This window comes from Pseudomonas sp. GW821-FHT11D10, assembly GCF_058808435.1.
Map to the genome: position 1 here is coordinate 138320 of NZ_JBXARR010000004.1, position 113596 is coordinate 251915.

At 60.7% G+C, this 113596-nt stretch carries 110 protein-coding genes, 1 tRNA gene and 4 pseudogenes (2 of these 115 cut by a window edge); 46 read left to right on the plus strand and 69 right to left on the minus strand.

What is annotated here, in order from left to right; translation table 11 throughout:
• Nucleotides 1-39, minus strand: partial view of a multidrug/biocide efflux PACE transporter gene (locus tag AC1RT4_RS14315; protein ID WP_011335569.1) — the 5' end (the start) only. It extends 399 nt beyond the left edge of the window; 39 of the gene's 438 nt are visible here — the first part of the coding sequence; the start codon lies at nt 37-39; its stop codon lies beyond the left edge, outside the window.
• Between the two features lie 88 nt (nt 40-127).
• On the opposite strand from AC1RT4_RS14315, the gene AC1RT4_RS14320 reads away from it, so the two are divergent.
• Nucleotides 128-982: a LysR family transcriptional regulator gene (locus AC1RT4_RS14320; protein WP_493085842.1), complete on the plus strand. Its 855-nt coding sequence runs from the start codon at nt 128-130 to the stop codon at nt 980-982.
• Nucleotide 983: 1 nt separating this feature from the next.
• Here AC1RT4_RS14320 and AC1RT4_RS14325 read toward each other — a convergent pair whose 3' ends face one another.
• Entirely contained in the window at nt 984-1820 is an 837-nt protein-coding gene (locus tag AC1RT4_RS14325) for a LysR family transcriptional regulator (RefSeq protein WP_493085844.1), read from the minus strand.
• A 111-nt stretch (nt 1821-1931) separates the two neighbouring features.
• Here AC1RT4_RS14325 and AC1RT4_RS14330 point away from each other — a divergent pair, with 111 nt between their 5' ends.
• A complete protein-coding gene (locus AC1RT4_RS14330) occupies nt 1932-2657 on the plus strand; it encodes an SDR family oxidoreductase (protein WP_011335572.1) in 726 nt (241 codons plus the stop codon).
• Nucleotides 2658-2920: 263 nt separating this feature from the next.
• Here the strand turns inward: AC1RT4_RS14330 and AC1RT4_RS14335 are convergent, their stop codons facing one another.
• From AC1RT4_RS14335 to AC1RT4_RS14345, 3 genes are read right to left on the minus strand one after another with little or no spacing between them, the layout of a single operon-like run.
• Nucleotides 2921-4165: an RNA polymerase sigma factor gene (locus AC1RT4_RS14335; RefSeq protein ID WP_493085846.1), complete on the minus strand. Its 1245-nt coding sequence runs from the start codon at nt 4163-4165 to the stop codon at nt 2921-2923.
• Nucleotides 4158-4502 carry a YciI family protein gene (locus AC1RT4_RS14340; RefSeq protein WP_493085848.1) on the minus strand — a complete coding sequence of 115 codons (345 nt, stop codon included), beginning with the start codon at nt 4500-4502 and terminating at the stop codon, nt 4158-4160. Before AC1RT4_RS14340 ends, AC1RT4_RS14335 begins: the two co-directional genes overlap by 8 nt.
• Nucleotides 4503-4542: 40 nt before the next feature.
• Nucleotides 4543-4968 carry a YybH family protein gene (locus AC1RT4_RS14345; RefSeq protein ID WP_085606525.1) on the minus strand — a complete coding sequence of 142 codons (426 nt, stop codon included), beginning with the start codon at nt 4966-4968 and terminating at the stop codon, nt 4543-4545.
• Between the two features lie 142 nt (nt 4969-5110).
• On the opposite strand from AC1RT4_RS14345, the gene AC1RT4_RS14350 reads away from it, so the two are divergent.
• Together AC1RT4_RS14350 and AC1RT4_RS14355 are read left to right on the plus strand one after the other, a co-directional pair.
• Complete coding sequence (locus AC1RT4_RS14350; protein ID WP_007951110.1) at nt 5111-5596, plus strand: GNAT family N-acetyltransferase; 486 nt, start codon at nt 5111-5113, stop codon at nt 5594-5596.
• 17 nt (nt 5597-5613) lie between these two features.
• Nucleotides 5614-5763 (plus strand): annotated as a pseudogene (locus tag AC1RT4_RS14355) (pyridoxamine 5'-phosphate oxidase family protein); the annotation flags it as partial.
• A gap of 281 nt (nt 5764-6044) precedes the next feature.
• On the opposite strand, the gene AC1RT4_RS14360 reads toward AC1RT4_RS14355, so the two are convergent.
• The 3 genes from AC1RT4_RS14360 to AC1RT4_RS14370 form a co-directional block, all read right to left on the minus strand.
• Nucleotides 6045-6533, minus strand: a complete 489-nt coding sequence (locus tag AC1RT4_RS14360; protein WP_085709682.1) for a GNAT family N-acetyltransferase — start codon at nt 6531-6533, stop codon at nt 6045-6047.
• Between the two features lie 317 nt (nt 6534-6850).
• Nucleotides 6851-7345, minus strand: coding sequence for a GyrI-like domain-containing protein (locus AC1RT4_RS14365; protein ID WP_493085851.1), 495 nt, complete (start codon nt 7343-7345; stop codon nt 6851-6853).
• Nucleotides 7346-7413: 68 nt separating this feature from the next.
• Nucleotides 7414-8076, minus strand: a complete 663-nt coding sequence (locus tag AC1RT4_RS14370; protein WP_493085853.1) for a LysE family translocator — start codon at nt 8074-8076, stop codon at nt 7414-7416.
• A 139-nt stretch (nt 8077-8215) separates the two neighbouring features.
• Here AC1RT4_RS14370 and alaC point away from each other — a divergent pair, with 139 nt between their 5' ends.
• On the plus strand, nt 8216-9427 hold the full coding sequence (gene alaC / locus AC1RT4_RS14375) for an alanine transaminase (RefSeq protein ID WP_085606535.1): 1212 nt from the start codon (nt 8216-8218) through the stop codon (nt 9425-9427).
• A 60-nt stretch (nt 9428-9487) separates the two neighbouring features.
• Here alaC and AC1RT4_RS14380 read toward each other — a convergent pair whose 3' ends face one another.
• Together AC1RT4_RS14380 and AC1RT4_RS14385 are read right to left on the minus strand one after the other, a co-directional pair.
• Nucleotides 9488-10840, minus strand: coding sequence for a GntP family permease (locus AC1RT4_RS14380; RefSeq protein WP_007951120.1), 1353 nt, complete (start codon nt 10838-10840; stop codon nt 9488-9490).
• An 82-nt stretch (nt 10841-10922) separates the two neighbouring features.
• Nucleotides 10923-11456 (minus strand): gluconokinase, encoded by a 534-nt coding sequence (locus tag AC1RT4_RS14385; protein WP_007951121.1) that lies wholly within the window; start codon nt 11454-11456, stop codon nt 10923-10925.
• Nucleotides 11457-11672: 216 nt separating this feature from the next.
• Between AC1RT4_RS14385 and gntR the strand changes: the two genes are divergently transcribed.
• The gene (gene gntR / locus AC1RT4_RS14390) at nt 11673-12704 is read left to right on the plus strand and encodes an HTH-type transcriptional regulator GntR (protein ID WP_007951123.1); all 1032 of its coding nucleotides are present in this window, start codon (nt 11673-11675) and stop codon (nt 12702-12704) included.
• A gap of 1 nt (nt 12705) precedes the next feature.
• Here the strand turns inward: gntR and AC1RT4_RS14395 are convergent, their stop codons facing one another.
• Nucleotides 12706-13578, minus strand: a complete 873-nt coding sequence (locus tag AC1RT4_RS14395) for a LysR family transcriptional regulator (protein ID WP_221397971.1) — start codon at nt 13576-13578, stop codon at nt 12706-12708.
• Between the two features lie 121 nt (nt 13579-13699).
• Between AC1RT4_RS14395 and AC1RT4_RS14400 the strand changes: the two genes are divergently transcribed.
• The 3 genes from AC1RT4_RS14400 (at nt 13700) to AC1RT4_RS14410 (ending at nt 16407) form a co-directional block, all read left to right on the plus strand.
• Entirely contained in the window at nt 13700-14140 is a 441-nt protein-coding gene (locus AC1RT4_RS14400; RefSeq protein ID WP_064598890.1) for a PACE efflux transporter, read from the plus strand.
• Between the two features lie 125 nt (nt 14141-14265).
• A complete protein-coding gene (locus tag AC1RT4_RS14405; RefSeq protein WP_493085857.1) occupies nt 14266-15687 on the plus strand; it encodes an MFS transporter in 1422 nt (473 codons plus the stop codon).
• 153 nt (nt 15688-15840) lie between these two features.
• Nucleotides 15841-16407: a hypothetical protein gene (locus AC1RT4_RS14410; RefSeq protein ID WP_493085859.1), complete on the plus strand. Its 567-nt coding sequence runs from the start codon at nt 15841-15843 to the stop codon at nt 16405-16407.
• Nucleotides 16408-16480: 73 nt separating this feature from the next.
• Here the strand turns inward: AC1RT4_RS14410 and AC1RT4_RS14415 are convergent, their stop codons facing one another.
• From AC1RT4_RS14415 to AC1RT4_RS14440, 6 genes and pseudogenes are all read right to left on the minus strand, one after another.
• On the minus strand, nt 16481-17020 hold the full coding sequence (locus AC1RT4_RS14415; protein ID WP_371320920.1) for a methyl-accepting chemotaxis protein: 540 nt from the start codon (nt 17018-17020) through the stop codon (nt 16481-16483).
• Nucleotides 17021-17029: 9 nt separating this feature from the next.
• Nucleotides 17030-17800: pseudogene (locus AC1RT4_RS14420) on the minus strand (PAS domain-containing protein); the annotation flags it as partial.
• A 514-nt stretch (nt 17801-18314) separates the two neighbouring features.
• Nucleotides 18315-19328: an ABC transporter substrate-binding protein gene (locus AC1RT4_RS14425; protein WP_493085861.1), complete on the minus strand. Its 1014-nt coding sequence runs from the start codon at nt 19326-19328 to the stop codon at nt 18315-18317.
• Entirely contained in the window at nt 19325-19870 is a 546-nt protein-coding gene (locus tag AC1RT4_RS14430) for a sigma-70 family RNA polymerase sigma factor (protein WP_493085863.1), read from the minus strand. The genes AC1RT4_RS14425 and AC1RT4_RS14430 overlap by 4 nt, the downstream gene beginning before the upstream one ends.
• 127 nt (nt 19871-19997) lie before the next feature.
• Nucleotides 19998-20789: a phosphate/phosphite/phosphonate ABC transporter substrate-binding protein gene (locus AC1RT4_RS14435; protein WP_493085865.1), complete on the minus strand. Its 792-nt coding sequence runs from the start codon at nt 20787-20789 to the stop codon at nt 19998-20000.
• A gap of 7 nt (nt 20790-20796) precedes the next feature.
• Nucleotides 20797-21738 (minus strand): fatty acid desaturase, encoded by a 942-nt coding sequence (locus AC1RT4_RS14440; RefSeq protein WP_493085867.1) that lies wholly within the window; start codon nt 21736-21738, stop codon nt 20797-20799.
• A gap of 324 nt (nt 21739-22062) precedes the next feature.
• Here AC1RT4_RS14440 and AC1RT4_RS14445 point away from each other — a divergent pair, with 324 nt between their 5' ends.
• A complete protein-coding gene (locus tag AC1RT4_RS14445) occupies nt 22063-22482 on the plus strand; it encodes a GNAT family N-acetyltransferase (protein ID WP_493085869.1) in 420 nt (139 codons plus the stop codon).
• Here the strand turns inward: AC1RT4_RS14445 and def are convergent, their stop codons facing one another.
• The 3 genes from def to AC1RT4_RS14460 form a co-directional block, all read right to left on the minus strand.
• Complete coding sequence (gene def / locus AC1RT4_RS14450) at nt 22483-23022, minus strand: peptide deformylase (RefSeq protein WP_007951144.1); 540 nt, start codon at nt 23020-23022, stop codon at nt 22483-22485. It lies immediately after the preceding gene.
• 2 nt (nt 23023-23024) lie between these two features.
• A complete protein-coding gene (locus AC1RT4_RS14455) occupies nt 23025-23975 on the minus strand; it encodes a YihY/virulence factor BrkB family protein (protein WP_493085871.1) in 951 nt (316 codons plus the stop codon).
• 177 nt (nt 23976-24152) lie between these two features.
• Nucleotides 24153-24344, minus strand: a complete 192-nt coding sequence (locus AC1RT4_RS14460; RefSeq protein ID WP_007951148.1) for a CsbD family protein — start codon at nt 24342-24344, stop codon at nt 24153-24155.
• 198 nt (nt 24345-24542) lie between these two features.
• On the opposite strand from AC1RT4_RS14460, the gene AC1RT4_RS14465 reads away from it, so the two are divergent.
• A complete protein-coding gene (locus AC1RT4_RS14465; RefSeq protein WP_007951149.1) occupies nt 24543-24920 on the plus strand; it encodes a hypothetical protein in 378 nt (125 codons plus the stop codon).
• 98 nt (nt 24921-25018) lie between these two features.
• Here AC1RT4_RS14465 and fadD1 read toward each other — a convergent pair whose 3' ends face one another.
• On the minus strand, nt 25019-26716 hold the full coding sequence (fadD1, locus tag AC1RT4_RS14470) for a long-chain-fatty-acid--CoA ligase FadD1 (protein ID WP_085606558.1): 1698 nt from the start codon (nt 26714-26716) through the stop codon (nt 25019-25021).
• Nucleotides 26717-27059: 343 nt separating this feature from the next.
• Nucleotides 27060-28748, minus strand: a complete 1689-nt coding sequence (fadD2, locus tag AC1RT4_RS14475) for a long-chain-fatty-acid--CoA ligase FadD2 (protein ID WP_007951151.1) — start codon at nt 28746-28748, stop codon at nt 27060-27062.
• 248 nt (nt 28749-28996) lie between these two features.
• On the opposite strand from fadD2, the gene AC1RT4_RS14480 reads away from it, so the two are divergent.
• A complete protein-coding gene (locus tag AC1RT4_RS14480) occupies nt 28997-29941 on the plus strand; it encodes an alpha/beta hydrolase (protein ID WP_493085874.1) in 945 nt (314 codons plus the stop codon).
• A 42-nt stretch (nt 29942-29983) separates the two neighbouring features.
• A complete protein-coding gene (locus AC1RT4_RS14485) occupies nt 29984-30454 on the plus strand; it encodes a MaoC family dehydratase (RefSeq protein ID WP_003227420.1) in 471 nt (156 codons plus the stop codon).
• A 69-nt stretch (nt 30455-30523) separates the two neighbouring features.
• Here AC1RT4_RS14485 and AC1RT4_RS14490 read toward each other — a convergent pair whose 3' ends face one another.
• On the minus strand, nt 30524-30991 hold the full coding sequence (locus AC1RT4_RS14490; RefSeq protein WP_273901685.1) for a ferritin-like domain-containing protein: 468 nt from the start codon (nt 30989-30991) through the stop codon (nt 30524-30526).
• A gap of 205 nt (nt 30992-31196) precedes the next feature.
• Between AC1RT4_RS14490 and AC1RT4_RS14495 the strand changes: the two genes are divergently transcribed.
• Together AC1RT4_RS14495 and AC1RT4_RS14500 are read left to right on the plus strand one after the other, a co-directional pair.
• On the plus strand, nt 31197-31433 hold the full coding sequence (locus AC1RT4_RS14495; RefSeq protein ID WP_003213031.1) for a DUF3820 family protein: 237 nt from the start codon (nt 31197-31199) through the stop codon (nt 31431-31433).
• A gap of 30 nt (nt 31434-31463) precedes the next feature.
• A complete protein-coding gene (locus AC1RT4_RS14500; protein WP_493085876.1) occupies nt 31464-32645 on the plus strand; it encodes an aminotransferase class V-fold PLP-dependent enzyme in 1182 nt (393 codons plus the stop codon).
• On the opposite strand, the gene AC1RT4_RS14505 is transcribed toward AC1RT4_RS14500, so the two are convergent.
• From AC1RT4_RS14505 to zwf, 4 genes are all read right to left on the minus strand, one after another.
• Nucleotides 32642-33358, minus strand: coding sequence for an intradiol ring-cleavage dioxygenase (locus tag AC1RT4_RS14505; RefSeq protein ID WP_493085878.1), 717 nt, complete (start codon nt 33356-33358; stop codon nt 32642-32644). The genes AC1RT4_RS14500 and AC1RT4_RS14505 overlap by 4 nt on opposite strands.
• Before the next feature lie 167 nt (nt 33359-33525).
• Nucleotides 33526-34191: a bifunctional 4-hydroxy-2-oxoglutarate aldolase/2-dehydro-3-deoxy-phosphogluconate aldolase gene (locus tag AC1RT4_RS14510; protein ID WP_011335602.1), complete on the minus strand. Its 666-nt coding sequence runs from the start codon at nt 34189-34191 to the stop codon at nt 33526-33528.
• Between the two features lie 17 nt (nt 34192-34208).
• Nucleotides 34209-34922: a 6-phosphogluconolactonase gene (gene pgl, locus AC1RT4_RS14515; RefSeq protein WP_493085880.1), complete on the minus strand. Its 714-nt coding sequence runs from the start codon at nt 34920-34922 to the stop codon at nt 34209-34211.
• On the minus strand, nt 34909-36375 hold the full coding sequence (gene zwf / locus AC1RT4_RS14520; RefSeq protein WP_007951158.1) for a glucose-6-phosphate dehydrogenase: 1467 nt from the start codon (nt 36373-36375) through the stop codon (nt 34909-34911). The genes pgl and zwf overlap by 14 nt, the downstream gene beginning before the upstream one ends.
• A 226-nt stretch (nt 36376-36601) precedes the next feature.
• Here zwf and AC1RT4_RS14525 point away from each other — a divergent pair, with 226 nt between their 5' ends.
• The gene (locus AC1RT4_RS14525; protein ID WP_169842436.1) at nt 36602-37462 is read left to right on the plus strand and encodes a MurR/RpiR family transcriptional regulator; all 861 of its coding nucleotides are present in this window, start codon (nt 36602-36604) and stop codon (nt 37460-37462) included.
• 43 nt (nt 37463-37505) lie between these two features.
• Here AC1RT4_RS14525 and AC1RT4_RS14530 read toward each other — a convergent pair whose 3' ends face one another.
• The 11 genes from AC1RT4_RS14530 to edd form a co-directional block, all read right to left on the minus strand.
• Nucleotides 37506-38360, minus strand: a complete 855-nt coding sequence (locus AC1RT4_RS14530; protein WP_493085883.1) for a D-hexose-6-phosphate mutarotase — start codon at nt 38358-38360, stop codon at nt 37506-37508.
• A 116-nt stretch (nt 38361-38476) separates the two neighbouring features.
• The gene (locus tag AC1RT4_RS14535; protein WP_493085885.1) at nt 38477-39823 is read right to left on the minus strand and encodes a carbohydrate porin; all 1347 of its coding nucleotides are present in this window, start codon (nt 39821-39823) and stop codon (nt 38477-38479) included.
• Nucleotides 39824-39955: 132 nt separating this feature from the next.
• Nucleotides 39956-41116 carry an ABC transporter ATP-binding protein gene (locus tag AC1RT4_RS14540; RefSeq protein WP_192562151.1) on the minus strand — a complete coding sequence of 387 codons (1161 nt, stop codon included), beginning with the start codon at nt 41114-41116 and terminating at the stop codon, nt 39956-39958.
• A 2-nt stretch (nt 41117-41118) separates the two neighbouring features.
• Nucleotides 41119-41964: a carbohydrate ABC transporter permease gene (locus AC1RT4_RS14545; RefSeq protein WP_007951164.1), complete on the minus strand. Its 846-nt coding sequence runs from the start codon at nt 41962-41964 to the stop codon at nt 41119-41121.
• Nucleotides 41957-42865 carry a carbohydrate ABC transporter permease gene (locus AC1RT4_RS14550; protein ID WP_007951166.1) on the minus strand — a complete coding sequence of 303 codons (909 nt, stop codon included), beginning with the start codon at nt 42863-42865 and terminating at the stop codon, nt 41957-41959. Before AC1RT4_RS14550 ends, AC1RT4_RS14545 begins: the two co-directional genes overlap by 8 nt.
• Nucleotides 42866-42958: 93 nt before the next feature.
• Nucleotides 42959-44260 carry an ABC transporter substrate-binding protein gene (locus tag AC1RT4_RS14555; protein WP_475274446.1) on the minus strand — a complete coding sequence of 434 codons (1302 nt, stop codon included), beginning with the start codon at nt 44258-44260 and terminating at the stop codon, nt 42959-42961.
• A gap of 118 nt (nt 44261-44378) precedes the next feature.
• Nucleotides 44379-45638, minus strand: coding sequence for a D-mannose isomerase (locus AC1RT4_RS14560; RefSeq protein ID WP_493085888.1), 1260 nt, complete (start codon nt 45636-45638; stop codon nt 44379-44381).
• A gap of 296 nt (nt 45639-45934) precedes the next feature.
• Complete coding sequence (locus AC1RT4_RS14565) at nt 45935-47362, minus strand: ATP-binding protein (protein ID WP_170929387.1); 1428 nt, start codon at nt 47360-47362, stop codon at nt 45935-45937.
• 31 nt (nt 47363-47393) lie between these two features.
• Nucleotides 47394-48125: a response regulator gene (locus AC1RT4_RS14570; protein WP_007951171.1), complete on the minus strand. Its 732-nt coding sequence runs from the start codon at nt 48123-48125 to the stop codon at nt 47394-47396.
• Between the two features lie 79 nt (nt 48126-48204).
• Entirely contained in the window at nt 48205-49161 is a 957-nt protein-coding gene (locus AC1RT4_RS14575; RefSeq protein ID WP_085606579.1) for a glucokinase, read from the minus strand.
• Entirely contained in the window at nt 49158-50984 is a 1827-nt protein-coding gene (gene edd / locus AC1RT4_RS14580; RefSeq protein ID WP_085606582.1) for a phosphogluconate dehydratase, read from the minus strand. The genes AC1RT4_RS14575 and edd overlap by 4 nt, the downstream gene beginning before the upstream one ends.
• Before the next feature lie 220 nt (nt 50985-51204).
• Here edd and gap point away from each other — a divergent pair, with 220 nt between their 5' ends.
• From gap to AC1RT4_RS14625, 9 genes and pseudogenes are all read left to right on the plus strand, one after another.
• A complete protein-coding gene (gene gap / locus AC1RT4_RS14585; protein WP_007951174.1) occupies nt 51205-52206 on the plus strand; it encodes a type I glyceraldehyde-3-phosphate dehydrogenase in 1002 nt (333 codons plus the stop codon).
• Nucleotides 52207-52325: 119 nt separating this feature from the next.
• Nucleotides 52326-52844, plus strand: coding sequence for an RNA polymerase sigma factor (locus AC1RT4_RS14590; RefSeq protein WP_007951175.1), 519 nt, complete (start codon nt 52326-52328; stop codon nt 52842-52844).
• 123 nt (nt 52845-52967) lie between these two features.
• Complete coding sequence (locus tag AC1RT4_RS14595) at nt 52968-53933, plus strand: FecR family protein (RefSeq protein WP_493085892.1); 966 nt, start codon at nt 52968-52970, stop codon at nt 53931-53933.
• Between the two features lie 122 nt (nt 53934-54055).
• Nucleotides 54056-56641 carry a TonB-dependent receptor gene (locus AC1RT4_RS14600; protein ID WP_493085894.1) on the plus strand — a complete coding sequence of 862 codons (2586 nt, stop codon included), beginning with the start codon at nt 54056-54058 and terminating at the stop codon, nt 56639-56641.
• 111 nt (nt 56642-56752) lie between these two features.
• Nucleotides 56753-57349: a biliverdin-producing heme oxygenase gene (locus tag AC1RT4_RS14605; protein WP_493085896.1), complete on the plus strand. Its 597-nt coding sequence runs from the start codon at nt 56753-56755 to the stop codon at nt 57347-57349.
• Nucleotides 57350-57440: 91 nt separating this feature from the next.
• A complete protein-coding gene (locus AC1RT4_RS14610) occupies nt 57441-57836 on the plus strand; it encodes a YbaN family protein (protein WP_085606588.1) in 396 nt (131 codons plus the stop codon).
• A 453-nt stretch (nt 57837-58289) separates the two neighbouring features.
• A pseudogene (locus AC1RT4_RS14615) lies at nt 58290-59297 on the plus strand (methyl-accepting chemotaxis protein); the annotation flags it as partial.
• A gap of 102 nt (nt 59298-59399) precedes the next feature.
• The gene (locus tag AC1RT4_RS14620; protein WP_371320921.1) at nt 59400-60155 is read left to right on the plus strand and encodes a methyl-accepting chemotaxis protein; all 756 of its coding nucleotides are present in this window, start codon (nt 59400-59402) and stop codon (nt 60153-60155) included.
• Nucleotides 60156-60193: 38 nt separating this feature from the next.
• On the plus strand, nt 60194-61543 hold the full coding sequence (locus AC1RT4_RS14625; protein WP_493085898.1) for a CoA transferase: 1350 nt from the start codon (nt 60194-60196) through the stop codon (nt 61541-61543).
• Between the two features lie 13 nt (nt 61544-61556).
• Here AC1RT4_RS14625 and AC1RT4_RS14630 read toward each other — a convergent pair whose 3' ends face one another.
• Nucleotides 61557-62408, minus strand: a complete 852-nt coding sequence (locus AC1RT4_RS14630; protein WP_493085900.1) for a DNA-3-methyladenine glycosylase family protein — start codon at nt 62406-62408, stop codon at nt 61557-61559.
• Nucleotides 62405-63832 (minus strand): arginine-ornithine antiporter, encoded by a 1428-nt coding sequence (gene arcD, locus AC1RT4_RS14635; RefSeq protein ID WP_493085902.1) that lies wholly within the window; start codon nt 63830-63832, stop codon nt 62405-62407. Before arcD (AC1RT4_RS14635) ends, AC1RT4_RS14630 begins: the two co-directional genes overlap by 4 nt.
• Before the next feature lie 450 nt (nt 63833-64282).
• Between arcD (AC1RT4_RS14635) and arcD (AC1RT4_RS14640) the strand changes: the two genes are divergently transcribed.
• The 12 genes from arcD (AC1RT4_RS14640) to AC1RT4_RS14695 all read left to right on the plus strand — a co-directional run bounded on the left by arcD (AC1RT4_RS14640) (nt 64283) and on the right by AC1RT4_RS14695 (nt 78730).
• Nucleotides 64283-65710 carry an arginine-ornithine antiporter gene (arcD, locus tag AC1RT4_RS14640; RefSeq protein WP_085606595.1) on the plus strand — a complete coding sequence of 476 codons (1428 nt, stop codon included), beginning with the start codon at nt 64283-64285 and terminating at the stop codon, nt 65708-65710.
• A 34-nt stretch (nt 65711-65744) separates the two neighbouring features.
• Nucleotides 65745-67001, plus strand: a complete 1257-nt coding sequence (gene arcA, locus AC1RT4_RS14645) for an arginine deiminase (protein ID WP_179693985.1) — start codon at nt 65745-65747, stop codon at nt 66999-67001.
• Between the two features lie 69 nt (nt 67002-67070).
• Nucleotides 67071-68081: an ornithine carbamoyltransferase gene (locus tag AC1RT4_RS14650; protein WP_011335626.1), complete on the plus strand. Its 1011-nt coding sequence runs from the start codon at nt 67071-67073 to the stop codon at nt 68079-68081.
• A 74-nt stretch (nt 68082-68155) separates the two neighbouring features.
• A complete protein-coding gene (arcC, locus tag AC1RT4_RS14655; RefSeq protein ID WP_007951187.1) occupies nt 68156-69085 on the plus strand; it encodes a carbamate kinase in 930 nt (309 codons plus the stop codon).
• A 62-nt stretch (nt 69086-69147) separates the two neighbouring features.
• Nucleotides 69148-69510: a DUF5064 family protein gene (locus AC1RT4_RS14660; protein ID WP_207983750.1), complete on the plus strand. Its 363-nt coding sequence runs from the start codon at nt 69148-69150 to the stop codon at nt 69508-69510.
• Nucleotides 69511-69796: 286 nt separating this feature from the next.
• Entirely contained in the window at nt 69797-71305 is a 1509-nt protein-coding gene (gene gcsR, locus AC1RT4_RS14665; RefSeq protein ID WP_007951189.1) for a transcriptional regulator GcsR, read from the plus strand.
• A gap of 306 nt (nt 71306-71611) precedes the next feature.
• Entirely contained in the window at nt 71612-71995 is a 384-nt protein-coding gene (gcvH, locus tag AC1RT4_RS14670) for a glycine cleavage system protein GcvH (RefSeq protein WP_007951190.1), read from the plus strand.
• Between the two features lie 10 nt (nt 71996-72005).
• Nucleotides 72006-74858, plus strand: coding sequence for an aminomethyl-transferring glycine dehydrogenase (gene gcvP, locus AC1RT4_RS14675; RefSeq protein ID WP_493085906.1), 2853 nt, complete (start codon nt 72006-72008; stop codon nt 74856-74858).
• A 75-nt stretch (nt 74859-74933) separates the two neighbouring features.
• Nucleotides 74934-76310: an L-serine ammonia-lyase gene (locus tag AC1RT4_RS14680; protein ID WP_493085908.1), complete on the plus strand. Its 1377-nt coding sequence runs from the start codon at nt 74934-74936 to the stop codon at nt 76308-76310.
• A gap of 93 nt (nt 76311-76403) precedes the next feature.
• On the plus strand, nt 76404-77528 hold the full coding sequence (gene gcvT / locus AC1RT4_RS14685; protein ID WP_085606610.1) for a glycine cleavage system aminomethyltransferase GcvT: 1125 nt from the start codon (nt 76404-76406) through the stop codon (nt 77526-77528).
• Nucleotides 77529-77932: 404 nt separating this feature from the next.
• Nucleotides 77933-78145: a cold-shock protein gene (locus AC1RT4_RS14690; RefSeq protein ID WP_007951194.1), complete on the plus strand. Its 213-nt coding sequence runs from the start codon at nt 77933-77935 to the stop codon at nt 78143-78145.
• Nucleotides 78146-78241: 96 nt separating this feature from the next.
• A complete protein-coding gene (locus AC1RT4_RS14695; protein WP_007951195.1) occupies nt 78242-78730 on the plus strand; it encodes an RDD family protein in 489 nt (162 codons plus the stop codon).
• Between the two features lie 57 nt (nt 78731-78787).
• Here the strand turns inward: AC1RT4_RS14695 and nadA are convergent, their stop codons facing one another.
• The 19 genes from nadA to AC1RT4_RS14790 all read right to left on the minus strand — a co-directional run bounded on the left by nadA (nt 78788) and on the right by AC1RT4_RS14790 (nt 93834).
• Complete coding sequence (gene nadA / locus AC1RT4_RS14700; RefSeq protein WP_085689392.1) at nt 78788-79846, minus strand: quinolinate synthase NadA; 1059 nt, start codon at nt 79844-79846, stop codon at nt 78788-78790.
• Nucleotides 79847-80117: 271 nt separating this feature from the next.
• Nucleotides 80118-80193 (minus strand) — tRNA-Lys (locus AC1RT4_RS14705).
• A gap of 63 nt (nt 80194-80256) precedes the next feature.
• A complete protein-coding gene (gene queC / locus AC1RT4_RS14710) occupies nt 80257-80949 on the minus strand; it encodes a 7-cyano-7-deazaguanine synthase QueC (RefSeq protein WP_007951197.1) in 693 nt (230 codons plus the stop codon).
• 1 nt (nt 80950) lies between these two features.
• Nucleotides 80951-81598, minus strand: coding sequence for a 7-carboxy-7-deazaguanine synthase QueE (gene queE / locus AC1RT4_RS14715; RefSeq protein ID WP_007951198.1), 648 nt, complete (start codon nt 81596-81598; stop codon nt 80951-80953).
• Between the two features lie 165 nt (nt 81599-81763).
• A complete protein-coding gene (gene ybgF, locus AC1RT4_RS14720) occupies nt 81764-82603 on the minus strand; it encodes a tol-pal system protein YbgF (protein WP_011335639.1) in 840 nt (279 codons plus the stop codon).
• Between the two features lie 6 nt (nt 82604-82609).
• A complete protein-coding gene (pal, locus tag AC1RT4_RS14725) occupies nt 82610-83107 on the minus strand; it encodes a peptidoglycan-associated lipoprotein Pal (RefSeq protein ID WP_003178634.1) in 498 nt (165 codons plus the stop codon).
• Nucleotides 83108-83159: 52 nt separating this feature from the next.
• A complete protein-coding gene (tolB, locus tag AC1RT4_RS14730; protein ID WP_166742344.1) occupies nt 83160-84440 on the minus strand; it encodes a Tol-Pal system beta propeller repeat protein TolB in 1281 nt (426 codons plus the stop codon).
• Nucleotides 84441-84457: 17 nt separating this feature from the next.
• On the minus strand, nt 84458-85513 hold the full coding sequence (tolA, locus tag AC1RT4_RS14735) for a cell envelope integrity protein TolA (protein WP_493085912.1): 1056 nt from the start codon (nt 85511-85513) through the stop codon (nt 84458-84460).
• Nucleotides 85513-85965 carry a protein TolR gene (gene tolR, locus AC1RT4_RS14740; RefSeq protein WP_162130475.1) on the minus strand — a complete coding sequence of 151 codons (453 nt, stop codon included), beginning with the start codon at nt 85963-85965 and terminating at the stop codon, nt 85513-85515. The genes tolA and tolR overlap by 1 nt, the downstream gene beginning before the upstream one ends.
• 23 nt (nt 85966-85988) lie before the next feature.
• Nucleotides 85989-86684 carry a protein TolQ gene (gene tolQ / locus AC1RT4_RS14745; protein WP_007912733.1) on the minus strand — a complete coding sequence of 232 codons (696 nt, stop codon included), beginning with the start codon at nt 86682-86684 and terminating at the stop codon, nt 85989-85991.
• On the minus strand, nt 86674-87141 hold the full coding sequence (gene ybgC / locus AC1RT4_RS14750; protein WP_007951203.1) for a tol-pal system-associated acyl-CoA thioesterase: 468 nt from the start codon (nt 87139-87141) through the stop codon (nt 86674-86676). Before ybgC ends, tolQ begins: the two co-directional genes overlap by 11 nt.
• Nucleotides 87142-87268: 127 nt before the next feature.
• Nucleotides 87269-88330, minus strand: coding sequence for a Holliday junction branch migration DNA helicase RuvB (gene ruvB / locus AC1RT4_RS14755; protein ID WP_493085915.1), 1062 nt, complete (start codon nt 88328-88330; stop codon nt 87269-87271).
• Complete coding sequence (gene ruvA, locus AC1RT4_RS14760; RefSeq protein WP_007951205.1) at nt 88331-88939, minus strand: Holliday junction branch migration protein RuvA; 609 nt, start codon at nt 88937-88939, stop codon at nt 88331-88333.
• Nucleotides 88940-89053: 114 nt separating this feature from the next.
• On the minus strand, nt 89054-89581 hold the full coding sequence (gene ruvC / locus AC1RT4_RS14765; RefSeq protein ID WP_007951206.1) for a crossover junction endodeoxyribonuclease RuvC: 528 nt from the start codon (nt 89579-89581) through the stop codon (nt 89054-89056).
• A 101-nt stretch (nt 89582-89682) separates the two neighbouring features.
• Complete coding sequence (locus AC1RT4_RS14770; protein WP_003227527.1) at nt 89683-90429, minus strand: YebC/PmpR family DNA-binding transcriptional regulator; 747 nt, start codon at nt 90427-90429, stop codon at nt 89683-89685.
• Between the two features lie 124 nt (nt 90430-90553).
• Nucleotides 90554-92329, minus strand: a complete 1776-nt coding sequence (gene aspS, locus AC1RT4_RS14775; protein ID WP_007951209.1) for an aspartate--tRNA ligase — start codon at nt 92327-92329, stop codon at nt 90554-90556.
• Between the two features lie 108 nt (nt 92330-92437).
• Nucleotides 92438-92659 (minus strand): FmdB family zinc ribbon protein, encoded by a 222-nt coding sequence (locus tag AC1RT4_RS14780; protein ID WP_007951210.1) that lies wholly within the window; start codon nt 92657-92659, stop codon nt 92438-92440.
• 113 nt (nt 92660-92772) lie between these two features.
• On the minus strand, nt 92773-93120 hold the full coding sequence (locus AC1RT4_RS14785) for a ribbon-helix-helix domain-containing protein (RefSeq protein ID WP_493085918.1): 348 nt from the start codon (nt 93118-93120) through the stop codon (nt 92773-92775).
• A 243-nt stretch (nt 93121-93363) separates the two neighbouring features.
• On the minus strand, nt 93364-93834 hold the full coding sequence (locus AC1RT4_RS14790) for a Dps family protein (RefSeq protein WP_007951212.1): 471 nt from the start codon (nt 93832-93834) through the stop codon (nt 93364-93366).
• 308 nt (nt 93835-94142) lie between these two features.
• On the opposite strand from AC1RT4_RS14790, the gene AC1RT4_RS14795 reads away from it, so the two are divergent.
• Nucleotides 94143-94745, plus strand: coding sequence for a cold-shock protein (locus tag AC1RT4_RS14795; protein ID WP_007951213.1), 603 nt, complete (start codon nt 94143-94145; stop codon nt 94743-94745).
• A 93-nt stretch (nt 94746-94838) separates the two neighbouring features.
• Here AC1RT4_RS14795 and AC1RT4_RS14800 read toward each other — a convergent pair whose 3' ends face one another.
• The 3 genes from AC1RT4_RS14800 to AC1RT4_RS14810 all read right to left on the minus strand — a co-directional run bounded on the left by AC1RT4_RS14800 (nt 94839) and on the right by AC1RT4_RS14810 (nt 96298).
• Nucleotides 94839-95045, minus strand: coding sequence for a SlyX family protein (locus AC1RT4_RS14800; RefSeq protein WP_493085921.1), 207 nt, complete (start codon nt 95043-95045; stop codon nt 94839-94841).
• Nucleotides 95046-95048: 3 nt separating this feature from the next.
• A complete protein-coding gene (locus AC1RT4_RS14805) occupies nt 95049-95474 on the minus strand; it encodes an HIT family protein (protein ID WP_493085923.1) in 426 nt (141 codons plus the stop codon).
• 470 nt (nt 95475-95944) lie between these two features.
• Nucleotides 95945-96298 (minus strand): hypothetical protein, encoded by a 354-nt coding sequence (locus tag AC1RT4_RS14810; RefSeq protein ID WP_493085925.1) that lies wholly within the window; start codon nt 96296-96298, stop codon nt 95945-95947.
• 75 nt (nt 96299-96373) lie between these two features.
• Between AC1RT4_RS14810 and AC1RT4_RS14815 the strand changes: the two genes are divergently transcribed.
• Complete coding sequence (locus tag AC1RT4_RS14815) at nt 96374-97720, plus strand: OprD family porin (protein ID WP_262194992.1); 1347 nt, start codon at nt 96374-96376, stop codon at nt 97718-97720.
• A 123-nt stretch (nt 97721-97843) separates the two neighbouring features.
• Here AC1RT4_RS14815 and AC1RT4_RS14820 read toward each other — a convergent pair whose 3' ends face one another.
• Complete coding sequence (locus tag AC1RT4_RS14820; protein WP_007951217.1) at nt 97844-98683, minus strand: mechanosensitive ion channel family protein; 840 nt, start codon at nt 98681-98683, stop codon at nt 97844-97846.
• A 138-nt stretch (nt 98684-98821) separates the two neighbouring features.
• Entirely contained in the window at nt 98822-99307 is a 486-nt protein-coding gene (locus tag AC1RT4_RS14825; RefSeq protein ID WP_007951218.1) for a YajQ family cyclic di-GMP-binding protein, read from the minus strand.
• Nucleotides 99308-99447: 140 nt separating this feature from the next.
• Here AC1RT4_RS14825 and AC1RT4_RS14830 point away from each other — a divergent pair, with 140 nt between their 5' ends.
• From AC1RT4_RS14830 to AC1RT4_RS14840, 3 genes are read left to right on the plus strand one after another with little or no spacing between them, the layout of a single operon-like run.
• Nucleotides 99448-100365 carry a putative 2-dehydropantoate 2-reductase gene (locus AC1RT4_RS14830; RefSeq protein WP_493085928.1) on the plus strand — a complete coding sequence of 306 codons (918 nt, stop codon included), beginning with the start codon at nt 99448-99450 and terminating at the stop codon, nt 100363-100365.
• Nucleotides 100366-100410: 45 nt separating this feature from the next.
• Complete coding sequence (locus tag AC1RT4_RS14835; protein ID WP_493085930.1) at nt 100411-102447, plus strand: sensor histidine kinase; 2037 nt, start codon at nt 100411-100413, stop codon at nt 102445-102447.
• 3 nt (nt 102448-102450) lie between these two features.
• The gene (locus tag AC1RT4_RS14840; RefSeq protein WP_273899280.1) at nt 102451-103032 is read left to right on the plus strand and encodes a cob(I)yrinic acid a,c-diamide adenosyltransferase; all 582 of its coding nucleotides are present in this window, start codon (nt 102451-102453) and stop codon (nt 103030-103032) included.
• 46 nt (nt 103033-103078) lie between these two features.
• On the opposite strand, the gene AC1RT4_RS14845 is transcribed toward AC1RT4_RS14840, so the two are convergent.
• The 4 genes from AC1RT4_RS14845 to secA all read right to left on the minus strand — a co-directional run bounded on the left by AC1RT4_RS14845 (nt 103079) and on the right by secA (nt 108793).
• A complete protein-coding gene (locus tag AC1RT4_RS14845; RefSeq protein WP_493085932.1) occupies nt 103079-104023 on the minus strand; it encodes a Nudix family hydrolase in 945 nt (314 codons plus the stop codon).
• Nucleotides 104020-104652, minus strand: a complete 633-nt coding sequence (locus AC1RT4_RS14850) for a glutathione S-transferase family protein (RefSeq protein ID WP_085745212.1) — start codon at nt 104650-104652, stop codon at nt 104020-104022. Before AC1RT4_RS14850 ends, AC1RT4_RS14845 begins: the two co-directional genes overlap by 4 nt.
• A 62-nt stretch (nt 104653-104714) precedes the next feature.
• On the minus strand, nt 104715-105932 hold the full coding sequence (gene argJ / locus AC1RT4_RS14855) for a bifunctional glutamate N-acetyltransferase/amino-acid acetyltransferase ArgJ (protein ID WP_262194997.1): 1218 nt from the start codon (nt 105930-105932) through the stop codon (nt 104715-104717).
• Nucleotides 105933-106054: 122 nt separating this feature from the next.
• Complete coding sequence (secA, locus tag AC1RT4_RS14860; RefSeq protein ID WP_493085935.1) at nt 106055-108793, minus strand: preprotein translocase subunit SecA; 2739 nt, start codon at nt 108791-108793, stop codon at nt 106055-106057.
• 307 nt (nt 108794-109100) lie between these two features.
• On the opposite strand from secA, the gene AC1RT4_RS14865 reads away from it, so the two are divergent.
• Nucleotides 109101-109556, plus strand: a complete 456-nt coding sequence (locus tag AC1RT4_RS14865) for a DUF721 domain-containing protein (RefSeq protein WP_007951226.1) — start codon at nt 109101-109103, stop codon at nt 109554-109556.
• Nucleotides 109557-109566: 10 nt separating this feature from the next.
• On the opposite strand, the gene AC1RT4_RS14870 is transcribed toward AC1RT4_RS14865, so the two are convergent.
• A complete protein-coding gene (locus tag AC1RT4_RS14870) occupies nt 109567-111054 on the minus strand; it encodes a helicase HerA-like domain-containing protein (protein WP_273901644.1) in 1488 nt (495 codons plus the stop codon).
• Between the two features lie 187 nt (nt 111055-111241).
• On the opposite strand from AC1RT4_RS14870, the pseudogene AC1RT4_RS14875 reads away from it, so the two are divergent.
• The 3 genes and pseudogenes from AC1RT4_RS14875 to gpgS all read left to right on the plus strand — a co-directional run.
• Nucleotides 111242-112273, plus strand: a pseudogene (locus tag AC1RT4_RS14875) (HAMP domain-containing protein); the annotation flags it as partial.
• A gap of 93 nt (nt 112274-112366) precedes the next feature.
• Entirely contained in the window at nt 112367-113131 is a 765-nt protein-coding gene (locus AC1RT4_RS14880) for a methyl-accepting chemotaxis protein (protein WP_371807424.1), read from the plus strand.
• 160 nt (nt 113132-113291) lie between these two features.
• Nucleotides 113292-113596, plus strand: partial view of an N-acetylglucosaminyl phosphatidylglycerol synthase gene (gene gpgS / locus AC1RT4_RS14885; RefSeq protein WP_493085938.1) — the 5' end (the start) only. The gene runs 808 nt beyond the window's last position; only the first 305 of its 1113 coding nucleotides appear in the window; the start codon lies at nt 113292-113294; the stop codon falls past the right edge of the window.

Genomic DNA, 113596 nt, shown 5'->3' on the forward strand with positions numbered 1-113596 from the left:
CTGGAAGATACGTTCAGTGATGGATTTGTTGGCAGTCATGGCCGAAGTCCTCTGTGAAGATGGTTGCCATGATCCAGTACCGCACCGATACTTCATAACCAATAACCATCGATCAAGGCGATAGTTCATGGCGTCTCAGGAAGTGTTGCTGGCGTTTGTCCAGGCGGCGACTCAAGGCTCGTTTTCAGCGGCAGCGCGCAAACTCGGGCGCAGTCAGTCGACGGTGAGTGCGGCGGTGGCCAGTCTTGAGATCGATCTGGATTTGATCCTGTTCGACCGCAGCAGCCGCAAGCCGACGCTGACCCCGGCCGGGCACGTGATGCTGCAACGGGCCGAGGCGATTCTGTCGGCCACCAGCCGACTGGAAATGACTGCCCGGCAATTGGCCCAGGGCGTCGAGCCGAAACTCACGGTGGCGATTTCCGACACTTATCAGTCCGACCGATTCGAGGCGGCACTGGTGGGGTTCGAGCAGCGCTATCCGGATCTGCAGCTGGAATGCCTGATCGCCGAATGCGACGACCTGATTGAACTGGTGCAGCGTGGTCGGGCGCATCTGGCATTCGCCGAAATGCAGGACAACTACCCGCCGGACCTGGCGACCGCTACCGTCGCCGAGCGCACTGAAATCGCCTTGTTTGTGGGTCGTGGGCATCCGCTGGCGACGCAGGATTCCATCGATCAAACAGTCCTTGAACAGCATCGCGAACTGCGCCTGGCCACCATCGTCAATCCCTATGACAGTCGCGGGAAAGGTCGGGTGTGGTCGGCACCGAGTTATCTGATGTTGCTGGAAATGGCCGAAAAAGGCTTCGGCTGGGCCCCGCTGCCACGCTGGCTGGTGGAGCGTTTCGGCAATGATTTGTTGGTGGAACTGAAGGTGCGCGGCTGGCCGAAACCGGTGTTCGTCGATGCGCTGTGGTCGCGGCTGTATCCGCCGGGGCCGGCGGGGAGCTGGTTGCTGAGCAAGATGCTGGAATAGCTCAGGCTGCCTCGATGGCTGCCGGGCGATTCACCTGGAAATATTCGTGCAACCCGCGCATCGCCGGCAACTCCAGCGCCTGCGCCGCATAGCACAATCCCACCCGCCGGGTCGGCGCCGGCAGATGCAGCGCGCGCACGACGATGCGCTCATGCCTGCTCACCAGCGACTGCGGCAACATCGCCACACCAACACCCGCCGCCACCATGTGCAACGCCTGTTGCAATGAACCGGCGTGCCCCGCCACCGCTTCCGGCGAGCGTCCGTACAGCGCCATCAACCGCTGATGCGAAGGATGTTGCGGGCAGGTGATCCAGTCCTCGATCGGTGCCCAGCCGGCTTGCGCGTTGGCCATCGGATGATCGAGAGGCAGCGCCATCACATAGGACTCTTCCCACAGCGGCAGGAACAGTTCGTCTTCGCAGCACATTTCCTCGACCGCCAATCGACCATCGCCATGGCAGCCCTCTTCCAGGGTCAGCAGCAGATTGGGCAACGCCTGATGGGCCATGCGCACAAAGGCTTCGATATGGCTGGCGGCGATGTCGCCCTCGATGCCGAGGGTCAGCGGCGCACGGTTTTCGCGACCGCGAAACATCCGGCTCAGCGCCTCGGATTCGGCCACCATCCGGCGCGCCTGCGGGTACAGAAGACGCGCTTCGTCGCTGACTTCCACACCACGGGGCTGACGCACGAACAACGTCGCGCCGAGTTCTTCTTCCAGCTGTTTGATGGTCACCGACAACGTGGGCTGACTGATGAACAGCCGTTGCGCGGCAGCGGTGATGTTGCGCTCTTCGAACACCGCGAGGAAGGCTTTGAGATGGCGGATATCCATAGGAGATTCCGATAGCAGACAGAGGAATAAGGCATTTTTCAGCCTCCAGCGGGCTAAATATACTGCGTCCAGAATCTGGTTATTTGTTTTTCTAATCTCAGGAGTTCAACCATGAGCAAGCCATTGATCATCATCACCGGCGCCAGCTCGGGCATCGGCGAAGCCACCGCCCGCCGCTTGAGCGCTGCCGGCCATCCGCTGCTGTTGCTGGCCCGGCGCATCGAACGCCTTGAAGCACTGGCCCTGCCGAACACCCTCAGCCGCCGCGTCGACATCACCGACCGCGCCGCCTTGCTGGCCGCCGTTGCCGAGGCGGAAGCGCAGTTCGGTCCGGCCGATGCGCTGATCAACAACGCCGGGGTGATGCTGCTGGGCGAGATGAGCAAACAGGATCCGGCGCAGTGGGACCAGATGCTCGACGTCAACGTGAAAGGCTTGCTCAACGGCGTGCACGCGGTGGTCGCCGGGATGATCGAGCGCAAGCACGGCACCATCATCAACGTCAGCTCGGTGGCCGGGCGCAAGACGTTCCCGAACCATGTTGCGTATGTCGGCACCAAGTTTGCGGTGCATGGGTTGTCGGAGAACCTGCGTGAAGAGTTGTCGCCGCATAACGTGCGGGTGACCACGATTGCGCCGGGTGCGGTGGAGACCGAGTTGCTGAGCCACACCACGGATGAGGCGATCAAGACCGGGTATCAGGCCTGGAAGCAGGACATGGGTGGGACGGTGCTGAGTGCCGAGGATGTGGCGACGGCGATTGCTTATGCGTATGGGCAGCCGCAGGGGGTTTGTATTCGCGAGATTGTGATGGCTGCTACGCGTCAGCAGGCCTGAAGGCGAAAGGCAAAATCAAAAGCGCCCTCACCCCAGCCCTCTCCCGGAGGGAGAGGGAGCCGACCGAGGTGTCTTGCGTCTTACATCAACCTGAAAAACCGAGTCGATTATGGATTCACAGCGAGTATTCACGTCGGCGCCAAGGTGTCTCACGAGATACGCCGACCTGAAAGATCTGGTCGATTATGGATTCACGGAGATCGTTCAGGTCGGCGTATCTCTCCAATATTCCCGGATCGGTCCCCTCTCCCTCTGGGAGAGGGCTAGGGTGAGGGCAAGCGATCTAAAGCCATAAGCCGCCCTTCAATAAACCGCCGCTCCGGCTCCTGCCGCGTCAACTCCAGCGCCCGCGAATAAGCCGCCCTAGCATCCTCCACCCGCCCCAACTGCCGACAAAACTCCGCCCGCGCCGAATGCGCCAGGTGGTAATCCTGCAAATCCCCACGGTCCAGAATCCCTTCAACCAGGGTCAACCCCGCCAGCGCCCCATCACGCTTGGCCACCGCCACCGCCCGGTTCAACTCGATCACCGGCGACGGCACCGCCCGCAACAAAACGTCATACAGCCCGACGATCTGCGCCCAGTCCGTCTCCCCCGCTGTCGGCGCTTCGGCGTGCACCGCCGCAATCGCCGCTTGCAGGCAGTACGGCCCGAAACGTCCCGTGGTCAGCGCTTTTTCCACCAGGTCGCAACCTTCGGCGATCAGCTCGGCATTCCACAATCCGCGATCCTGATCATCCAGCAGAATCAGCTCTCCATCAGCCGTGGACCGCGCCGACCGCCGCGACTCATGCAACAACATCAACGCCAGTAACCCCATGACCTCTGGATCCGGCAACAACTCCAGCAACAACCGCCCAAGGCGGATCGCCTCACGAGTCAGGTCTTCGCGGGTCACCTGGGCGCCGCCGGACGCCGAATAACCTTCGTTGAACACCAGATAAATCACCCGCAACACGCTATCGAGGCGTTCGGGCAATTCGCTCAGGCTCGGGACTTGATAAGGGATTTTCGCATCGCGGATCTTCGCCTTGGCGCGCACGATGCGTTGGGCAATCGCCGCCGGGGCCGACAGGAACGCCCGGGCGATTTCTTCGGTGGTGAGGTCGCAGACTTCGCGCAGGGTCAGCGGCACTTGCGCGTCCGCCGCCAGTGCCGGGTGGCAGCAGGTGAAGATCAGGCGCAGGCGATCGTCTTCCACGTCTTCGGCGTCCCATTCGGACTGTTCCAGTTCTTCCAGTTGCGCCAGCAATAACGGCTGCGAGGCCTTGAACCGCGCGCGGCGGCGCAACACGTCGATCGCCTTGAAGCGCCCGGTGGACACCAGCCAGGTTCGCGGATTGTCCGGTACGCCGTCGCGCTGCCAGCGCTCGACCGCGACGAAGAACGCCTCGTGCAAGGCTTCTTCGGCGAGGTCGAAATCGCCGAGCAGGCGGATCAGGGTCGCGAGGATCCGCCGCGAGTCTTCGCGATAGACCTGCTCGACCCGCGCCCGGACCTCAGACATTCAAATGGCGCACGGGACGCACTTCGACGCTGCCGACCCGGGCCGCGGGAATGTTGCCGGCGACCTGGATCGCTTCGTTGAGGTCCCGCGCGTCGATCAGGTAGAAACCGGCCAACTGCTCCTTGGTCTCGGCGAACGGGCCGTCGGTGATCGACAGCTTGCCGTTGCGCATGCGCACCGTGGTGGCGGTCTGCACCGACTCCAGCGCTTCGGCGGCGACCATCCGGCCGCTGCCCTGGATCGACTCGGCGTAGGCCCAGCACTCGGCATCTTCAGGGCTGTCGGGCGACGAATGCAGCAGGCGCTCATCGCTGTAGACCAGGCATAAATACTTCATGGCGTTCTCCTGAATCGGACGGATCAACTATGGCTGAAGATCAGGGTTTCACATCGAACAGGGTCGCGCCGCTCATCGGGTCGAACGGTGCCGACCAGTGTTCGTGGGCGATCTTCCACGCCCCGCCGACCTGCCGATAGCAGGCGGTGACGCGCATCCAGCAACTCTGGGTTTCGCCCTTTTCATTGGTCCCGCCGCAGTTGGCGACCCAGTGGGCGAAGGCGATGTTGTCGGCGGTCTCGATGGCGATTTCATGGAATTCGAAGATGTGCGGGCCGGGGCACATTTCCATGCAATCCACCCAGTGCGCGCGGTAGGCCGGTTTGCCCTTGAATTGCAGGGCCTTGATCGCATCGAAAGACACGATGTCGTCGGCGTACAGGGCCATGACTTTTTCCACGTCCTTGGTCATCACCGCCTCGCGGTAGGTGTCGATCAGGCTTTGAATCTGCGCTTGCGTACTCATGGGGTTTCTCCCTGGTTTTTGTTGTGAAGACACCCTTAGTCGTTCGGCGATTTGCCGGATCGACAACCGAAACAAAAAATTTCCGAAGAGGACAAAATCGCTAGAATCCGAGGCTCATCTTTGTAGGAAAAAGGAAATTCCCGTGTCAGCCCGACTCGTGCCTTACGAAAGCCTGAACGCCACCCAACGCCAACAGGTCGAGGCCATTGAAATCCACGCCGAGCAGATCAAGTTCTCCGGCGACATCCACGGCGCCCTGCATACGCTGCTGTCGAAACCCGGCCCCGGCGTGAAAGGTTTTGCGCTGCTGGCCGAAGACGTGCCGGTGGCCTTTCTGCTGCTTAAACGCCCGCCGGTGTTGCCGGAATGGGCCGATGAACACAGCGCCACCCTGCATGCGTTGCAAGTCGATCACCGCGCCCAGGGCAAGGGTTACGGCAGGGCCTGCCTGCTGGCGTTGCCGGAAGTTGCGCGCCAGGCCTGGCCGGAGATCAAAGGGCTGGAACTGTCGGTGGACGCCGACAACGACGCCGCGATTGCGCTGTACGCCAAGTACGGCTTCGTCGACAGCGGCGAAGCATATAAGGGCCGCATTGGTTACGAGCGGCGCATGGGGCTGTTCTTCTAATCGTCGAGGGAGCAACGATGATCGATTCAATCGAAGCGCTGGAAGCCATCTACGGTTTGCCCCACGAACGGGCGGTGCGCAAGCAGATCAATTTTCTCAACGAGGACTATCAGGCGATGGTCCGGGTTTCGCCGCTGGTGATTGTCAGCTCGGTCGGTGCCGATGGCGGGCGCGTTTCACAAGCGTATGAATGATGGGCAGTTCGATGCCGAGGCCTATGATCGCGAGGCCCCGGCCAGAGTACGTGACACCCTCTACTAACCCCGCCCACCGATCGTTCCCACGTCGAGGCGTCGAACCGTCTGCGTGGGAATGTAGACTTTGACGCTCTGCGTCATGACGGTGCCAGGCTTTGCATCAGTGGTGCGGCAGGAACGCGGAGCGTCCCGGGCTGCATTCCCACGCGGAGCGTGGGAACGATCAGGCCGATCAGGTCAGGGGTTCTTCTTCATAGGGTGAGGATCATCTCGTGCCACGCCATCCCGCCGTGGTCGGACTCGGACGGTTTGATGTAGGCAAAACCGAATCCGGCGTACAGCGGGATGTGCCGTTCCTTGCACATCAGGTGAATCGTCGCCTTGCCTTGGGCGCGCATGCGCTCGATGAATTCACCCAGCAGACGCTTGGCCAGGCCCAGGCCCTGATAGTCCGGATGCACCACCACCGACATGATCACCACGTTCGGCCCGGCCGGGTCATGGCCGATCAGTTCCTTGAACGCCTCGTCGGACATCTGCACATCAAACGCCGCACCGGAGTTGATGAACCCCGCCACCTGCCCGTCCACCTCGGCGACGATAAAACCGTCCGGCCAGGTGGCGATGCGCGTGGCGATCTTCTCGCGGGTCGCGGCTTCGTCACCCTCGTAGGCTAGGGTTTCGATGGCGTAGCAGCGGTCCAGGTCGGCGGCGGTGACGTGGCGGATGACGGTGTTCATGGCGGCTCGAAATCAGTGGAAACAAGGCCGCCAAGGATAAAGGAATAAGGTGTTCATATCGATCCGCGCAGGGGGCGTAAAGCCTGCGTATAAGCGCTTTTCTTCGGATTCGGGACGGTCTATTTCTGACGCCTGTCTCTGATCACCCGAGGGGGGAACCGTTTATGAGCAGCGTTGAGATAGGTTTGTTGATGGTATTGGGCATCAGCTTTTTCGGCTTCATCACTCTGGGCATCGACCTGTTGCGGGCACGACGGATCAAGGGCAAGTAAGGCTCGACCGGCAGCGCGAAGCGGGTTCGCGCTGCCGGTTGCCAATCAGGTTTTCTTTTCGACCGGGACGCAGATTTCCAGCTTGCCGGTATTGGTTTTCGGATTGAAATCCGCGCTGTAGCGTTCCAGCTCCGGGGCGTTGAGGCCCTTGTAGTCGGACGCCGGCAGCCAGGTGTTGTAGATGTAATCAATGGTCTGCGGCAGCTGATCCAGCGAACCCTTGTGTTCGAACACCGCGTACTGGCGCGGCAGGACTTCGATCCACGGATACTTTTCCTGCGGGAAGTCATCCAGCTTGCGGATTTCGACCCCGGCCATGTAATCGAAACCGCCGTTGCCGTCGAAATTGCTGCAAACGCCGTAGGTCACTTCGCCCTTCTGCCCCGGAATACTTCCGATATGCGGGATCAGTTTTTCCCACAGCGCAGGGATGTCCTGAACGGTCTCTTTGGTAAAGCGATCGCGAAAACCTGCAATCAGCAGGAAGTGTCCATGTTCGAAGCGAGGTTCAGCCACTTCGACGCGTTTTTGCTCATCCATGACTCGACTCCTTGAACGAAAAAAGTGGGTTCGGCTGGGAGTATAGAAGCCAAACCCGATTCGCACATTTACAGCGTATGCAGGGCCTCGGCGGCGCCCGAACCGACGAACTCGTTATAACCGGATACGATCACGTAGACCGCGAAATAGCAGAAGATCGCTGCAGATGCCATGTAGGAATAGCGCAGCAGTTTGTCGCCGAGCAATTTGCCGCCATGGCTCGCAGCGAAGCACAGCCCCGCCGACCACAACAGCCCGGCGCACAGGAAGCCGCCAAGGAATAGCGCCGAGCTCAAAGGACCGCCGCCACCGGAGCGGGCGATCAACGTGCCGCCCACTGCCGCGAACCAGAGAATGGCGCTCGGCGACGACATGGCGAGAAAAATCCCACGGAAGAATTCCTTGCGATGGGAGTTCTGGCCGACCTCGGCGGTCGCCGCCAGTTGCGCTTCGTGGTGGATCGCCGAAAAGATCATCTTCGCCGCGAAGTAGATCAATAGCGCCGAACCGCCGATCCACAGCACCCAGCGCACGGTTTCGTATTGCAACAGAACGGTCATTCCGGCCAGCGCCAGCACCGCGTAGATCAGGTCGCCTACGCAGGTGCCGAGCCCCAATGCGAAGCCCTGAAAATAGCCGCGCTGCATGGCCAGGGTGATCATCGCGATGTTGGCCACGCCGATATCCAGGCACAGCGAAAGGCTCAACAAAAAGCCGCTGGTGAATTCCATTAACCGTTTTCCTTGGGAAAAAATTGTTGTCGTGCACGCTGGACAGTCTGCCATCGCTGCCCTTATCTTCCGCCACAGGTCACCGCAGTGACCAGCGTCGCTCGGACGGTTCCGGGCGCTTACGTTATCCGAGGCAACAATGGCTGAACAAGGTTCGCCGCGCCGCTTTGCGCGCATAGATCGACTCCCCCCTTACGTTTTCAACATCACTGCCGAGCTGAAGATGGCCGCCCGACGTCGTGGCGAAGACATCATCGACTTGAGCATGGGCAACCCCGACGGCGCCACGCCGCCGCACATCGTTGAAAAACTGGTGCAGGTTGCACAACGCGAAGACACCCACGGTTACTCCACGTCCAAGGGCATTCCGCGCCTGCGCCGGGCGATTTCCAACTGGTACAAGGAACGCTACGAGGTCGAGATCGACCCGGAAAGCGAAGCCATCGTCACCATCGGTTCCAAGGAAGGCCTGGCGCACCTGATGCTGGCGACCCTGGACCAGGGCGACACCGTGCTGGTGCCGAACCCGAGCTACCCGATTCACATCTACGGTGCCGTGATTGCCGGCGCCCAGGTGCGGTCGGTGCCGCTGGTGCCGGGCGTGGACTTCTTCGCCGAGCTGGAACGGGCGATTCGCGGCTCGATCCCGAAACCGAAGATGATGATCCTCGGCTTCCCGTCGAACCCTACCGCGCAGTGCGTGGAGCTGGATTTCTTCGAGCGGGTGATCGCCCTCGCCAAACAGTACGACGTGCTGGTGGTGCACGACCTGGCTTACGCCGACATCGTCTACGACGGCTGGAAAGCCCCGTCGATCATGCAGGTGCCGGGCGCCAAGGACATCGCGGTGGAGTTTTTCACCCTGTCCAAGAGCTACAACATGGCGGGCTGGCGCATCGGTTTCATGGTCGGCAACCCGGAACTGGTCAGCGCGCTGGCGCGGATCAAGAGCTACCACGACTACGGCACGTTCACCCCGCTGCAGGTGGCCGCGATTGCTGCGCTGGAAGGTGATCAGCAGTGCGTGCGCGACATCGCCGAGCAATATCGCCAGCGCCGAAATGTGCTGGTCAAAGGCCTGCATGAGCTGGGCTGGATGGTCGAGAACCCGAAAGCTTCGATGTACGTCTGGGCGAAGATTCCCGAAGCCTACGCGCACCTCGGTTCTCTGGAGTTCGCCAAGAAACTGCTGGCCGAGGCCAAGGTCTGCGTCTCGCCGGGTGTCGGCTTTGGCGAGTACGGCGACGATCACGTGCGCTTCGCCCTGATCGAAAACCAGGACCGGATTCGCCAGGCAGTTCGCGGGATTCGCGGGATGTTCCGGGCGGATGGCCTGGTGACCAAATCCTGACGCCAATCCGGACACAAAAAAACCGCATCGCTGCGGTTTTTTTGTGTCTCGCGTTCGAGGTTAAACGAACAGCGACAACAACAGAATAAAGCCCAGACCAACCACCGACAGGATGGTTTCCATCGCCGTCCAGGTCTTGAAGGTTTCCGCTACGGTCATGTTGAAGTACTGCTTCACCAGCCAGAAACCGGCGTCGTTGACGTGGGACAGGATCAAGGAACCGGCACCGGTGGCCAGCACCAGCAGCTCACGGTTCACACCCGGGATCATCCCCACCACCGGCACCACAATGCCCGCGCCCGTGATGGTCGCCACGGTGGCCGAACCGGTCGCGATACGGATCACCGCCGCCACCAGCCACGCCAGCAGGATCGGCGAGATCTGCGCGCTGACCGCCATGTGGCCGATCACGTCGCCCACGCCGCTGGTCACCAGCATCTGCTTGAAGCCACCGCCGGCACCGATGATCAGGATGATTGCGGCAGTCGGCGCCAGGCTCGCGTCGAGCCATTTGAGCATCTGCTGAGAACCGATGCCCTGCTTGTAGCCGAAGGTGTACAGCGACAGCAGCAATGCCAACAGCAGTGCCGAGATCGGGTGACCGATCATGTCCATCCAGGTGCGGAAGAAATGACCGTCCGGCAGCGCCACGTCGGCGAAGGTTTTCAGCAGCATCAGGAACACCGGCAGCAGCACGGTGACCAGGGTGATGCCGAAGCTTGGCAGCTCCTGCGAGTCCGACTCACGGGCCAGTTGATCGACCAGTTCCTGATTTGGTGTACCGGGAATGTGCTTGGCGATGAACGTACCGAAGATCGGACCGGCAATGATGGCGGTCGGCAGCGCGACGATCAGACCGTAGAGAATGGTCTTGCCGATGTCGGCACCGAACACGCCGATGGCCAGCAGCGGGCCCGGGTGCGGCGGCACCAGACCGTGCACGGCGGACAGGCCGGCGAGCAGCGGGATACCGATCTTGATGATCGACACACCGGTGCGGCGAGCGACGATGAACACCAGCGGAATCAGCAGCACGAAGCCGATTTCGAAGAACAGCGGAATGCCCACCAGGAACGCGGCGAACATCATCGCCCACTGGACCTTGTCCTTGCCGAAGGCGCGGATCAGAGTCTGAGCGATCTGATCGGCACCGCCGGACTCGGCCATCATCTTGCCGAGCATCGTGCCCAGCGCAAGGATGATGCCGACGAAACCGAGCACGCCACCGAAGCCGTCCTGGAACGCCTTGATGATGGTGCCGATCGGCATGCCGGACGTCAGGCCGAGGAACGCGGCGGCGATGGTCAGGGCAATGAAGGGGTGAATCTTGAATTTGGTGATCAGGACGATGAGTCCGATCACCGTGACCACTGCATCGAGCAGCAGGTAGGCGTCATGGGACATGCCAAACATTGGGGGTGTCTCCTGGTTTGTTGTTGTTATTAAAGCGGGTTAATCAGAAGTCGAAAGGACAGCGCTGTCTTCGCAATCACACTCATACCGCCTGTTTCAGGCCATGGGCCTGCCACCAGACGTGGGCTTGCGACGCCAGTTCTTCAACGCTGTGGATCGAAGCATTCAGGGCCAGGGTCAACGGCTCGCCCTTGGGCGATTCGAGAGTGGCGAACTGGCTTTCGATCAGGGTGGCCGGCATGAAGTGGCCCGGACGGTGGGACACACGTTCGGCGGCCACTTCCGGCGTCAATTCGAGGAACACGAAGCCCAGGCCCGGCAAGGCGCTGCGCAGGCGTTCACGATAAATGTGTTTGAGGGCCGAGCAGGTCAGCACCGGGCGTTCGCCCAGGGCATCGACGCGACGCAGTTCGTCGCACAGGCTGTCGAGCCAGCCGGCACGGTCTTCGTCGTTCAGGGGGATCCCCGCGCTCATCTTTTCGATGTTCGCGGCCGGATGGAAAGTATCGCCTTCAATGGCAGTGGCGCCGCTCAATTGGCACAGGGCCTCGCTGACGCACGTCTTGCCGCAACCGGCAACGCCCATGATGACCAGGGCGGTGATGGGATGATTCATGTAACACCTCAGCGCGCAGACAGCGCTACCTTTGCTAGCTATGACTCTAGTGCACAGGCAGAAGTTGCCGACGCCTTCTTGTCGTTTTTTTGGGTTGCAGCAGGTTTGTTCCCGACGCCAAAAAGCGAGGATCAGGCAGGACCTCGCTTACGCATTTGCAGCTGCATAAGGACAGCGCTACCTTAGTGCCTTGATTTTTGTTTGGCAAGCCGCCCGATGACCACCCCTAAAAACGATAAAAACACCCGCACCACCGGCCGTCCCACCCTCAATGAAGTCGCCCGTCTGGCCGGCGTCAGCCCGATTACCGCCTCGCGCGCCCTGCGTGGGGTCAGCACGGTCGCCACCGAACTGGTGGAAAAAGTTCAGAAAGCCGCGCTGGAACTCAACTATGTGGTCAACCCCGCCGCCCGCGCCCTGGCCTCGGCCCAGAGCCATTCGGTGGTGGTTCTGGTGCCTTCGCTGTCCAACCTATTGTTCATCGACACCCTGGAAGCCATTCATCGGGTACTGACGCCCAAAGGCTTCGAAGTACTGATCGGCAACTTCCACTACTCCCGCGATGAAGAAGAAAACCTGCTGCGCAACTACATGGCCTATCAGCCACGCGGTTTGCTGCTGACCGGCTTCGACCGCACCGAAAGTTCGCGGCGGATGATCGAGGCCAGCAACATTCCCTGCGTCTACATGATGGAACTGGACAGCGCCGCCGGGGTGAACTGCGTCGGTTTCTCCCAGCTCAGCGCCGGCGAAACCGCTGCCGAACATTTGCTGTCCCGGGGTCGCAAGCGTCTGGCGTACATCGGCGCGCAGCTCGATCAACGCACGTTGCTGCGCGGTGAAGGCTTTCGCAAAGCGCTACAGAAGGCCGGCCGTTACGACCCGGATCTGGAAGTGCTGACCCCGCGTTCATCGTCCGTGGGCCTGGGTGGCGAGTTATTCCTGCAATTGCTGGCGGCGCATCCGGATGTCGATGCGATCTTCTTCGGCAACGACGACCTGGCTCAGGGCGCGTTGCTCGAAGCGCTGCGCAACGGGATCAAGATCCCCGAGCAAGTGGCGATACTAGGTTTCAACGACTTGCCGATGTCGGAGCACATGGTGCCGCGCCTGAGCAGCATCAACACGCCCCGCGAAGCGATCGGCAAGCGTGCGGCGGAGCAGATGCTGACCTTGATGGCTGGCAACAGCGTGGCGCGTCCGGTCGAGGACATGGGCTTCGAGCTGAAGATCCGCGAGAGCACCTGACTCAACCGCCCAGCAACTCCACGAGAGCCAGCGCGCCCTTCTGCAAAGGCTGGCTCTTGAGCCACACCGCGTGCACCGGCAGCACCAGACCGTTTTCGATGTTGCGGAAGTTCAGGCGTTTCAGCCGTCCGCTATCGAGCCACGGCTGCACCACCGACAGCGGAAAATTGCCCCAGCCCAACCCTGCCTCGACCATTTCCAGCGCCGTTTCCAGGTTATCGGTACGCCAGTGGGATTCGGCCACCAGCGGCCGGGTTTCGCTGATCGGCAAGTCGCGACTGCCGACCACGATCTGCCGGACATGCACCAGATCCTCGAGAAACAGATCCTGCCCCTGCAACAACGGGCTGTCCGCCGCCAGCGTGGCGATCATCCGTTCGCTGCCGACAAACTGAAAACGCTCCAGCACATTCACGCTCAACCCGGCGAACGCCAGACACACGCTCACCCGGCCGCTGTGGAGCATCGCCAGCACATCATCCTGCGGCGCAGTCAGCACTTCGATGTCGAGCAGCGGGTGGCGCTCGCTGAGGTCCTTGATCGCCGTCAGCAACCGTCGGCGATCGATATCCGCCGCCACGCCGATCGACAATTTGCTCTCCAGCCCCAGCGACAACTGCACCGCATGCACCTGCAATTGCTTGAGCTGATCGGCGATCAGCCGCGCATGGGGCACCAGCGACAGCGCCATTGCCGTGGGTTGCGGTTCGCGATGGCTGCGATCAAACAGCGAGTAACCGAGTTCGGCTTCGAGATTGCCGATGGCCATGCTCACCGCCGACGGGACTTTGCCCAATGCCCTGGCCGCGGCGGAGAACGAGCCGCGTTCGATCACGGCGAGAAACAGCTCGATGCTTTCACTGTTGAAATTCAAATCATCTACCTATCAATAAAACTGAAAGCTACTGACTTTTTCTGTCATCTCCATTGAAGCTATCTTTCGTCGCCTTCGCCAGCCCCACTGGCCACAAGTCGCAAGAAAGAGGCAATTCCCCATGCAAGGCGTCAAACGCAAACTGGTCTACGTGTCGCTCTATGAAGTGATCGGTATGACCTTCTCGGCCCTCGGCCTGGCCCTGTTGTCCGGCACGTCGCCCGGCAGCACCGGCCCGCTGGCGGTGATCATCACCACCATCGCCGTGACCTGGAATTTCATCTACACCTCGCTGTTCGAGCGCTGGGAAAGTCGTCAGGTGTCGCGCACCCGCACGGTAAAACGGCGCATCGCCCACGCCGTCGGCTTCCAGCTGACGCTGATCGTGTTCCTGATTCCGCTGATCGCGTGGTGGATGAACATCAGTCTGGTGCAGGCCTTTTTGCTGGATCTGGCGCTGATCGTGTTCATCCCTTGCTACACCTTCGCGTTCAACTGGCTGTTCGATAAGGTGTTCGGCCTTCCGGCCTCGGCATTGCCGGATCCGCAGCCCGCGACATAAATCGTTAATTGGTAAGCGGATATTGCAAGAAATCGGCGGTTTTCCCGTGCCAACCGCCGATATAAACAATCCTTGATTTCCGATAGCAGGCTAAGCTTTTCCATCAATAAAAAATGGATCAGCCCATGACTGCACACGCCCCCGCCGCGCAACGCGACGGCATCGACCCGATACGCGCCGCCGAGATTTCCGCCCGCATCGACCGCCTCCCGGCAGTCGCCACGATCTGGCGGCTGGTGGCGCTGCTATCGATCGGTGGTTTCTTCGAACTCTACGACCTGTTCCAGACCGCCTATATCAGCCCCGGGCTGATCCGCGACGGTATTTTCGCCACCGGCAATCAGGGCGTGTTCGGTTTCTCCGATCAGGCTGCGTTCGCCTCGGCGACGTTCCTCGGCCTGTTTCTCGGCGCCAGCCTGCTGAGCCCTTTGGCGGATCGGTTCGGGCGACGCGCGATCTTCACCTTCGCGCTGGTCTGGTACACCGTGGCCACGGTGCTGATGGGCGTGCAGAGTTCGGCGCTGGGGATCATCTGCATGCGTTTTCTGGTGGGCATCGGCCTCGGGATCGAGCTGGTAACCATCGACGCCTACCTCTCGGAACTGGTGCCCAAGCGCATGCGCAGTTCGGCGTTTGCCTTCGCGTTTTTCGTGCAGTTCCTGTCGGTGCCGGCGGTGGCGCTGATGTCCTGGTGGCTGGTGCCGCAGGCGCCGCTCGGGGTTTCCGGCTGGCGTTGGGTGGTGTTGGCCAGCGCGGTGTTTGCGCTGTTCATCTGGTGGCTGCGCAAACGTCTGCCGGAGTCGCCGCGCTGGTTGGCGCAGCACGGCCGTTTCGATGAGGCGAACCGGATTCTCGATGGCATCGAGGCGCGCTGCGAGAAGGATCACCGCCAGCCACTGGACGCGCCGGAAGCGGTAGCCGTCGATGTCGAAGGCAAGGGCCGTTTCGCCGATATCTGGCAGCCACCGTACCGGCGCCGCGCGTTGATGCTGATTGTCTTCCACATCTTCCAGGCGATCGGTTTCTTCGGCTTCGGCAACTGGCTGCCGGCGCTGCTTTCCGGTCAGGGCGTCAGCGTCACTCACAGCCTGATGTACGCGTTCATCATCACCCTCGCCTACCCGCTCGGGCCGCTGCTGTTCGTCAAATTCGCCAACCGCTTCGAGAACAAGTGGCAAATCGTCGGCTCGGCCCTCGGTGCCATGACCTTCGGCACCTTGTTCGCGTTGCAGACCAGCGCCTTCGGCCTGATCTTCTGCGGGGTGATGATCACCTTCTGCAACGCCTGGCTGAGCTTCAGTTATCACTCCTATCAGAGCGAACTGTTCCCCACCAACATCCGCGCCCGGGCGGTGGGCTTCTGCTATTCGTTCAGTCGCTTGTCGACGGTATTCAGCAGCCTGTTGATCGGTCTGTTCCTCGACCACTTCGGCACACCGGGCGTGTTGGCGTTCATCGTCGCCAGCATGCTGATCGTGATGCTGACCATCGGCTATTTCGGCCCCCGCACCCGTAACCTGGCGCTGGAAAACATTGCCCATCGCTGACGGACAACGGTCATCCTCTGCCGCCCATTGGCAAGGGATGACCGCTTTGCCCGTTCAAGAAGACTCCCAAGCCATTGAAATAAAAGGACTTATTCAACAGGCACGGTAATTGCTCTCTAGGGCTTACAGTCATTACCTACAGGTTCATTCATCATGTTGGTCAGTGCAAAACAACAGCAAATCATCCACCTGCCCAAGCAGCTGAATGACGATGCAACCGCCACCGCAGCGGCCGGTCTACAAGGCGGACTGCACGGCGCGATGCTGCAGACCCTGCAAAACCAGGCCCAGGCGCAAACCGCCGAAGCCACCGCCAAAGTGCAGGAATCGGCCACCCAACTCGCGACCCAGCAAGTCAGCGAAGCCACACGCATCAGCGACAACGTCGACGAAGCGTTCGCCAAGACCCGAGTCGCCCTGCAAACCTCTGATACTTCGTCGACCAAATCCACGGGCTCATCGGCCATGGACGAGTTCAAGGACTACATGAGCAAGTCGCCGGAACAGCGTCTGCGCGACAGTATCCTCAAGGAAATGGGCCTGACCGAAGACGACATTAAAGCCATGCCGCCGGCTCAGCAACTGGCCATCGGCAAAGAAATCGCCGAGCGCCTGCAGGACAAGATGAAGCTGGCCGAAGTCGAGAAGCAGAACAAGCAAGACGCCAACTCGGTGAAGATCAGCGACGAGTCGGCGGACAAGTTCCTCGCTTCGCTCTGATTCGCCTCGATCTGAAAAGCGGCGCAATAAAAAAGGATCCCCACAGGGATCCTTTTTTTCAGCCGTAAAACCGTCAGTTCAACTGCAACGTCTCGTTGAACTGGCTGATCGCATCCACCACATGCCGCGAGCCCTGCTGAATCTCCCGGATCGCGTCGCCCGCCTCATTCGCCAGTTCCACCCCGAGCCCGGTGCGGCTCAGGCTCGACTGCATGCTCGACACCGCGCTCAATGACAACTCATGGTTCTTGCGCACCACATCGACGATCTCCAGGGTCGCCTGACTGGTCCGCGCCGCGAGGCTGCGCACTTCGTCCGCCACCACCGCAAAACCGCGCCCGTGCTCACCCGCCCGCGCCGCTTCGATGGCCGCGTTGAGCGCCAGCAGGTTGGTCTGGTCGGCAATTCCGCGAATGGTCTGAACGATGGTGCCGATGATGTCCGACTGCTTGCTGACCGCATCGATGCTCAGCGCTGCTTCGTTGAGATCGCGGGAAATGTCCTGAATGATCTGCACCGTTTGCTGCACGACCTGTGAGCCTTTTTGCGCGCAGGCGTCGTTTTGTACCGAGGTGCTGTGGGCCGATTCCGCCGCGGTCTGCAAGGTGGTCATCTGATGGGTGATGTCGCTGGCGAACTTCACCACTTTGTACAACCGGCCCTTGGCGTCAAACAACGGGTTGTAAGAGGCTTCAAGGTAAACGGTCTGCCCGGACTTGTTCTTGCGCTCGAAGCGGTGCGAGTGATATTCGCCGCGATTGAGCGAAGCCCAGAACGCCTTGTACTGAGCGGACTCGGCTTCGACCCGGTGACAGAACAGGCTGTGGTGATGGCCGACGATTTCGTTGAGCGAGTACTGCATGGTCTTGAGGAAGTTGTCGTTGGCCGTGATCACATTGCCTTCCGGGGTGAACTCGATCACCGCCATCGAACGACCGATCGCCGCCAGCATGCTCTCTTCTTCCTTTTCCTTGTTCACTCGCGCGGTGATGTCTGCCGCCACTTTGATCACACTTCGGACCTGTTTGTCCGGGCCATATACCGGCATGTAACTGGCTTCGAGCCAAATCTCCCGACCGCTCTTGTTCAAGCGCAGGAAAGTACCGCTGATGGGTTCGCCGCGGGCCAGGTCCCGCCACAACTTGGCGTATTCCTCGCTGCGGTAAAACGCCTCTTCACAAAAGATCCGGTGATGTTTGCCGCGCACTTCATCGGCGCTGTAGCCCATGGTCTTGCAGAAGTTCTCATTGGCATCCAGAACGATGCCCTCGGGGGTGAATTCGATCATTGCCATCGAACGGTTGATCGCCTCCAACTTGGTGTTGGCTTCGGTCAGGGCACAACTGAAGCGTTCGATTTCCTGCAGGTCAGCCTTGTGATGTAGGTTGAACATGTCTCTATCACCTTCCGCGCGGTTCTTTGATTTGATGAAAGTTCAGGTCTTTCAGAATCCACCACTACGTTCCACAGAACAGGCACACGCATTCCTCCACGGGAGGAAGTTGTCAGGTGATAAACGATGATTAATCAAAGAGTCCATGCAGCGACGCTCTAATCAAGACATCCTTCTCTTGATAGCCCGCGGGCGGGCCATTCCTAACATGCAGAAGAACTTCCATTTAAAAACAGCTCCTTGTCGGTCAAGTGTCGGTGCCTTGAATTGCGCACTCTGGCAGCTTTGAGATCGTTAACCGCTAGCGGTCGGAGCCCATTGGATGGCGTTCGACATAGTTAGTTATGAATGAGCATAGACAGCGCAAAGCCTTGCGCAAGGCCACTAGTCGGCCAGTAATGAGGGAGTTCGGACAGGAAACGGACGAGAAACGGTTCAGCGGCGGGAGTGTTGGTTGCCATTGCGACCGACTCGCAATGGCAACTTTTGAAACGACACAAATATCAGAAAAGAACTACAGACTCCCGCTCACCTTGTTCGCCACTTCACCTGGTACCCAAGGCTTCCACACTTGCGGCTGGTCGCGCAGGAACGCTTCGGCGACCTGTCGTGGTTGCTGACGCTTCTCGCTCATCCCGGCCAGGGTCTGGTTCAGCAGATCGATCGGCAAATCGACTTTCTCAAAGAACGCCACCAGCTCCGGGTACTGCGCCTTGAACGGCGCCGACACGCCAATCGCCAGGCTCGCCGGCATCGAGCGGGTGCCTTTCGGGTTGGGGTTGTTGGCATCGGCCAGGGTTTTCCAGGCTTCGGCATCGAACGGCGGCTCTTCCAGCTTCACCAGTTTGAAGCGACCGAGCAGCGGCGTCGGCGACCAGTAGTAGAACAGCACCGGTTTGCCGCGCTTGATCGACGACGCCACCTCGGCATCCAGCGCCGCGCCGGAGCCGGTGCGGAAGTTGACGAAGCTGTCGTTCAGCGCATAGGCCTTGAGCTTCTGGCTGTTGACGATTTCCGAAGTCCAGCCGGTCGGGCTGTTGAGGAAACGCCCACGGCTCGGGTCTTCCGGGTCCTTGAACACATCCTTGTAGCGCGGCAGGTCGGCCACGGATTTCAGCTCCGGCGCCAGCGGTTTGATCCCGCGCTCCGGGTCGCCCTTGATCACGTATTCCGGCACCCACCAGCCTTCGGTGGCGCCCTTCACCGTGTCACCGAGGCCGAACACCTTGCCCTCGGCGGCAGCCTTGACCCACGCCGGACTGCGCCCGGCCCACTCTTCGCCGATCACTTGAATATCGTTTTTCGCCAGCGCCGCTTCCAGGCTGACGGTGCTGCCCGGCAGCGTATCGGTCGGGTAGCCGTAGCCCTTTTCGACAATCAGGCGCAGCACTTCGGTGATGAAGCTGCCGCTTTCCCAGGTGATGTCGCCGAAGTGAATCGGCGCTTTTGTTTCCGCGGCGACAACGTGCCCGGCAGTCAGGGTCAGGGCCAGCAGCGAACTGCCGAGCAGGGTTTTGATCGATCTCATGCGGACCTCTTGTTCTGGGAGGAAATCAGGGTTTGGTTGGCGCTGTGGCGGTTGCACAGAGCCTGGGAACGGGTCATGTACATGCTCACCGAACGCTGGGAGATGCCCAGTTCGGCGGCGATTTGCGGGTAGGTCAGGCCGTCGATGCGCGCCAGCAGAAAGGTCGAGCGCACCTTGCCCGGCAGGCGCTGGAGCGTCCGGTCCAGGTGCTTGAGGCTCTGCGACAGGTCGGCGAGTTGTTCGGGAGACGGCGCGTGATCGAGGTCACCTTGTTGCAGTTGATGCAGATGCCGACGCTCCAGATCGCCCCGCCGCCAGCGCTCGTACAGCAGGCGTTGAGCAATGGTGGTGAGCAACGCGCGGGGTTCGCGGATGGCGGTCAGGCCCGGGGCTTCGAGCAGTTGCGCGAAGGTTTCGGCGGCGATGTCTTCGGCCGTGGCCGCATCATTCGATTGCCGACGCAGACGTGTGCACAACCACTGGTAATGGTCGCGAAACAACGTGTTCACATGATTGCGATGGGATGAGTAGGCGCCGGACATGGGGGCTCCTTGGTAAAGGGTCGCTGAATGTCCGGTCGTCCGGTGGCGCGATCCTAGCAAGGTGCCTTATGCGTTAAAAATACTTAAAAAGAATTTTTATATTCCATTAGTGGATTACAAGAGACTGCTAGCGCAAGCGGCCATAACCCAGTTCTTCGGCCTCGCGCTGGTAATCCAGCAGGACGAGGTAATCGCTTTCGCTGGCGGGCAGCACTTCGGGCAAACCGAGGATGCGGGCCACATCGGGCAAGTCCTGAAGGCTGCGGTTCATGGCCCGACGCAGGTGTTCGATCTGCTTGTCAGTCGTGCTGGCGGCGGTGATAAAGGGCAAGGTCGGGCTGAACGCGCTGCGTGCCACCACCCGCAATCCGCTGACCTCTTCGGCGGCGTACTGCGCCAGATACGCAAAGGTCACGCTGTCGATGGCCGCCAGATCGGCGCGGTCTTCGCGTAACCAGCGCAGGCTCTCGCGGTGACCGCCACTGATGCCGACCGAAGCGAAAAACTGCCCGTCCCGGTGCAACGGCGCCAGACGCTGACGCAACAGGTTCATGCCGCTGTTGGAGTCTTCGCTGTTGATCACCCCGCGACTGTCGAAGAACTCCGCCAGATTGCGACGCGGATCATCGGCGCGGGCGAGGATCAGGCTGCAATGATTGCCGGCGCTGGCGTCCGGCAATTTGTAGCGCGGACGGCCGACAATCCTCACCTGCCCACGCAGCGCGGTCATCAGCGGATAGCCGCAGGTCTGGGTCAGCAGCAACTCAGGCGAGCGCCAGAGTTCAAGCAACGACAAGCCGTCGGCATCGAGTCGCGAACGGCCGAGGTGTTCGAGGATCCGCGCCAGCCACCGCTCGTTCGCCGCGCGAATCGGCTCGGGGGCGATGTACATCAACAGCTCTGCGTAACCTGACGTCATGGTCGCCTCAAATAAACGGATGCTGCGGGCTGTCGATCGGCTTGATGCCGTGCCGGCGCCACAGTTGCCCATAACCTTGCACCAGAAATCCGCCGCTGCGTGCCACCCATTGTTCCCGGCGCATGCGGTAGGCCTCGGGCAGGTCGTACCACGAAAGCTTCGGCAAGTCGTGGTGCACGAGGTGGAAATTCAGGTTCAGGAACAGCCAGCGCCACGGCCATCCGGCCTCGTTGAGCACCGTGCGCTGTTCCGGTTGCGTATGCGGCCGGTGTTCATAGTAGGAGCGAACCATCGCGATCGACAGCGCCGGCACGCTGATCAGAAACAGGTAATGCCACACCGGCAACACGCTGTAGCGGGCGATGAAAAACAGCATCAGAACGGTCAGGGCACCGTGGGTCAGCCACATCAGCCAGGCCTGGCGCTCGCGGTTTTTCAGGCGTTGCAGTTCTTCACCGGCCAGCGTCAGCAACGCCAGCGGCGCGCCAAGAATAAATCGGCCCAATACGGTTTTGTTCAGCCAGTGCAGGCTGCGTTCGAACAGCGAACTGCCCTGCCAGCGTTCGGCGCTCAGATAACGGCTTTCGGGATCGACGCCAGGGATCGTCAGGTCTTCGTCGCGATGGTGCTGCAAATGGCTGTCGCGATAGAGCGTGTACGGATACCACACCGCGAATGGCGCATAGCCGAGGACTTTGTTGACGAAGGTCCAGCGCGTGGGATGACCGTGGAGCAGTTCGTGCTGCACCGACAGCCACAGCACCAGCAACGGAATCAGCAGCAGCGTGCTCCACCAGACGCCGAGCCGTTCGCTGCCCAGCACAATCGCGAACCAGCCGCCGTACACGCCGATCAGCAGCAGCCACGTCGGCCACTCGGTGCGGGCGGTGAAGCGCTGGCGCAGGGTTTCGATTTGCTGACGATGCTGATCGTCAAAGTAATGGGCCATGGCGTTGCTCGGAAAAGGAGTCCATTCCTTCTGTGCAACGACAACGGAGATTCTTGCAGATTATTTTTCAAGAGGTAGCGGGAGCCCGGATCCGGGCTCCCGAACGGCGTGATCAATGGCCAAAGATGTCGACTTTTTTCGTCCTCTTCTCGTGGCGTTTCTCGATGGCTGTCTTGGCCGGTTTCTTCTTCGCGGCTTTCTTCGAATCCATACCTTTGGACATGATGCTTACTCCACTCAGAGGGGATGTGAGATCAGGTATACACCTATCCCGGCGAGCACGTTGTTTTATAATCCGCGGCTTTTGCACCGGCAGTCCGATTCATGACCGACATCCGTTTCAGCCAGCTCGACGACCTGTCCTGGCCCTTGATGAACAAGTTCTACCGCCAGCATCAATCGTCGATGAAAGCGGTGCGCGAGGCGCAATTGTGGGTGGCGCGGCGGGAAGAAATCGTGGCTGCGCTGTGCCTGCGACCGGTGTTCGGCGGGCATTGGCTGACCGGACTGTTTGTCGATCCGGCCTGTCGCGAACAGGGCATCGCCGCGCAGTTGATTGCCGAAGCGGTGAAGGGCATCGAGGCGCCGGTGTGGCTGTTCTGCCACCCGGACTTGCGCGGTTTCTACGAGCGGCGCGGCTTCACTTTCGACCCCGCCCTGCCCCAGGCCATGGCCGAGCGTTTGAGCCGTTATGCGCGGAGCAAGCCAATGATTGCGATGGAGCTGGCACCGCGCCTGGGCTAGTCAGTCGTCGGCGTTGGGATCGAGGTCCGGAAACATCACCTCGGTGAAACCGAACTTGCTGAAATCGGTAATGCGCGACGGGTACAGCCGCCCGATCAGGTGATCGCATTCATGCTGCACCACCCGCGCATGGAACCCCGAGGCCACACGCACAATCGGCTCCCCCTTGGGGTCGACGCCTTCGTACCGGATCTGCTGGTAACGATCCACCGCGCCCCGCAGGCCGGGCACCGACAGGCAGCCCTCAAAACCCTCTTCCATCAGCGGACTCAACGGCGTGATCAGCGGATTGATCAGGATCGTCTGCGGCACCGCTTCGGCGTCCGGGTAGCGTTCGCTGTGCTCGAAACCGAAGATCACCAATTGCAGGTCGACACCGATCTGCGGCGCGGCCAGGCCGACCCCGCCGACGCTTTCCATGGTCTGGAACATGTCGTCGATCAGTTGCCACAGTTCCGGGCTGTCGAGCATTTCAGCGGGCACTGGCGGGGCGATGCGCAGCAGGCGTTCGTCGCCCATCTTCAGAATTTCACGGATCATGATCAGGCTTCGTCAGTGTTCGGCTTGAGCGAGTGATCGCGCCCGAGGCCGGAAACGTGTTGTTTGGGATGTTCATCGAGTTCGCCGGGGACTTTCTCGCCCGGATCCTTGCCCTCGCTGGACATGTGTTCGATCACCGCATTCATCTCCGCACCGAGCAACAACACGGCGGCGGAAATGTAGAAATACAGCAACAGCACGATGATCGCACCGATGCTGCCATACATGGCGTTGTAGTTGGCGAATGTCTTGACGTAGAACGCGAAGCCCAGGGACGCGATGATCCACACCACCACCGCCAGCACCGAGCCTGGCGTGATGAAGCGGAATTCCTGTTTGACGTCGGGCATCACGTAGTAGATCAGCGCCACGGCCACCATCATCAGGATCACGATCACCGGCCAGCGGGCGATCGTCCACACCGTGACGATGACTTCTTCCAGCCCGACCTGCGCGGCGATCCAGCCCATCACCTGCGGCCCGAGCACCATCAGCGCGGCAGCGGCCAACAGCATGCCGGCAATGCCGACGGTGTAGATGATCGACAGCGGAAAACGCTTCCAGATCGGCCGGCCCTCGACCACGTCGTAGGCCGCATTCATCGCGCTCATCATCAGGCGCACACCGGCGGACGCGGTGTACAGGGCGATGACGATACCCACCGAAAGCAGGCCGCCCTTGGATTGCTGCAACTGATCGATCACCGGGTTGACCTGCTCCAGCGCCTGGGGCGGCAATACCAGCTCCGATTGCAGGCGCAGCCAGGAGAAGAAGTCCGGCAGGTGCAGGAAACCGATCAGGGCAATCAGGAACAGAATGAACGGGAACAGCGAAAACAGCATCTGGTAGGCCAGTGCCGAGGCATAGGTCGACATCTCGTCTTCCATGAACTCGGTGACGGTGCGCACGATGACCCGGTGCAGGGGCAGACCTTTCATGTCGGGGAAAATCATTCGCGTCTCCTTTCGCCGCAAAACAGGTTGAAGTCGTGGCGACTCAGGGGCCGTTTTTCTCTCATCAAAGTAGCTTACTTGGCGACTTTGAAACACTGTGAACCGTGACCATCTGTGAACGGGACACGAAAACGGCCATCCTTGGATGGCCGCTTCGTTGTTTCGTTCAAGGCTCGATCAAGCCTTGTCGACGCCTTTCTTGATCGCGTCCTTGGCTTTGCCCACCGCTTGCTGGGCCTCGCCTTTTTTCTCTTGCAGTTTGCCTTCGGCTTGCAGCTTCTGGTTGTCGGTGGCTTTGCCGACACCTTGCTTGACGTTGCCGACCGCTTCGTTGGCCATGCCTTTCACTTTATCGCCTGTGCTACTCATGGTGTTTCTCCTTGGTGCATTGAAGGGGAAAAGTCAGTACGTAACGATTGACTGGCCCGGTTTGCGCCAAGTTTCATTTATTTTCAGGGCTTCATTTCGTCGCGGCGTGCAGGTTGGGCTTTATGTTTGCGAGCGTACCCCCGAGAATGCCCACCATAAGGGCGCCACGCGCCACAGAACCGATCCCGCAGGAATGTTATGAAACTCGATAAAAAGCAGGCCATCGCCCGTCGCAACCAGGAACTGGGCGGTGCCGTGCTCGGCACCAACAACTGCCACTTCGCCGAACTGAACCGCAACCGCAATATCTGGTGGTTCGACTTGCCGGTGTCGCGACTGGCGATCGGTCAGTACGAGTGGATTCACCTGTTGATGCACACCCCGGCCACCGACGAACTGCTGCACCTGAAAGTGCCGACCGTGTTCCTGCGCGAAAAGCTCGAAGGCCTGGTGATCCGCAACGAAGGCAAGCGCAAGGCCGCCCTGAGCCTGGAACTGAGCGCCGACAAGGACTCGTACCTGCAGGACATGCGTCCGGCGGGGACCAATGTGAACTTCGCGCCGTTCCGCCAGTAAACCTTTTACGCTGACCGACGTGATCGTTCCCACGCTCTGCGTGGGAACGATCAAACAGTTAACCAACAAAAAGCCCCGCATCTGCGGGGCTTTTTGTTTTATGCGGCGCTCTTCGCCTTGATCTTCTTCAGCTCTTCGTCGCGCAGTTCGCGACGCAGGATCTTGCCGACGTTGGTGGTCGGCAGTGCATCGCGGAACTCCACCGAACGCGGCACCTTGTAGCCGGTGACGTTGGCGCGCATGTGCTCCATCACCTGTTCCTTGGTCAGCGTAACGCCCGGTTTGGCGACGATGAAGATCTTGATCGCCTCGCCGGATTTCTCGTCCGGAATACCGATGGCCGCGCACTGCAACACGCCCGGCAGGGCCGCCAGCACGTCTTCCAGCTCGTTCGGGTACACGTTGAAACCGGAGACCAGAATCATGTCTTTCTTGCGATCGACAATACGCATGTAGCCGTCCGGCTGGATCAGTGCGATGTCACCGGTCTTCAGCCAGCCTTCGCTGTCGAGCATCTCGTCGGTGGCTTCCTGACGCTGCCAGTAGCCCTTCATCACTTGCGGGCCCTTGACGCACAGTTCGCCGATTTCGCCCAGCGGCTGCTCGACACCGGCATCGTCGATGACTTTGCACAGGGTCGATGGCACCGGAATGCCAATGGTACCGATCTGGATGTTCTGAATCGGGTTGACCGTGGCCACCGGGCTGGTTTCGGTCATGCCGTAACCTTCGCAGATCGGGCAACCGGTGACCGCTTTCCAGCGCTCGGCCGCGGCCAGTTGCAGGGCCATGCCGCCGGACAGGGTGACTTTCAGCGCCGAGAAATCCAGCTTGCGGAAACCTTCGTTGTTGCACAGGGCCACGAACAGCGTGTTGAGGCCGACGAAACCGCTGAACTTCCACTTCGACAGTTCCTTGACCATCGCCGGCAGGTCGCGCGGGTTGCTGATCAGGATGTTGTGGTTGCCGATCAGCATCATCGCCATGCAATGAAAGGTGAACGCATAGATGTGGTACAGCGGCAGCGGCGTGATCAGGATCTCGCAACCTTCATTGAGGTTGGAGCCCATCAACGCCTTGCACTGCAGCATGTTGGCGACGAGGTTGCGATGGGTGAGCATCGCGCCCTTGGCCACGCCGGTGGTGCCGCCGGTGTATTGCAGCACCGCGACATCGCCGCTGTCCGGATTGGCTTCGGCGACCGGCTGGCCCTGGCCCTTGCTCAGCACGTCGTTGAACTTGACGGCTTTGGGCAGGTGATAGGCCGGGACCATTTTCTTAACGTACTTGATGACGCTGTTGATCAGCAGACGCTTGATCGGCGGCAGCAGGTCGGCGACTTCGGTGACGATGACGTGTTTGACGCCGGTTTTCGGCACCACGGCTTCGGCCAGGTGCGCCATGTTCGCCAGGCACACCAGCGCCTTGGCACCGGAGTCGTTGAATTGGTGTTCCATTTCCCGCGCGGTGTACAGCGGGTTGGTGTTGACCACGATCAGCCCGGCACGGATGGCACCGAAGACGGCGACCGGGTACTGCAACACGTTGGGCAGTTGCACGGCGATTCGATCACCGGGCTGCAAATCGGTATGCTGTTGCAGATAAGCGGCAAACGCACCGGACAATTCGTACAGTTCACCGTAGGTGATGGTCTTGCCCAGGTTGCTGAACGCCGGTTTGTCGGCGAAGCGTTGGCAGGATTGCTTCAACACTGCCTGAATATTCGGGTACTCGTCTGGATTGATGTCGGCAGCAATTCCAGCGGGGTACTTATCCTTCCAAAAGTCTTCGATCATGGAAGCCCACTCCTCAGCAACGCGAATTCAGCACCGCATTTGATGCGATTATTATTGGTGTTTGTTTATTGGTGAGTCTGGCTTTTTACAAGGCCGAGAAGTCACAAAGCGCGCCGAGAGTAGCAGCTTTGCCAAGGGTCGACTAGAGCCAAAAGCGGCCCCTACAGTCATTTTCATGACTCAAGAACTACTGGCAGTCATTTTAGAGCAAAAATCCTATAACACCTTGAAAGTCCCGGTTTTCGGGGCCTGAAACAAAAATCGCGAGCAGGCCCGCTCCCGCAGGCTCATCGATAACCCTGTGGGAGCGAGCTTGCTCGCGATTGCGCGAAGCGCAGTTCTTTTAAGCGATATCGCGTAACTCTCTGCGCAGAATTTTCCCGACAGGCGTCATCGGCAACGACTCACGCAGCACGATGTGTTTCGGCACCTTGTACGCCGTGAAATTCTCTTTGCAATAGGCCTTCAGCTCTTCCAGGCTCACGCCGGTCTCCCGCGCCACCACGAACAGCTTCACCGCCTCGCCGGAACGTTCGTCCGGCACGCCGATCACTGCGCAGTTGGCGACTTTCGGGTGAGCCATCACCACGTCTTCGATTTCGTTCGGGTACACGTTGAAACCGGAGACGATGATCATGTCTTTCTTGCGGTCGACGATACGCACAAACCCGTCCGGGTCGATCACCGCGATGTCGCCGGACTTGAACCAGCCCTCGGCATCCAGCACTTCGGCGGTGGCCTCGGGTTTCTGCCAGTAGCCTTTCATGATCTGCGGGCCCTTGATGCACAGCTCGCCGCGCTCGCCCAGAGGCTGCTCGACGCCGTCGTCATTGATGACTTTCAAGCGGGTGCCCGGCACCGGCAGGCCGACCGTGCCGATCCGCGACAGCTCGCCGTACGGGTTGGTGCAGGCCACCGGCGAGGTTTCGGTCAGGCCGTAACCTTCGGTGATGCGACAACCGGTGATCTGCTCCCAACGCTCGGCGGTGGCCTTGACCAGCGCGGTGCCGCCGGAGTTGGTGAGCTTGAGGGTGGAGAAGTCCAGGGTCTTGAAGTCCGGATGATCCATCAGCGCGACAAACAGCGTGTTGAGCCCCAGCAGCGCCGAAAACTTCCAGTTCTTCAGCTCCTTGATGAAGCCGCCGATGTCACGCGGGTTGGTGATCAGCACGTTGTGGTTGCCCGACACCATCATGCACATGCAATTCGCGGTGAACGCATAGATGTGGTACAGCGGCAGCGGCGCGATCATCACCTCCTGCCCTTCGCGCAACAGTGGCTGGCCGTCGCTGCCGAACTGGCCGAGACAGGCGCGCACCTGCTGCATGTTCGCCACCAGATTGCCGTGGGTCAGCATCGCGCCCTTGGCCAGGCCGGTGGTACCGCCGGTGTATTGCAGCACGGCAATGTCGTCCAGGCCGACCTTCAGCGGCTTGATGCCCAGGCCCCGGCCCATGCGCAGCGCGCTCTTGAAGGAAATCGCCTGGGGCAGCGAGTACGCCGGGACCATTTTCTTCACTTTGCTGACCACGGTGTTGACCAGCCAGCCCTTGGCGGTGGGCATCAGGTCGCCCATCTTCGCTTCGATCAGGTACTGGATGTCGGTGTCCGGCAGCACTTCCTGGACCTTCTGGCCGAACATGTTCAGGTACACCAGCGCCCGGGCGCCGGAGTCCTTGAACTGGTGACGCATCTCCCGCGCGGTGTACAGCGGGTTGGTGTTGACCACGATCAGCCCGGCACGCAAGGCGCCGAACACGGCAATCGGATAATGCAGGACGTTGGGCATCTGCACCGCAATGCGATCCCCCGGCACCAGGTCGGTGTGGGCTTGCAGATAACCGGCGAACGCGGCGCTCTGGCGCTCCAGCTCGGCGTAGGTCAGGGTCACGCCCATGTTGCTGAACGCCGGGCGATCAGCGAATTTCTTGCAGGAACGCTCGAACACCTCGATCACCGACTTGAATTCACCCGCGTCGATGTCCAGGGGTACGCCCGCCGGGCGTTTGTCATTCCAGAAATCAGGTTGCATTGTTCTTGTCCTCTTTACCTGAGCCGATCCGGGGCCGCTTCGCTGTCATTTCTTTCTGTCCCTGAAAAAGCCGAGAGCAAAAAGCGGGGCTTCACGGACACTAGCAGCTATGGTCAATCAGGCAAATATGGGCAAGGTCGTCATTGATCGTGTGAATCTTCCTGCCGTGGCGTGAGCTGATCGGACGCGCTATACAATGCAACCTCTGCAAGACGCATCAGCAAAAACAGGCCGCAAAAGGAATCGCCATGATCCACGACACCTTCTGGCTGGATGCGAGTGACCGCAGCCGCCTCTTCGTCAACCAGTGGTTGCCGTCTGCGCCCTTGAAAGCGGTGATTCTGCTGGCCCACGGCATGGCAGAACACAGCGCCCGATACGCACGGCTGGCAGAGACCTTTTGCGCCGAAGGCTACGGTGTGTACGCGCTCGATCAGCGCGGCCATGGCAAAACTGCCGAACATGGGACACTGGGGCATTTCGCCGACGACGATGGCTGGTGCAAGGTGGTCGGCGATCTGGCCAGCCTCAACCAGCGCATCGGCCAGCGTCACCCGAGGGTACCGATCGTGCTGCTTGGGCACAGCATGGGCAGCTACATTGCCCAGGCTTATTTACTGCACCACAGCGCCAGCCTGCATGGCGCGATTCTCAGCGGTTCGAATTTCCAGCCGGTTGCACTGTACCGAGCGGCCCGGCAGATCGCCCGATTCGAAAAACTGCGTCAGGGCGCCAAGGGCCGCAGCGCGCTGATCGAATGGCTGTCGTTCGGCTCGTTCAACAATAAATTCAAACCGGCACGCACCGCGTTTGACTGGCTGAGTCGCGACCCGGCCGAGGTCGACAAGTACGCCACCGACCCGCTGTGCGGCTTTCGCTGCACCAATCAACTGTGGATCGACCTGCTCGGCGGGTTGCAGCAAATCAGCAAAGCGTCCAATCTCGCCCAGATTGATCCGGGCCTGCCGCTGCTGGTGATCGGCGGCGAATGTGATCCGGTGAGCGAAGGCAAGCGTCTGACTGATCTGGCCAACGCCTTGCGTGCGGCCGGCAGCCAGAACCTGCAGCTCAAGATCTACCCGCAGGCGCGGCACGAATTGTTCAACGAGAGCAACCGCGACGAAGTGACCGCCGATGTGCTGGCCTGGATCGACCAGGCCCTGAGCCATCGCCGGCCGCACCGCAGCGAATAATTTTTTGTGGATTCATTTCATCCGTCACAGGAATTCAACCCCATGACCCAGGTTACCAACATCCCTTACGAAGCCCTCGAAGTGGGCCAGACCGCGAGCTACAGCAAGACTGTCGAGGAACGTGACATTCAGCTGTTCGCCGCGATGTCCGGTGACCACAACCCGGTGCACCTGGACGCCGAGTTCGCCGCCGCCAGCATGTTCAAGGAACGCATCGCCCACGGCATGTTCAGCGGCGCGCTGATCAGTGCGGCAGTAGCCTGCGAGCTGCCTGGGCCGGGCACCATTTATATCGGCCAGCAGATGAGCTTCCAGAAGCCGGTGAAGATCGGCGACACCCTGACCGTGCGCCTGGAAATCCTCGAAAAACTACCGAAATTCCGCGTGCGCATCGCCACTCGCGTATTCAACCAGCGCGATGAGCTGGTGGTGGACGGCGAGGCCGAGATCCTGGCGCCGCGCAAGCAACAGACCGTTACCCTGCCGACCTTGCCGGCCATCAGCATCGGCTGATCGTCCTCGGTTAAATCCGGACACAAAAAAACGCCAGACCAGCTGGCGTTTTTTGTTGGCCTCGAACGCTTACGAGCGTGCGCGAGCCTGGTTACGCAGCGCTTTCACCTGATCGTGATTGCGTTGCACACCGTGGTACTGGCGCTCGACCAGATCACGGATGCCGACCAGGTTGTGTTTGTTGATCTTCTCGATCGCTTCACGATAAGCCTTCAGGGCGTGGTCTTCACCGCGCTCGGCTTCATTGAGTACCGCTTCTTCGTCCTTGCCGGTGAACATCGCTTTGACGTCGACCCAGCGACGGTGCAGATCACCGCTGACACTGGTCGAGGTTTCCGGATCGCCACCCATCGAACGCACGGCGGATTGCAGCTCGGCGGCAGCCGTTGCGCAATCGGCGGAGCGTTTCACGAACAGGGTTTTCAGCTCTGGATGCTTGATGTCTTCAGCGCAGGTCTTGAACCCTTCCTGACCGTCCTTGCTGGTTTCGATCAGGTCGTTGAGGACGGAGATGGCTTCTTTATTCATGTCAGTCATTTTTCAATTCCTTGCGTGGGTGAAAGATGCAAGGAGTGTTGCAGTGGTCGTGCCAGTTTCCTGAAAAGAACTTAGTCCTTAATTTTCAACTACTTACAAACACAGCGAGAATCTGTATGCCTGTTATTTGCATGATCTGTCATTTGGCCTGCATGCAGAATGCCTGTATTTTCCGAAGTGTTTTCAAAGCCAGACGATTCCAACGATGAACCCTGAAAAGCTCGAACTGCTGATCACCCGCGAAATGCCCTTCGGCAAGTACAAGGGCCGAATCATTGCCGACCTGCCGGGCCCCTACCTGAACTGGTTTGCCCGGGAAGGATTTCCCCATGGCGAACTGGGCGGGCTGTTGGCGTTGATGCAGGAAATCGATCACAACGGTCTGTCGGAACTGCTCGAACCGCTGCGCGCCAAACACGGCAAACCTGCCCCGCGCCATTGAGGCGTCACCCTGATCCGAGTCGAGTCGACCATGCCCGATAACACCCGCCGCGCCCGAGACGAAGCTTTCTGGCAAACCTTCGCCGACCGTTACGACCGCCACCCCGGCCCCGTGAATCTGGAGAACGGTTACTTCGGGCGCATGTCGCGCACCGTGGTCGAGGAGTACCAGCGCAACATCGAACTGATCAACAACAGCAACTCGGTCTATGTGCGCCAGCGTTTCGAACAGCACGACAGCCTCGACATCCGCGCGCAACTGGCTGAACTGATCGGCGTGCGCGCGCAAAGCGTGGCCTTCACCCACAACGCCACTGCCGGCCTGCAATCGCTGATCCGCAACTACAACCGCCTGCAGCCTGGCGATCAGGTGCTGATCTGCGATCTGGAGTACGACACGGTCAAGGGCGCCATGCGCTGGCTGGCAAAGCATCGCGGCGTCGAGGTGATCGAGATCGAGCACGCCCACCCGGCCACCTTCGACAGCCTGCTGGCGACTTACCGCGAAGCTTTCATCCGCTATCCGAAGCTCAAGCTGATGGCCCTGACTCACGTCACCCACCGCACCGGGCTGGTGATGCCGGTGCAGGCGATTGCCGCGCTGGCCAAGGAACACGGCGTCGACATCATCCTTGATGGCGCCCATGCCCTTGGCCAGATCGAGTTCGATCTCGAAGCGCTGGGCATCGCCTTCGCCGGGTACAACCTGCACAAGTGGATCGGCTCGCCACTGACCCTCGGTTTTCTCTACATTGCTCCGCAGCGTCTGGGCGATATTGATCCGGACATGGGCGAGATGCATTTTTCGACTGGCGATATCCGCTCACGCACGCCCTACAGCACGCCGAACATTCCGGCACTGATGACCCTGCCGTTGGTGTTCGAGGAACACCGCTCACTGGGTGGCGCGGCCGCCAAAGGCGCGCGGGTGAATTACCTGCGCAACCTGTGGGTCAGCGCCGTCCGTAACCTGCCGGGCATCGAAGTCATGACCCCGGACGATCCGCGTCTGTATTGCGGCATCACCTCGATGCGTTTTACCCGCCATGCCGACCAGCAGGCGATGGTCGAACGCCTGCTCAACGACTACAACCTGTTCACTGTCGTGCGCAACGGCGCTGCCTGTGGGCCGTGCATCCGTGTCACGCCGTCGCTGACCACGACGGCGGCGGAGATTCAGTCGCTGATTCAGGCGCTGAACGAACTGCGTTAAACCGTGTACTTGTCGAAGTCCTCGGGTTTGATCTGCGACGACACCGCAAAGGTGTCGATGCCGATCGTGAGGTGACCGAAGTAACCGTCCTCGTGAGAGTCGCGGCCGATCGGCCACACCGTCAGGGTCGACTCTTCACCGCCCATGTTGGTGTAGTAGGCATCGTCGTTGTTGCACACCGGCAGCGAACTGCGCCCGCGATAGGCCTTGGCATTGAGCACGCCACGGGAAACCACTTCCGGAAAATACAGCTGCCCGACCCAGGCCACATTGCGCTCGTCCAGGTATTCGTTGCCGGCGACGATGCGCACCGCCACGTGAATGTGCAGCGCTCGCCCGGCATAGAAACCCGGATAGATCGTGGTGAAGCGCACCCTGCCCTTGTGGTCGCTGAACTGACCGCCGCGCAAATAAGTGTCATCGTCGGTTCGCGGGATCGAGCCGATGTCCTCGACGTCGACTTCCAGATCCGGGTTGACCCGACTCCAGCCGGAATAGGCACCGCGTGCGTTGCAGTGCCAGATATCCACCAGCGCACCGCTGACCGGCTCGGCGGTCATGGCATCGACGATGGTCAGGCGCAGCAGCAGCGGCAGACCCTCGGCGCCTTCGCTGATGTTGCGGCGCAGCAGTTTGGGATTGCGGAAATACGGCCCGGCGACTTGCTCGGGGGCCAGTTGATAAACCGATGGAGCTGAAGGCTGGTTATCCATGACGCGTTCTCTCTTCCATAAGATGAACGCAGGTTAACGCCACATGCAAAGCCAGGTGCGGTAACTATGTATCTCAAGATAACGAAGTTTTTCGGGCAAAAAAAAACGGTGCACCGACCAAGCGCACCGTAAAGCCGTAGAACACACAACGAAGTGTCAGTTGAAGATCAGTCCAGCAGCGCCAACGCCTCGGCGGTGCATTCCTGAATGCGGGCCCAGTCGCCGTTCTTGATCCACTCAGGATCGAGCATCCAGCTACCGCCCACGCACATGACGTTTTTCAGCGCCATGTAGCTCTTGATGTTGGCTGGACCCACGCCGCCGGTCGGGCAGAATTTCACTTCGCCGAACGGGCCGCCGAGGGCCTTGATTGCCGCCACGCCGCCGCTGACTTCAGCCGGGAACAGCTTGAAGCGGCGATAACCCAGGCCATAGCCTTCCATGATGCCGGAGGCATTGCTGATGCCCGGCAGCAGCGGGATCGGGCTTTCGACGCTGGCTTCCAGCAGGTCACGGGTGATGCCCGGGGTAACGATGAATTGCGAACCGGCGGCTTCGGCCGCAGCCAGCATGTTGCGGTCGAGCACGGTGCCGGCACCGGTCACCAGTTCCGGGCGTTGTTCGCGCAGGATCTGGATCGCCTTGAGGCCGAACTGCGAACGCAGGGTCACTTCCAGCGCGGTCAGACCACCGGCGGCCAGTGCGTCGGCCAGCGGCAGCACGTCCTGTTCGCGGGCGATGGTGATCACCGGCAGGATCCGCGCCTTGGCGCAGAGGCTGTCGATCAGGGCAACTTTGTCCGCCATGGAAACGGTCGGGGATGGGGTTGTCATAGCGGCTGTTCCTTGGCTCATGGGCACCAGTAAATCTCTAACGTAGGTTGCAGAAACGCGCGAACCGGCATGGCGGCGACGTCGTTGGATGCCAGTGCGGCATTCAGGGTGGTCAGTTTCGACTGACCGGAAATCGACAGAATCTTGTGTCGCGCCGAAGCCAGCAGCGCGCGACTCATGGTCAGGCGCTGACGCGGCACGCTTGGCGCCAGCATCGGCCAGCAGCGACGGCTGCCGTCGGCTTGCAGGGCTTCGGCCAGGTTCGGGCTGTCCGGGAACAGCGACGCTGTGTGACCGTCATCACCCATGCCCAGCACCAGCACGTCGATAGGCGGCAACTCGGCGAGCAAACGATCGGCCTGCTCCGCAGCCTGCTCGACGTTGGCCGCCGCGCTGTAAAGGCTGAGGAACTGCGCCTTGGCCGCCGGGCCCTTGAGCAGATATTGCTTGAGCAGACCGGCGTTGCTGTCGGCGTGTTCGACCGGTACCCAGCGTTCGTCGGCCAGGGTCACGACGACCTTCGACCAGTCCAGTTCCTGCTTGGCCAGGTGCTGGAAAAACGCCACCGGGCTACGGCCGCCAGACACCACCAGCACGGCGTTGCCACGTGCCGCCAGCGCTTCGCTCAATTGCTTGGCGACATTCAGCGCCAGGCCTTCGGCAAGCAGCACCGGGCTCTTGAACTCGCGGGCGTTCACGCCCTCGGGCAGTTTCACATCAGATATCGCCATACCACGACCTCCCGTCCCGCGTGATCAATGCAATGGAGCTCATCGGCCCCCACGACCCGGCCGCATACGGCTTGGGCGCGTCACCGGATTTTTTCCACCCGGCGATCAGCTGGTCACACCATTTCCACGCGGCTTCGATTTCATCTTTACGGACAAACAGGTTCTGATTGCCGTTCATCACTTCCAGCAACAACCGCTCGTAGGCATCGGGGATCCGAGCGCTGCGCCAGGTGTCGGAAAAATTCAGTTGCAGCGGGCCGCTGCGCAGCTGCATGCCCTTGTCCAGGCCTTGCTCCTTGGTCATCACGCGCAAGGAAATGCCTTCGTCCGGTTGCAGGCGGATGATCAGTTTGTTGCTGATCTGCAGGCGCTGCTCGGGGGCGAAGATGTAGTGCGACGGTTCCTTGAAGTGGATGACGATCTGCGACAGTTTCTGCGGCATGCGCTTGCCGGTACGCAGGTAGAACGGCACGCCGGCCCAGCGCCAGTTGCGGATGTCGGCACGCAGGGCGACGAAGGTTTCGGTGTCGCTCTGGGCGTTGGAGTTCGGCTCTTCGAGGTAGCCCGGCACGGACTTGCCTTCGCTGTGCCCGGCGATGTACTGGCCGCGCACCACTTGCGTGGTCAAGCCTTCCGGACTGATCGGCGCCAGGGCCTTGAGCACCTTGACCTTCTCGTCGCGGATACTGTCGGCGGACAGGTCGGCCGGCGGGTCCATGGCGATCAGGCAGAGCAGTTGCAGCAGGTGGTTCTGGATCATGTCCCGCAGCTGACCGGCCTTGTCGAAGTAACCCCAGCGGCCTTCGATACCGACCTTCTCGGCCACGGTGATTTCCACGTGGGAGATGTAGTTCTGGTTCCACTGGGTTTCGAACAGGCTGTTGGCGAAACGCAGGGCGATCAGGTTCTGGACGGTCTCTTTGCCCAGGTAGTGGTCGATGCGGTAGGTGCGGTTCTCCGGGAAGAACTGCGCCACGGCGTCGTTGACCTTGCGCGAGGATTCCAGGTCGGAGCCGATCGGCTTTTCCAGCACCACGCGGGTGTTTTCCGCCAGACCGACTTTCGCCAGGTTCTCGCAGATCGCGCCGTACACCGCCGCCGGGGTGGCGAAGTAGGCAATCATGCGTTGCGTGCTGCCGGCCAGTTCGGCCAGCGCCACATAATCTTCAGCCTTGAGGAAGTCGACGTGCAGGTAGGTCAGGCGCGCCAGAAAGCGCTCGGCCACGGCCTCGTCCAGTTCCTTGCCCACGTAACGGCGCAGCTCGGCGGCGATGAACGCCAGGTGCTGCTGCTCGGTGCCCGCCTCACGGGCCAGTGCGATAATGCGCGTGTCCTCGTGCAGCAGGCCGGCGCCATCCAGGTGATAAAGGGCAGGAAACAGCTTGCGCAGGGCCAGATCGCCCAAGGCGCCGAACAAGGCGAAGGTGCACGGTTCAACCGTAATCGAAGGCATGATGTTTGTTCTTTTATCAAGTTAAGCTACAAATACCTTTTTTCAAGGCATCACTCAAGGGAAAATGTAGTAATAACCACAACATTTTCGCAAAATACAGATTCCGAGTGGTGGTCGATCGGAGCCATCAGTAGGATAGGCCACCGTCACGGGCCACATCAAAGGCCCAATTTGCATAGCCGCGCGCTTATCGGCGCCGGTGAATCTAGGAATTCTTATGGACCGCGTGCGAAATTTACTGGAACAGATCCAGAGTCGCCTTGAAGAGCTGAACAAGGCCGAACGCAAAGTCGCCGAAGTGATCCTGCTCAACCCACAGCAGGCCACCCGCTTCAGCATCGCCGCCCTCGCCCAGGCGGCGTCGGTCAGTGAACCGACGGTCAACCGTTTCTGCCGTTCGTTCGGCGTCAGCGGCTACCCCGAACTCAAGCTGCAACTGGCCCAGAGCCTGGCCAGCGGCGCGGCGTATGTCAGCCGCGCAGTAGAAGCCGACGACAATCCCGAGGCTTACACGCAGAAGATTTTCGGCAGTGCGATCGCATCCCTGGACAGCGCCTGCCAGGCACTGGACCCGAACCTGATCAGCCGCGCCGTCGACCTGTTGATCCAGGCCCGGCAAATCCACTTCTTCGGCCTCGGCGCCTCAGCTCCGGTGGCGCTGGACGCGCAGCACAAGTTCTTCCGTTTCAACCTGGCGGTCACCGCCCACGCCGACGTGCTGATGCAACGGATGATCGCTTCGGTGGCGCACACCGGCGAACTGTTCGTGATCATTTCCTACACCGGCCGCACCCGCGAACTGGTGGAAGTGGCGCGCATCGCCCGGGAGAACGGCGCTTCGGTACTCGGCCTGACCGCCGAGAATTCGCCGCTGGCCAAGGCCAGTACGCTGAGCCTGAACATTCCGTTGCCGGAAGACACTGACATTTATATGCCGATGACTTCGCGGATCATTCAGTTGACGGTGCTGGATGTGTTGGCGACGGGGATGACGCTGCGTCGCGGGGTGGATTTCCAGCCGCATCTGCGCAAGATCAAAGAGAGTTTGAATGCCAGCCGGTATCCGGTGGGTGACGAGTTCAACTGATCCTGACGACTGATCGTTCCCACGCACTGCGTGGGAACGATCATTACGCAGCAGCCCACGCCTGCAAACTCAAATGCGCCTTCTCCCCCGGCGCCAGATGCAGGCTGTCGGTCCCGCCCGCCGCCGCTTCAACACAGACAAATTCCGAAATCTCATCCCAGCTCACGCCCAGCAACGGCCGCGCACCCGGATGCCACACCACGGTGTCCGCGCTGTCACCGGTATCGATGCACAACTCGCGCTGCCAGGCGTGATCCTTGAGCTGCAATTCGCCGTCGTGCTGGAACACTCGCTGACAGCCACCATCAACCCGCAACTCGCCTTCCTGCTGGCAAACCTCACGGTTCAACTGGTCGTAACCCTGCGCCCCTTCGAGCCCAGACAGCGCTATCTCAGTCACGTCACCAATACGCCAGTAAGCGTGCAAAGCCTGGCTCAACTGGCACGGCATGTCGTCCTGATGCTCGGTGCTCAGGCGCAATTCCATGCGTTCACCGAGGTGCGCGTGCATGTCGACCTGCCAATCGCACAGCTGCAATTGCCAATGCAGGCGCACGCCGTCATCGCCGGTGCTGCTGTCGAGCAGTTTCCAGTCCAGCAGTCGCGCCCAGCCATGGGATGGCCATGCGTTTTCGCTCGGGTGGCGGCCATACCACGGCCAGCACACCGGCACGCCGCCGCGAATCGCGCCGACATGCGGCCACTTCGCCGCACACCACAACCACGGTTTCTGCCCGCGCGGCTGAAAGTGCAGCAACTGCGCACCCTGACGACTGAACACCGCCTGACACAGCGGATGGTCGATCACCAGCACATCGCGCATCTGATAGCGCTCCCAGGCGAACACCGGTCGTTCGCGCAGGGATTTGAAGAAGCGTTGCAGCGGATGCTCATGCATGGGCCACGGTTCCAGATTCAACTTTCATGGGCTGCGACACCCCTTTCCAAAAAAAAGCGGACAGCCTGGGCTGTCCGCAAATATGCGCACATAGAGAGGAGCTTATCGCAGACGCGTCAGAACGTAGACTGAATTTTCAGGCCAGCGACCAAAGCGTTATCCACTTCATCCACACCGCCCGGATGAGTGATGTATTGCAGGTTCGGGCGTACGGTCAGCCAGTTGGTCACGTGGAAGCCGTAGTTGATCTCGTAGTTGTATTCGGTTTCACGAATCGGCGAGAACACCGGATTGTCGTAGTCCGAAACACCGTTGGAGACGTTCAGCAGTTCGGCGTTTTTCTTCACGTCATCGTTGACGTGAATACGTGCAGCACCGATACCGAAGTCATCCTTCGGACGCGCATCGAACAGACCTTTGTACACAAACATCACGGACTGGTAGTTGTCGATGAAGTTGGTGTCCTTGTCGTGGAACGTGGCGTTGGCAGCGATGCTCAGACCACGGCTCTTGTCACCGTTGTGGCTGGTGAGTTGTTGCTGTGCAACGAACCAGTAACCGTGTTTGCTGCTGTGGGTGCGGTAGGCATCACCGGTGGTCGCCGCGTCGAAACCGTTGACGTCTTCGCGAACGTCGTCGGCATCGGCCGTGCTCTTGTAGTAACCGACGCGGTATTCGCCCGGCAGGCTGTTCGGGTTAGGCGACCAGACCAGTTCCACTGGCAATACGGTGCCTTTGGTGCCGCTGCCGCTCAGCTTGAAACCGTTGCCGTGTTCCAGCTGCGACGGGTTCTGGTTGTAAGCACCGACCTGCGCGTAGAGCTCGTCGTTGATGTTGTACTTGACGCGAATGGCCGCCTGGCTGACCGGCCAGTTGTACCAGATGTTGGTTGCCCAGTTACCCACTTGCGAACCGCAGAACGCCAGGTTCTGGAACTCGCACGGGAAGGTGTTGAAGTCTTCGCCTTCGCCGAAGTAACCGGCCTTGATGTCGAGCTTGTTGTCGAAGAACTGGTGTTTGATCCACAACTGGGTCAGACGCACCATGTGGCCACGACCGTAGACTTCCTGCGAGGAACTCAGGGTGCCGGCACGCGGATCGCCAACGCGGTCGTTGGAAATGTTGTAGCCGTTACGGTTGGTGAACTGGACCTTGGCCTGGGTGTTGTCCCAGCCCCACAGTTTTTGCAGATCCAGCGCCACGCCCAGACCGAACTGGTCGGCGTAACGCGCAGTCTTGTCGTCGTTGAAACCGCCGTGAAGGTTGCCGCCCACTTCACCGACGTAGTCCATCTTGATGTCGATACCCTGCTCGATCAGCTTGGTACGTTCGCCACCCCAGTCCCCGGTCATCCACTCCGAATCGGAGCTGAACGCGTCAGCCGCGTGGACGCTACCGGCCAGCATCATTGCCGCAATCGCCGACAACTGACCGATACGCTGAGCGTTGTTGTTCTTCTTCATCCCTACATCCTCGTTTTATTGTTATTAACTGTTCTTCTTATCTAACGCGGTTTACATCTGATGCGGCGCGCGACAGGCCACGCACCGCGTGCTCCCTGCGAAAACGGGCGAGCCCGCTCCCGCATTTGTTGATCAGCGACCCTTGAACTGGGCCACGTTGGCGCTGTGCGACTCGGTCTTCGGCAGGCCTGCAACCCCCAGGCGCTCGCCGGACTTGGCGTCGAACAGCAGCACTTTCGACGGATCGAATTGCAGGGTCAGGGTTTCGCCCACCTGCGGCGCCACGTCCGGCGCCAGACGGCAGCAGACCTTGGTGTCGTTCAGGTTGACGAACACCAGGGTGTCCGGACCGGTCGGCTCGGTGACTTGCACTTCCGCCTTGATGCTCGGCAGACCATTGCCCTCGCCGTAGGCCAGCGCAATTTGCTCCGGGCGCAGGCCGAGGATCACTTCGCGGTCTTCAAGACCGGCGTCCTGCATCGCCATCGGCAATTCGCAACGGGCCTGGCCGCTGTCGAGCAGCGCCACCAGACGGCCGTCCTTGCGTTGCAGACGAAGCGGGATGAAGTTCATCGGCGGCGAACCGATGAAGCTCGCCACGAACAGGTTGGCCGGGTCGTTGTAGATCTCTTTCGGCGTGCCGAATTGCTGGATGATCCCGTCCTTCATCACCGCCACTTTGTCGCCCAGGGTCATCGCTTCGATCTGGTCGTGGGTCACGTAGACCGTGGTGGTTTTCAGGCGCTGGTGCATCAGTTTCATTTCGGTGCGCATCTCGACGCGCAGCTTGGCGTCGAGGTTGGACAGCGGTTCGTCGAACAGATAAATCTTCGGCCGACGCGCCAGGGCACGGCCCATCGCCACGCGCTGCTGCTGGCCACCGGAGAGCTGGCCCGGCTTGCGATTGAGCAGGTGCTCGATCTGCAGCAGCTTGGCCACGCGGGCGACTTCTTCGTCGATCGCCGACTGGCTCATCTTGCGGATCTTCAGACCGAACTCGATGTTCTCGCGCACGCTCATGGTCGGGTACAGCGCGTAGGACTGGAACACCATGGCGATGTCGCGATCTTTCGGGCTCATGCCGCTGACGTCCTGGTCACCGATCATGATTGCGCCGCCGGTGATGGTTTCCAGGCCGGCGATGCAGTTCATCAGGGTCGACTTGCCGCAGCCCGAAGGCCCGACGAGGATCAGGAACTCACCGTCCTTGATCGACAGTTCGATGTTCTTCAGGGTGTCCGGCAGGCCGGCACCGTAGGTCTTGTTTACATTGCGAAGTTCGAGCGTAGCCATGATTACCCCTTGACTGCGCCGGCCGTCAGCCCGCGCACGAAATACTTGCCTGCGACCACATAGACCAGCAGGGTCGGCAGCCCGGCGATCATCGCCGCCGCCATATCCACGTTGTATTCCTTGGCCCCGGTGCTGGTGTTGACCAGGTTGTTCAGCGCCACCGTGATCGGTTGCGAATCACCGCTGGAGAACACCACGCCGAACAGGAAGTCGTTCCAGATCTGGGTGAACTGCCAGATCAGGCAGACCATGATGATCGGGGTGGACATCGGCAGGATGATCTGGCGGAAGATCGTGAAGAAGCCCGCGCCATCGAGACGCGCGGCCTTGATCAGCGCATCCGGAATGCTCACGTAGTAGTTACGGAAGAACAGCGTGGTGAACGCCAGGCCGTAGACCACATGGATGAACACAAGGCCTGTGGTGGTGCTCGCCAGGCCCATCTTGCCGAGGGTGAACGACGCCGGCAGCAGCACGGTCTGGAACGGCAGGAAGCAGCCGAACAACAGCAGGCCGAAGAACAGTTGCGAACCACGGAAGCGCCAGAACGACAGCACATAACCGTTCAACGCACCGATGGCGGTGGAGATGATCACGGCCGGAACGGTGATCTTGATCGAGTTCCAGAAGTAGCCGTCAACGGTGGCCCAGGCTTTCACCCAGCCGATGCCGCTGACTACGGTCGGCCAGCTCAGCAGGTTGCCGGTGGAGATGTCTTCCGGGGTCTTGAAGCTGGTCAACAGCATGACCACCAGCGGTACCAGATACAGCAGGACCGCGAGGATCAGCACCGCGTAGATCGCGATGCGACTCAGGCTGATGGCCGGTTTGGAAGCGAGACTAGTCATGACGCTTGGTCCTCAGCTCGGAGTACAGGTAAGGCACGATGATCGCGAGGATCGCACCGAGCATCAGGATTGCACTGGCCGAGCCCATGCCCATCTGTCCACGGCTGAAGGTGAACGAGTACATGAACATCGCCGGCAAATCGGAGGAATAACCCGGGCCGCCGGCCGTCATGGCCGCCACCAGGTCGAAGCTCTTGATCGCGATGTGCGCCAGGATCATCACCGCACTGAAGAACACCGGACGCAGGCTTGGCAGCACCACTTTCCAGTAGATGCGCGGCATGCTCGCGCCGTCGATCTGGGCGGCACGAATGATCGATTGATCAACGCCACGCAGACCGGCGAGGAACATCGCCATGATGAAGCCCGAGGCTTGCCAGACCGCCGCGATCACCAGGCAATACACCACGCGATCCGGGTCGATCAGCCAGTCGAGACGGAAGCCTTCCCAGCCCCAGTCCCGCAGCAATTTGTCCAGGCCCATGCCCGGGTTGAGCAGCCATTTCCACGCAGTACCGGTCACGATCATCGAGAGCGCCATCGGGTACAGGTAAATGGTGCGGATAAAGCCTTCGCGACGGATTTTCTGGTCGAGGAAAATCGCCAGTGTCACGCCGATTACCAGGGTGATGCCGATGAACATGCCGCCGAACACGGCCAGGTTCTTGCTCGCCACCCACCAGCGGTCGTTGTCGAACAGACGCTCGTATTGCGCCAGCCCTGCCCACTTGTAGTTCGGCAGGAAGGTCGACGTGGTGAACGACAGGACAAACGTCCAGAGGATATAGCCATAGAAGCCCACCAGAACGATGAACATGCTCGGCGCCAGCACCAGTTTCGGTAGCCAGCGCTGCAATGCGTCGAACGGCGAGGCCTTGCTGAACACAGCAACAGAACTCATGGGAAGATCCAGTAAAGAAGATGAAGGACCGCTGCAAGCGGCAGGCTTCAGGCCGATGCGCGACCTGAAGCTTGCAGCTGCTCTACGCTGACGTTACTTGGCAGCCTTGATGGCAGTGCCGAGTTTCTTGGCAGCGTCGGCCGGGTCGGCTTTCGGGTCGTTGATGTAGTTGGTCACGACATCAAAGAACGCGCCCTGCACTGCCAGCGTGGTCGCCATGTTGTGCGCCATGCTCGGTTGCAGGCCGCCGTTCTTGGCGTCTGCCAGGAAGTCCTTGGCAGCGGTCTGGGCGCAGGAGTCGAAACCGTACTTGCCCATGTCGGCGAGCATGTCGTTACGCACCGGGATCGAGCCCTTGTTGATGCTGAAGACTTTCTGGAAGTTTTCACCCAGCACGACTTTGGCGATGTCCTGCTGACCGGCCGCGGTGCCCGCGTCCTTCTGCTTGAACACGGCCAGCGAGTCGATGTTGTAGGTGAACGCCTTGTCGGTGCCCGGGAAGGCTACGCACTCGTAGTCCTTGCCGGCGACTTTCTTGGCGGCGGTCCATTCGGACTTGGCCCAGTCACCCATGATCTGCATGCCGGCCTTGCCGTTAATGACCTTGGCCGCTTCCAGGTTCCAGTCCTGGCCTTTGCCGTCCTGGTCCATGTAGGTCGCGACTTTCTTCAGCTCGGTCAGGGCCTTGACCATTTCCGGGCCGGTCAGGGCAGCGTTGTCCAGGTCGACCAGGGCTTTCTTGTAACCATCAACGCCCATCACCGACAGCACGACCGCTTCGAACACGGTGCTGTCCTGCCAAGGCTGACCGCCGTGGGCCAGCGGAATGAAGCCCGCCGCTTTCAGCTTGTCGCCAGCGGCGTAGAATTCTTCGAGGGTGGTCGGGGCTTTGTCGATACCGGCTTTCTTGAAGACTTCCGGGTTGATCCACAGCCAGTTCACGCGGTGAATATTCACCGGCACGGCCACGTAATCACCTTCGAACTTCACGGTGTCGGAGACTTTCTTGTCGAGCAGGCTGTCCCACTTCTCGGACTTGGAAACGTCTTTCAGGACGTCAGTGTCGAGCAAACCGGTCGACGCCCATTCCTGGATGTCCGGACCTTTGATCTGGGCAACGCCTGGCGGGTTGCCGGCTACTGCGCGGCTTTTCAGCACGGTCATGGCAGTCGCACCGCCACCGCCGGCGACAGCGCCGTCTTTCCAGGTGAAACCGTCTTTCTCGACTTGTGCCTTGAGCACATCGACGGCAGCTTTTTCGCCACCGGACGTCCACCAATGCACGACTTCCACCGAACCTTTGGATTCGGCAGCGGAAACACTCAGGGGCAGCACAGCGAGCGGGAACAGGGAGGCGACAGAAATGACAGTAGCGAGGCGAGAAATCGCATTCATCTGAGATGTACCTTTCTTGTTGTTATGCATGCAAGTCTGGTGCTTGCGCTGCACACGAGTTTAAACAGAGCGTTTCCCCCCGCAGGTAACGAAGGGACGCGCGAATGTCACCACATGGTTACACAGGAACGCTTCGGGACAGGTGTGCCAGAGCACTGGCCATGCTCGGCGCCAGCGGCAGACGCGGGATCAGAACGGCCTGCCAGGCGTGGTAGAGATCCGGTTTACCCGCCCAGATATCGGCACTTGGGCGGTTCTGCGGATCGAGTTCGTGATGCCAGCTGCCGTCGCAGCGGTCGATGAAATGCGTTTCGCAAAATTCCCAGAACAGGCGATACCAGGTTTCGTACTGCGCATCGCCGGTGCGCTTGAGCAAGGCACTGGCGGCAGCGCTGGCCTCGGCGTGAGTCCAGTGCAGGCGGTGACGCACCACGGCTTTGTTGTTCCAGTCGAGGGTGTAGACGATGCCCGGCGCACCGTCGACATCCCAGCCATGACGACAGTTGTTCTCAAACAGCTTTTGCGCATCGGTGGCCAGCCAGCCGGGCGTGAGCATGCCGGCCTGAACCCGCGCGGCTTCGAGGTGCAGCAACAGCCGCGCCCACTCGAAACCGTGGCCCGGCGTGGTGCCGTAGGGACGGAAACCGTCGGCGGGATTGTCATGGTTGTATTCACGCAGCGGCTGCCAGTCGCGGTCGAAATGCTCTATCACCAGATAATCGTTGGCGGCGGCATGACCGTGAATCACCCGTTCGACAATGCGTTGCGCACGCACCAGCCAGCGTGGATCTTCGGTGACATCGGCCAGCGCAAGGAAGGCTTCGGTGGCGTGCATGTTGCTGTTGGCGCCGCGATAGGCTTCTTCTTCGCGCCAGTCGCGGTTGAAGAATTCGCGCATGGCGCCCTCTTCTTCGCTCCAGAAATAGGTGTCGATGATGTCGATGGCGTCATCCAGCAACGCCTGCGCGCCGGGGCGTTGCGCGATCACCGCGGAACTCGCCGCCAGCGCTACGAAAGCATGCAGATAAGCGTTCTTGCCGGTGTTGCCGTCACGGTGTTCCGCGACGGCGAACCAGCCACCGTGCAGCGCATCGCGCAACGGGCCGCGCAGGGCCGCAATGCCGTGATCGACCAGCTCGGCAAATCCCGGCAGGCCCTGAATGTGGGCCATGGCGAAGCTGTGGGTCATGCGCGCGGTGTTCATGGTTTCGGCTTGCGCGCCGGCCTGAAGCTGGCCGCGCTCATCGAGATTGCCGAAGCCTTCGGGCAACCGTGAAGCCTTGGCGAACGCCAGCAGACGCAGGCCTTCATCGGCGAGCCATTGCTGGTGGGCAGGGGCGTTCAGCCAACTGCTGAAGCCCGGATTGAAGTGATCCATGGGTGGCCTTTTTTGTTGTTATGACTGCGGGCAGTCTAAACAACGGGCCGGGAGGGTCTTGTAACGAAGGGGGCGGGTTTTGTCACTGAGTCGTGACAAAGAGCCAGCCCTCACCCCAGCCCTCTCCCGGAGGGAGAGGGGGCCGACCGAGGTGTCTGGCGTCATACATCGACCTGAAAGACTTTATCGATTATGGATTCAACGCAAATCGTTCAGGTCGGCGTATCTCTGCAATATCCCTCGGTCGGCTCCCTCTCCCTCCGGGAGAGGGCTGGGGTGAGGGAAACGCTTTTGACTCAGTCCGCCGAACGCGGCAATTGCAGGGTCACGCGCAACCCACCCTCACGCAAATTCTGCAAAGTCACTTCCCCTCCATGACTATGAGCAATGTTGCGCGCAATCCCCAACCCCAGCCCATACCCCTGCTGCTGCCCAGCCAAGCGAAAGTGCGGCTCAAACACCTGCTCCAACCGCTGCTCCGGCACACCCGGCCCTTCATCATCGACATGCAACACAAACGCACTGTCATCATCATCAATGTGCAAATGCGCGTTCTGCCCGTACTTCAGCGCATTGTCGATCAGGTTGCCAATACAACGCTTCAAAGCCAATGGCTTGCCCGGATACGCCGCCAGCGCCCGCCCCTGCTGGGTCACGCGACCATTGCCGTTAGGCGCCAGATACGGTTCCACCAGACAGTCGAGCACATGATTCAGATCCACCGGCTCGATGTTTTCGTGGATGTCGGTGTCCTTCACGCATTGCAGCGCGCCTTTGACCAACAGCTCCAGCTCATCCAGATCACGGCCGAACTTGGTCTGCAATTTTTCGTCTTCCAGCAGTTCGACCCGCAATCGTAGACGGGTGATCGGCGTGCGCAGGTCATGGGAAATCGCGCTGAACAACTGGCTGCGCTCGGTCAGGTAACGGCTGATGCGTTCGCGCATGGTGTTGAACGCGCGGCCCACTTCCACCACTTCACTGCCGCCGCCCTCGGCCACCGGCTCGACGTCGGCGCCCAGCGACAGGTCCCGTGCGGCCCGCGCCAGACGCTTGAGTGGCCGGCTCTGCCAGTGCACCAGCAGGCCAATGAACAACAACAGAAATCCACTGGTGAAGACGATGAACCACACCTGCTGAGTCGGCAGGCCTTGTTCTTCCAGACTGGTGTAGGGCTCGGGCAGCAGCGAGGCGATGTACAGCCATTCACCCGGCGCCAATTGAATCTGGGTCACCAGCACCGGCGGATTCACCGGTTCCAGGGTCAACGCGTAATGCGCCCACGAACGCGGCAACTCATCGAGTTTCAACCCGGCGTTGAAGATCCGTAAGTCATCGGGGCTGACGAATGTCACCAGGATGTCGGTGTCCTGACCCAGAGACTGACGCAGCACTTCATCCACCGCTTTCAGCACCGCGGCCTTGCGCGGCGTCACCGGCAGCACTTCCATGCCCAGCGGTTTGTCATTCAGCGTCACCACAAAACGCGTGCCGCCCATGCTGCGCAATTGATCGAGCACCAGCGGTCGATAAGCCACCGGCAACGAACGGAAATAACTGACACTGGCGGTCATCGAATGGGCGAGGCTGCGGGCGCTGGTGACCAGACCTTCGAGCTGGGTCGCGCGCAATTGGGAAACCCAGATCACGCTGGACAGCGTCTGGGCGAACAACACCGCGAGCAACGTCAGCAGCAGCATCCGCCCGAGCAGCGAACGCGGCATCGGCACTTTACGCGCGGTGGTGCGCAGGAACTCAGTGACCATTGCCGGCAACCACATTGGCTGCCAGCTGGTAGCCGCTGCCACGCACGGTGCGGATCAGGCGCGGCGGTTTTTCGGTGTCACGCAGGCGCTGGCGCAAACGGCTGACGGCCATGTCGACGATGCGGTCGAGGGGCATCAGGTCGCGGCCACGGGTGGCGTTGCCGATGGTGTCGCGGTCGAGGATTTGCTGAGGGTGATCGAGGAACAATTTGAGCAGGGCGAAGTCGGCGCCGGACAGAATCACTTCCTCGCCGTCGGTGTGAAACAGCCGATGGCTGACCATGTCCAGCCGCCACTCATCGAACGCCAACACTTCACTGCCGCCGCGTTCCTGGCCGAATTGGGCGCGGCGCAGCAGAGCCTTGATCCGGGCTTGCAGTTCGCGGGGGCTGAAAGGTTTGCCGAGGTAGTCGTCGGCGCCGAGCTCCAGGCCGATGACCCGGTCGGCTTCGTCGGAACTGGCGGTGAGCATGATGATCGGCACCTGGGCCTGACGCGGATGCTGGCGCACCCAGCGGCACAGGCTGAAGCCGTCTTCATCGGGCAGCATCACATCGAGGATCACCAGATCGCTCGGCGCTTCGTTCAGCGCCTGACGAAAACCGGCGCCATCCGCCGTGGCCCGTACCTGAAAACCCGCGCGGGTCAGGTAGGTTTCCAGCAACTCGCGTATCTCCTGGTCGTCATCGACCAACAAAATCGACTTGTTGACTGAGCTCACTTCGAAGGCATCCTTGTTGTTGGAATTGGGCGGATTATGCCTGATGTGTCGAGGGTTCCCACGCTCGGCGTGGGAATGATCATTTACCGGATTGTTCGAGCGCCACTCCTGCACCGACGAGGCCGGAATACGGCGCAGTGACCAGCCACACCGGAATCCCCTTGAAGTAATCGCTCATGCAGCCCTTGTCGGCGAAGCTGCGGGCGAAACCGCTTTCGAGGAAGAAATCGGCAAAACGCGGAATCACGCCGCCCACGATGTACACCCCGCCACGGCCGCCAGTGGTCAGCACATTGTTGCCGGCCACGCGACCAAGCCAGCAGCAGAACTGCTCCAGCACTTCCAGGGCGATCGGGTCGCCTGCAAGACCTGCCGCAGTGATGGCTTCCGGCGTATCGAGTTTCGGTTCATGACCATCCACCGCGCAGATCGCCCGGTACACCCGAGGCAAGCCACCGCCGCTCAATGCGGTTTCCGCGCTGACATGGCCGATCTCGTTGTGGATGTGCTGCCAGAGCTGGGTTTCACGCGGACTGCTCAGCGGCAGATCGACGTGGCCGCCCTCGCCCGGCAACGCGGCAAACCGCCCTTCACCGAGATCAAGCAAGGTGCCGACGCCCAAGCCAGTGCCCGGGCCGATCACCACTGCCGGTCGCAATGGCTCAGGCGTGCCCTCGCAGACCACACGAAATTCGCCGGGCTGCAAACGGGTCATGCCCAGCGCCATGGCCGAAAAGTCGTTGACCAGCAACAACTGCTCGACCTGCAAGGTCTGGCAGAACGCCTTGCGGCTCAGGCGCCAGTGGTTGTTGGTGAACTTGAATTCATCGCCGCTCACCGGCCCCGCCACCGACAGGCACACCGAACCGATGGCGCCCGGCGCCAGACCGAGCCCGCTCAGGTAGAGGCTGATCGCCTCTTCCGGGCTGGCATGGTCGGCTGTGGCCAGCACCTGAACCGATTCGAGCTGCTGATCTTTCCACAACGCAAACCGCGCGTTGGTGCCTCCGATGTCACCGACCAAAGCCAGTTTCAATTAAGCGTCTCCAGGGCAGAAGTGAAGGCGCTGGCGCCCTGCTCCGCCGAGCTGAAGGCCAAACGCATGAAGCCAAACAGTTCGCGACCGCTGCCAATGTTGTTGCCCAACAGGCCTTTGGCGGGTTCGCGCGCTGCGAATTCGGCGGCGTCCACCTTGAGTTCCAAGGTGCCTTTGACGCCATCGACGCGGATGATATCGCCCTCTTGCACGCGCGCCAAAGCGCCGCCGACATAAGCTTCAGGGCTGACGTGAATCGCCGCCGGGATTTTCCCCGACGCGCCGGACATCCGCCCGTCCGTCACCAGCGCCACTTTGAAGCCGCGATCCTGCAGCACGCCGAGGAACGGCGTCATCTTGTGCAGTTCCGGCATGCCGTTGGAACGCGGGCCCTGGAAGCGCATCACTGCGACAAAATCTTTCTCCAGCAGACCAGCCTTGAAAGCGTCGGCCAGATCCTGCTGATCCTGGAACACCATGGCCGGTGCTTCGACGATCTGGTTTTCCAGCGCGACGGCGGACACCTTCATCACGCCGCGACCGAGGTTGCCTTCCATCACGCGCAAGCCGCCCTCTGCCGAGAACGCACGAGCCACCGGGCGCAGGATGTTTTCGTCGAGGCTGTCGGTCGGGCCTTCGCGCCACACCAGTTTGCCATTATCGAGGAACGGCTCTTTGGTGTACTGGCTCAGGCCGTGGCCGAGCACGGTGTTGACGTCTTCGTGCAGCAGACCGGCTTCGAGCAGTTCGCGGATCAGGAACGACATGCCGCCCGCTGCCTGGAAGTGGTTAATGTCGGCCTTGCCGTTCGGATAGACGTGGCTGAGGGTCGGCACGACTTCGGAGAGGTCGGCCATGTCCTGCCAGGTCAGTTGAATGCCCGCCGCCATGGCGATGGCCGGCATGTGCAGGGTGTGGTTGGTCGAACCGCCGGTGGCGTGCAGCGCGACGATCGAGTTGACCAGCGCCTTCTCGTCGACGATTTCGCCGATCGGCATGAAGTTGCCGTTCTGTTTGGTCAGGCGGGTGACCTGATGCGCGGCTTCGCGGGTCAGGGCGTCACGCAGCGGGGTGTTCGGGTTGACGAACGACGCGCCCGGCAAGTGCAGGCCCATCACTTCCATCAGCAACTGGTTGGTGTTGGCGGTGCCGTAGAAGGTGCAGGTGCCGGGGCTGTGGTAGGACTTCATCTCCGATTCCAGCAGCTCTTCGCGGGTCGCCTTGCCTTCGGCGTATTTCTGCCGCACGTCGGCTTTTTCCTTGTTGGAAATCCCCGAGACCATCGGCCCGCCCGGTACGAAGATCGTCGGCAGGTGACCGAAACGCAGGGAGCCCATCATCAGGCCCGGCACGATCTTGTCGCAGATGCCGAGCATCAGCGCGCCGTCGAACATGTTGTGGGACAGCGCCACTGCCGTCGACATCGCGATCACTTCGCGGCTCGGCAGGCTCAGCTCCATGCCCGGCTCGCCCTGGGTCACGCCGTCGCACATGGCAGGCGTACCGCCGGCGAACTGGCCGACCGAACCGATTTCGCGCAGGGCGTTCTTGATCTGTTCAGGGAAAACTTCGTACGGCTGGTGCGCCGAGAGCATGTCGTTATATGACGAAACAATCGCAATGTTCGCCGAGTTCATCATCCGCAGGCTGTGCTTGTCTTCGCTGCCACACCCGGCCACGCCGTGGGCGAAGTTGGCGCATTGCAGTTTGCCGCGCATCGGCCCGTCAGTTGCAGCGCCGCGAATCAGCGCAAGGTAAGCCTGACGCGTGGCGCGGCTGCGGGCGATAAGCCGTTCGGTGACCTCAAGAACGCGGGGATGCATGTGTAGAACTCCAGGCTAACGGATGTGGCGACCTGATTGTCTATGCTGATCAAAAGCCCGTTCGCGTGGGATGACGAACGGTTTTCTTGATCATTCGGACCAGTTGATTCAGGTCACTCGTTGTAGATAAAACAAAATATTGCCACTAAAAAGGCTTGTTTTCTATTTTTATGCGAATAATCTTGTAATTCCAACAACAAAACGACGGTGGCGCTGTTCAATGACTCTTCGAATCGCAATCAATGGTTTTGGCCGCATCGGCCGTAATGTCCTGCGCGCACTGTATACCCAAGGCTATCGTCAGGATTTGCAGATCGTCGCCATCAACGATCTGGGCGACAGCGCGATCAATGCGCATCTGCTCAAGTACGACACCGTTCATGGCACATTCGACGCCGAAGTTGCTCATGACAACGAGAGCCTGACCGTCAACGGCGACCGCATTTCGGTCAGCGCCATCCGAAACCCGGCCGACCTGCCATGGGCCGCGGAAAAGATTGATGTGGTGTTCGAATGCACCGGTCTGTTCACCGACCGGGCCAAAGCCGCCGCGCATATTACCGCCGGCGCACGCAAAGTGATTATTTCGGCCCCGGCCAAAGGCGCCGATGCCACCGTCGTTTACGGTGTGAACCACGACATTCTGCGCCAGTCGCACCAGATCATTTCCAACGCGTCGTGCACCACCAACTGCCTCGCGCCAGTCGCGCAAGTGCTGCACCGCGAGCTGGGCATCGAGAGCGGTCTGATGACCACGATCCACGCCTACACCAACGACCAAAACCTGACCGACGTCTATCACACCGACCCGTACCGCGCCCGCTCCGCCACCCAGAACATGATCCCGAGCAAGACCGGCGCCGCCGAAGCCGTGGGCCTGGTGCTGCCGGAACTGGCGGGCAAGCTGACCGGCATGGCCGTGCGCGTACCGGTGATCAATGTGTCGCTGGTTGACCTGACCGTGCAGTTGAAGCGCGAAGCCTCGGCCGATGAAGTCAACGCACTGATGAAAGCGGCGAGCCAGCACTCGAAGATCCTCGGCTACAACACCCTGCCGCTGGTATCGAGCGACTTCAACCACAACCCGCTGTCGTCGATCTTCGACGCCAACCACACCAAATCCAGCGGCAAACTGCTGAAAGTGCTGGCCTGGTACGACAACGAGTGGGGCTTCTCCAACCGCATGCTCGATAACTGCCTGGCGCTGTGCAACGCGGAATAAAACCGCTGCCGCCGTTTCGAGAGCGAACAAAAGCTTTACCAACCTTTGACAAATCAACACTTGACCACTCGGGCGGATGATAAGCATTATCATTCGCTCGAAATGGATCAGGTCTTCCCGTGAGTCAATCACACTTCAATCACGTCTTCCTCGCCCAGCGCACGTCGCTGCTGCGGACCCTGGAACGGATGGTCAACAACCACAGCACCGCCGAAGACCTGTTGCAGGAAACCTACCTGCGCGTCACCCGGGCGCTGAGCGAACGGGCCATCGATCACCTTGAACCCTTTGTCTTCCAGACCGCGCGCAACCTGGCGCTGGACCATTTGCGTGCGCGCAAGATTCATTCGCGCACCATGGTCGACGACGTGCCGCAGGACGTGGTGCACAGCGTCGCCGCCCCCGCCAGCAGCGCCGAAGACGCCGCCCACGCCGAACAATTGCTGGAGCGCCTGAACGTGAGCCTCGGTGAACTCAGCCCCCGTCAACAGCAAATCTTCATCCTCAGCCGCCTGCACGGGCACAGCTATCAGGAAATCGCCGAAGAACTGAGCGTGTCCCTCAGCACGGTGCAGAAAGAACTCAAACTGATCATGACCATCTGCATCGGTGTCGCCGAGCGCTTGAACGGCGACTGATCTGCAAGCCTTGTCCGTATTCGACAGGATCGACTGCACTGATCATCGGGCTTTGTTACCCTTGCCCGACTTTTACGCTTCACTAAAAAAACAGCCGTGCACAGACACTGCCGAGGAAACACCGTGACGGACATCCACCGCTCCCCTTCGCCTTCATCGGCGCAGGACGCCACAAGCGCAATGGACCAGGCTCTGGACTGGCTCATCGTGCTCGGCAGTCCGGACGAGGAGCAGACCCGGCAATTCCATGCCTGGCTGGCGGCCGATCCGTTGAATGCCGAGGCGTTCGCCAAGGCCCAGGCAATCTGGGACGGCCCGCAGATCGCCCAGTGCGCGCAGGATCTCGCAGCCAAACCGAAGAAAGTCACCGTCCTCACACGCCTGCGCCCGCACTGGAAACCGCTGGCCACCGCCGCCGTGCTGCTGCTCGGCCTGTTCAGTTTCAGCAACCTGCCGATGCGTCTGCAGGCCGATCACCTGACCGTGGTCGGCGAGCGTCAGCGCCTGCAGCTCGAGGACGGTTCGAAAGTCCTGCTCAACACCAATTCCGCGTTCTCCAGCACGATCAACGATCAACAGCGAGTCGCGCGGCTGTATCAGGGCGAAGCGTTTTTCGAGATTCCAGCCAGCCGCAGCCAGCCGCTGGAAATCGACGCCGGGCCGGTGAAAGCCAGCGTGCGCGACACCGCATTCGCCGTGCGTTATCTGGACGGCGTGGCGCAGGTACGGGTGCAGCGTGGCGATGTCGATCTACGCGCCACTCGCGACGATGCCCGTGTGCGTCTGTCCGCCGGGGAAAGCATCCGCATCGGCCCGAATGGTTTCGACCGTCCGGCCAAGGTCGACGCCGCTACCGATCTGGCGTGGGTGCAGGGTCGGCTGATCTTCGAGAACTGCCCGCTGAACCAGGTGCTAGCGGAACTGCGCCGCTATTATCCGGGCTTCATCATCAACACCAACGAACAGTTGGCCGACGTCGCCGTCACCGGCAATTACCGTCTCGACCAGCCGCTGGACGTGGTGCGTTCGCTCGCTCACATCACCTCGGCCAAGCTTCAGGAATTCCCCGCGCTGGTGATTCTGAACTAAATGAGAATTATTTTTACTCGATAGCCAAAGCTCGTTCGTCTCGTTATAGCCAATGCAATTGATTCGCATCTCGCGAGATCAATCAGCACCTATAAAGATTCGTGCGACACGGAGCGCTATCGATGTCCTCACGCCTTACCCGCCAGACTTCTTCCCCTTCCCGCGTGCTGTCGCTGCTGACCGCCGCCATCCTGATGGCCGGCACCGCGCCGCTGATGGCCGCCACCGAACAGCCAACGCGCAACATGGGCGACTACTCGTTCGCCATTGCCCAGCAGCCGCTGGTGTCGGCGCTCAACGCGTTCACCGCCGTCACCGGCTGGCAGGTCGGTTTGCCGGCGGAACTGGGTCAGGACGTGTCGTCGCCGGGAGTGCGCGGTTCGCTGCCACCGGAAAAAGCCCTGGAGCGCCTGTTGGTGGGGACCAACCTGAGCTTCCGCAAACTGAGCAACAACAACGTCGTGCTGGAAAAACGCGCCAGCAGCGGCGCGCTCAATCTTGATCAGGTGACCATCAGCGCTACCCGTCAGGAACAGTCGGTGAACAGCGTGCCCAGCACTGTCACCGTGCACACCCGCGAAGAACTCGACCGCAACAACGTCAACACCATCAAGGATCTGGTGCGCTACGAGCCGGGCGTGTCCGTCGGCGGCGCCGGCCAGCGTGGCGGGATCAGCGGCTACAACATTCGCGGCATCGACGGCGACCGCATCCTGACTCAGGTCGACGGCGTCGAAGTGCCGGACGGTTTCTTCAATGGCCCGTACGCCAAGACCCAGCGCAACTACGTCGATCCGGAAATCGTCAAACGCGTCGAAATCCTCCGTGGCCCGGCCTCGGTGCTGTACGGCAGCAACGCCATCGGCGGCGCGGTCAGCTACTACACCCTCGACCCGGACGACATCATCAAGCCCGGCAAAGACGTCGGCGCCCGCCTGAAAACCGGCTACAGCTCCGCCGACGAGAGCTGGCTGAAATCCGCCACCGTCGCCGGTCGCGCCGACCAGTTCGACGGTTTGCTGCACTACAGCCAGCGCGACGGTCATGAAACCGATTCCTACGGCAGCAACAACGGCACCGGCCTTGAGCGCACCGCCGCCAACCCGGAGGACGTGAAAGCCACCAACGTGCTGGCCAAGATCGGCTGGAACTACAACGAAGGTTCGCGCCTGGGCCTGACCTACGAAAAGTACAAGGATGATCGCGACACCGATCAGAAAAGCGCCTACGGCGGCCCGTACTTCAACGGTGCTCCGACGATCCCGAACAGCGTGCTGCCCGGCGGCATGTACCAGTGGCGTACCGGCAACGACACCATCACCCGCGAGCGTTTCGGCCTGGAGCACAGCTTCGAGCTCGACAGCCTGCTGGCGGACAACGTGAAATGGAGCCTCAACCACCAGACCGCCAAGACCGACCAGAGCACCGACGAGTTCTACTACCCGATGACCCGTAAAGTGCTGCGCACCCGCGACACGATCTACGAAGAGAAACAGTGGGTCTTCGACGCGCAACTGGACAAGGCCTTCAGCATCGGCGCCACCGATCACGTGCTGACTTACGGCACCACCATCAAGCAGCAGAAAGTCACCGGCTCGCGCAGCGGCGACGGCAAATGCCTGGCAGTCGGTCGCGGCTGCACGGCCATCGGCGCCACCAGCGCAGCCGACGTGCTGAAAAAATCCAGCGACTTCCCGGACCCGACCATCAACACCTACAGCCTGTTCGCCCAGGATCAGATCAGCTGGAACAACTGGACCTTCCTGCCGGGCCTGCGCTACGACTACACCCAGCTCAAGCCGCACATCACCCAGGAATTCCTCAATACCGTGGCCGCCGACGGCAACGGCACGGTCAGCGACGAGAACAAGACCTGGCATAAAGTCTCGCCGAAATTCGGCCTGACCTACGCCCTGACCGAAAACTACACCTGGTACGGTCAATACGCCGAAGGCTTCCGCACCCCGACCGCGAAAGCGCTGTACGGCCGCTTCGAAAACAGCACCACCGGCTACAACGTGGCGCCGAACCCGGACCTGGAACCGGAAAAGAGCAAAAGCTATGAAACCGGTCTGCGCGGCAACTTCGAGCAAGGCTCGTTCGACGTGGCGGTCTTCTATAACAAGTACCGCGACTTCATCAACGAAGACGCCGTCACCCCGGGCTACAGCGAGCTGACGTTCCAGACCAACAACATCAAGCACGCCACCATCAAGGGTGCCGAGGTCAAAGGTCGCCTGAATCTGGATTCCTTCGGCGCGCCGCAAGGCCTGTACACCCAGGGTTCGATTGCCTACGCCTACGGTCGCAACAACGACACCGGCGAGCCGTTGAACAGCGTCAATCCGCTGACCGGCGTATTCGGCCTCGGTTACGACCAGGACAACTACGGCGGCCTGCTGAGCTGGACCGTGGTCAAGAAGAAGGATCGCGTCGACGACAGCAACTTCAAGTCGCCAGACGGCGTCAGCAGCCAGTTCAAGTCGCCGGGCTTCGGCATCCTTGACCTGACCGGGTTCTATAAAGTCACCGACGACGTCACCGTCAGCGGCGGCATCTACAACCTGACCGACAAGAAGTACTGGCTGTGGGATGACGTGCGTGGTTACGACAGCGTCGGCGAAGCCGCGGTGCTGAGCCCGGCCAACCTCGATCGCCTGACCCAGCCGGGTCGCAACTTCGCGATCAACCTGGTCTGGGATATCTGATCCGGATGACCTCACGGCGCGCGTGCATTGCCGCGTCGTGAGGTTTTTTTACTGTCCGGCGCTTGCCCGTACGTCTCGTTATCAAGCGCCTCTTCTTTTCAAGGACATCTCATGAGCACCCCGGAAAAAGCCCTGCGTTCGCAACGCCTGAACCAGATCACCCACGAGCCGCACAGCAAGCTCGATGCACTGGTCAAGGCCCACGCGCCGTTCGAGACCCGCGCCAACTTCGCCCGTTTCGTGGTCGCGCAGTACCTGTTCCAGTCGGAGTTGGTGTCGCTGTACAACGATGCCGAACTGATCGCCATCGTCCCTGACCTGCCGGCCCGCTGCCGCGCCGAAGCGGCCAGGGCCGACCTCGCCGACCTCGACACCGAAGTGCCTGCGCCAGTCGCCGGCGCGGTGAAAAACCCGAGCAAGGCCCGCGCCCTTGGCTGGATTTTCGTCTCTGAAGGCTCCAAGCTCGGCGCCGCGTTCCTGATCAAACGCGCCGTAGCGCTGGACCTGAGCGAAACCTTCGGCGCCCGTCATCTGGGCGAGCCTGAAGGTGGTCGCGCCGAAGGCTGGAAGAGCTTCGTGCGCACCCTCGATTCGCTGCAATTCAGCGCTGAAGAGGAAGCCGAAGTGGAGCAAGGCGCGATCGATGCGTTCAACCGCTTCACCGTGCTGCTGGAACAGGCTTACTCGACTGAAGCCGAGCCGGCCTGATTGCTGAATCCCTGTGGAAGCCTGGCTTCCAAAGGGAACTGCATAAGCCTGTAAGATTCCCATCCCGCTTCATAAGCCTCTCGCTGAGCCCATGCCCCAACCCGCCTCCTCCCGACTCGCCCGCCTGCTGTTCGGCCTGCTCGCCTATGTCAGCCTCGGCATTGGCCTGATCGCTATCGTCGTGCCCGGCCTGCCGACCACCGAGTTCATCCTGCTCGCCGCCTGGGCCGCGACCCGCAGTTCGCCGCGCCTGAGCGCCTGGCTGGAAAACCATCGGCTGTTCGGGCCGATCCTGAGCAACTGGCGCAACGGCAAGATCATCGCCCGCAAGGCCAAGGTCAGTGCCACCGTCAGCATGCTGCTGTGCGCCACACTGATGCTGGTGATGCTCGATCACGGCTGGCCGATTTATCTGGCGATTGCAGGGATGACGATGGGCAACCTGTGGATCTGGTCACGACCGGAAGCGTTGCCGAAGATTTCCTGATTTTTCCCTTGTTTTCAGGGCTTTTACCCGCGCAAACGTTTAGCCATGACCGTTCGTCGGCATGACGCTCATGCGCCCTCGCCCCGCGCCGATGAGCATTGAATGGCGCTGAATGGATTTGGCGAACCGGGCACCTCCCTGCCCCGTAGCCAACAGTTCATTCATTCGCGAGAACGTCCCATGTTCGACTCTCTGTCCATTCGCCTGAAAATCGTCCTGCTGTCCGGCCTGTGCCTGCTCGGCGTGGTTGCGCTGATCGTCGGCATCAACATTTACCAGACCAACCAGAACGACGAACTGGTCAGCCAGTCGAGCAGCAAGATGCTCACCGCCAGCGTGCAGGATCTGCTGCAGGCCAAGGCTGCCGAGCAGGCGGTGCAAGTGCAGAAAACCTTCGGCGAAAGCCTGTTGGTGATCACCGCGCTGGCCGATCAGATCAAGGACATGCGCGTCATGGCCGCCAAGCGTTCGCTGGACGCCGGCGCCCTGCGTGAAGAGTTGAACCTGAGCCTGAAGACCGCGTTCGAGCGCAACAGCAAGGTGCTCGGCATCTGGCTGGCGTTCGAACCGAACGGGCTGGACGGCAAGGACAGCGAGTTCGTCAACGACGCCGCGCGCCAGTCCAACGAAGCCGGGCGCTTCGCCACTTACTGGAGCCGCGCCGCCGGTTCTGCGCTGAACACGATCATGGTCGAAGAGGACATGACCAAGACCACCCTCAGCCTCAGCGGCACGCCTTACAACAGTTGGTACACCTGCCCTCGCGACAACAAGCGTACCTGCCTGCTCGACCCGTACGCCGACACCGTGGGCAACAAGGAAATGCTCATGACCACCATTTCCGTGCCGCTGCTGGTGGACGGCAAGGCCATCGGCGTGGTCGGCATCGACATCGCACTCGATGCGCTGCAAGCGGCAGCCGTGGGCTCCCAGCGTGAACTGTTCAACGGTGCCGGGCACATGCTGATCGTCTCCGGCAGCGGCGTGCTCGGCGCCTACAGCACCGACGCGACCAAGGTCGGCAAAGGTATCGCCGAAACCCTCGGCGCCGAAGGCAAGGACATCCTGCAACTGCTAAGCGCCGGTACGCCGAAGATTCTGGAACAGGGCGACCTGATCCGCGCCGTGTACCCGGTCGATCCGATCGGCAATTCCCGGGCCTGGGGCGTGGTCATCGACCTGCCAAAACAAGTGCTGCTGGCCGACTCGGTCAAGCTGCAAGCGGTACTCGACGATGCGCAGGAAACCGGCACCATTACCGCACTCGCCGTTGCAGTGATCGCCGGCCTGATCGGCCTGGTGCTGATCTGGCTCACCGCCTCCGGCGTGACCCGTCCAATCAACAGTGTTGCCGAGATGCTGAAGAACATCGCCAGCGGTGAAGGCGATCTGACCCAGCGCCTGAACTACACCAAAAAGGATGAACTGGGCGAACTGGTGAACTGGTTCAACCGCTTCCTCGACAAGCTGCAACCGACCATCGCCCAGATCAAACAGAGCATCACCGAGGCCCGTGGCACCGCCGATCAGTCGTCGGAAATCGCCCGCCAGACCAGCGAAGGCATGCAGGTGCAGTTCCGCGAGATCGATCAGGTGGCCACCGCCTCCAACGAAATGAGCGCCACCGCCCACGACGTCGCCAACAGCGCCTCGAACGCTGCCAACGCGGCGAAAGGCGCCGACCAGTCGGCCAAGGACGGGATGTCGATCATCGAGCGCAGCACCCGCGACATCAATCAACTGGCGGACGAAGTCAGCAAAGCGGTGACCGAAGTCGAAGAGCTGGCGGTCAACAGCGAGCAGATCGGTTCGGTGCTGGAAGTGATCCGCAGCATCGCCGAACAGACCAACCTGCTGGCGCTGAACGCCGCGATCGAAGCGGCACGGGCCGGTGAAAGCGGTCGTGGTTTTGCGGTGGTGGCCGACGAAGTCCGTAACCTCGCCAAGCGCACCCAGGATTCGGTGGAAGAAATTCGCGTAGTCATCGAACGCATCCAGACCGGCACCCGTGGCGTGGTCGCGACCATGCACTCGAGCCAGACTCAGGCCCACAACAACGCCGGGCAGATCCGCCAGGCCGTGGACGCCCTCGGCAAGATCAGCGACGCGGTCACCGTGATCAGCGACATGAACCTGCAAATCGCCAGCGCCGCCGAACAGCAGAGCGCCGTCGCCGAAGAGGTCAACCGCAACGTCTCGGCGATCCGCACCGTCACCGAAACCCTGACCGAACAGGCCACCGAATCGGCGGCGATCAGCAGCCAGCTCAACGCCCTCGCCAGTCAGCAGATGAAATTGATGGATCAGTTCCGCGTCTGATTTGATCTATGATCAGGCCCTCTTCCGGAGGGCCTTCGATGACTGATCTGCTCACGTCCATTCAAGCCGCGCTCGGCTTGTCCCCCACGCCGATTCCGTTCACCGGCAAGGGCGCCCTGCCTTCGGCGTTTGCCGTCACACACCTTGCCTGCGCGAGCATTGCCGCTGCCGGGCAAGCCATCGCCGAACTCCTTCAGCAGCAAACCGGGGACTTAACCAGCGTAGAGGTCGACCGCCGCCTCGCCTCGTTCTGGTTCGCCACGTCGCTGCGACCGATCGGCTGGGAAGTGCCGCCGCTCTGGGATCCGGTGGCCGGCGACTACGCAACCCGAGACGGCTGGATCCGCCTGCACACCAACGCCCCGCATCACCGCGCCGCCGCTGAACGCGTGCTCGGCGTCTGTGCCGACCGCGCGGCGATGGCGGCGAAAGTCGCGCAATGGGCCAGTGCCGATCTGGAGCAAGCGGTAGTCGAGGCCAAGGGTTGTGCGGCTGAAATGCGCAGTTGGGAACAGTGGCAGAAACATCCCCAAGGCTTGGCGGTGAATGCCGAACCCTTGGTGCATTTCAGTGATGGAAAAGAAGAAAACCATCAACCCTGGCAAGGCACAGTGGCGCAACCATTGGCCGGGCTCAACGTGCTCGACCTGACCCGCGTACTGGCCGGCCCGACCGCCAGCCGCTTTCTCGCAGGGCTGGGCGCCAACGTACTGCGCATCGACCCACCGACCTGGAACGAACCCGGCGTGGTGCCGGAAGTGACCCTCGGCAAACGTTGTGCGCGACTGGATCTGCATGCGCCGGCAGATCGTTCGGTGTTCGAAAGCCTGCTCAAGGATGCCGACATTCTTCTGCACGGCTATCGCGCCGACGCCCTTGAACATCTCGGCTTCGGCGTCGAGCGCCGCCGGCAACTGGCGCCGGGGCTGATCGACGTTTGCCTCAATGCCTACGGCTGGAGCGGCCCGTGGCAGAACCGTCGGGGCTTCGACAGTCTGGTGCAGATGAGCAGCGGGATTGCCGAGGCAGGACAGCGCTGGAAGCAGGCGGACAAACCGACACCGCTGCCGGTGCAGGCGCTGGATCATGCAACTGGGTATCTGATGGCGGCGAGTGTGATTCGGTTGCTGGCTGAACGGTTACGCAGTGGTCGAGGTGGATCGGCGCGGTTGTCGCTGGCGCGGACGGCGAAGTTATTGGTTGAGCATGGGCCCGGGACGGACGAAGCGTTGCGTCCTGAAAATCCACAGGATCAAAGCTTGACGGTGGAGCAGACACCGTGGGGGCCGGCGCATCGGCTACAAGCGCCGCTTCGTATAGCAGGAACGCCGTTGCAGTGGACTTTGCCGGCGACCGAGTTGGGCTCACATCCAGCGCAATGGTTTTGAAGGCGTGCGGATATCAGTCCGCACGACTCAAAGACGCCCACAACACCTGCGCCGCATACCCCCGAAACGGCCGCCATGCCTCTGCCCGAACAGACAACTCCCGCGCCGTCATCCGTTCCCCCTCCAGCACCTCCAACGCCCGCAGCAATCCCACATCCCCGGTCGGAAACCCGTCCATGTCCCGCAACTGCCGCAGGGCAATGTACTGCGCCGTCCAGTCGCCAATCCCGTGCAGCGCCAGCAACCGCGCCGTCCCGGAGGCAAACAGCAGCGGATCGTCCAATGACGCCTGCGCCACCCCGGACAAGGTGCGCCCGCGACTTTTCGGCATGCCCAGCTCCGCCAGATCAGCGTTCGCCAAAACTGCCGCCTGAGGAAAGACATGAGTCAGGCCCGGCACCGCAGAACGCAAAGGCTCGCCATACTGCGCCACCAGTTTCCCCGCCAGCCGAATCGCCGCAACCACAGTGATCTGCTGCCCCAGCACCGCGCGAAACGCCAGTTCCAAACCATCCCACGCCCCCGGCACCCGCAACCCCGGGCGCTCGGCGATCAGCCGCGCCAGCAGCGGATCCGCCGTCAGGTTCCGCTGCATGGTCGGCAGATCCGCATCCAGATCAAACATCCGTCGCAAGCGCGCAACAATCTCGGGAACCGCCGACGGATCCGGAAAATCCAGCTCCACCTCCAGCGCATCACCGTCACCGGGCCAGACCGAAACCGTACCGTGAAGCCCGTTCAACCCGATGCTGCGCGAATACACGCCATCGACCACCGTCTCCATCCCCGTCACAGCCCGGGCCGCGAGAAACCCGAGCATCGCCGGCCAGTCGCAGGATCCGCGATAGTCGAGCCGCAATCTCACAGGGACAACACGCCGCTGTACAACCCGTAGGCCGCAAGCCCGGCCCCGGCGATGACGCAAGTGAAAATCCCCTTCTCGAGTGTGGTGAACAGCGGCTCGCCCTGCTCATGCTTGGCCTTGGCGAACAGGATCACCCCCGGCGCATACAGCAGCGCCGACAACAGCAGGTATTTCACCCCGCCGGCATACAACAGCCACACCGCGTAACACAGCGCGATGCCGCCGATCAGCAGATCCTTGGTGCGTTCGGTGGAGGCATGTTCATAGGTTTCACCCCGTCCGCTGAGCAACACCGCATAGGCCGCCGACCACAGATACGGCACCAGAATCATCGACGAGGCGAGGTAAATCAGACTGGTATAAGTGCCAGCGGAAAACAGCGTGATCAACAGGAAAATCTGGATCATCACGTTGGTCAGCCACAACGCGTTGACCGGCACATGGTTGGCGTTTTCCTTTTTCAGGAACGCCGGCATCGTGTTGTCCTTGGCGGTGGCGAACAGGATCTCCGCGCACAACAGCGCCCACGACAGCAACGCACCGAGCAACGAAATGGCCAGGCCCACACTGATCAACAACGCGCCCCATGGCCCGACAATGTGTTCCAGCACCGCTGCCAGCGACGGGTTCTGCAAGGTCGCCAGTTCCGGCTGACTCATGATCCCCAGCGACAACACGTTGACCAGCACCAACAGCGCCAGCACACCGATAAAACCGATCACCGTGGCCCGTCCGACATCCGAGCGCTTCTCCGCCCGCGCCGAGTAAACGCTGGCGCCTTCGATACCGATGAACACGAACACCGTGACCAGCATCATGTTGCGCACCTGATCCATCACACCGCCGAAATTCGGGTTGCTGCGGCCCCAGATATCCCGGGTAAACACGTCAGCCTTGAAGGCCACGGCGGCAATGACCACGAACATGATCAGCGGAATGATCTTGGCCACGGTGGTCAACTGATTGATCAACGCGGCTTCCTTGATCCCGCGCATCACCAGAAAATGCACGGCCCACAGCAGGACCGAAGCGCAGCCAATGGCAATCGGCGTATTGCCCTGGCCGAACACCGGAAAGAAGTAGCCGAGAGTGCTGAACAGCAACACGAAATACCCGACGTTGCCCAGCCAGGCGCTGATCCAGTAACCCCACGCCGAAGAGAACCCCATGTAGTCGCCAAACCCCGCCTTGGCGTAGGCATACACGCCGGAGTCCAGTTCCGGTTTGCGGTTGGCCAGGGTCTGGAACACGAAGGCCAGGGTGAGCATGCCGATCGCCGTGATCCCCCAACCGATCAGGATGGCCCCGGCATCGGCCCGGGCCGCCATGTTCTGCGGCAGGGAAAAAATCCCCCCGCCAATCATCGAACCCACCACCAGGGCGATCAGTGCGCCAAGGCGCAGCTTTTGCGTCGGTTGCGACATTCCAGCGTCTCCAAGTTCCAGAGCGGCGAATGCCGCGAAACCGTTATGCAACCGGCTTTTAACTAAATGGATAAAGCGTAATGACGTTTATTGAATAACGCCAACTTGCGCCTTTTATATATAGCCATTGGCGCTAACGCCCTAGCACGCTCAGACAGTTTTGTGCGCGAATCCTAATAAATCAATTCTGTACTGAAAACAGCGGTGAAAAATTTGCCAAAACCTGAAAAGGAACTAGCGTGATAATTCGAAAGTAATAGGATCCATTCTTAACCACTTCGGACAAAAGGCCTCTAGGACGGGCCTTCCAGACAATAGCTTTATGCCTCCAGACGTTTCATAAGTCATTCATTAACAATGGAATGTGACTATGCACTGATCTAAGTCAGCTGTTTGAAAAGCCAACAGAACTACGCTGTGAACTCTTCTCTCCTGCAATGGAGTCATGCAATGTCTGAAGCTCCCGGAAAACTACGACTAGGTGCACTGGTTGCACTGGTAGTCGGCTCAATGATCGGTGGCGGGATATTCTCTTTGCCACAAAACATGGCCGCCAGTGCCGATGTCGGCGCGGTACTGATTGGCTGGGCCATCACCGCAGTCGGCATGCTCACCCTCGCTTTCGTCTTTCAAACCCTCGCCAATCGCAAGCCTGACCTGGACGGCGGTGTCTACGCCTACGCCAAGGCCGGATTCGGCGATTACATGGGTTTCTCCTCGGCCTGGGGTTACTGGATCAGTGCCTGGCTGGGCAACGTCGGTTACTTCGTTCTGCTGTTCAGCACCCTCGGTTACTTCTTCCCGGTTTTTGGGGAGGGCAACACCGTTGCTGCCGTGATCGGCGCCTCTGTCCTGCTGTGGGGCGTGCACTTCCTGGTGCTGCGCGGGATCAAGGAAGCGGCGTTCATCAACCTCGTGACCACTGTCGCCAAGGTCGTGCCGCTGCTGCTGTTCGTGCTGATCGCAGTCTTCGCCTTCAAACTGGACATCTTCACCGCCGACATCTGGGGCGTGAAAAACCCGGATCTGGGCAGCGTGATGAACCAGGTGCGCAACATGATGCTGGTCACCGTGTGGGTGTTCATCGGCATCGAAGGCGCGAGCATCTTCTCGGCCCGGGCGGAAAAACGTTCGGACGTCGGCAAGGCGACCGTGATCGGTTTCATCACCGTGCTGCTGTTCCTCGTGCTGGTGAACGTGCTGTCGCTGGGCATCATGACTCAGCCGGAACTGGCCAAACTGCAGAACCCGTCGATGGCCGCCGTGCTGGAACACGTGGTCGGTCACTGGGGCGCGGTGCTGATCAGCGTCGGTCTGATCATCTCGCTGCTGGGGGCGTTGCTGTCGTGGGTGCTGCTGTGTGCGGAGATCATGTTCGCCGCCGCCAAGGATCACACCATGCCGGAGTTCCTGCGTAAGGAGAACGCCAACCACGTGCCGGTCAACGCCCTGTGGCTGACCAATGCAATGGTTCAGCTGTTCCTGATCATCACCCTGTTCTCGGCCAGCACTTACCTGTCGCTGATCTACCTCGCCACTTCGATGATTCTGGTGCCGTACCTGTGGTCGGCGGCCTACGCCCTGCTGCTGGCGGTGCGCGGCGAAAGCTACGAAGGCTTCGCGGCCGAACGGCGCAAGGACCTGATCATCGGCGCCATCGCCCTGATCTACGCGGTGTGGCTGCTCTACGCCGGTGGCGTGAAGTACCTGCTGCTCTCGGCCCTGCTCTATGCGCCCGGCGCGATCCTGTTCGCCAAGGCCAAGCTCGAACTCAAACAACCGGTTTTCACCAACGTCGAGAAGCTGATTTTCGCCGCAGTGGTCGTGGGCGCCCTGGTGGCAGCCTACGGACTGTATGACGGCTTCCTGACTCTGTAATTGCCCAACGTTTTCACTCTGGAGGATCACTGAAATGACCACGGAAAAAGCTAAGTACGGCGTCCATTCCGAAGCCGGCAAACTGCGCAAAGTCATGGTTTGCTCCCCAGGTCTGGCCCATCAGCGGCTGACCCCGAACAACTGCGATGAACTGCTGTTCGACGACGTGCTGTGGGTCGCCCAGGCCAAGCGCGACCACTTCGACTTCGTGACCAAGATGCGTGAGCGCGGGATCGAAGTGCTGGAAATGCACAACCTGCTGACCGACATCGTCGCCATCCCCGAAGCGCTGGACTGGATCCTCGAGCGCAAGGTCACCGCCGACTCGGTGGGCCTGGGCCTGATCAACGAAGTCAAATCCTGGCTGAAAAGCCTCGAGCCACGGCACATCGCCGAGTTCCTGATCGGTGGCGTGTCCGCCGATGACCTGCCGGACAGCTTTGGTGGCAAGACCATCCAGATGTTCCGCGACTTCCTCGGCCACTCCAGCTTCATTCTGCCGCCGCTGCCGAACACCCAGTTCACCCGCGACACTACCTGCTGGATCTACGGTGGCGTGACGCTGAACCCGATGTACTGGCCGGCGCGTCGTCAGGAAACCCTGCTGGCCACCGCCATCTACAAATTCCATCCGCAATTCACCAACGCCGATTTCGAGATCTGGTACGGCGACCCGGACAAGGATCACGGCAGCTCGACCCTCGAAGGCGGCGACGTCATGCCAATCGGCAATGGCGTAGTGCTGATCGGTATGGGCGAGCGCTCGTCGCGTCAGGCCATCGGCCAACTGGCGCTGAACCTGTTCAAGAACAAGGCCGTGGAAAAAGTCATCGTCGCCGGCCTGCCGAAGTCTCGCGCTGCGATGCACCTGGACACCGTGTTCAGCTTCTGCGACCGCGACCTCGTCACGATCTTCCCGGAAGTGGTCAACCAGATCGTCGCCTTCACCCTGCGCCCTGACGAAAGCAAACAGGGCGGCATCGACATCCGTCGCGAAGAAGGCACTTTCCTCGACGTCGTGGCCAAAGCCCTCAACCTGCCGAAACTGCGCGTCGTCGAAACCGGCGGCAACAGCTTCGCCGCCGAACGCGAGCAATGGGATGACGGCAACAACGTGGTGGCCGTGGAGCCGGGCGTGGTCATCGGCTACGACCGCAACACCTACACCAACACCCTGCTGCGCAAGGCCGGGGTCGAGGTCATCACCATCAGCGCCGGCGAACTGGGCCGTGGCCGTGGCGGCGGCCACTGCATGACCTGCCCGATCGTGCGCGACCCAATCGACTACTAAACGACCATCTCCCCGGCCGCACTGACCCTGTCGCGGCCGGGTCGATCACCGAATCCAAGGAGAATCATCATGGCGTTCAACATTCACAACCGTAACCTGCTCAGCCTGGAACACCACACCCCACGTGAGCTGCGTTACCTGCTCGACCTGTCCCGCGACCTCAAGCGCGCCAAGTACACCGGCACCGAGCAGCAACACCTGAAGGGCAACAACATCGCCCTGATCTTCGAAAAAACCTCGACCCGCACCCGCTGCGCGTTCGAAGTCGCCGCTTATGACCAGGGCGCCAATGTCACCTACATCGACCCGAATTCCTCGCAGATCGGCCACAAGGAAAGCATGAAGGACACAGCCCGCGTGCTGGGTCGCATGTACGACGCCATCGAGTACCGTGGCTTCAAGCAGGAAATCGTCGAAGAACTGGCCAAGTTTGCCGGCGTGCCGGTGTTCAACGGCCTGACCGATGAATATCACCCGACCCAGATGATCGCCGACGTGCTGACCATGCGTGAGCACGCCGACAAGCCGATCCACGAGATCAGCTACGCCTACCTGGGCGACGCGCGTAACAACATGGGCAATTCGCTGCTGCTGATCGGCGCCAAACTCGGCATGGACGTGCGCATCTGCGCGCCGAAAGCCCTGTGGCCGCACGACGACCTGGTGGATCGCTGCAAAAAATACGCAGAGGAAAGCGGCGCCCGCATCACCCTGACCGAAGACCCGAAAGCTGCGGTCAAGGGCGTGGACTTCATCCACACCGACGTCTGGGTATCGATGGGCGAGCCGGTGGAAGCCTGGGCCGAGCGTATCCAGCAACTGCTGCCGTATCAGGTCAACGCCGAGCTGATGAAAGCCACCGGCAACCCGCGCACCAAGTTCATGCACTGCCTGCCGGCGTTTCACAACAGCGATACCAAGGTCGGCAAACAGATCGCCGAACAGTATCCGCACCTGAAAAACGGCATCGAAGTGACCGACGACGTGTTCGAGTCGCCGGCCTGCATCGCCTTCGAGCAAGCGGAAAACCGCATGCACACCATCAAGGCGATTCTGGTGTCGACTTTGGCTGATCTGTAAGCGTTGACCATTGACCTGCGAGCGCCGCAAAAAGCAGCGCCCGCAGGCTCACCGAATTCTGAAAGGACTGCATTATGCGTATCGTCGTAGCTCTGGGCGGTAACGCCCTGCTCCGCCGTGGTGAGCCGATGACCGCTGACAACCAGCGCGCCAACATCCGCATCGCCACCGAGCAAATCGCCAAGATCCATCCCGGCAATCAACTGGTCATCGCCCACGGCAATGGCCCGCAAGTCGGCCTGCTGTCGTTGCAGGCAGCGGCCTACACCTCCGTCACCCCTTACCCGCTGGACGTGCTCGGTGCCGAAACCGAAGGCATGATCGGCTACATCATCGAACAGGAACTGGGCAACCTGCTGGACTTCGAAGTCCCGTTCGCCACCCTGCTCACCCAGGTCGAAGTCGACGCCAACGACCCGGCCTTCAAGAACCCGACCAAACCGATCGGCCCGGTCTACGAGAAGGCCGAAGCAGAAAAACTCGCCGCTGAAAAAGGCTGGGCCATCGCCCCGGACGGCGACAAGTTCCGCCGCGTGGTGGCCAGCCCGCGGCCGAAACGCATCTTCGAAATCCGCCCGATCAAGTGGCTGCTGGACAAGGGCAGCATCGTGATCTGCGCCGGCGGTGGCGGCATCCCGACCATGTATGGCGCACACGGCAAGCTGCAAGGCATCGAAGCGGTCATCGACAAGGACCTGTGCTCGGCGCTGCTGGCCGAACAGCTGGAAGCGGATTTGCTGGTGATCGCCACCGACGTCAACGCGGCGTACATCGACTTCAAGAAACCCACCGAGAAAGCCATCGCCCAGGCCCACCCGGACGAACTCGAACGCCTGGGCTTCGCCGCCGGCTCCATGGGGCCGAAGGTGCAGGCAGCCTGTGAATTTGCGCGCCATACTGGCAAGGTCGCGGTGATCGGTTCGCTCTCGGACATCGAAGCCATCGTCCAGGGCACCGCCGGTACGCGGGTCAGCACGGCAGCGCCGGGCATCACCTACCGATAAAAAGAAACTCCGGGGGCAGACCTCAGGTCTGCCCTTCTCCCATGCCTTGAAAGGAGAAAACCATGGCCCAGTTCGAACCCGGCCGCTTGCACATCGAGCGCCACGCGTTGACTGACGACGATGTCAATTACAACGTGCACCTCGACTATGAAGTGTTCACCGATCCTCAGAAAGGCAAAGGGATACAGTTCACCCTGCACGGCAGCATGCAGGGCAAGGACATGAAGGAGACGTTTTTCCTGCCCAAGGAAGAGGCCTACAACTTCGCCCGCGACGTGACCCGGATCGCCGAGAAATACGGGATTCCCAAGGCGCACAGCCAGATCGGCTCGGTGCACAAGCATTACGACCTGATGTTTGAAGACATCCGCAAGCAGCTGAATATGCAATCCGGGGATCCGGTCAATCCCGAGCATTTCGAGTAACCCCCCAAAAGCCCCCTCACCCTAACCCTCTCCCGGAGGGAGAGGGGACTGATTGCGGGATGCTTCAGAGTTACGCCGACCTGAACCTGCTTTACCGAATCCATAATCGACTCGATTCTTCAGGTCGATGTATCACGCAAGACACCTCGGTCAGCTCCCTCTCCCTCCGGGAGAGGGCTGGGGTGAGGGGTGGATCTCCAGCAAGACACTAATCTCAAGATTTCACCCCAGTCCCCCATCAAGGCATACTTGCCTCCCTCCGCACTCCAGAACCCAGAACCGCCCCATGCGTATCCACGTCAGCTTCATCGACCGCGTCGGCATCACCCAGGAAGTCCTGGCCCTGCTCGGTGGGCGCAACCTCAATCTGGATGCGGTGGAAATGGTCCCGCCGAACGTCTACATCGACGCCCCGACCCTCAGCCCGCAAGTGCTCGAAGAACTCAAGGATGCGTTGTTCCGGGTGCGCGGCGTGGAGGCCGTGGTGGTGGTCGACATCCTGCCCGGCCAGCGTCGGCATTTGCAGCTCGACGCGTTGCTCGCGGCGATGACCGACCCGGTACTGGCGCTGGACAGCGCCGGCAAGGTGCTGCTGGCCAACCCGGCGTTGATTGCCTTGTACGGTCGCGAGCCGGCGGGCGAAAGCGTCTCGGAACTGTTCAACGATCCGGGCCTGCTCGAAACCCTGCTCGAACAAGGCTTCCGCCTGCCGCTGCGAGAAATCACCGTCAACGGCCAGACCCTGTTGCTCGACGCCACGCCAATCACCGACGCCGGCGCCCTGCTCACCCTGTATCAACCGAACCGAATCGGCGAACAACTCTCGGCGCTGCACCACGACCATGCCGAAGGTTTCGATGCACTGCTCGGTGAGTCGCCGCCAATCCGTACCCTCAAGGCCCGCGCCCAGCGCGTCGCGGCCCTCGATGCGCCGCTGCTGATCCAGGGCGAAACCGGCACCGGCAAGGAACTGGTGGCCCGCGCCTGCCACGCCATCAGCGCCCGGCACAGCGCACCATTCCTCGCACTGAACTGCGCGGCCCTGCCGGAAAACCTCGCCGAAAGCGAACTGTTCGGCTACGCCCCCGGCGCCTTCACCGGCGCACAGCGCGGCGGCAAACCGGGGCTGATGGAACTGGCCAACCAGGGCACGGTGTTCCTCGACGAGATCGGCGAGATGTCGCCGTACTTGCAGGCCAAACTGCTGCGTTTTCTCAACGACGGCAGCTTCCGCCGAGTGGGCGGTGATCGTGAAGTGAAGGTCAATGTGCGGATCCTCAGCGCCACCCACCGCGACCTGGAAAAAATGGTCAGCGAAGGCCTGTTCCGCGAAGACCTGTTCTACCGCCTCAACGTGCTCAACGTCGAAGTGCCCCCACTGCGCGAACGCGGTCAGGACATTCTGCTGCTCGCCCGCTATTTCATGCAGCAGGCTTGCGCGCAGATCCAGCGCCCGGTCTGCCGCCTCGCCCCGGGCACTTACCCGGCGCTGCTCGGCAACCGCTGGCCGGGCAACGTGCGGCAATTGCAGAACGTGATCTTCCGCGCCGCGGCGATCTGCGAGAGCAGCCTGGTGGACATCGGCGACCTCGACATCGCCGGCACCTCGGTGGCGCGCCAGACCGACACCGACGTCGACAGCCTGGAAGAAGCCGTCGAAGCCTTCGAGAAATCGCTGCTCGAAAAACTCTACGTCAGCTACCCCTCGACCCGCCAACTGGCCAGCCGCCTGCAGACCTCGCACACCGCGATTGCCCATCGGCTGCGCAAGTACGGGATTCCGGGCAAAGCCTGAGACCGCGCCAAAAGCGACCTCCATCTGTACTGAAAGCGCTACAGCGGAACGATATCGCTACACCCTCCTCCGATCACCGCTGTGCAAGGCTTTGATCCGGTTCAGCTTTTTTCTTCGCCTCACGCTGTAGCGATTTCGCTACAGTCAATCTGATCGTGTCCACTCGCAAATCAATCAAGCCATTGATTTATAAAGATATTTTTACGTTGGCCGCGTTCTTGCTAAGTAACCGTTCATAAAATCAGGGCATTGCCGCCCGAGTATTCCACCGCGTCCACCAGACGAGTCTGGCCCCTAGGAGATTCCATGAGCGAGTTGCGTTTTACTGAAGATCACGAATGGCTGCGCGCCGAAGCCGATGGTTCTGTCACCGTTGGCATCACCGCTTTTGCGCAGAACGCCCTGGGCGACGTGGTGTTCGTGCAACTGCCTGAATTGCAGGCGTACGAGAAAGGCGCCGAAGCCGCCACCGTGGAATCGGTAAAAGCCGCCAGCGGCGTTTACATGCCACTGGACGGTGAAGTGCTGGCCACCAACCCGGCCCTGGAAGACAGCCCTGAACTGGTCAACGAAGATCCGCTGGGCGAAGGCTGGTTCTTCCGCTTCAAGCCAGCCGACGCTTCTGCCGTCGCCAAGTTGCTGGATCAGGACGCCTACGACCGCCTGATCAAAGCCCAAGCCGAAGCCTGAGGAACCTGACATGACCCAAGTAAATCTCGGCACCGCCAACGAATTCATCGCCCGTCACATCGGCCCGCGCGCCGGTGACGAGCAAGCCATGCTCAACAGCCTCGGCTTCGACTCGCTCGAAGCCCTGAGCGCCAGCGTCATCCCGGAAAGCATCAAGGGCACCAGCGTGCTCGGCCTCGACGACGGCCTGAGCGAAGCCGATGCCCTGGCGATGATCAAAGGCATCGCCGGCAAGAACCAGCTGTTCAAGACCTACATCGGCCAGGGCTACTACAACTGCCACACGCCGTCGCCGATCCTGCGCAACTTGCTGGAAAACCCGGCCTGGTACACCGCTTACACCCCCTACCAGCCAGAAATTTCCCAAGGCCGTCTCGAAGCGCTGCTGAACTTCCAGACCCTGATCAGCGACCTCACCGGCCTGCCGATCGCCAACGCGTCCCTGCTCGACGAAGCCACCGCCGCTGCCGAAGCCATGACCTTCTGCAAACGCCTGAGCAAGAACAAGGGCAGCCACCAGTTCTTCGCCTCGATCCACAGCCACCCGCAAACCCTCGACGTGCTGCGCACCCGTGCCGAGCCACTGGGCATTGACGTGGTCGTGGGCGATGAGCGCGAGCTGACCGACGTGACGCCGTTCTTCGGCGCGCTGCTGCAATACCCGGCCAGCAACGGTGATGTGTTCGACTACCGCGAGCTGACCGAACGCTTCCACGCGGCCAACGCACTGGTGGCCGTCGCCGCTGACCTGCTGGCCCTGACCCTGCTGACCCCGCCGGGCGAATTCGGCGCCGACGTGGCCATCGGCAGCGCCCAACGCTTCGGCGTGCCGCTGGGCTTCGGTGGCCCGCACGCGGCTTACTTCTCCACCAAAGATGCGTTCAAACGCGACATGCCGGGCCGTCTGGTCGGTGTTTCGGTTGACCGTTTCGGCAAACCGGCCCTGCGTCTGGCAATGCAGACCCGCGAGCAACACATCCGCCGCGAGAAAGCCACGTCGAACATCTGCACCGCGCAAGTGCTGCTGGCCAACATCGCCAGCATGTACGCCGTGTACCATGGCCCGAAAGGTCTGACCCAGATCGCCAACCGCGTGCATCACTTGACCGCGATCCTGGCCAAGGGCCTGAGCGCACTGGGCGTGACCGTCGAGCAAGCCAGCTTCTTCGACACCCTGACCGTGGCCACCGGCGCGCAAACTGCTGCGCTGCACGACAAGGCCCGCGCCCAACAGATCAATCTGCGTGTGATCGACGCCCAGCGTCTGGGCCTGTCGGTTGACGAAACCACCACCCAGGCCGACATCGAAACCCTGTGGGGCCTGTTCGCCGACGGCAAGACTCTGCCGGATTTCGCTGCTCTGGCCGCTGCCGCGCAAAGCACGATTCCAGCCGCACTGGTGCGTCAGTCGCCGATCCTCAGCCACCCGGTGTTCAACCGTTATCACTCGGAAACCGAGCTGATGCGCTACCTGCGCAAACTGGCGGACAAGGACCTGGCACTGGATCGCACCATGATCCCGCTGGGCTCGTGCACCATGAAACTCAACGCCGCCAGCGAAATGATCCCGGTGACCTGGGCCGAATTCGGCGCCCTGCACCCGTTCGCCCCGGCCGAGCAAAGCGCCGGTTACCAGCAACTGACCGATGAACTGGAAGCGATGCTTTGCGCCGCCACCGGTTACGACTCGATCTCCCTGCAACCGAACGCCGGTTCCCAAGGTGAGTACGCAGGTCTGCTGGCAATTCGCGCCTATCACCAGAGCCGTGGCGAAGACCGTCGCGACATCTGCCTGATCCCGTCCTCGGCCCACGGCACCAACCCGGCGACCGCCAACATGGCCGGCATGCGCGTGGTCGTGACCGCGTGCGACGCCCGTGGCAACGTGGACATCGAAGACCTGCGCGCCAAGGCCATCGAGCACCGCGAACACCTCGCCGCGCTGATGATCACTTACCCGTCGACCCATGGCGTGTTTGAAGAAGGCATCCGCGAAATCTGCGGCATCATTCATGACAACGGCGGCCAGGTGTACATCGACGGCGCCAACATGAACGCGATGGTCGGCCTCTGCGCACCGGGCAAGTTCGGCGGCGACGTGTCGCACCTGAACCTGCACAAGACTTTCTGCATCCCCCACGGCGGTGGCGGCCCGGGCGTCGGCCCGATCGGCGTGAAATCGCACCTGACTCCGTTCCTGCCGGGCCACGGCCACATGGAGCGCAAGGAAGGCGCGGTCTGCGCAGCACCGTTCGGCAGCGCGAGCATTCTGCCGATCACCTGGATGTACATTCGCATGATGGGTGGCGCAGGCCTGAAGCGCGCTTCGCAGCTGGCGATCCTCAATGCCAACTACATTTCCCGTCGCCTGGAAGAGCACTATCCAGTGCTGTACACCGGCAGCAACGGTCTGGTGGCGCACGAGTGCATCCTCGATCTGCGCCCGCTGAAAGACAGCAGCGGCATCAGCGTCGATGACGTCGCCAAGCGCCTGATCGACTTCGGCTTCCACGCCCCGACCATGTCGTTCCCGGTGGCCGGCACGTTGATGATCGAGCCGACCGAAAGCGAATCCAAGGAAGAACTGGACCGCTTCTGCGACGCCATGATCCGCATCCGCGAAGAAATCCGCGCAGTGGAAAACGGCACCCTGGACAAGGACGACAACCCGCTGAAGAACGCTCCGCACACTGCCGCAGAGCTGGTCGGCGAGTGGACTCACCCGTACAGCCGCGAACAAGCGGTGTACCCGGTGGCGTCGTTGATCGAAGGCAAGTACTGGCCGCCGGTCGGTCGCGTCGACAACGTGTTCGGCGACCGCAACCTGGTCTGCGCCTGCCCGTCGATCGAAAGCTACGCTTGACCTGTAAGGGGGCGGGTTCGCCCGCCCCTTTCATGCGTGCCTGATGTGCCTATAACAAGAAACCGGAGAACAACCATGTCGTTAAGCGTGTTCGACCTGTTCAAGATTGGCATCGGCCCCTCCAGCTCCCACACCGTCGGCCCGATGCGCGCAGCTGCGCGCTTCGTCGAAGGCCTGCGTCGGGAAAACCTGTTGTCGGCCACCACCAGCGTCAGGGTCGAGTTGTATGGATCCCTCGGCGCCACCGGCAAGGGCCACGGCAGCGACAAGGCCGTGCTGCTGGGCCTGGAAGGTGAACACCCGGACACCGTGGATACCGAAACCGTCGCCGCCCGTCTCTCGGAGATTCGTGGCAACGGGCGTTTGAACCTGCTCGGCGAACACAACATTGCGTTCAACGAGAAAGAACACCTGGCGATGATCCGCAAGCCGTTGGCCTATCACCCCAACGGCATGATCTTCCGTGCCTTCGATGCGGCGGGATTGCAGATCCGCAGCCGCGAGTACTACTCGGTCGGCGGTGGGTTTGTCGTCGACGAAGACGCGGCCGGCGCCGACCGCATCGTCGAGGACGCCACCCCGCTGACCTTCCCGTTCAAGAGTGCCAAGGACTTGCTCGGTCACTGCGCCACCTATGGTCTGTCGATCAGCCAGGTGATGCTGACCAACGAAAGCGCCTGGCGCCCGGAAGCGGAAACCCGCGCCGGTCTGCTGAAAATCTGGCAAGTGATGCAGGACTGCGTGGCTGCCGGCTGTCGCAACGAAGGCATCCTGCCGGGTGGCCTGAAGGTCAAGCGGCGGGCGGCGGCGTTGCACCGGCAACTGTGCAAGAACCCGGAATCGTCGCTGCGCGATCCGCTGTCGGTGCTGGACTGGGTCAACCTCTACGCCCTCGCCGTCAACGAAGAAAACGCCAACGGCGGGCGCGTGGTCACGGCACCGACCAATGGCGCAGCGGGGATCATCCCTGCGGTGCTGCATTACTACATGCGCTTCATTCCCGGCGCGAACGATGACGGCGTGGTGCGCTTCCTGCTTACCGCCGCGGCCATCGGCATTCTGTACAAGGAAAACGCCTCGATCTCCGGCGCCGAAGTCGGCTGTCAGGGCGAGGTCGGCGTGGCCTGTTCGATGGCGGCCGGGGCGTTGTGCGAGGTCCTCGGCGGCAGCGTGCAACAAGTGGAAAACGCCGCTGAAATCGGCATGGAACACAACCTCGGTCTGACCTGTGACCCGATTGGTGGGCTGGTTCAGGTGCCGTGCATCGAACGCAACGCCATGGGTTCGGTCAAGGCGATCAACGCCGTGCGCATGGCCATGCGCGGAGACGGGCAGCACTTCGTCTCCCTCGACAAGGTCATCCGCACCATGCGCCAGACCGGCGCCGACATGAAAAGCAAATACAAGGAGACCGCCCGTGGCGGTCTGGCGGTCAACATTATCGAGTGCTGATTACGCCATCAAATCTCTCTCCCTTTGGGAGAAAACACAAAACTGGCCCCCTCTCCCTCCGGGAGAGGGTTGGTGTGAATCAAGGAGTCACGCATGTCCACCGAACAACTGTCGAAAACCCCGCTGCACGCTCTGCACATCGAACTCGGCGCCCGCATGGTGCCGTTCGCCGGCTACGACATGCCGGTGCAATACCCGCTGGGCGTGATGAAAGAACACCAGCACACCCGTGAGCAGGCCGGGCTGTTCGATGTCTCGCACATGGGCCAGATCCGCCTGACCGGCGCCAATGCCGCCAAAGCCCTGGAAACCCTGGTACCGGTGGACATCATCGACCTGCCGGTGGGCATGCAGCGCTACGCGATGTTCACCAACGAAACCGGCGGCATCCTCGATGACCTGATGGTCGCCAACCTCGGCAACGACGAACTGTTCCTGGTGGTCAACGCCGCGTGCAAGGACCAGGACCTGGCCCATCTGCAGAAACACATCGGCGACCAGTGCAAGATCGAGCCGTTGTTCGAAGAACGCGCCCTGCTCGCCCTGCAAGGCCCGGCCGCCGTGACCGTGCTGGCACGCCTGGCGCCGGAAGTGGCGAAAATGACTTTCATGCAATTCACCCGCGTGAAGCTGCTGGGCGTTGACTGCTTTGTCAGCCGTTCGGGCTACACCGGTGAAGACGGTTTCGAAATTTCGGTTCCGGCAGCCGACGCGGAAAAACTCGCCCGCGCCCTGCTGGCCGAACCGGAAGTCGCCGCCATCGGCCTCGGCGCCCGTGACTCGCTGCGTCTGGAAGCCGGCCTGTGCCTGTACGGCCACGACATGAACACCGAGACCACCCCGATCGAAGCCAGCCTGCTGTGGGCAATCTCCAAGCCTCGGCGTGCCGACGGTGCCCGCGCTGGTGGCTTCCCGGGTGCAGAACAGGTCTTCGCTCAACAGCAAAACGGCGTTCAGCGCAAACGCGTCGGCCTGCTGCCACAAGAGCGTACGCCGGTCCGTGAAGGTGCAGAGATCGTCAACGAAGCGGGCGAGATCATCGGCAGCGTGTGCAGCGGCGGTTTCGGCCCGACCCTGGGCGGCCCGCTGGCCATGGGTTACCTGGACAGCGCCTACGTCGCGCTCGACACGCCAGTTTGGGCGATTGTTCGTGGGAAAAAGGTGCCATTGCTTGTAAGCAAAATGCCATTTGTTCCACAACGCTACTATCGTGGTTGATTGACTGTTTCTATAAGTAACGCGATTGCGTTATGCGTGCACTAATGTGTAACGCAATCGCCATAAAACAGTGCACTCCGTTTACATTCGATTCGAATATGAACTTGGCTTATAACGTTCGAAAACAATTGAACAAGCCAATCGAATAAGCCGGACTAGTGGACCGACTAAGTGCCAGCAAGCGCAGGAAAACCGGGGCCTTCACAGGGCTTGTTTTTCCTCCCGTAGTTGGCGTAGAGTTTGTCCACTGTGTTTGCATGGGTCAGCTTGGAATCGTGACCTGGGCAGTAGCCTACAAGTTAGCTACATCCCGTTCGACGTCTTCTTACTCTCCTGCAACCAGCCCCAGTACTCTTTCATGAGAAAGAGACTGTCATCAATTTATGCGTCAAAGGAAATAAGAAATGTCCACACGTCAGAGCGGTACCGTCAAGTGGTTTAACGACGAGAAAGGTTTTGGTTTTATCACTCCAGAAAGCGGTCCGGATCTGTTCGTGCATTTCCGCGCCATTCAGGGCAACGGCTTCAAGAGCCTGAAAGAAGGCCAGAAAGTGACCTTCGTTGCAGTGCAGGGCCAGAAAGGCATGCAAGCTGACGAAGTCATCGCAGAAGCCTGATTTCTGTTACGAAAAAGCCCCTGATATTGATATCAGGGGCTTTTTTGTGGGCGCAAATCCGTAAAATGGCGCTTCACTTTCCGTCCAGAGGCTGCCATGTCGAAACACCTGCTCACTCCCCAGGGCGATTTCCCCGCCGTCGGCCTGGGCCGTCGTCTGGCAGCGATGTTCTATGACTTTCTGCTGTGCACTGCCCTGCTGATCGTGACGGGTGGCGTCTACAAGATGATCCAGGCCGCGATCATCGGTGAGGAGCGTCTGCGGGTTCTGACCGACGCCGGGCAACTGGATGGCGATCCGTTGTACTCCACGGTGCTGCTGCTGGTGTTGTTCGGCTTCTTTGCCAAGTTCTGGACCCACGCCGGGCAGACCCTGGGCATGCAGGTCTGGGGCATTCGCGTGCAGAACGCCGATGGCACTGCGATCAGCCTGTGGCAGGCGTTACTGCGGTTCATGGTGTCGATTGCGTCGTGGCTGTGCCTGGGCCTGGGGTTCTTCTGGTCGCTGTTCGACAAACAGAAACGCGCCTGGCATGACATCTACTCCGACACGCAGCTCGTGCGAATTCCGAAGAAAGCCAAATAAACCCGTAGATGCAAAAACGCCCCGATCAATCGGGGCGTTTTTGTTTGCGTCGCAAGGTCAGGCGTTGCCGGCCAGTTTCATGCGCGCGGCCTGAGTGAAATCGAGCATGCGCTTGAGCGGGCGGATCGCCTGAGGAATGAGAGCCGGGTCGACGAAGATCTCGTTCGAGCCCTCCTTCAGGCACTTGAGCGTGCGTTCAAGGGTGTTCATGGCCATCCACGGGCAATGTGCGCAACTGCGGCACGCCGCGCCGTTACCGGCGGTTGGCGCCTCGATGAAGACCTTGTCCGGGCACAGCTGCTGCATCTTGTAGAAGATGCCGCGATCGGTGGCGACGATCAGGGTCTTGTTCGGCAGCGATTGAGCGGCAGCGATCAGCTGACTGGTGGAACCGACGGCGTCCGCCAGTTCGATCACCGACGTCGGCGACTCCGGGTGCACCAGAATGGCGGCGTCCGGGTACAGCGCTTTCATGTCTTCCAGCTGCTTGGACTTGAACTCTTCGTGGACGATGCAGGCACCGTCCCAGAGCAACATGTCGGCGCCGGTCTTACGCTGGATGTAGGTGCCCAAGTGCTTGTCCGGGCCCCAGATAATGGTTTCGCCGTTGTCCATCAGGCTCTCGACGATTTCCAGTGCGCAGCTGGAGGTCACTACCCAGTCGGCCCGGGCTTTGACCGCGGCCGAGGTGTTGGCATACACCACCACGGTGCGCTCCGGATGCTGATCGCAGAACGCCGAGAACTCGTCCACCGGGCAACCCAGATCCAGCGAGCAGGTCGCTTCCAGGGTCGGCATCAGCACGCGTTTTTCAGGGTTGAGAATCTTCGCGGTCTCGCCCATGAATTTCACGCCGGCAACCACCACGGTCTTGGCCGGGTGGGCGTTGCCGAAGCGGGCCATTTCCAGGGAATCGGAAACACAACCGCCGGTTTCTTCGGCGAGGGCCTGGATGATCGGATCGCAATAAAAGTGGGCAACCAGCACCGCGTCCTGAGCCTTGAGCTCGGCGGCGATGGCGGAACGGTAATAAGCCTCTTCCTCGGCTGTCAGCGGCTTGGGCTGCTTGGCATCGAGGTGGGCTTGTACCAGAAGGCGTTCGGAAATCTGCGTCATGTTCGCAAGACCTGCAGGCGCATTCGCGCGAAAGTCGAGTATACACCCGGCTCCGGACCGCTTGAGGGTACCGCCGGGAGAGTGAGTATTATCAGGCACGGACAGCATTGAAGCTGCGCAAGGCTACAGAATATCCCGTTGATACAAAAGATGATTCTGACCTGCGTCACGGCGGGAAGAAACGAAGGGAGGGATGCCCGAATCGCAGGCAAAAAAAAACCCGGAAATCCTCACTTTCGTGGGCCTTCCGGATTTTCTAAACCGCCAAATATGGTGGGTCGTGTGGGATTCGAACCTACGACCAATTGGTTAAAAGCCAACTGCTCTACCAACTGAGCTAACGACCCGCTGTGTGGTGGCGCGTATAATACTGATTTTTAAGGACTATTCAACACCTAATTTAAAAATAATCAAAAATAAGGTGTCGGGTCGCTGATTCCGGCCGCCGCGAAGCCTTCTGCACGCAGTCGGCAGCTGTCGCATTTGCCACAAGCGCGGCCGTCATCGTCGGCCTGATAGCAGGAAACAGTCAGCCCGTAATCAACGCCAAGCTTCACGCCCGCCTGGACGATCTGCGCCTTGCTCAGGTTCTGCAGCGGTGCCTGGATGCGGAAACCATTGCCTTCGACGCCAGCCTTGGTTGCCAGGTTGGCCATGCGCTCGAACGACTCGATGAACTCGGGACGGCAATCCGGGTAACCGGAGTAGTCCACTGCGTTGACGCCGATAAAGATGTCACGGGCGCCGAGCACTTCAGCCCAGCCCAGGGCCAGCGACAGGAAAACCGTGTTGCGCGCCGGCACGTAAGTCACCGGGATGCCTTCGCCCAACTCTTCCGGAATGTCGATGCTGGTGTCGGTCAGGGCCGAGCCGCCCATGCCGTTCAGATTCAGGCCGATCACCTTGTGCTCGACCACGCCCAGATCGCGAGCAACGCGAGCAGCGGCATGCAGTTCGGCGTGGGAACGCTGACCGTAATCGAAACTCATGGTGTAGCAGGCGTAGCCTTCAGCGCGGGCCATCGCCACGACAGTGGCCGAGTCCAGACCACCCGACAGCAGGATTACCGCACGTTTTTGGCTAGTGTTCAGTTGTTCAGTCATCTCAGCGCCCCGGCTCATCATTCCATAGATATTTATGCAGCTGCAGTTGCAGGCGCACTGGCAGGTTATCCGCCACCACCCAGTCCGCCAGATCCCGAGCGTTCAGGTCATGGTGACTTGGGGAAAACAGCACTTCACCTGCACGTCGTTCGAGACCGTACTGAATCAGCTTCGATACCGCCCAGTCATAGTCCTCCCGCGAGCAGATGACAAACTTCACCTGATCGTTGGGCGTCAGCAGTTCGATGTTCTCGTAGCGATTGCGATGGGCTTCTTTGGAGTCTGGCGTCTTCAGATCGACCACCCGACTGACCCGAGGATCGACCGCCGAGATGTCGAGGGCGCCGCTGGTTTCCAGCGAGACTTCGTAGCCGGCATCGCACAACTGTTTGAGCAAAGGGATGGCATTGGGCTGTGCCAGCGGCTCACCGCCAGTGACGCAGACGTAGCGCGGGCGAAAGCCGGCCACTTGCTCGAGGATGTCGTCGAGGGTACGGATCGTGCCACCGCTGAACGCGTAGGCGCTGTCGCAGTATTGGCAACGCAATGGGCAACCGGTCAGGCGCACAAAAACCGTGGGCAGCCCGGCAGTCCGCGTTTCCCCCTGCAACGAGTAGAAAACTTCGGTGATTCTCAATGTGTCTTGCATAGTCGCCACGGGCGTAACAGCTAAACAGGCTGTCCGCCTCCGTCAGGCACTTCAGGCAACCCCGCCAACGCGTAGATCACCAGAAGCGTGTTTCATAAAAGGGCGTGAATTCTAACGAAAAAACCCGCGACAAGCGCGGGTTTCTTCCAAACGGGTCAAACGCTGTTACATGCGTTGCAGATCGCGCTGGGCCAACTGAGCGGCGGACGTGCCCGGATATTGGGCCACCACCTGCTGCAGAATGCCTTTGACCTTGTCGGTATGACCGAGGCGGCGCTCTACGTCAGCCAGCTTGTACAGCGAATCCGGCACTTTGGCGTGCTTGGGATACAGCTGCGAAACCTTGGCAAAAGCCTGACCTGCACCTTGCAGATCGCCTTTGGCCAGGTTCACCTCACCCAGCCAGTACTGGGCGTTGCCCGCGTATTGGCTGTTCGGGTATTTACGCAGGAAAGCGGCAAACGCCTGGCTGGCCTTGTCGAAATCCTTGGCCTTGATCAGGTCGAAAGCTGCATCGTAATACAGCTTTTCCTTGGCCGGATCAGCCGGTTCGCCACCCGCGGCAGGTGCCTGGGCGGCCGCAGCGGCCCCGGCTCCAGCGGCGGCACCGGCAGCAGCACTTGCATCGCCACCGGCAGAAGAATTCTCGGGAGTCGCGGCAGGTGCAACGCCGGATCCTATGCGCCGATCAAGATCCTGGTATCGCTCCAGGGATTCCTGCTTCATGCGCGAAACTTGGTTCTGCAGTTCTTCGATCACGCCTTGCTGGCGCGACAGTTGATCCTGCATTTGTTGCAGTTGGTTGAACAGCATGCCTTGTGCCGAGGCAGGGGCCGAAGCCGCTCCCCCGGCATAGGCGCCGTTCGTACCGTAACCTGCAGGCGGATAACTGCTCCCGCTATTGTTATAACCGGAGTTGTCATCGACCACAGGAACCGCAGCCCACGCCGCAAGCGGCGCGAGGCTGAGAGCCAGAACAGTTACAGCACGACGGCACGTTCGCATATCGAATTACTTACGCAGTTCGACGCGACGGTTTTGAGCCCAGGACTGCTCGTCGTTGCCGGTAGCAACTGGACGCTCTTCGCCGTAGGAAACCAGTTCCAGCTGAGCTGGGGAAACACCTTGCAGTACCAGGTAGCGCTGAACGGCTTTCGCACGACGCTCGCCCAGTGCCATGTTGTACTCACGAGTACCACGTTCGTCGGTGTTGCCTTCCAGAACAACGCGAGCGCCGTTTGCTTTCAGGTCTTTGGCGTGAACGTCCAGAGCGCGCATGGCTTCTGGCTTCAGGTCCGAGCTGTCGTATTCGAAGTAGAAGGTGGTGATTGCGCGCAGAGCAGCTTCTTCGCTCAGGGAACCGTCAACTGCACCAGTGTTTGCGCCGTAACCAGCGTTTGGATCAACAGCGCCTTCACCGGCGTTGTCGCCGCCTTTGGACGAGCAACCTACAGCTACAGCCATGGCCAGAGCCAGCGCAGCAAATTTACCAAACTTCAGCATTTCCATCGTGAAACTCCTAATGAACCCCAGTGTGTTAAGTAAAACGTAAAGCGCCGCGTCAGTTCAGGTAAGGGGACCAGGACGGTTCTCTGACTTCGCCTTGAGCGGTAGGAAGCGGGAGCCTCACGCGTCCATTAATGGACACGAGCATCAAGACTCCCCGGCCCTGCTGGCGGGTGGCGTAGATTACCATGGTGCCGTTGGGCGCAACAGTAGGCGACTCGTCCAGAGTGCTATCAGTGAGGATTTTTACACTTCCACGCTGCAAATCCTGGGCCGCCACTTTGAAATTGGTGAAACCGTCCTGACGATGGATCATCACCAGGGTCTTTTCATCCGCCGAAAGCTTCGGGTTGGCGTTGTAGTTGCCCACGAACGTCACACGTTCGGCACCGCCGCCACCGGCGCTAGTCTTGTAAATCTGCGGCTTGCCGCCACGGTCGGAGGTGAAGTAGATGGTCGAACCATCCTTGCCCCAGTACGGTTCGGTGTTGATACCAGGGCCTGCGGTCACGCGGGTGATCTGACGCGAACCGAGGTTCATCACGTAGATGTCCGGGTTACCGTCCTTCGACAGTACGAACGCCAGGCGATTACCGTCCGGCGACCAGGCAGGCGCGCCGTTCAGGCCCTCGAAGTTGGTGATCTGCTCACGGCGACCGGTGTCGATGTTCTGCATGAAGATGCGCGGACGCTTCTGTTCGAACGACACGTAGGCGATACGCTTGCCGTCCGGTGCAAAACGCGGCGACAGGATCGGCTCGCGCGATTGCAGCAGGGTCACGGCGCGGGCGCCGTCATAGTCTGAGCGCTGCAGGGTGTAACGGGTGTTCTTCTCGGAGAAACGCTCGGCTGTGACGTACAGCAGGCGAGTCGAGAATGCACCTTTAATACCGGTCAGTTTTTCGAACGACTGATCGGAGATGTAGTGCGCCATGTCACGCAGCTGTTCGGTGGTACCCGACACACTGCCGTCAGCCACTTTCTGTTCGGTGGCGACGTTGAACAGAGCCCACTGCACCTGCAGACGACCACCGGCCGGCACGATGCTGCCGACCATCATGTATTGCGCGCCCACCGCCTTCCAGTCACGGAAGATGATTTCGCTCGGCTGGCTTGGCTGGCTGATCATGTTTTGCTTTGGAATCGGCGAGTAATAGCCCGAGTTGCGCAAATCGTTACCAATGATTTCAGCCATGTCATCCGGCAGGACGGCACCGCCCTGGAAACCGAACGGTACGACCGCGATCGGAGTTGCCCGATCGCTGCCGCTGGTGACCAGAATGTTCTTTTCATCCGCCATCGCGATCCCTGCCATGCAGCAGATCACGACCAGCATTCCTCGAAGAAGGTTTCTCACAAGGCTAGATCCTCAGGTGTGAATGTCATCTTGAATGAACGATACGGAGCGAAATCGCTCGGCTTCATTCCCTGCATTTCCGTCAAACGTCCAATATTCTTGACCGCTGCCACTGCCGACGCATCGAACGGACCGTCGCCACTGGACTTGGCCACGCTGACCGAAGTCACCGTACCGTCCGGCAACATGCCGATCTGCAGCACAACCGTCATGCCTTTGCGTGCCGAAGGTGGACGTGCCCAGCCTTCCGCTGCCCGCGCACGAATCAGGTCATCGAAACTGCCCGCGACTTCATCGCCCTGCTCATCGGCCAAGGCCTGCTGGCGCTGCGGCGTGTCGGAAAGCAAATCTGCCAGGGCCTGAGCCTTTTTGTCTTCGGCGGATTTACGTGCCGCGTCCTGCGCTTTCTTCTTCGCAGCATCGGCAGCAGCTTTCTTCTTCGCGTCTTCGGCGACTTTCTTCTTCGCCTCTTCAGCTTCAGCTTTCTTCTTGGCGTCTTCGGCGGCTTTCTTCTTCGCGTCTTCGACGATCTTCTTCTTGGCCTCTTCTTCAGCAGCTTTCTTGGCTTCTTCTTCGGCTTTCTTCTTGGCTATATCAGCCAATTGTTTCTCTTCTGCCTTCTTGGCTTCGGCGGCTTTCTTCGCGTCGTCGGCTTTCTTGGCTTCATCAGCCTTCTTCGCCTCGTCCGCTTTCTTCGCCTCATCGGCCTTCTTGGCTTCCTCGGCCTTTTGAGCCGCTTCTTCTTTCTTTTGTTCCGCAGCCTTCACCGCTTCCTGCTCGACCTTTTTCTGCTCCATCTGCTCGACTTCAGTCTGGCGCGCGGCGGATTTCTTCGCCTCACCCGCAATCTTCTGATTGGTCTGGGTGGTTGCCTGACTTTTCGATTTCAGCTGGTACAGGGTCGCCTGGACAATCGGCTTGGCCGGCGGCAGCTCCGGGGTCAGGGCGAAACTGACGAACAGCATGCCGAACACCAGCACGTGCAAGCCAATCGCCCAGACACTAGGCCAGAAGTAGCTTTCCGAGGCGGACGGCTCTCGCTGTTGCTGCATCAGGGCGCCTCGGTGATCAAGCCAACGTTACCGACCCCGGCTTTCTGCAACCCGCCCATGGCGCCCATGACGGAGCCATAATCGACGGACTTGTCGCCACGGATGAAGACCTGGGTACGCTTGCCGCCTTCAGTGCCGGCGCGAATGATCTTGGTCACCGCGTCGGTCATCTGTGGCAGGGTCATGGCCCGGTCCTGCTGCTTCTCGGTGTCGACTTCGCTGCCAAGGTTCCAGTAGTAGGTCTTGTCCGACTTGATCGAAATGGTCAGCACCTGGGTGTTGTTGTCCTGCGGCAAGGCTTCGCTGGAAACCTTGGGCAGATCCACTTTCACGCCCTGATTGAGCATCGGCGCAGTCACCATGAAGATGACCAGCAGCACCAGCATCACGTCGATGTAAGGCACTACGTTCATCTCGGCGACCGGCTTGCGCTTGTGTCGGGCTCGAGTGATTAAAGCCATCGGAAAATACCTGCTTATTCTTCGCTGGTGTGCACTTTGCGGTGCAGGATCGCCTGGAATTCATCGGCGAAGGTGTAGTAGCGGCTCAGCAAGGTTTCGCTGCGGGCAGAGAAACGGTTGTAAGCGATAACGGCCGGGATCGCGGCGAACAGACCGATCGCGGTGGCGATCAGGGCTTCGGCGATGCCGGGTGCCACGGTGGCCAGAGTGGCTTGCTGGGCGCTGGCCAGACCACGGAAGGAGTTCATGATCCCCCAGACGGTACCGAACAGACCGATGTACGGGCTGACGGAACCCACGGTGGCGAGGAACGGCAGGCTCTGCTCGAGCTTTTCTTCTTCGCGGGAGATGGCGACGCGCATGGCACGGGCCACGCCTTCCATCACTGCTTCAGGATCGACGCCTGGCTGCTGACGCAGACGGGAGAACTCCTTGAAGCCGGCACGGAAGATCTGCTCGACGCCCGAATCCGGATCCGGGTTGCTGCCGGCCTGACGGTAGAGTTTGGACAGGTCGATACCCGACCAGAAGCGCTCCTCGAAGCTCTCCAGGGCACGTCGACCGGCGCGCAGCAGGTTGCTGCGCTGAAAGATCATGATCCATGAGGTCACCGATGCGGCCACCAGGGTCAACATTACCAACTGCACCACGATGCTGGCATTGCTGACCAGGCTCCACATGGAGGAATGGTCGACGACGTTAGCTTCCACGCTTTATCTCCTGCTTTGAGTGTGTACCCGTGCCGACCGCGTCGGCAAAGGCCGCACGCAGGTCTTCGGGAAGGGCCCGGGGTTTCAAACTGTTAGTGCGCACACAGGCCACCAGAAACTGCCCTTCGCAGAGCAGCACATTATCCGTTGCCCGCCTGACCTGCTGTCGAAAGCGCAGGCTGGCACGGTTCAATTCGATTACATCAGCGCTTACCAGAAGCTCGTCGTCCAGTCGCGCCGGCGCGTGGTAACGCGCTTCGCTGGAATGCACGACGAACAACAGGTCCTCCCCTGCCAGCGCCGACTGGGCAAAGCCCAGCTCCCGGAGCCGCTCGGTTCGAGCCCGTTCCATAAACTTGAGGTAATTAACGTAATACACGATGCCGCCCGCATCGGTGTCCTCGTAATAAACGCGACAACGATGTGCGAACGGCTCAAGCCCGTTTTGCGCGCGCATACTCTAGTGCTTACTCCTCAGGTTGCCAATCCGGCCAGGCAACTGTTTTTCATTGTTCAAAGGCTTTACCGCAAAAGTACCGTCCTGAGACAGTACAAACGCTGAATAAATCGCCAATAAATGTGTATCAATCGTCCACGGCATCGAGAAACTCGTCTGCCACGGGCATTTCGCCCATTCGTGTCGGAATGTTTAAACCAAAATGCAGGTACGCGTGACGGGTAACCACCCGGCCTCGCGGTGTCCGCATGATGTAACCCTGCTGAATCAGGTACGGCTCGAGCACGTCTTCAATGGTGTGGCGCTCTTCGCTGATCGCCGCCGCCAGGCTGTCGATACCCACCGGACCGCCATCGAACTTTTCGATCATGGTCAACAGCAGACGCCGGTCCTGATGATCGAAACCGTGCTCGTCGACATCCAGCAGGTTCAGCGCCAGATCCGCGACAGCCTTGGTGATGTGGCCCTTGGCCCGGACTTCGGCGAAGTCCCGCACCCGACGCAACAGTCGGTTGGCGATCCGCGGCGTGCCACGGGCGCGACGGGCAATCTCGAAAGCCCCTTCCGGATCCAGCGGCAGACCGAGAATGTTCGCCGAACGGCTGACAATCGTCGCCAGGTCAGCGGTGCTGTAGAACTCGAGTCGCTGGACGATACCGAAACGGTCGCGCAACGGGTTGGTCAGCATCCCCGCCCGCGTCGTCGCGCCGACCAGGGTGAACGGCGGCAGATCGAGCTTGATCGAACGCGCCGCCGGCCCTTCACCGATCATGATGTCGAGCTGGAAATCTTCCATCGCCGGGTACAGCACTTCTTCGACGATCGGCGACAGGCGATGGATTTCATCGATGAACAGCACGTCGTGCGGCTCAAGGTTGGTCAACAGCGCCGCCAGATCCCCCGGACGTTCCAGCACCGGGCCGGAAGTGCTCTTGATCGACACGCCCATTTCCTGGGCGATGATGTTGGCCAGCGTGGTTTTACCCAGCCCCGGCGGACCGAAGATCAGGGTGTGGTCGAGGGATTCGCTACGGCCACGGGCGGCCTGGATAAACAGTTCCATCTGCTCGCGAACGGTCGGCTGGCCGATGTATTCGGCCAGGCTGACGGGACGTATCGCCCGATCCTGGACTTCTTCGCGCTCACGCGGACTGTGCGTGGCGGCGATCAGACGATCAGCTTCAATCACTTAAATCATTCCCTTCAGGGCGCGTCGAATCATGTCTTCGCTGCTCAGGCCTTTCTCTTTGATCGCGGAAATCGCCTTGCTCGCTTCCTGTGGCTTGTAGCCCAGGGAAATCAGCGCGCTGACCGCATCGTTCTCGGCGGTATTGACCGGCGCCGGGCCGTCCGGCTGGTTCGGCACCAGTGCGAACATGGCCGGCGAGGTTTCCCAGGCCTTGAAGCGATCCTTGAGCTCGACCAGCAGACGCTCGGCAGTTTTCTTGCCCACCCCCGGCACCTTGGTCAGCGCCGAAGTGTCCTGGGACTGCACGCAGCGGATCAGTTCGTCGACTTCCAGACTCGACATCAGGGCCAGGGCCAGTTTCGGCCCTACACCATTGAGACGGATCAACTCGCGAAAAAAGTCTCGCTCACGCTTGCCGGCAAAACCATAGAGTAACTGCGCGTCTTCGCGTACGACCAAATGGGTGTGCAAGGTCAGCGGTTCACCGACCGACGGCAGACGGTAAAGGGTGGTCATGGGCACTTCCAGCTCATACCCGAGGCCGTTTACATCCAGAATCAGGTGCGGCGGCTGTTTCTCAGCCAGAGTGCCGCGCAAGCGTCCAATCACGTTTCAGATCCTTGAGCGTTGGCCAGCCGTGGGCTGGCGACCGACAGAACATGGATTTACGGCCGACGACCCAGGCGCGAAATCCACATTCCGTGAAATTGACTGCTGATGCTATCAGAGACGCAGGCGCCCGCCACGACTGCGTGCCGTTCCCAAGCCGTGCGGCAACAGACTGGAGCGGGTGTGGGCGTGACAAATGGCAATCGCCAGGGCATCCGATGCGTCGATTTGCGGTTTGCTGGTCAGCTTGAGCATGTGCATGACCATCATCTGCACCTGCTCTTTATTGGCAGCGCCGGTTCCGACCACGGCCTGCTTGACCTGAGTGGCCGTGTACTCGGCGATCTCCAGGCTTTCTTCGGCACCGGCAACGATAGCGGCCCCACGGGCCTGCCCGAGCTTGAGCGCCGAATCGGCGTTTTTCGCCATGAACACCTTTTCGATGCCCATGGTCACCGGGCCATAGGTCTGGATGATTTCCCGCACGCCGCGATAGACGATCTGCAATCGCTCATGCAGCTCGCCGGCACCGGTGCGAATACAACCCGAGGCGACATAGATACAACCGCCGCGTCCGGTATCGCGAACAATGCCGTAACCGGTAATGCGCGAACCGGGGTCGATACCAAGAATTAAAGTCATAAGCCTGCTGGTTCGAAAAAACACAAAAACAAATGTGGGAGATTCCGGGTTTGAGGGAAAGCCTCAGACCCGGAATCTCCCACATTGAATCGTAGTCGCTCTTAACCGAGCTGAGCGGCCACGTCTTCCGGAATGTCCGCGTTGGAGTAGACGTTCTGCACGTCGTCCAGATCTTCCAGCATGTCGATCAGCTTGAGCACCTTCTCGGCGCCCTCCAGATCCAGTTCGGCGCTGGTGGTCGGCTGCATGACGATTTCCGCGTCATCGCCCTTGAAACCAGCGGCCTCCAGGGCATTGCGTACCGCGTAGAAACTGGTGAACGAAGTGAACACGTCGATCGAGCCGTCTTCGTGGCTGACCACGTCGTCGGCATCGGCTTCCAGCGCCGCTTCCGTCAGTGCGTCTTCGTCGACGCCCGGGGCAAAGCTGATCTGGCCCTTGCGTTCGAACAGATAGGCTACCGAACCGTCGGTACCGAGGTTGCCGCCACACTTGCTGAACGCGTGGCGAACAGCTGCTGCGGTGCGATTGCGGTTGTCGGTCATGCACTCGACCATCACCGCCACGCCGCCCGGGCCGTAACCTTCGTAGGTCAGCTCTTCAACGTTGTCGGCTTCGGTCGCACCGGCGCCACGAGCCACGGCACGGTCGATGATGTCCCGGCTCATGTTGGCGCCCAGCGCCTTGTCCAGTGCCAGACGCAGACGCGGGTTGGAGCCCGGATCACCGCCGCCCTGACGGGCCGCCACGGTCAGCTCGCGGATCCACTTGGTGAAGATCTTGCCTCTCTTGGCATCCTGGCGTTCTTTGCGGTGCTTGATGTTCGCCCACTTGGAATGACCTGCCATAACTCGCTCCGAATTCTCTTGAACAATGCCCGCCATGCAAGTGCATCGGCCAGCAAAAAAATCTTGTTTTCAATCACTGCAGAAAGAAAAAAGGCGCATCCGAAGATGCGCCTTCAGGCCCGTCTTACTCGGCCTTTGGCGTTTCGCGCAAACGAATGTGCAATTCGCGCAATGCCTTCGCATCCACGACACCCGGCGCCTGCGTCATCACGTCGGCAGCACTCTGGGTTTTCGGGAAGGCGATCACTTCACGGATCGACTGGGCGCCGGTCATCAGCATCACCAGACGGTCCAGACCGAAGGCCAGACCACCGTGCGGCGGCGCGCCGTATTTCAGGGCGTCGAGCAGGAAGCCGAACTTCTCTTCCTGTTCCGCTTCATTGATGCCCAGCAGACGGAACACCGCTTGCTGCATCTCTTTACGGTGGATACGGATCGAACCGCCACCCAGCTCGGTGCCGTTCAGCACCATGTCGTAGGCACGGGACAGAGCGCCAGCCGGGTTGGCTTCCAGCTCTTCAGGCGAGCACTTCGGCGCGGTGAACGGGTGGTGCAGAGCCGAGAAGCTGCCGTCGTCGTTCTCTTCGAACATCGGGAAGTCGACGACCCACATCGGTGCCCACTCGCAGGTCAGCAGCTTCAGGTCGTGACCGAGCTTGATACGCAGCGCGCCCAGGGCTTCGCTGACGATCTTGGCCTTGTCGGCGCCGAAGAACACGATGTCGCCGTCGACTGCACCAACGCGATCGAGGATCACGTTCAGGTTGGCTTCCGGGATGTTTTTCACGATCGGCGATTGCAGACCGTCAACACCGGCAGCACGCTCGTTGACCTTGATGTACGCCAGGCCCTTGGCACCGTAGATGCCGACGAACTTGGTGTAATCGTCGATCTGCTTGCGCGGCATGCTCGCCCCGCCTGGAACGCGCAGCGCGGCGATACGGCATTTCGGATCGTTGGCAGGGCCGCTGAAGACCTTGAAATCCACTTCTTTCAGCTGATCGGCCACGTCGACCAGTTCCAGCGGGTTACGCAGGTCTGGTTTGTCGGAACCGTAACGGCGCATGGCTTCTTCGAAGGTCATGTGCGGGAATTCGCCGAATTCCAGATCCAGCACTTCCTTGAACAGGTTGCGGATCATGCCTTCGGTCAGGCCCATGATGTCTTTTTCGTCGAGGAAGCTGGTTTCGATGTCGATCTGAGTGAACTCAGGCTGACGGTCGGCACGCAGGTCTTCGTCGCGGAAGCACTTGGCGATCTGGTAGTAACGGTCGAAACCGGCAACCATCAGCAGTTGCTTGAACAGCTGTGGCGATTGCGGCAGCGCGAAGAACGAACCGGCGTGGGTACGGCTCGGCACGAGGTAGTCGCGCGCGCCTTCCGGAGTGGCACGGGTCAGGATCGGCGTTTCGACGTCGAGGAAGCCGTTCTCGTCCAGGTAGCGACGGATGCTGGTGGTCATGCGCGAACGCAGACGCAGCTTCTCGGCCATTTCCGGACGACGCAGGTCCAGGAAGCGATAGCGCAGACGGGTTTCTTCGCCGACGTCGGAGAACTCGTTCAGCGGGAACGGCGGGGTTTCCGACTCGTTCAGCACTTCCAGTTCGTAGCCCAGCACTTCGATCATGCCCGACGCCATGTTGGCGTTGGTGGCACCGGCCGGACGCAGACGCACCTTGCCGGTGATCTTCACGACGTATTCGCTGCGCACGCGATCGGCGGCGGCGAAGCTCTCGGCACGATCCGGATCGAACACTACCTGGGCCAGACCGTCACGATCACGGATATCGAGGAAAATCACCCCGCCGTGGTCGCGACGACGGTGAACCCATCCGCAAAGGGTAATTTCCTGGCCTTCCAGGCTTTCGTTCAGTTGGCCGCAATAATGGCTGCGCATCATGGTAGTGGTTCGCTTCTCGTAATTCGAAATTCGGTGGAGATCCCGCTGCACTCAAGCACTGTGCAACTTGTGGAAACTCGCGCGTGTCGTTCGACCTGGGTTTGAACCCTAGTCAGATTTGTCGCCACCGGCCAGATTCTTCTTCGCGCCGGTCTTGAAATCGGTTTCGTACCAGCCGCTGCCGCTGAGGCGAAAGCCCGGCATCGACAGCTGCTTCTTGAGTTCCGGCGCCTGGCAGGCAGGGCAATCGACCAGTGGTGCGTCGCTGATCTTTTGAATGGCTTCCAACTGATGACCACAGGAAGCACATTGGTAATCGTACATCGGCATGGGGTTGTCTCGGCAATCAGATTGCCAGCACGCGCAGGGCTGTGCGGCGAAAGAGCGGGATTATATCCATTAAATGCGGCCTGTGCAGCCGGAAGACTGCACAGGCCGTCTTGTCAGTGACAACCCGCGTCGTGCATCGCCGGAGAATCCCGCAGGCCATGCACCACACACACCACCCGCACCAGACCGCTGAAGTTTTTCACCCCGCCATGGCGCAGGTGTACTTCACGATCGACGCGGGACAACAACGTGCCGACCGAACAGCAATTGTCCTCGGCCATCCGGCCCAGGATATTCCAGTAAACCTGCTCCAGCCGCATGCAGGTCGCGAACCCGTTCAAGCGTACCGATCGGGACAGCGGCCGGATCAACGCCATGTCGAACCCGCCGAGAAACGGCTCCCCGAACTTGTCCTGCTGCAAACCGACAACAATGTCGCCTCGCCTGTCTCCACCTTCCATATCGCTGACACTCCTTTGCCATTTCTGCGCCTGTGATCAAGGCGAGTTCCTGTGACCTCATTAAAAGCGCAGGTGCAAAGGCAGATCCAGATGACTTTTTGACCATCCACGTAGGATAAGCCAACGCGATACGGAGGATCATGGAGCGGCCGGGCGCCTTCCTTGTTTCCTACCGTCGCGAATGTTTTTTCCGGGCAAAAAAGAGAAAAGCGCACGAGCGTAGGATCCGTGCGCTTTCCGTCATCAGGCCTCGAGCAGTGCGCGCAACATCCAGGCGGTTTTCTCGTGAACCTGCATGCGCTGGGTCAGCAGGTCGGCGGTCGGCTCGTCGCTGACTTTATCCAGCAGAGGGAAAATCCCTCGCGCCGTGCGCGTGACCGCTTCCTGCCCCTCGACCAATTGCTTGATCATGTCCTCGGCACTCGGCACGCCCTCCTCTTCCTTAATAGAAGACAGGCGCGCATAGGTCGCGTACGCGCCCGGCGCCGGAAAGCCCAGCGCCCGGATGCGTTCGGCGATCGAATCCACCGCCAGGGCCAGTTCGTTGTATTGCTCCTCGAACATCAGATGCAGGGTCCGGAACATCGGCCCGGTCACGTTCCAGTGAAAGTTGTGAGTCTTCAGATACAGCACGTAGGTGTCGGACAGCAGGCGCGAGAGCCCCTCGACGATGGATTTGCGGTCTTCTTCACTGATACCGATATCGATTGCCATGCTTACCCCCTAACGGCGATTGAATTCATCCAGCAGGTGTCGGCTCACTGTAGCAAGGCCTCCCCCGCATCGCAGCCCCCGTATCGACCCGATAGAGGCGACAAATCGCCCCACACGCTGCCGCTGGCCGGCGTGATTTGAGTAGCCGCAGGCTTTGCTGTTAAATAGGCAGTGTGTCGCTACGCCCCGTTTTCCGGGCCTGCGCATAGGCTGATGCCGTGCACGTGTCCAACGCCTCTTATTGTTCCGAAGCGAACCGTGCGCCTTCAGCTCTTCCTTGTGAGCCGTCATAACGTGAGTCAATAAAAATGTTGAAAATCGTCCACCTGCTAATGGGCGCAGCAGCCTTGCTGCTGTCCTTCATACCCAGCCTGAAGTCCGAAGCGGTACCTTACCTGCAACAACCCGATGCACTTTACCTGGCCTTTTTCGGCCTGCTGAACCTGATCCTTGCACCAGTTATCCCTTACTGGAACAAAGGTCCGCGCCAGCATCTGCAAAATCTGGTCAGCGCTTTGCTGGTCCTGACCGTTGTCCTGCAAACCCTGACCCTGATCGCGCCGATGCCTGTCATCGCCGGCCAGCCAGCCGTGCTGTTCAGCCTGGTGATTGCACTGGTCGCCGTGGTTCTGCACCTGGCCGTCAGCTTCTACAAATCCTCACCGGCCGCCGCCGCGCAAAGCTACGACATGAGCAACCGCGATACCGGCACCGTCAAGTGGTTCAACACCTCCAAGGGCTTCGGCTTTATCTCCCGGGATTCCGGCGATGATATTTTCGTGCACTTTCGCGCCATTCGTGGCGAAGGCCACCGCGTTCTGGTCGAAGGCCAGCGTGTGGAGTTCTCGGTGATGAACCGTGACAAGGGCCTGCAGGCCGAGGACGTGATCGCCGCCCTGCCGCGTCGCTGAACCACGTTCCCGCAATAAAAAAACCGCGAACAGCCAGGCTGTTCGCGGTTTTTTAATGAGTGCGTTTTTAACGGGAGCATGCCCGCGCACTTCTCAATAGTGTGGCGGCGGTGCGTCTTCTTCAAAAGATCCGAACTGACCCACCATCTCTTCCTGGCGTTTGAGTACGGCTGCCATCTGCAATTGCAGACGCTCGACCACTCGCTGCTGCCCCACCAGCACATCGTTCAATGCCTGGATGGTGTCGTCCTGAAATGCCAGGCGACTTTCCAGCTCGGTAACACGTTGTTCGAGGCTCATCACTCAGCCCTCCAGAAAGGTGAAATCTTCGTCCAGCACCAGACGCAGGCGCTCGCGGATCGCGGCCACTTGTTCGGTACTGTAAGGCTTGGCGGCGTGTTTGCCCCAGACCGGCGCTGGCCAGGCGGCATCGTCCCGTTTACGCACGATCACATGCATATGCAGCTGGCTGACCACGTTGCCCAGGGTCGCCACATTCATCTTGTCGGCGTCGAAGGAATCCTTGAGCACCTCGGCCAGGGCCGTGGTTTCCTGCCACAAGGCCTGCTGGTCGGCGACATCCAACTGAAACAACTCGCTGATATCGTCGCGGCGTGGCACCAGGATGAACCACGGGTAGTTGGCGTCGTTGGACAACAGCAATCGGCAAAGCGGGAAATCGCCGATGGTCAGCGTGTCCTGTTGAAGTCGTGGATCTAAAGCAAACACTGCGCGCACTCCCGGCGAAATGACCTTTTTTCAGCTTAGCGCCCCGCTGTGAATGCGCTGCGCCAAGCGACTGGACGGCAGCATACCTGCGATTGGAGAGACCTTCACGGCGAACAGCGTTGCCGCAAGAATTCCTCCACGCCCCGGGATGTGACATTTATAACTCGCGTGCACCAGGACGGAACCGCGAATGCGAATGAGCCGGGCAAAATGACCCGCTCACACCTCAGCGTTTACGTTCATCCGGCGACCCAACTGTATGAATTCAGTACAGCCTTTGAATTTTTTTGCACCAAAACCGCACAGTGCGTCTACGCTCAGTGCGTCGGGCATCCGCCGAATACTCACTGACGGGGTGAACCGGTAACATTTTTGGTTGTCGCGCTGCGACTTTCAGGGAGCAACACCATGCGAAGGATGGCGTCAAGCCTGATAGACAGGCCCTCGAAGCCCCCGGTTTTATGAGGTTTTTACAGCGCAAGACGAGCGCCCTGAAAAAAACCGGAACAATTCAGCGGTTTGTGCACGCTTGTTGCATTCATACCCATATGGACTATAAGCGCACCACAAGAAGTGGATGCCTTGAGCCCCATAAAAACAGTGGCAGGGTTGCCCGATGGAGATTCAAGCGTTTTGCCAAGGGACTCTTTTTTACCGATGCTCAAGCTCTGTAAAACAGCGCTGAAGTTGTCAGTCCCATTGCATTTGGACTGTAAATTTGCGACATCTACCAAGCCGATTGCGACACGCTCGTAAAGAAGCTGAAAGGTTGAATGCGCAAGTATCGCCAACATGGTCGGCGTGATATAAGTTTGCGCCGACACAAAAAGAAAGAGCCGCCCAGATAATAAAACAGGTGGGACGGCAGTACTCTTCTAAAACCAAAGGAGCAAATCACGATGCGCGTGATGAAGTGGAGCATGATCGCACTGGCAGTTGCAGCAGCCGCCAGTACTCAGATGGCTACGGCCGCACCGTTCGTAAGTGACCAGGCAGAAGCCAAAGGCTTCGTTGAAGACGCGAAAGCTGATTTGCTGATTCGCAACTATTACTTCAACCGTGACAACAAAGACGGCGCCCGTGACGTAAAAGACTGGACCCAAGGTATCTGGGGCAACTTCAGCTCCGGTTACACCCAAGGTACTGTTGGCGTCGGCGTTGATGCGTTCGGCTACCTGGCCATCAAACTGGACGGCGGTGCCGGCACCAGCGGCTCCGGCAACATGAGCCGCAGCAACGAGTTCAATGCAAACGGTTCCCGCGACCCTGACGACAGCCAAGGCAAAGCCGGCGCTGCCATCAAGTTCCGCGTATCGAAAACCGAGCTGAAAGTCGGTGACATGCAGCCTAGCACCGCTCCGGTGTTCGCTGTCGGCGGCTCCCGTATCCTTCCGCAAACTGCCAGCGGTTTCCAACTGCAGAGCAGCGAGATCAAAGACCTTGACCTCGAAGCCGGTCACTTCTACTCGGCAACCAGCCAGGACCGCAACGCCCGTGAAGGCGGCCTGTACGCGACCTACGCTGGCGTTGAAGCCAACACCATCGACTACTTCGGTGGCAAGTACGGCATCACCGAAAACCTGAGCGCATCGCTCTACGGCGCCAAACTGGAAGACATCTGGAACCAGTACTACGCCAACGTGAACCTCACCACTCCATTTGGTGGTGACACTTCGCTGAACACCGACTTCAACATCTATCGCACCACCGACACCGGTAGCGCGAAAGCCGGTGACATCAGCAACACCGCGTTCTCCCTGGCCACCGCTCTCTCGTTCCTGAAAGCGCACACCATCACCCTGGCCTTCCAGAAGGTCAACGGTGACACTCCGTTCGACTACATCGGCGTGGGCAAGAACAACCGTGGCGGCGACTCGATCTTCCTCGCCAACTCCATCCAGTACTCTGACTTCAACGCCCCAGGCGAGAAGTCTGCCCAGATCCGTTACGACATCAAGATGGCCGAGTACGGCGTTCCAGGTCTGAGCTTCATGACCCGCTACGTTAAAGGCTGGGACATCGACGGCACCCACACTCCAGCAGGCAGCGCCTACGCTGGCCTGTATGGCGAAGATGGCAAACACAACGAAACCAACTTCGAAGCCAAATACGTAGTTCAGTCTGGCCCGGCCAAAGACCTGTCCTTCCGTATTCGTCAAGCCTGGCACTTTGCTAACGCCGACGAAGGTGAAGGCGATACCAAAGAGTTCCGTCTGATCGTCGACTACCCGCTGTCGCTTTTGTAATCGCACCGAGTTAGTTGCGGTAACAAAACAAAAAGGCCCATCTTCGGATGGGCCTTTTTTATTGCCTGTCACTTGTAATAAATGCCTGACCGATAAGTCAGGCAATTAATTAGCAACCTATCATTACACTGCCGATTCCTGAACCACACGAATCACTCGTTGCGGAAACGGGATATCAATTCCGGCAGTCTTTAAACGATCACGGGACTGTTCGTTAAACATGAACATCACATCCCAGTAATCCGCCGTTTTAACCCATACACGCAGAGAAACAGTGATCGAACTGTCACCCAGTGTCGAAATAACGGCCTGGGGTGCCGGATCCTGCAGAACACGATCATCCTTGGCCAGATCCAGCAGCACCTGACGGGCCTTTTGCAGATCGGCTTCGTAATCCACACCCACGTCGAACACAACCTTGCGGGTCGGCTGACGGTTGGTGTTGGTGATGATGCCGTTCGACAGATTGCCGTTCGGCACGATGATGGTCTTGTTGTCACCGGTGCGCAGCACGGTGTGGAAGATCTGGATGCTGTCGACGGTACCCGCCACACCCTGGGCTTCGATCCAGTCACCAATGCGGAATGGACGGAACAGCAGAATCAGCACGCCGCCGGCGAAGTTCGCCAGACTGCCCTGCAACGCCAGACCGATGGCCAGACCGGCCGCACCGATCGCCGCGACGAACGAGGTGGTCTCGACGCCGATCATCGACGCCACGCTGACAATCAGCAGCACCTTGAGAATGATGTTGGCCAGGCTGCTGATGAAACCTTGCAGCGCCAGGTCGGCATTGCGCAGGGCCAGCAGGCCGCCGAGCTTTTGCGTGACCTTGTTGATCAGCCACCAGCCGATGGCCAGGGTAATCACCGCCAGCAACACACGGCTGCCGTATTCCATGATCATCGGAATCCACGCCTGGGATGCCTTGACCAGGTTGTCCACCTCAGCATTCAAATCCATCTTTTATCTCCTGATTGCCGGCTTCCCGGGCTGTAAAAAACCAGCGGCAGAAAGACCGGGCCGTAAAGGGCTCAATCGTTTCTGCCGTTGCTTGGGCCTCGGACGCTTTAAACGCCGAGAGGTTCCCGACCGAAAAGCTTAGTCGCGGAAGTTGTTGAACTGCAGTGGCATGCCGAATTCCTTGGCTCGCAGGGCCGCGATGGCTTCCTGCAGGTCGTCACGCTTCTTGCCGGTCACACGCACCTGCTCGCCCTGAATGGCGGCCTGCACCTTGAGCTTGGCTTCCTTGATGTGGCCGACGATTTTCTTCGCCAGCTCCTTGTCGATGCCTTCCTTGAGGACGGCGTCCTGTTTCATCAGCTTGCCCGAAGCGAAGGAGTCTTTGACTTCAAGGCACTGCACGTCGATCTTGCGCTTGACCAGGGCCAGCTTGAGGATCTCGATCATCGCTTCCAGCTGGAAATCGGCTTCAGCGGTCAGGTGGACGGTCAGGTCCTTTTCCTTGAATTCAAAGCTGCCCTTGCCTTTCAGGTCATAACGACGATCGAGTTCCTTCACGGCGTTCTCGACCGCGTTGGTGAGTTCGTGTTTGTCCAGTTCGGATACCACGTCGAACGACGGCATGTAATCTCTCCAATAAAAAGGCGCGCTCGTACGGGACGCGGCGCGCTTGGCTTGCGGTTAAAATCGGGCTCATTATAACGGGTCTTTTCCTACCGACACGGCGAGCCTTGCATGCCTGTACCTTACCGAGTGAAAAACTGATGTCCACCCCCTGGCACGTCCTCGGCGCCGGAAGTCTCGGCACGCTCTGGGCCACACGTCTGGCCCGGGCCGGATTGCCGGTCCGGCTGATCCTGCGCGACATCGACCGCCTGCACGACTATGCAACGGCGGGCGGCCTGACCCTCGTCGAACAAGGCGTGGCCAGCAGTTACGCGATCCCCGGTGAAACCCCGGACAGTCCCGGCCCCATCCGTCGCCTGCTGGTGGCCTGCAAGGCCTACGACGCCGAAGCGGCCGTGGCCGGGCTTGCCCATCGCCTGGCACCGGACGCCGAACTGATTCTTTTGCAGAACGGCCTCGGCAGCCAGGAAGCGGTCGCCGCGCGGGTCCCGCAGGCCCGCTGCATCAGCGCCTCCAGCACCGAAGGCGCGTTTCGCGATGGCGACTGGCGCGTGGTATTCGCCGGCCACGGCTACACCTGGCTGGGGGATGCCGGTCATCCCGTGGCACCGTTCTGGCTGGACGATCTTGAGGCAGCAAAAATCCCCCATGAATGGAGCGCCGACATCCTCACCCGCCTGTGGCGCAAACTGGCGCTCAACTGTGCGATCAATCCGCTGACGGTGCTGCACGACTGCCGCAACGGCGGCTTGCAGCAACATCACTGCGAAGTTGCCACCCTGTGCGGCGAACTGACCGAACTGCTCGAACGTTGCGGGCAACCGGCGGCGGCGGACAACCTGCAACAGGAAGTCGAGCGGGTGATCCAGGCCACGGCGGCGAATTTCTCGTCCATGTATCAGGACGTGGCCAGCAAACGCCGCACCGAGATCAGCTATCTGCTTGGGCATGCCTGCAAGGTTGCGGAGCGTCACCAGTTGAACCTGCCGCATCTGAAGCAATTGCAGCAGCGGCTGACCGCTCATCTGCACAGTCTCGGATTGCCCGTCGACTGAGCAGCGGCTACGCTGGCCACTTGTTCCTTTGCTGCGATAAACCTGATGCCATTGCGCCAGCGTCTTGAAAACCTGCCGGTCGGCCAGAAACTGCTGGCCGCCCTGCTGGTGCTGTTGACCACCGTGTTGCTGGTCGCCAACCTGACCTTTATCAGCGCCGCCTATTACATTTCCCAGGAAAGCATGGCGCCTCAGGCGTTGCAGACCATCGGCCGGCTGGTGTCCAACCCGAGCCTGGTGGCCGAAGCCTTGCAATCGCCGCAAAGCGCCGAGCGCCTGCTCAAGGAACTCGACAGCTATTCCCCGCTGCGCGCCGCCGCTTTATATGACGGCAAAGGCGAGCGTCTGGCGCAGTTGCAGCACGGCGACAAACTCAAACTGCCGGAACGCTACCGGCACATCGAAGCCTGGCAACTGACCGAGTTTCGCAGCAATCAACTCATCACTCTGCCCCGCCCCGGCACTGCGCCGGGCCACCTGCTGTTGGTGGCCAGCAGCGAGCTGCCAGTCGCGTTCTACACCGGCACACTCACGGCCAGTCTGGGGATCCTGATTTTCAGTGTGCTGCTGTGGCTGGTCATCGCCCGACAGATCAAGCGCCTGATCACCCGCCCGATCCATCAACTTGAAGAACTGTCCCGTCAGGTGACCCGCGAGGAAAACTACGCCCTACGCGCCTCCCGGGGCAACCATGACGAAATCGGCAGCCTCGCCGAGGCATTCAACACCATGCTCTCGCGCATCGAGGCCCGGGAGCAGCAACTCAAGCGCGCCCGCGATGACTCCCAGGCGGCCTACGATCAGGCTCAGGGCCTGGCCGAAGAAACCCGCCACACCAACCGCAAGCTGGAGCTGGAAGTCCAGGTGCGCAGCAAGATCGAGAAGAAACTCACCGGGTTCCAGAACTACCTCAACAGCATCATCGACTCCATGCCCTCGGCGCTGATCGCCCTCGACGAACAGCTCTATGTCACGCAATGGAACCAGGAGGCCAGCGCCCTTTCCGGTACACGGCTGGACGAAGCGCTGAACCAGCCGATCTTCCTCGCGTTCGAACCGCTCAAGCCGTTCCTGCCGCAACTCAAGCAGACCGTCGAACAACACACGGTGGCGAAAATCGAGCGGGTGACGTGGTTCAAGGACGACGAGCCCAAGCACTACGCCCTCACGTTCTACCCGTTGATGGGCGGTGCCGGGCGCGGCGTGGTGATCCGGATCGACGACATTACCCAGCGCCTGTCGCTGGAAGAAATGATGGTGCAGTCGGAGAAAATGCTTTCCGTGGGTGGCCTCGCCGCCGGCATGGCTCACGAGATCAACAACCCGCTGGGGGCGATCCTGCACAACGTGCAGAACATTCGCCGACGCCTGTCGCCAGACCTGCCGAAAAACCTCGAACAGGCCGAACAACTGGGCATCGAACTCGAGACCGTGAACCGCTACCTGCAAGGCCGGGAAGTCCCGCAACTGCTCGACGGCATCCAGCAGGCCGGTGCCCGGGCGGCGAAAATCGTCACCCACATGCTCAGCTTCAGCCGCCGCAGCAACCGCCAGATGGCACCGTGCGACCTGCCGGCCCTGATCGATCAAGCCGTGGAAATCGCCGGTAACGACTTTGACCTGGCCATCGGCTTCGACTTCAAGGGCCAGGCGATCATTCGCCAGTTCGACCCGGCGCTGGGCCCGGTGCCCGGCACCGCCAACGAACTTGAGCAGGTGCTGCTCAACCTGTTGAAGAACGCCGCGCAGGCGATTCACCAGCGCGAAGATGACAGTGAGCCGGGGCGAATCACTTTGCGCACCCGCCTCAATCCGCCCTGGGCCGAGATTCAGGTCGAGGACAACGGCATCGGCATGAGCGAGAACGTGCGCAAGCGCACCTTCGAGCCGTTCTTCACCACCAAGGAAATCGGCCAGGGTACGGGCCTCGGGCTGTCGGTGTCGTACTTCATCATCACCAACAACCACAAAGGGCAGATGGAAGTACAGTCGGCGCCGGGGCAAGGCACCTGCTTCACCCTGCGCCTGCCACTGGCGCAACCGGCGCCCATCGCCGCCGAAACCAATCAACTACCGAGGTAAACCATGGGCTTTCGCTTGTCGAAGATCTACACCCGCACCGGCGACAAGGGCGAAACCGGACTCGGCGACGGCCGCCGGGTGCCCAAGGATCACCCGCGCATTGAAGCCATTGGCGAGGTCGATACGCTGAACAGTCAGGTCGGCGTGCTGCTGGCCGGATTGATCGCCGAACGCGAAACCTGCCCCGGGCTGAATGAACTGATCGACGTGTTGGCGCCCTGCCAACATCGACTGTTCGACCTTGGTGGTGAGCTGGCGATGCCGGAGTATCAGGCGCTGAACGCAGCAGAAATCGAACGGCTGGAAGCGGCCATCGATGTGTGGAACGAGGAATTAGGGCCGCTGGAGAATTTCATTCTGCCGGGCGGTTCGATGTTGATCGCCCAGGCCCATGTCTGCCGCAGTCTCGCGCGCAGTGCCGAACGGCGTTGCCAGCATTTGAATGCGATCGAGCCGCTGGCCGGGGTTGGTCTGGCGTATATCAATCGCTTGTCGGATCTGTTGTTTGTGGCGGCCAGGCTGATCGCCCGGCGCCAGGGCATTGCCGAGATTCTGTGGCAACCGGCGGCGAAACCCGAGAACTGATCACTCCCACGCCAGGCGCGGGAGTGATCGGGTGCCTATTCAGGCCTCAGGCCTCAGGCCAGAACGCCCGAATCCCCGCCACACCCTGAGCCCCGGCATCCCACGCTTTTTCGCGTTCCGCCGGGCCGACGCCACCCAACAGGAACACCGGTTTGCTGAAGCCTTCGATCAGCGTCGAAGCCTGCTCCCAGCCCAACGGCTGTGCATCCGGGTGAGTCAGGGTCGGCTGCACTGGCGACAGGGTGACGAAATCCACGCCCATCTGCTCGGCCAGTGCCAGTTCTTCAGCGTTGTGGCAGGACGCCGCCAACCAGCGCTCCGCCGGCAGCGGACGCCCCGCCGCCGCGTACTTGCGCAGCTGCGCCGAGGTGATGTGCCAACCAGCGGCCGGGAAATCGCCCAGCCACTCGAACGGACCCTTGATCATCAACTGTGCCTTGCCGGCGCAGAGGCCGACCGCGTCTACCGCCAGATCGCGGTATTTCGGGTCATAACCATTGGGCGCACGCAGCTGGATCAGCTTGATGCCACCGGCGATTGCCTTCTGGATACCGCGCAGCAAGGCCGGGGTTTCCAGGTCTTCCGGGGTGATCAGGTATTCAGCGGGCAGACGCGCCGCCGCGACGATCGGCTGGTTGGCCGCCGGGAATTCGTAACCCGTCAGCTCTTTGGCCGAAACCCAGGCCAATGGCTGGCCTTCGGCACCGTGGGGTTCGCCGGTAAAGCTCGAGACTTCCCAGACATCCAGCAACACCTGCTTGTCCGGGTAATCATGACGCACCTTGATCAGCGGCCGGGCGGCACCGACGACGATGCCCAACTCTTCGTGCAGCTCGCGGGCCAGCGCGGTTTGCACCGACTCGTCGGCTTCGACCTTGCCACCGGGAAATTCCCAGAGGCCGCCCTGATGCTGGGTATCGGCACGGCGGGCGATCAGAATCTTGCCGCTGTCGTCACGAATGACGGCGGCGGCGACGTGTACACGTTTCACGACTGCAATTCCTCCAGTCCAGCCTTTTGCCAGGCCTTGAAGGCCGGCCATTGGTAGACGGTTTCAACATAGGCTTCATCTTCGGCCGGCAACTTCACCTGATAGGTGCGCAGGCGCACGGCAATCGGGGCGAAGAACGCATCGGCCAGCGACACCCGACCAAACAGGTAAGGCCCAGGCTCGGTCGCGACGGCGCGGCATTCGGCCCACAGCGCGAGCATGCGCTCGACATCGACCTTAACCTCTGGCGGCACCGGGTTGAGCGGCGCGTCGTGACTAAGGTTGAACGGCATGTGATTGCGCATGGCGAAGAAGCCGCTGTGCATCTGCGCGCAGGCGGATCGGGCCTGGGCACGGGCGGCGATATCGGTCGGCCAGAGTTGTTCGGAAGGAAACTGTTCGGCCAGGTATTCGGCAATCGCCAGAGAGTCGGCGACGGTGCCACGGGCGGTTTTCAGCAGCGGAACCTTGGCAGTCGGCGAGTGCGCCAGCAGCCGCTCGCGGGTGTCGGGCTTGCCGAGTTTGACCAGTTCTTCGGTGTAGGGCGCGCCGGTCAGTTCAAGCGCCAGCGCCGCGCGCAGGGACCAGGAGGAAAGCAGTTTGTCGCCGATGATCAGGTGAAGGCTCATGTTCGGGTCCTTTCATGGGACAGAAGAAAAGGAGGTCCGCAGACCTCCCTCTTCGGCAGGGATCAGGTGCGGTATTCGGCGTTGATCTTCACGTACTCGTGGGACAGGTCGGTGGTCCAGATGGTTTCGCTGCAATCGCCGCGACCCAGTTCGATACGGATGGTGATTTCTTCCTGCTGCATCACCGCCGAGCCCTGGGCTTCGGTGTAGGTCGCGGCGCGGGCGCCACGGCTGGCGATGCACACTTCGCCAAGGAACACGTCGATCTTGCTCACGTCCAGATCCGGCACGCCGGCACGGCCGACAGCGGCGAGGATGCGGCCCCAGTTCGGGTCGGAGGCGAACAGTGCGGTCTTGATCAGCGGCGAGTGGGCCACGGTGTAGCCGACGTCCAGGCATTCCTGGTGATTGCCGCCGCCGTTGACTTCAACGGTCACGAACTTGGTCGCGCCTTCACCGTCACGCACGATGGCCTGGGCCACGTCCATGCACACTTCGAACACCGCCTGTTTCAGCTTGGCGAACAGCTCGCCTTCGGCACGGGTGATTTCCGGCAGCGCAGCCTTGCCGGTGGCGATCAGCATGCAGCAATCGTTGGTCGAGGTGTCGCCGTCGATGGTGATGCGGTTGAACGACTTGTTGGCGCCGTCCAGCATCAGGTTTTGCAGCACGTCGCGGGAGACTTTGGCGTCGGTGGCGATGTAGCCGAGCATGGTCGCCATGTTCGGACGGATCATGCCCGCGCCTTTGCTGATGCCGGTGACGGTGATGGTCACGCCGTCATGCTGGAACTGGCGGCTGGCGCCTTTTGGCAGCGTGTCGGTGGTCATGATGCCGGTGGCGGCGGCTTCCCAGTTGTTTTCCGACAGATCGTCCAGCGCGGCCTGCAGAGCGCCTTCGATCTTCTCGACCGGCAGCGGCTCGCCGATCACGCCGGTGGAGTACGGCAGAATCTGGCTGGCATCGACGCCGGTCAGCTCGGCCAGTTTGGCGGTGGTGCGCTCGGCGGCGGCCAGGCCCGGTTCGCCGGTACCGGCGTTGGCATTGCCGGTGTTGGTCAACAGGTAGCGCACCGGGTTCTGCACACGCTTCTTGGCCAGGATCACCGGCGCGGCACAGAAAGCGTTCAACGTGAACACGCCCGCCACGGTGGAACCTTCGGCGCAACGCATCACGACGACATCCTTGCGCCCCGGGCGCTTGATGCCGGCCGAAGCGATACCGAGTTCAAAACCGGCAACCGGGTGCAACGTTGGCAAAGGACCAAGACCAACAGCCATGAATGCGCTCCTTACTCAATGATTTCAGCACCGCCAAGCGTAGTGGCGGTGGTGTAAATGGCAAAACGCCGCGACGGCTGGTGCCGGTCGCGGCGCGGGTATTTCAGCGATTGAAACGGGTTTTACTGGATCTGCCCGTGGCAATGCTTGAATTTCTTGCCCGAACCGCAGTAGCACAGTTCGTTGCGGCCCAGCTTCTGCTCGTTGCGAACCGGGGCGGCGGCAAGGGCCACATCGACCTCTTCACCGACCAGTTCCGGTTGCGCTTCCAGGCCAGGAGCCTCGGCGTGTTCGAACTGCATGCGGGCGGCCAGTGCTTCGGCTTCCTGACGCAGGCGTTGCTCTTCCTCGGCCGGATCTTCGCGGCGAACCTGAACGTGCGACAACACACGGATCGAGTCGCGCTTGATCGAATCCAGCAGCTCGGAGAACAGCGTGAAAGACTCGCGCTTGTATTCCTGCTTCGGGTTCTTCTGCGCATAACCACGCAGGTGGATGCCGTGACGCAGGTGATCCATGGTCGACAGGTGGTCTTTCCACAGGTCGTCCAGAACGCGCAGCACGATCTGCTTCTCGAACGAGCGCAGGGCTTCGGCGCCAGCCTGGTCTTCTTTTTCGTTGTACGCGGCGATCAGCTCGTTCATCAGCTTCTCGCGCAGGGTTTCTTCGTACAGGTGATCGTCTTCGTCGAGCCATTGCTGGATCGGCAGTTTCACGCCGAAGTCGCTGGCGATCGACGCTTCCAGACCGGCCACGTCCCACTGCTCTGGCAGCGATTGCGGCGGAATGTGGGCGCTGACGGTGGCGTTCAGTACGTCCTGACGGAAATCAGCGATGGTCTCGCCGATGTTGTCCGCAGCCAGCAACGTGTTACGCATGTGATAGATCACTTTACGCTGTTCGTTGTTGACGTCGTCGAACTCGAGCAGTTGCTTGCGGATGTCGAAGTTGCGGCCTTCAACCTTGCGCTGTGCCTTCTCGATGGCGTTGGTCACCATGCGGTGCTCGATCGCTTCACCGGACTGCATGCCCAGGGCTTTCATGAAGTTCTTCACCCGGTCAGAGGCGAAGATGCGCATCAGGCTGTCTTCCAGCGACAGGTAGAAGCGGCTGGAACCGGCGTCGCCCTGACGGCCGGCACGGCCACGCAGCTGGTTGTCGATACGGCGGGATTCGTGACGCTCGGACGCGATCACCTGCAGACCGCCGGACTCCAGCACTTGCTGGTGACGCTTCTGCCAGTCGGCCTTGATCTGGGCGATCTGCTCAGGGGTCGGGTTTTCCAGCGACGCGACTTCAACTTCCCAGTTGCCGCCCAACAGGATGTCGGTACCACGACCGGCCATGTTGGTAGCGATGGTCAGTGCGCCCGGACGACCGGCCTGCGCGATGATTTCAGCTTCTTTTTCGTGGAACTTGGCGTTCAGAACCTTGTGTTCGATGCCTTCCTTCACGAGCAATGCGGACATGTGCTCGGAGGTTTCGATGGTCGCAGTACCCACCAGCACCGGACGGCCGGCGGCCATGCTTTCCTTGATGTCGTTGACGATCGCCGCGTATTTCTCTTCGGCGGTCAGGAACACCAGGTCGTTGTAGTCCTTACGGGCCAACGGTTTGTTGGTCGGGATCACGATGACCGGCAGGCCATAGATCTGATGGAATTCGAACGCTTCGGTGTCGGCCGTACCGGTCATGCCGGACAGTTTTTCGTACAGACGGAAGTAGTTCTGGAACGTGGTCGATGCCAGAGTCTGGCTCTCGGCCTGGATGTTCAGGTTTTCCTTGGCTTCGATGGCCTGGTGCAGGCCTTCGGACAGACGACGGCCCGGCATGGTACGACCGGTGTGTTCGTCGACCAGCACGACCTGACCGTCCTGCACGATGTATTCGACGTTGCGGTGGAACAGCTTGTGCGCACGCAGGCCGGCATAGACGTGAGTCAGCAGGCTCAGGTTGTGTGCCGAGTACAGGCTCTCGCCTTCGGCCAGCAGACCGATGCTGGTCAGCTGGTCTTCGATGAACTGGTGACCGGATTCGTTGAGTTCGACCTGACGGGTCTTCTCGTCAACGGTGTAATGGCCTTCCTGGGTGACTTCGCCTTCGACTTCTTCGACGTGCAGCTTGAGTTTCGGGATCAGCTTGTTGATCTCGATGTACAGCTTGGAGCTGTCCTCGGCCTGACCGGAAATGATCAGCGGAGTACGCGCTTCGTCGATGAGGATGGAGTCGACTTCGTCGATCACGGCAAAGTTGAGTTCGCGCTGGAATTTCTCTTCCATGCTGAACGCCATGTTGTCGCGCAGGTAGTCGAACCCGAATTCGTTGTTGGTGCCGTAGGTGATGTCGGCGGCGTAGGCCAGGCGTTTCTCTTCCGGCGGCTGGAACGGCGTCACGATGCCGACGCTCAGGCCGAGGAATTCATACAGCGGGCGCATCCAGTTGGCGTCACGGCGGGCCAGGTAGTCGTTCACGGTCACAACGTGCACGCCCTTGCCGGACAGCGCGTTGAGGTAAACACCCAGGGTACCCACCAGCGTCTTGCCTTCACCGGTACGCATTTCGGCGATCCGGCCTTCATGCAGGGTCATGCCGCCGATCAGCTGGACGTCGAAGTGGCGCATGCCCATGACGCGCTTGCCGGCTTCGCGGGCGACCGCAAAGGCTTCGGGCAACAGCTTGTCGAGGGTCTCCCCCTTGGCAATGCGGTCCTTGAACTCTGCGGTCTTGGCGCGCAGTTGATCGTCCGAGAGGGCGACCATCTTCTCTTCGAAGGCATTGACGAGCTGCACCGTCTTGAGCATGCGTTTGACTTCACGCTCGTTCTTGCTTCCAAAAAGTTTCTTTAACAAAGGCGCAAACATATCGGCAGGATCTTCCACACTAAAGGGATGGAGGGCGGCCCCGTGAGTCGCCCGTGCAGCCCTCATGGCCGCATGCGAACGAGCATTCTACCCGGAAACGGTGGTGAGGAAAGTGGGGATATTCCACGATGCTGGCACTGCGCTTTGACGGGGCTCACTTAAAATAGGGGCGTTTTGCTCAACTTCAAGCCGTACAGCGAAGAAGTTAGTCGTTGATTTAATGGGCAAAGCAGGGACAAAAGCAATGGGCGAGTGAAATGGGTGCCATCTGCTACCATGGCGCCTCTGTCACTTCAGGTCCTAGATCATGGCATTTCGCCCTCTCACAGCCAGAGCGCCCGCCGTTCTGCTACGCGAAGCCAGGCCGTTGAAAGCCATCCTCGGTCATGCCCAGCGCCTGGCCCATCTGCAACGTCTGCTCGAAAGCCAGCTGCAACCCGCCGCCCGTGAACACTGCCATGTGGCCAAGTGGCGCGAAGGCGAACTGCTACTGATCGTCACCGACGGCCATTGGGCGACGCGCCTGCGCTATCAGCAGAAACGTCTGCAACGGCAACTGCAGATGTTCGACGAGTTCGCCAATCTGACGCGGATCAAGTTCGCCGTGCGGCCACCGACCATCCAGCGCGAGGCGAGCGGGCCGACGATCGACCTGTCGACGGATGCGGCGGCGACCATCCAGGCCACCGCCGACGGGATCAGCGATCCGAATCTGCGGGCGGCCCTGGAACGACTGGCCGCCCACGCCAAGCCCAAAACCTGAGCCTTGTTGATCAGCGGCGCTTGCTGCCTCCGAGCAATGAACCCATCAGACCGCGCACCAACTGTTTACCCAGCGAATTCGCCGCCTGACGCATCGCCGACTTGAGCGCCTGCCCCGCCGCCGTACCGAGGAATTCTCCGGCCTTGTCCGCCAGGCTCGGTTCTTCAGCGGCCGGTTTGCCCGGCGCCGCTTCAGCCTCCGGCGCCAGCCCCTTGCGACCCATCAGGATTTCATAGGCCGACTCGCGATCGATCGGCTTGTCATAGCGGCCCTTGAACGGCGAACCGGCAATCAGCATCGTGCGCTCGGTCTCGGTCAACGGCCCGATCCGCGATTGCGGCGGCGCTACCAACACCCGCTGAACCATTTCCGGTGTGCCCTTCTCTTGCAGCGTGCCAACCAGCGCCTCGCCAATTCCGAGTTCGGTAAGCACCGACAACGTGTCGAACGCCGGATTCGGCCGAAAGCCGTCCGCCACCGCCCGCAGGGATTTCTGTTCCTTGGCGGTGAACGCGCGCAGGCCGTGCTGGATCCGCAGCCCCAGTTGCGCCAGCACATCGTCCGGCAGATCGCCCGGCGACTGGGTGACGAAATACACCCCGACGCCCTTGGAACGGATCAGCCGCACCACTTGCTCCAAGCGCTCTTGCAGAGCCTTGGGCGTGTCACCGAACAACAAATGCGCCTCATCGAAAAACAGCGCCAGCAGCGGTTTGTCGGCATCACCGCGCTCCGGCAGTTGCTCGAACAGTTCGGCCAGCAACCACAGCAGGAAGGTCGCGTAGACCTTCGGCGCCTCATGCACCAGACGACTGGCATCGAGTAAATGGATGCGCCCGCGACCGTCAGCGGCCGGTTGCAGAATATCTTCCAGTTGCAGCGCCGGTTCGCCGAACAACGCTTCGGCACCCTGCTGCTCCAGAGTGGCCAGACGCCGCAACAGCGCCTGGCTGGAGCCGGTGGTGAACAGCGCCGCGTCTTCGCCCAGCAGCTGCGGATTGTCCTTGAGGTGATTGAGCAGCGCTTTCAGGTCTTTGAGATCCAGCAGCAACAGGCCTTCGCGATCCGCCACCTTGAACGCTGCGTACAACGCCGATTGCTGGCTGTCGGTCAGTTCCAGCAAGGCGCCGATCAGCAGCGGGCCCATTTCGCTCAACGTGGTGCGCAACGGATGACCGGACTGACCGTGAATGTCCCACAAGGTCACGGGATACGCCTGAGGCGTGTGCTTGAGCCACGGCATGCCGGCGATGCGTTCGGCGATCTTGCCCTGAGGGTTGCCGGCGGCACCGAGGCCGCACAGGTCGCCCTTGACGTCGGCGGCAAACACCGCGACCCCGGCGTCGCTGAACGCCTCGGCCAGACGCTGCAAAGTAACGGTCTTGCCGGTACCGGTTGCGCCGGCTACCAGTCCGTGACGGTTGGCCAGGCGCATGGCCTGGGCGATCGGTTGCCCGGCGAGGTCGGCGCCGATTACGAGTTGCAAGGAGTCAGGCATTTGGTCACCCAATGGTTAATCTTTGTCGAGCATGGCCGATAGAGAGAGTGAGAGACCCGATCAAAAGTCCGGTCTGAGATTTCCCTAAGGAGAGACGGAAATATCAGTGCGCTTTCACCCCTGCCCATTTTGCGCGCCTTTATAAAAGCACGCCCTGGACATTAAGACCTTAGCGGAACCCCAAGCCATGAACAAAAATCTGCGTTTCAGCCATAAAATTTTGCTTGCCGCCGCCCTCATCGTCATTGCCGCCTTCGCCTCGTTCACGCTGTACAACGACTGGTTGCAACGCAATGCGATCCGCGAGGACCTGGACAATTACCTCAACGAGATGGGCGAGGTCACCGCCGACAACATCCAGACCTGGCTCAGCGGGCGCATCCTGCTGATCGAGAACGCGGCCCAGAACATCGCCATCAATCCCGAGCCAGGCGCCGTCGCCAGCCTTCTGGAACAGAAAGCCCTGACGTCGACCTTCATGGCGTCCTACCTCGGCGATGCCACCGGGCACTTCACCATCCGCCCGGATGCGAAGATGCCGGACGGTTTCGATCCGCGCGTTCGCCCTTGGTATAAAGGTGCGGAAAGCAGCAGCACCTCGACCCTGACCGAACCGTACATCGATGCAGCCACCGGCCAGACCATCATTTCCATCGCCACCGCCGCGAAGAAGGCCGGTCAGAGCGTGGGTGTGGTGGGCGGCGACCTGAGCCTGCAAACCCTGATCAACACCCTCAGCGCCCGGGACTTCTCCGGCATGGGTTACGCGTTCCTGGTCAGCGCCGACGGCAAGATCCTGGTGCACCCGGACAAGGCCCTGGTGATGAAGTCACTGAAGGAAGCCTATCCGCAGGACACCCCGCGCATCAGCAGCGACTTCAGTGAAGTCACCGTCGACGGCAAGACCCGCATCGTCAACTTCACCCCGATCAAGGGCCTGCCGTCGGTGAACTGGTACATCGGTCTGTCGGTAGATAAAGACAAAGCCTTCTCGATGCTCAGCGAATTCCGCGCTTCGGCCGTGATCGCGACCGTGATTGCCGTGGCGATCATCATTGCCCTGCTCGGCATGCTGATCCGCATCCTGATCCAGCCGCTGCACGTGATGACCCGCGCCATGGAGGACATCGCCGACGGCGAAGGCGACCTGACCAAGCGTCTGACCATCCAGAACCAGGACGAATTCGGCGTGCTCGGCACCGCGTTCAACCGTTTTGTCGAACGTATTCACGGCTCGATCCGCGAAGTGTCGTCGGCCACCGGCCAGGTCAACGAAGTCGCCCTGCGGGTGGTCGCGGCCTCTAACTCGTCGATGTACAACTCCGACCAGCAAGCCTCGCGCACCAACAGCGTGGCCGCCGCGATCAACCAGCTCGGCGCCGCCGCCCAGGAAATCGCCCGCAACGCCGCCCAAGCCTCGACCCAGGCCAGTGACGCCCGTGGCCTGGCCGAAGACGGTCAGCAAGTGGTGGATCGCAGCATCAAGGCGATGAATCAGCTGTCGAGCATGCTCAGCGCGTCGAGCAGCAATATCGAATCGCTGAACAGCAAGACCGTGAACATCGGCCAGATCCTGGAAGTGATCACCAGCATTTCCCAGCAGACCAACCTGCTGGCGCTCAACGCCGCCATCGAGGCAGCGCGTGCCGGTGAAGCCGGGCGCGGTTTTGCGGTGGTGGCGGACGAAGTGCGCAACCTCGCCCACCGCACCCAGGAATCGGCGCAACAGGTACAAACCATGATCGAGGAGCTGCAAGTCGGCGCCCGCGAATCCGTCAGCACCATGAGCGACAGCCAGCGTCACAGCCAGGACAGCGTTGACATCGCCAACCTCGCCGGCGAGCGCCTGAACAGCGTGACCCAGCGCATTGGTGAGATCGACGGGATGAACCAGTCGGTGGCCACCGCGACCGAGGAACAGACTGCTGTGGTCGAGTCGATCAACGTGGATATTACCGAGATCAATACGCTGAACCAGGAAGGTGTCGAGAACTTGCAGGCGACGTTGCGGGCTTGTTCGGATCTGGAGCAGCAGGCTTCGCGATTGAAGCAACTGGTTGGCAGCTTCCGCATTTAAAGCCGCTCTGCCGGTCGTTTTCGTCGGTGCGCTACCCTCCGACGAAGACGACCGACAATCCCTCCGAAACCGGCCTTGAACCCCCACCGCGAAACCCCGACCGAACATCTATTCTTGATAAAGGTCAACCAAGGGAGATCAACGCGGAGGGACGTTCACCGTGCATATCGCCGACATCACCATGTTCTACGCCCCGGCCAGCGGCGGCGTGCGCACCTATCTGGATGCCAAGCACCGTCGGCTGGGGGTCAAACCCGGCATCCGCCACAGCCTGCTGATTCCCGGCGCGCACTTCGGCGAGCGTGATGGCGTCTACACGGTTCCCGCCCCCGCCCTGCCCTTTGGCAAGGGCTATCGGTTTCCCCTGCGCCTGGCCCCTTGGCGAAACGTCCTGCAGGATCTGCAGCCCGATCTGATCGAAGTCGGCGATCCGTACCTCACCGCCTGGGCCGCGCTCGATGCGCG

Coding starts and splice junctions, on each gene's coding strand:
- AC1RT4_RS14405 (WP_493085857.1), top strand. CDS start 14,266: ATGACTGCACACGCCCCCGCCGCGCAACGCGACGGCATCGACCCGATA.
- AC1RT4_RS14365 (WP_493085851.1), bottom strand. CDS start 7,345: ATGGATGAGCAAAAACGCGTCGAAGTGGCTGAACCTCGCTTCGAACAT.
- AC1RT4_RS14695 (WP_007951195.1), top strand. CDS start 78,242: ATGTCGAAACACCTGCTCACTCCCCAGGGCGATTTCCCCGCCGTCGGC.
- gcsR (WP_007951189.1), top strand. CDS start 69,797: ATGCGTATCCACGTCAGCTTCATCGACCGCGTCGGCATCACCCAGGAA.
- ybgC (WP_007951203.1), bottom strand. CDS start 87,141: ATGCGCGCGCAAAACGGGCTTGAGCCGTTCGCACATCGTTGTCGCGTT.
- AC1RT4_RS14795 (WP_007951213.1), top strand. CDS start 94,143: ATGTTGAAAATCGTCCACCTGCTAATGGGCGCAGCAGCCTTGCTGCTG.
- AC1RT4_RS14650 (WP_011335626.1), top strand. CDS start 67,071: ATGGCGTTCAACATTCACAACCGTAACCTGCTCAGCCTGGAACACCAC.
- arcA (WP_179693985.1), top strand. CDS start 65,745: ATGACCACGGAAAAAGCTAAGTACGGCGTCCATTCCGAAGCCGGCAAA.
- fadD1 (WP_085606558.1), bottom strand. CDS start 26,716: ATGATCGAAGACTTTTGGAAGGATAAGTACCCCGCTGGAATTGCTGCC.
- AC1RT4_RS14455 (WP_493085871.1), bottom strand. CDS start 23,975: ATGATTTTCCCCGACATGAAAGGTCTGCCCCTGCACCGGGTCATCGTG.
- AC1RT4_RS14815 (WP_262194992.1), top strand. CDS start 96,374: ATGCGCGTGATGAAGTGGAGCATGATCGCACTGGCAGTTGCAGCAGCC.
- AC1RT4_RS14490 (WP_273901685.1), bottom strand. CDS start 30,991: ATGACTGACATGAATAAAGAAGCCATCTCCGTCCTCAACGACCTGATC.
- AC1RT4_RS14610 (WP_085606588.1), top strand. CDS start 57,441: ATGCCCCAACCCGCCTCCTCCCGACTCGCCCGCCTGCTGTTCGGCCTG.
- AC1RT4_RS14500 (WP_493085876.1), top strand. CDS start 31,464: ATGCCCGATAACACCCGCCGCGCCCGAGACGAAGCTTTCTGGCAAACC.
- AC1RT4_RS14480 (WP_493085874.1), top strand. CDS start 28,997: ATGATCCACGACACCTTCTGGCTGGATGCGAGTGACCGCAGCCGCCTC.
- AC1RT4_RS14530 (WP_493085883.1), bottom strand. CDS start 38,360: ATGCATGAGCATCCGCTGCAACGCTTCTTCAAATCCCTGCGCGAACGA.
- queC (WP_007951197.1), bottom strand. CDS start 80,949: ATGACTGAACAACTGAACACTAGCCAAAAACGTGCGGTAATCCTGCTG.
- gcvH (WP_007951190.1), top strand. CDS start 71,612: ATGAGCGAGTTGCGTTTTACTGAAGATCACGAATGGCTGCGCGCCGAA.
- arcD (WP_493085902.1), bottom strand. CDS start 63,832: ATGTCGCAACCGACGCAAAAGCTGCGCCTTGGCGCACTGATCGCCCTG.
- pgl (WP_493085880.1), bottom strand. CDS start 34,922: ATGGCGATATCTGATGTGAAACTGCCCGAGGGCGTGAACGCCCGCGAG.
- AC1RT4_RS14340 (WP_493085848.1), bottom strand. CDS start 4,502: ATGAAGTATTTATGCCTGGTCTACAGCGATGAGCGCCTGCTGCATTCG.
- alaC (WP_085606535.1), top strand. CDS start 8,216: ATGGCTGAACAAGGTTCGCCGCGCCGCTTTGCGCGCATAGATCGACTC.
- AC1RT4_RS14445 (WP_493085869.1), top strand. CDS start 22,063: ATGACCGACATCCGTTTCAGCCAGCTCGACGACCTGTCCTGGCCCTTG.
- AC1RT4_RS14440 (WP_493085867.1), bottom strand. CDS start 21,738: ATGGCCCATTACTTTGACGATCAGCATCGTCAGCAAATCGAAACCCTG.
- AC1RT4_RS14320 (WP_493085842.1), top strand. CDS start 128: ATGGCGTCTCAGGAAGTGTTGCTGGCGTTTGTCCAGGCGGCGACTCAA.
- AC1RT4_RS14825 (WP_007951218.1), bottom strand. CDS start 99,307: ATGCCGTCGTTCGACGTGGTATCCGAACTGGACAAACACGAACTCACC.
- edd (WP_085606582.1), bottom strand. CDS start 50,984: ATGCATCCCCGCGTTCTTGAGGTCACCGAACGGCTTATCGCCCGCAGC.
- AC1RT4_RS14410 (WP_493085859.1), top strand. CDS start 15,841: ATGTTGGTCAGTGCAAAACAACAGCAAATCATCCACCTGCCCAAGCAG.
- AC1RT4_RS14785 (WP_493085918.1), bottom strand. CDS start 93,120: ATGGAAGGTGGAGACAGGCGAGGCGACATTGTTGTCGGTTTGCAGCAG.
- aspS (WP_007951209.1), bottom strand. CDS start 92,329: ATGATGCGCAGCCATTATTGCGGCCAACTGAACGAAAGCCTGGAAGGC.
- def (WP_007951144.1), bottom strand. CDS start 23,022: ATGATCCGTGAAATTCTGAAGATGGGCGACGAACGCCTGCTGCGCATC.
- AC1RT4_RS14385 (WP_007951121.1), bottom strand. CDS start 11,456: ATGAATCATCCCATCACCGCCCTGGTCATCATGGGCGTTGCCGGTTGC.
- arcD (WP_085606595.1), top strand. CDS start 64,283: ATGTCTGAAGCTCCCGGAAAACTACGACTAGGTGCACTGGTTGCACTG.
- zwf (WP_007951158.1), bottom strand. CDS start 36,375: ATGCCTTCGATTACGGTTGAACCGTGCACCTTCGCCTTGTTCGGCGCC.
- AC1RT4_RS14780 (WP_007951210.1), bottom strand. CDS start 92,659: ATGCCGATGTACGATTACCAATGTGCTTCCTGTGGTCATCAGTTGGAA.
- AC1RT4_RS14505 (WP_493085878.1), bottom strand. CDS start 33,358: ATGGATAACCAGCCTTCAGCTCCATCGGTTTATCAACTGGCCCCCGAG.
- AC1RT4_RS14330 (WP_011335572.1), top strand. CDS start 1,932: ATGAGCAAGCCATTGATCATCATCACCGGCGCCAGCTCGGGCATCGGC.
- AC1RT4_RS14605 (WP_493085896.1), top strand. CDS start 56,753: ATGAGCACCCCGGAAAAAGCCCTGCGTTCGCAACGCCTGAACCAGATC.
- AC1RT4_RS14545 (WP_007951164.1), bottom strand. CDS start 41,964: ATGACTAGTCTCGCTTCCAAACCGGCCATCAGCCTGAGTCGCATCGCG.
- AC1RT4_RS14600 (WP_493085894.1), top strand. CDS start 54,056: ATGTCCTCACGCCTTACCCGCCAGACTTCTTCCCCTTCCCGCGTGCTG.
- AC1RT4_RS14335 (WP_493085846.1), bottom strand. CDS start 4,165: ATGTCTGAGGTCCGGGCGCGGGTCGAGCAGGTCTATCGCGAAGACTCG.
- AC1RT4_RS14370 (WP_493085853.1), bottom strand. CDS start 8,076: ATGGAATTCACCAGCGGCTTTTTGTTGAGCCTTTCGCTGTGCCTGGAT.
- argJ (WP_262194997.1), bottom strand. CDS start 105,932: ATGGCTGTTGGTCTTGGTCCTTTGCCAACGTTGCACCCGGTTGCCGGT.
- nadA (WP_085689392.1), bottom strand. CDS start 79,846: ATGACGCAGATTTCCGAACGCCTTCTGGTACAAGCCCACCTCGATGCC.
- AC1RT4_RS14415 (WP_371320920.1), bottom strand. CDS start 17,020: ATGACCACCTTGCAGACCGCGGCGGAATCGGCCCACAGCACCTCGGTA.
- AC1RT4_RS14540 (WP_192562151.1), bottom strand. CDS start 41,116: ATGGCTACGCTCGAACTTCGCAATGTAAACAAGACCTACGGTGCCGGC.
- AC1RT4_RS14400 (WP_064598890.1), top strand. CDS start 13,700: ATGCAAGGCGTCAAACGCAAACTGGTCTACGTGTCGCTCTATGAAGTG.
- pal (WP_003178634.1), bottom strand. CDS start 83,107: ATGGAAATGCTGAAGTTTGGTAAATTTGCTGCGCTGGCTCTGGCCATG.
- AC1RT4_RS14690 (WP_007951194.1), top strand. CDS start 77,933: ATGTCCACACGTCAGAGCGGTACCGTCAAGTGGTTTAACGACGAGAAA.
- AC1RT4_RS14680 (WP_493085908.1), top strand. CDS start 74,934: ATGTCGTTAAGCGTGTTCGACCTGTTCAAGATTGGCATCGGCCCCTCC.
- AC1RT4_RS14620 (WP_371320921.1), top strand. CDS start 59,400: ATGCAGGTGCAGTTCCGCGAGATCGATCAGGTGGCCACCGCCTCCAAC.
- AC1RT4_RS14345 (WP_085606525.1), bottom strand. CDS start 4,968: ATGAGTACGCAAGCGCAGATTCAAAGCCTGATCGACACCTACCGCGAG.
- AC1RT4_RS14495 (WP_003213031.1), top strand. CDS start 31,197: ATGAACCCTGAAAAGCTCGAACTGCTGATCACCCGCGAAATGCCCTTC.
- fadD2 (WP_007951151.1), bottom strand. CDS start 28,748: ATGCAACCTGATTTCTGGAATGACAAACGCCCGGCGGGCGTACCCCTG.
- AC1RT4_RS14625 (WP_493085898.1), top strand. CDS start 60,194: ATGACTGATCTGCTCACGTCCATTCAAGCCGCGCTCGGCTTGTCCCCC.
- AC1RT4_RS14660 (WP_207983750.1), top strand. CDS start 69,148: ATGGCCCAGTTCGAACCCGGCCGCTTGCACATCGAGCGCCACGCGTTG.
- AC1RT4_RS14835 (WP_493085930.1), top strand. CDS start 100,411: ATGCCATTGCGCCAGCGTCTTGAAAACCTGCCGGTCGGCCAGAAACTG.
- AC1RT4_RS14870 (WP_273901644.1), bottom strand. CDS start 111,054: ATGCCTGACTCCTTGCAACTCGTAATCGGCGCCGACCTCGCCGGGCAA.
- gntR (WP_007951123.1), top strand. CDS start 11,673: ATGACCACCCCTAAAAACGATAAAAACACCCGCACCACCGGCCGTCCC.
- AC1RT4_RS14360 (WP_085709682.1), bottom strand. CDS start 6,533: ATGAACACCGTCATCCGCCACGTCACCGCCGCCGACCTGGACCGCTGC.
- AC1RT4_RS14555 (WP_475274446.1), bottom strand. CDS start 44,260: ATGAATGCGATTTCTCGCCTCGCTACTGTCATTTCTGTCGCCTCCCTG.
- AC1RT4_RS14380 (WP_007951120.1), bottom strand. CDS start 10,840: ATGTTTGGCATGTCCCATGACGCCTACCTGCTGCTCGATGCAGTGGTC.
- AC1RT4_RS14880 (WP_371807424.1), top strand. CDS start 112,367: ATGTACAACTCCGACCAGCAAGCCTCGCGCACCAACAGCGTGGCCGCC.
- AC1RT4_RS14510 (WP_011335602.1), bottom strand. CDS start 34,191: ATGACAACCCCATCCCCGACCGTTTCCATGGCGGACAAAGTTGCCCTG.
- arcC (WP_007951187.1), top strand. CDS start 68,156: ATGCGTATCGTCGTAGCTCTGGGCGGTAACGCCCTGCTCCGCCGTGGT.
- AC1RT4_RS14820 (WP_007951217.1), bottom strand. CDS start 98,683: ATGGATTTGAATGCTGAGGTGGACAACCTGGTCAAGGCATCCCAGGCG.
- AC1RT4_RS14560 (WP_493085888.1), bottom strand. CDS start 45,638: ATGGATCACTTCAATCCGGGCTTCAGCAGTTGGCTGAACGCCCCTGCC.
- AC1RT4_RS14485 (WP_003227420.1), top strand. CDS start 29,984: ATGACCCAGGTTACCAACATCCCTTACGAAGCCCTCGAAGTGGGCCAG.
- ybgF (WP_011335639.1), bottom strand. CDS start 82,603: ATGCGAACGTGCCGTCGTGCTGTAACTGTTCTGGCTCTCAGCCTCGCG.
- AC1RT4_RS14830 (WP_493085928.1), top strand. CDS start 99,448: ATGTCCACCCCCTGGCACGTCCTCGGCGCCGGAAGTCTCGGCACGCTC.
- AC1RT4_RS14770 (WP_003227527.1), bottom strand. CDS start 90,429: ATGGCAGGTCATTCCAAGTGGGCGAACATCAAGCACCGCAAAGAACGC.
- gcvP (WP_493085906.1), top strand. CDS start 72,006: ATGACCCAAGTAAATCTCGGCACCGCCAACGAATTCATCGCCCGTCAC.
- AC1RT4_RS14865 (WP_007951226.1), top strand. CDS start 109,101: ATGGCATTTCGCCCTCTCACAGCCAGAGCGCCCGCCGTTCTGCTACGC.
- AC1RT4_RS14800 (WP_493085921.1), bottom strand. CDS start 95,045: ATGAGCCTCGAACAACGTGTTACCGAGCTGGAAAGTCGCCTGGCATTT.
- tolB (WP_166742344.1), bottom strand. CDS start 84,440: ATGCTGGTCGTGATCTGCTGCATGGCAGGGATCGCGATGGCGGATGAA.
- gcvT (WP_085606610.1), top strand. CDS start 76,404: ATGTCCACCGAACAACTGTCGAAAACCCCGCTGCACGCTCTGCACATC.
- gap (WP_007951174.1), top strand. CDS start 51,205: ATGACTCTTCGAATCGCAATCAATGGTTTTGGCCGCATCGGCCGTAAT.
- secA (WP_493085935.1), bottom strand. CDS start 108,793: ATGTTTGCGCCTTTGTTAAAGAAACTTTTTGGAAGCAAGAACGAGCGT.
- AC1RT4_RS14435 (WP_493085865.1), bottom strand. CDS start 20,789: ATGACGTCAGGTTACGCAGAGCTGTTGATGTACATCGCCCCCGAGCCG.
- AC1RT4_RS14460 (WP_007951148.1), bottom strand. CDS start 24,344: ATGAGTAGCACAGGCGATAAAGTGAAAGGCATGGCCAACGAAGCGGTC.
- queE (WP_007951198.1), bottom strand. CDS start 81,598: ATGCAAGACACATTGAGAATCACCGAAGTTTTCTACTCGTTGCAGGGG.
- AC1RT4_RS14565 (WP_170929387.1), bottom strand. CDS start 47,362: ATGCCGCGTTCGCTGCTCGGGCGGATGCTGCTGCTGACGTTGCTCGCG.
- AC1RT4_RS14840 (WP_273899280.1), top strand. CDS start 102,451: ATGGGCTTTCGCTTGTCGAAGATCTACACCCGCACCGGCGACAAGGGC.
- tolA (WP_493085912.1), bottom strand. CDS start 85,513: ATGCAGCAACAGCGAGAGCCGTCCGCCTCGGAAAGCTACTTCTGGCCT.
- AC1RT4_RS14425 (WP_493085861.1), bottom strand. CDS start 19,328: ATGAGATCGATCAAAACCCTGCTCGGCAGTTCGCTGCTGGCCCTGACC.
- ruvC (WP_007951206.1), bottom strand. CDS start 89,581: ATGACTTTAATTCTTGGTATCGACCCCGGTTCGCGCATTACCGGTTAC.
- AC1RT4_RS14550 (WP_007951166.1), bottom strand. CDS start 42,865: ATGAGTTCTGTTGCTGTGTTCAGCAAGGCCTCGCCGTTCGACGCATTG.
- AC1RT4_RS14465 (WP_007951149.1), top strand. CDS start 24,543: ATGAAACTCGATAAAAAGCAGGCCATCGCCCGTCGCAACCAGGAACTG.
- AC1RT4_RS14850 (WP_085745212.1), bottom strand. CDS start 104,652: ATGAGCCTTCACCTGATCATCGGCGACAAACTGCTTTCCTCCTGGTCC.
- AC1RT4_RS14430 (WP_493085863.1), bottom strand. CDS start 19,870: ATGTCCGGCGCCTACTCATCCCATCGCAATCATGTGAACACGTTGTTT.
- AC1RT4_RS14535 (WP_493085885.1), bottom strand. CDS start 39,823: ATGAAGAAGAACAACAACGCTCAGCGTATCGGTCAGTTGTCGGCGATT.
- AC1RT4_RS14325 (WP_493085844.1), bottom strand. CDS start 1,820: ATGGATATCCGCCATCTCAAAGCCTTCCTCGCGGTGTTCGAAGAGCGC.
- AC1RT4_RS14790 (WP_007951212.1), bottom strand. CDS start 93,834: ATGGCAATCGATATCGGTATCAGTGAAGAAGACCGCAAATCCATCGTC.